Here is a 115,343-nt window from a genome sequence, read left to right on the forward strand (position 1 = left end):
CGCTCAATCAAAGCCGCCTTGCGCTGCATCCAATCTCTAACCCACCTGAATCGGCCAATCTAGATGAAAAGTGCTCTCGTCGGCAGACTAGCCCAACGGCTCAACAGCTGATGCGCCATTGAGTATGCATTGGCCGACCGAAATGCCGCCGCGGTAGTTACCCAGTAAATGCAGGCCAGGACACGTCTTTTCCACTTGGCTGATGGTGTCCAGAAACTCCCCGTAGCCAACGTTGTATTGAGGAATGGCACGCGGCCAGACGGTGACTTCGGCAAACTCTGGCTCCCCAGTCACGCCCAGGAGGTTATTCAATTCGTGCAGCGCAATATCCTGAATCTCCGACGGCGGCTTGCCCGCAAGCTCCGGTTGACGGGCGCCGCCAACGAACACCGTGAGCAACGCCTTGCCTACTGGCGCACGGCCCGGAAACAAAGTCGATGAAAACAACACGCCAAGAGCTTGCCGCTTCTCAACGGCTGGGATTAAGCCGCCAAAGCCATCCAACGGATGGTCGATTTGGTTGAGGTCAAAGCCCAGTGCGACCGACGCTACTGGCGGATACTCGATCGAGGAGAGCGGGGACAGCTCATGACTCACTTTTTGCGGCAGCGGTAGCGTTGCCAAAGCATGCGCCGGGACCGTCAGGTAGAGTTCATCCGCAACGCAAGTTTCCACATCACCCGTCGCATTTCGCCAAGTCACCGACCAACCCGCATCCGTTTGTTCAACGCTGATAATATCGGCCGAAAGCTTGAGTTGGTCGCCTAGCTTGCTGGCAATGGCTTCCGGCAACGCCTGCATGCCATCTTTAAAAGAGACTGTGGCGCTCTTGAAAGTCTCACCATTGGCGCGCTTGGCTTTACGCTTCTGGATCATCCCACGTATCACGGAACCTGCCGAATTTTCCGCCTCTGCAAGCATGGGAAATGCGTGTTGGGCAGACAGCTTGGCGGGGTTCCCGGCGTAAATGCCGCCCACAAAAGGATTAACCGCATAGTCCAACACTTCGGGCCCGAAATGACGCTCCACAAAGCTCGCGAGACTCTCTTCTCGCAACCCCACGGGCTTCTTCGCAAACAGATCGCCCAACAGGCGTAACTTCGCGTTGCCCGAAAAAAGCGGGGTGGACAGGAACGCTCCGGGTCCCGTAGGCGCCGCGAGGAATTCGCCTTCCTTTAAAATGTAACGGTTCTTGGCCGCATCGCTGGGCTTTTGCATTTGCGCGCCTAGCCCGACGCCACGCAAAAAAGATTCCAGCGCCGCCGACGTCACCAGCAGCGAATTGGGTCCGGCTTCGGCCAGGTAGCCGTCGCGTCGAATCGTGCGAATCGCGCCGCCAGCCTGCGCGGATTTTTCCAAAACGCACACAGAGCTTCCTGCACGTTGCAAAGCCCAGCCCAAGGTGAGCCCGGTGATGCCCCCGCCAATGACTATCGCGCTTTTAATCATTGTTCGTAATCGAAATAATGCTCCACGCGCGTCCAAGCCGGATCTTCACAGATCTCGTATTGAACTGGGCGATGTTGCTGCTCGGCGACTTTCTCAAGGCGCTCGTCAACGGTGTCCGGGTCGTCGACATAGAAATTAAACTCCCGCACGCCATTCCAGGAAGTGTTGCCAATATAGTGCCCCCCCGCCGCCTTGCGGATCGCCGCGAGCAACGCATCCTCGATCGAGCTCAGCGTGCGCTCCTCTTTGGGAGTTGGCAAGCCCTGCTCCGCTTCAGTGGATTTATAGCCCATGGCGATGCACACATGATACGGAAAGTCATCGGTCGCCGCATAGCCTTTGAGCGCGGTATTAACAATCATAACAGACGGCAATCCATCCATCATGCCTTCGCGGCGCATCGGAGCGGGTTCCGGAAAACGAGTGTTCTTTTTGGTGCTGGGTCGGGACATACTGGCGTGTTTCATCCATGGGCTCACACGCGGAGAATAGCGAAGCTACTCGAATTTGTGTGCAACGACTGGTTATGTATTTTCTTCGGATAGATATTCTTCGACGATTTCAACTAACTCGTGATTTTTCATTTCCTGAAGATCTGCAAAACCGTATCCGCAGTATTCACTGTAGATTCTCCGAATACAATCGCAATAAGGCGCGTCTTCATTATGAATTTTCGAATGTTCGACATCGCAAACAAATGACACAAATTCAACGGGAGAAATCTTTTCTGTTCGTAGCTTATCAAGGCAATCCAAGAAAAGAAGCATTCCCAATTTTTCATTATCGAAGTCAGGTATAAGTTTAAAAAGCAGATCTTGCACTTCCTTGCGATAGCCATCGGCCAACGCTTCATCGAGATTCAATAATTCATCAACGGCGGCTCTATCTTCGAACAATCCAGGACTAGTCTGAGCGATCCATGCAATCAGGTCCCACCCTTCAATCTCACGCTGGTAGTATGCGACAAGCTTTGCTTTGGCCTCTTCCATTATTTCTGCCTAGCAAACTGAATTACTCTTCTCCTGCAGGGAAAACCATTTGCTTGCCGCCATGTGCGTCCATGTCTTTTTCCGCCTGTCTGATCTGGCGATGCGTATCAGAAAACTCAACCAATGTGCTGACCGGCGCCGAAAACAGGTAAACGCCCTGCCCTTCGGCTATGGTCATCACGCCTGTCAACGGCTCCAAATCGCTCTTGCCAAGTTTTTTGATGGCTTGGCGCGCGACCTCGCTCTCCGGTTCATAATCCTCGCTGAGCATGTTGACGACCTCGCACACATCGATCTGCAGGCGTGCGGCCTGCCCATTCTCCAGCGCCAAGCGTTGCGCAACGCTGTCTTCGAGCGGAGTTTCATCGGAAACGCGGGCCGCAAGCGATTCGAGGTCCTGCAAATCAGAGGAGCCCAGCACATTGCCCTTGATCACTGTCACGAACATTTTTTCCGCAGAGTCCTCCGTTGCTTCACTTGCCTCACCCTGCGTCAGGCCAATCGGTAAATCTGGCGTTTTCGTTTCAATTTCCGACACGGGCGCGCCGCTGGTTTCAGCAACTTGCGAACGGTAAACCATCTCAACGACACCCTGCTGCCCTTGTGGAGCAAACGTCTCCAGCAAGTAGGGAAAGAGCTCATCGTAGTAAAAGTGCAGGCTGGCGTCGAGCATAGCTGCGTCAAACGCCCCCCCCAGGGCGCTGGAGCTGAGCGGCTTCTCCTGCTCGAAGCTCATGGAGCCAGCATGGCCGCCACTCATTTGCGCCAAAAGCTTCCGGTTGTATTCGCTGGCTTTCTTGATCATTTCGCGCCCCTCTTCGGTCGCGATCTGCATGGCCCGCTGCTCCAGGACGCCATAGTAATCAACGACTGCGGCCATGTCCCATTTTGATAAGAACGAAACAGCCGAAGCATTGATGTACTCGCCTACTGGGACAGGTCCGCCAACCGGCATCGACAGCGCATCATATTCGGGCGTGCCCTTGATCGCCTGAACCGAGAAGCCAAGCGACACCGCCTCGGCGTCGAGATCCAGTCCGCTCTCAAACCACTCCAAATTACTGCCTACCGTGGCGAGGAAATCGACGAGCAACTGCTTGTGCAGCAAGCCGGGATCACTCTCGGCTCCACCGGCCAGAACATGGGCGTCCGCAATTTCCTCTTTCATGATTTCGGACCAACTGGCGACCGTTTCCGGCCCCATGTAAACCCGCATGGTGATGTCAAAGCCCTCGATATCATCGGCCATATCCACGAGGGCGTCAATGTCGCTAGCGTAGTCGAAGTAGGCCGCCTCATCGGAAAACAAAGTCCACCCCCCGCGCTCGGCGACTTCGAGGCCCGGCGTCAAAAAGGCAAACATCGAGTTATTGCCTTCAGCCTTCATCGTGAGCGTTTTTTTGACCAGCGCATCCGGCTCCATCTTCGTCAAAATCACATAAGGGGTCGTGAGCTCGCCCTTTTGCGGCTCAAAGAAGAAAATGGTGATGTTGTCCGATTGGGAAACCCCCGGATAGGATGGGTAGCCAAAAGGGCCGAGCACCATCATCGGGTAAAACTCTGTCTGCTGACCGGGCGCCAGCTTGCGCGCCAAGCCCATCAGCTCGTCGGAGAGCGTCTTGAGCGGCGGAAATTTAACTGCGGCCAATACCTTCGGCGTCTCCTCCGCAACAGCGCCGCCAATGGCTCCCAGCCACAAGCCTGCGGCGCACAGTATGCCGGGCAGGAAACGATTTCTCGCAAAGAGGCAGAACATAATCGAGGTTTAGTGGGCCAAACATCCGGTGACAAACACTTTGTTTGACGGGCAGTGCAGGCTTTACATGAGGGATAGCATACGGCACTTATTGAGATTATTAAATGCTCAAAACCCTCCCACTACTCATATTACTCTGCTTTGGCGGGCCGCTGTTAGGTCAGGACGTCGAAACTCCCCCCCCTCCCAACACCGCGCCGAAAAGCGAGATCAGCTACCTCGACGCTTTGATTCTGGGGCTCGTGGAAGGCATTACGGAGTACCTGCCCATTTCCTCAACCGGGCACCTCATACTCACCAATGTCGCGCTGGGCCTCGATTCCGACACCGTCCTGACCGATGACGCCGGACAACCCATCATGACCGATGACGGGCCGTTGACGATGGAAGGCTTCGCCAATGCCTACACCATTATCATTCAGGCTGGCGCGATCGCCGCCGTGATCCTGCTCTACTGGAGCCGACTCATTGATATGCTCATGGGCGTCTTCGGCAAGAGCCGCTCCGGTCTGCTGCTCTTGCGCAATATCCTCGTGGCGTTCATGCCAGCGGTCGTGCTGGGCCTCCTGTTCGACGATATAATTGAACGTCTGCTCTTTCATCCCGTGCCCATTGCCATCGCCCTGGCCGCTGGAGCTGTGCTGATGCTCGGCGTGGAACGCTGGCGCAAAAAGCAACCCCCCGCCAATGAAGGCAACAGCCAGGACCTGCACGAACTGAGCATCAAGCAATCCCTGATCGTCGGCTTCCTGCAATGCGTGGCGATGTGGCCTGGCACCAGTCGCTCCATGATGACTATTGTGGGCGGCTACGTGATTGGCCTCACCCCGAAACGCGCCGCGGAGTTCAGTTTTTTGCTCGGTTTGATCACGCTGTCGGCAGCTTCGGCTTACAAAGCGCTGACGCTTGGCCCGGTCATGGTTAAAGCGCTGGACCCTGGCCCGGCGTTATTTGGCATCGTCGTCGCGTGGATATCCGCGATGTTCGCCGTCAAATGGCTGGTCAATTACCTGGCCAAACACGGACTCTCGATCTTCGCGTGGTACCGGATCGCCCTGGCCGTAGCGGTGCTAATATTTCTCGTTTAAGCACGCCCGCAGCGAACTACTGCGAGCTGGGAATCGACATGGGTTGCAGTGACTCGGGATTGAGCTTTACCGGATCGCCAAAACTGACGTTGTCCTTGATTTCGACCTGGCTGTCTTCCTCCTTCGCTTGAGCCGAAGGCGCTGAGGACTGATAGCTGAAAACCGGGCCGCTGACCATCAGCGCCCCAGAACTGGCGGAGGCAGCCTCGACATAGACGAGACTGTCCCACTGCAAAGGCGGCTCCATCGCAGCATCGGTGGCGAAGGTGATGTAGTTCCACCCTTTCCAGTCAATCTTGCGCGCCTTGGGCTGGTATAGCTTGCCCTGGGCGTCACGCCAACGAACCGACAGCAAATTGCCCGAGCCGTCGCCGTTGATCCACATGCCCACCGAAGTTGGGCGTTCAACGATTGGCACAGAGCCCGCGTTGATCGGCTTCAAGCTAAACGTAGCGCCCGGTTCTTCGAATCGATAAGCCGCCATGACGGTATCGTCTCCCCACGGAGCGCCCTGCGGCGGCTGACCAGCACGCAATTGCACGAAAAGCTCTCCAGATTCTGCCAATTTCCAGCCCTGAGGCATTTTTTGCGAATCCGGCGCAAGCCCACGAACTCCAACGAACTGCATCGCGCCAGTCTGCGTCAGGACAATCTCCCGGCGCGGATCGCCAACGTATTGGCTGAGCACCAGTTGGACCGGCGAAGGCAACGGCAACTGTATGCCCAGCGGCACCTCCAATGTCTTGATTGTTTCGCGGGGCCCCATATCAACCGGGAACTCAAATGGCGCCTTGTTACTGCCAACCAATCGCATCGCCATGCGCCCGGAAAAAGGATCAGCCGTCGGATTGAGTATGTCCACCGTGAGCTTGCCCGGCAGGTCTGCGCGCACATCAATCATGAGTGGATTTTCCGAAGTGATCATCACTTGCTGATAAACGCCGGATGCGCCAACCAGCGCACGCAGGGGCTCAAAAGAACGGCCTACCTCCACTTCGCTGGTCACCAGGTGATGCTCACCCGGCTTCAGCGCGACGCTCTTCTTGCCTGGCATCGAGAGCACCAGCGGCTTGTCCGTGGGGTTCACAAATTCACTTTCCAGATATACAATTTGAGGGCCACGGACAGTTTTCTTGGGCGGCACTTGCTCCGCCAACGCCGCCATCAACAGGAGCGAATTTTCGCCAACAGGCACAAAAATGGCCGGAATGTCACCGCAAAACAACTCAGCGGCATATGTTTGGTTGCTGAGATTGCCCACCAGGCTTCCCGCCGTATTAAAGACGTTAAACGTCGTGGGGTTGGCGGGAATGCTGATGCTCTTCGAGGCGCCCGTCGTCCAGGTCACCACCGCGCACTCCGCCCCTTTGTTGAAAAGAAGGATATGGTCTTCCTGCGTCGGTCCCGCCAATCGTTTATTAAACTGATACCCCGGCAAAACCTTCGCCACGCCTTCAGCGACCAGTTGTTCCGGCGGCTGGGCCGCCCAAGCACTCTGGGCAAGGAAAAACACCGCAAGGATAGCGCTTAAAAAATGGGGAAACTGAAATCTCATGGTCATATGCGGTATAGGACGGTTCTGGCTTTGTCGATGGTCTTTGCTGCCTTGATGTTTACCTAAAATCCAAGACGCAAATGGCTATATATAAGATAAAACAAGTGAATGCTGGACAAGAATGGAGAATTCTCACTGAATTCAGGATTAGTTTCTGTATACACTCCCCAAAACGATGGAGCCGCCCCCAAGCAATCGGCGCAAATCCACCCCCGAATCTAAAAAGCCAGTAGCAGACGCTTCGCAATTTCAAATCCTAGAAGGCGAGGCGAGCTTTCGCGCTGCCTTTGAAGCCAGCGGAATCGGTATGGCGATCTGCACCACTCAAGGCAGATGGCTGCGCGTCAACGAATCGCTCAGCGCCATGCTCGGCTATTCGCGCGACGAGCTGCTGGGCATTGCCTTCGCTGAAATCACCCACCCCGAAGACATTGAACGTAGCCTCGACAACTTAGAGCGCATTGCAGGTGGCGACATTACCGAATTCCGCACCGAAAAGCGTTACATCCATGCCGATGGCCATTCCATTTGGGCAAATTTGACGGTCTCAAGCGTCATGGGGCCTCAGGGAAAGCCGCTCTTTTTCGTCGCGCAAATCGAAGATGTCACGGAAAACCGGCGGCTGGAACGCGAGCTGAAAGCCGTCAATGAACGCCTTGCCCTGGCCACCCGAGCAGGCGGCGTAGGCGTGTGGGACTGGGATATCGCCAATGACCGCTTGAGCTGGGACGCCCAAATGTGCCGCCTCTACGGCATCGCTGCAGAGCACTTCCACGGAAAGATCGAGGAGCTGCGAGATAGAATCCACCAAGGCGATGTAGACGAGTATTTCCGCCGTCTGGATAAATCTCAACACAACGGCGAATCCTTCAATATGCCCTTTCGCATCGTGCTGCCGTCAGGGCAGATTCGCCACCTGCGAGCCTTTGCAACCGTTGAGCGGAACGCCAAGGGTCGGCCGGTGCGCATGGTTGGCACCAACTGGGATATTTCCACCGCCGTTCAGCAAAAGGAGGACCTTCAAAAACTGGCGGAGCGCGCCAGGCAAGCCAGTCTGGCCAAGAGTCAATTTCTCGCCAACGTCAGCCACGAAATCCGCACTCCGCTCAATGGCGTGATCGGCATGACCCACCTGCTGCTCGACATGCCCGGGCTTAACCAGCAGCATCGCGAAACCGCCGAACTCATCCTGGGCAGCAGCGAGTCGCTGATGACGCTGATTAACCAGATCCTTGATTTCGCCAAGGTGGAATCCGGTAAGCTGGAGCTCGACATACATCGCTTCAATTTACGCGCCCTGATACGCCAGTTGATGTCTCCGCTCACGCTGAGAGCGGAAAAAGCAGGCATTGCGCTGAACATCAAGATCGATAAAAGCGCGCCCCAACGCCTCAACGGAGACTCCGGCAAACTCAAGCAGGTCATCCACAACTTGGTCGACAACGCCATCAAATTCACCAGGCAAGGCTCAGTCACCCTCAATGTGGCGGTGCAGGAACAGACCGAAAATCATGTCGAGCTGACCATTTCAGTGACGGATACCGGCATAGGCATCCCACCAGCCGTTCAGAAGCGTCTGTTCAGCGCCTTCACTCAGGCCGATCCATCCACCACCCGGCTCTACGGCGGCACCGGCCTGGGCTTGGCGATCTCCAAGGAAATCGTCGAGCTGATGGGGGGCGTCATCGGCGTCGGCAGCGAAGCGGGGCAAGGATCGACGTTTTGGTTTTCCGCGAAGTTTGAAATAGCGGCAGAAACAGCGTCGGGTTTTCCAGCGCCTCAATCATCTGCCCACCCTGCGCCTGAGCGCAGCACCATAGCCGAAGCCATTCGAGAGCGCTTGCGCAGCCAGTCAACCCAAGCGCTTTTGGCCGAGGACAACCCCGTCAACCAACTCGTGGCGCTCGGGATGCTGGACCGCCTCGGCATTGCTGTGGACACCGTGACCAACGGGCTGGAAGCCATCGAATCCTATCGCCGAAAGCAATATGACCTCGTGTTCATGGATGTCCAAATGCCGGATGTCGACGGGCTCGAAGCCGCACTCGCCATCCGTGAATGGGAAGCGGAAAATCAGCTGGCCTCAACGCCAATTATCGCCATGACGGCGCATGCCCGCCCCGAAGACCGACGCGCCTGCCTGGCGGCTGGCATGAACGACTGCCTCACCAAGCCGTTGAGTCCAGACAAGCTGGCCAACGTGATTGACCAGTGTCTGAAGTCCAACTCCCCACAAGAGATCCTGCCCGAAGGCGAGCCCAAGCTCTTTGACACTGACCTGTTGCAACAACGATTGGGCGGCGACCAGAAGCTTATCCGCGAGGTCCTGAACATGTCCTTGAGCGAGCTAAGCAAGCTCCTTCAGGATTACCGTAAACGCCTGCAAGCAAACGATCTGGAAAAGAGCGCACACTGCCTGCACACGATCTATGGAGTCGCTGCCAGCGCCAGTTTCCTGCGCATTGCCCAAGCCGTTTCAGCCATGGAAAAGAGCCAGCAATACGAATCAACAAAGTCCTCCAACGAAGCAATTGCCGAACTGGATCACCTGCTGAAAGAAACCCAAACTGTCGCGATCTCTTATCTCGCCAGTAGCGAAATCACGGACTAGCAATTAACGGCATGAACACCATCGCCTTCCTGACTGATTTTGGCGTTCGGGACTGGTATGTGGCCGCCATGAAAGGCGTCGCCCTGACCACCGCCCCCCAAGCGCAACTCGTCGACATCTCCCACCACGTATCTCCTGGCGACATTGCTTCCGCCGCCTTTATTCTGAGCCAGTGCTGGCTGGAGTTCCCAGAGGGGACGGCCTTCGTGGTCATCGTCGATCCAGGCGTCGGCTCCACCCGAGCGCCAGTCGCACTTGAGGCTCAGGGGCGCTTTTTTGTGGGGCCGGACAACGGGCTCTTTGGTTGGCTCGGCCACCGGATCAAACAATGCCATCGTATTGAAAACAAGGAGCTTTGCCGCGAAACCATCAGCCACACCTTTCATGGACGGGACATTTTTACGCCGGTTGCCGCCAGCCTGACGTCTGGTAAAACCAAGCTCGATGCGGTGGGGCCCAAGCACGAGCAATTGATCACCGCCCCGTGGCCCAAGCCTGACCTCGATGAAAACCGCGCCTATGGGAGCATTATTTACATCGACCACTATGGCAATGCGATCACCAACCTGCGCCAATCTACGCTCGAGGAAAGCTACTCGCTGGAGGGGGCCACGGTGTCGCTGCACCCACGCCGTCTGCCACTGCTCAAGACCTTTAGCGACGCGCCGACCGGTTCGGCGTTGGCATATTTTGGCAGCGGCGGACTGCTCGAAATCGGCGTCAACGGCGGCAGCGCTCAACAACAACTCGATCTGCGCCTTGACCAACACATCGAGCTCGTCTTGAAGTAACGGGTGCCCGAATCAAGCTTACTACATCAACTGGAGCTCAGAAAATACTTCTGGCTGCTGGTCGCCCTGATAACCTTGATTATCCTGGCGCCGATCTTTGATGACGACACCTGGGGCGCACCGGTCTTGGGCGTCATCACCATGATCACCCTGGCGCTCGCGCTGAGTTCAATCGCCAATGAAAAGGCCGTGCTGTGGATCGGTATTTTACTCGGCGTCGTCGCCTACGCAATCAGCACCTACGCCTTTGCGTTAGGCAAGCCGCCATTAGTCGCCCTCCCCTTCCAGTTGGCGTTTTACGGCTTCATTAACTTGTCGATACTGCGTGATGTGCTCGTTGCGCGGCGCATCAATGCAGACTCCATTTGCGGCGGCATCTGCGTCTACCTGCTGCTCGGCATCAACTGGGCCCTCATCTTTGCGCTGCTGGAGTTCATGCACCCGGGCAGCCTCGTGGCCAATCTACCGTCTGGCCAGGAAAGCGTCAGCACACCAATGGATTTCGTCTACTTCAGCTTCGTCACGCTGACTACGCTGGGTTATGGCGACATCGTGCCAGTGTCCAACGGAACTCGCTCGGCGGCAATTGGCGCTTCGGTTTCGGGCGTGTTGTTTATCGCGGTGTTCATCGGTCGCCTGGTGGGCCTGACGACTGCCCAAGTAAACGCTGATCAGGACACGGCATCCTAACTTTTTTCTGGCGAACCACCCGCCGCCGCATCACGCTTCGCCGTAATCGCTATGAGCAGCCATTCTCCCGCAGAGTCCAAACCGGCTGGCCAACAGCCCTCGCTGAAGCAGACCATTTCCTGGGCTTTCTACGACTTCGCCAACACCGGCTACGCGATGGTGGTGCTCGCGCTGATATTCCCCCGACTCTACAAGGCGTCCTACAGCGCCCAAATGTCCGATGGCGAGTCCACCTATTGGTATGGGAAAACGGTGGCCATCGCCAGCCTCGTCGTCGCCATCGCCGCGCCCTTTCTAGGCAGCATTGCGGAGCTGGGCGGGCTGCGCAAACGCCTGCTCCTGAGCTTTTGCGCGGTCGGCGTCGCCGCCACCGCTGGCTGCTACTTCCTCAGCGAGGGGCAATACCTGCTCGCGAGCGCCGTCTTCATCTTTGGCACCGTCAGCTACTACTGCAGCAACATTTTCTACGACTCGATGCTGGCCACCGTCGCCGTCCCAGGGAAGCGTCACTTCGTGAGCGGCATGGGCTTCTCGTTCGGCTACACGGCTGGCTTCCTGCTACTCGTCGCGACCCTGCTGGCGACTAAAAACGATTTACCCGTCCACGTAATGTTCCTCGTGGCGGCCGTCTGGTGGGCCGTTTTCGCCATCCCGCTGGCGCTGTTTATCAAAGAGGCGCCTAAGCCAAACCGTCCGGGTTTCGCCCAGATGCTCAAACTCGGGGCCATCGACACCTGGCATACGCTGCGGGAAATCATCGGCATCAAGCCGGTGCTCTTCTTCCTGCTGGCTTACCTGTTCTACATCGACGGCGTGAACACCATCATCATGATGGCCTCGTTTTACGGCACGACCATTGGCTTCACCGAAGGGCAGATCATGATCGCGTTCTTCATCGTGCAGATATTTGGCGTGCCTTGCGCAATTCTCTTTGGCTGGGCTGGGGGGAAGATCGGTCCCCGCAAAATGATCTTTATCGCGATCATTCTCTACCTCGGCGTCACGGCCTACGGGGCCTTCATCAGCGCAACGCCAATCCTGATCTTCGGCAAGGAACTCTCCGAAATGTATGTGCTCGCGGCGCTCATTGGCATGGTGCAGGGGGGGATTCAGGCGCTGTCGCGCAGCTACTTCAACTCGCTAATCCCGGTCGGGCGAGAAGTGTCGTTTTTCGGTTTTTACAGCATGATCGGCAAGAGCGCCGCCGTCCTCGGCCCCTGGCTCATGGGCACAGTCGCGGCAGTGTTCAACAACCCGGAAGACCCGACGTTTTCCACGCGCCTGGGCATGGGGTCGGTCTCCAGCCTCTTCATTGTGGGCGCTATCTTCCTGATCTTCGCTGGCCGTGTTGAGAAACGGCCGAAAAGCTGACCAACTGCCCTGACATACAGAATTCACAATTTATCTTCACATCAAGACTTGTGCTTTTCTGGAAAGTGGATTTAGTTGCGGGCATGGATACACTCACTGCGATCAAGGCGCGTCGCGCCGTTAAGTATTACGACCCCGAACACCGCTTCACGGCGGACGAAGAACGCACGCTGCTGGAAGCCGCCATGCAGTCGCCAACTGCGTTCAACATCCAGCATTGGCGCTTTCTGTTGGTCAAGGACCCTGAACTGCGGACGCAAATCCGCGCCGCTGCCTGGGACCAGGCCCAGGTGACGGACGCCTCGTTGCTGATCATTATGTGCGCGAATAAAGACGCGTGGAAGACGCCGGATATTTACTGGAAAGACGCCCCCAAGGCCGCGCAAGACGCCTTGGTCCCGGCGATCACCCAATACTACGAGGGCAAAGAGCAGGTGCAGCGCGACGAGTGCATGCGCAGTTGCGGCTTTGCCGGGCAAACGATCATGCTCGCCGCCAAAGCCATGGGCTACGAATCCTGCCCCATGGACGGCTTTGATTTCGACGCCGTCGCAAAAATCATCAAGTTGCCCGCAGACCACGTGATCAGCTACATGATCGCCGTGGGCAAGGGAACCAAGGAAGCCTGGCCCAAACCTGGACAGCTCAGCTACGACGAAGTGGTCATTGAAGACACATTCTAAGCGAGCGCTGCGCTTTTTGCATGCTCGCAAGGTCGCGCCCCCCCTGGCTTTCGTCAGAAAATTTCACCGCAGAGAAAGATTGTCCCACCGGAAATTGGGCTCATAGTTGTTCTATGACAATTCTCCCCGCAATCGACATCAAGAACGGCCACTGCGTTCGCCTGCTTCAGGGCTTGGCCGATCAAGAGACCGAGTATTACGAAAACCCGGTCGACCCGGCCAAGGAATTCCTGGCCGCCGGCTCTGAATGGGTGCACGTCGTCGACCTCGATGGCGCCTTCACCGGCAAACCAGCCAACATCGAAGCCGCCAAGCAAATCGCCGCCCTTGGCCTCAAGGTGGAGTTCGGCGGCGGCATTCGCTCGCTGGATGACATTCGCAACGCGATCGAAGGCGGCGTGTCCCGCGTCGTCGTCGGCACCCGCGCCTGCGAAAGCCTCGACTTCGTTAAGCAGATGGCGGCGGAGTTCGGCCCGCAAGTCGCAGTCGGCATCGACGCCCGCGAAGGCAAGGTCGCCGTGCATGGCTGGGTCGACGTGACTGACATGCCCGCGATCAAGCTGGCGCAAGAAGTCGCCGCCGCCGGCATTCAGCACATCATCTACACCGACATCGCCACCGATGGCATGATGCGTGGCCCGAACTACGAGGGCATGAAAGAAATGTGGTCCTCGGTGGACTGCAACGTCATCGCCTCCGGCGGCGTTTCGGACATCCATGACGTGATTCACTATGCCGACCTCGCCCCGCGCTACCCGAACTTTAGCGGCGTCATCATCGGCAAGGCGATTTACGAAAAAGCCATCGACCTGAAGGCCGCTCTCGACATCGCCAGCGCAATCAAGGCGTAAAGCCGGCCAAACAATCTCAAGCAAAACGCCGCCTCGATTTGGGCGGCGTTTTTTTTGTGTGCAGAGTAACTGGCGTAATTCAGACCATGTTACTGAATCAATCAAGAGTCATCGCGGCATCCTGCTCCAGAGCACCGTCAGCGCCAGACATTACAGCCCACTGACCAGCATTTTGTCCGGATGCTCGATTGCGTAGCGGAATGGCACTGTGCGCTCCTCACCCGGCTTGAGGCTCAGCTCCCATTCGATGCGCTTTTGCTCGTCGATGTTCACATCGCTGGTGCGCTTGCCGATTTCGGGCGTCAGCAGCTCCACTTCAATTTCTTCGTTGGACGCCATGGGAATCTGATCCCAGAGCGAGAGCGTGACCGGCTGCTGGCGCTGGTTGTTGATCACAAATTCGTAGCTCACCACCTCTCGGCTCGTCTTGTTGAAAATGCCTTCGGTCGAGTCCTTGCCCTGCAGCTTGTTGCGCTCAATAGTCACGGCGGGATCGACGCCCAGGTAGACCCAGAACTTCTCGCCCGGCGCCACAAGATCGAGGTTCGCCTTGCCCACGAAGTTGCCGTCGATGAATATGCTCCCTTGCCCAGGTAACAGCTGCGCGTCTGTGTCGTTGGCGATCTCGGCCTTCAGGTAAGTGTAGGGCGAGAGCTTGGGCACAGCGGTGTGCCGGTAGTCGGCGGCGGAGTCAAACTGCAGGATCGTGCACACCACCGGCTCCGCCGATGAGGCGACCGTCACCTTCGCTGGCACGTCAAACTTGGTGGCAATAAGCCCCTGTTGAACCGTGGCCTTGGCGACCTGTATATCGCCAAATTTGGCAAAATCCGTGCCAGTCAGGAAATTGACCGAACCATCTACAACCTGCTTTTTCTCATCCAAGAAATCGGCCTCGGCTTCATCCCTACCGTATCCCCAAGCGCGGCTCTCCTGAGGTTTCGGAAGCGGCATGGGCTTGACCTCCGCGATCCACCAAGGGCGTAGCTCCGGCGCCCGGCCGTCAATATGTGGCTGTGCCGTCGACAGGCTCAGCGCGACATCGCTCCAGTCCTCGCCAGTGCGTTGGCGCACGTTGGCGCGGTAAACAATGTCGATCTGGCTATCCTTGGAGTCGGCGCGCACCTGGTAAGTTGGCTCCCAACTGGCGCCCGGCGTTTGATAGGTGAGTTGCAGAGCGGACTGACCGCCTTCGTTCGCCTCTACAACCGCCACCACATCCGTGCGCGAACGCTTTTGCGAGGCGTTGAATTGTTGTATCTGCTGCTCGATTTCCCGCAGATTATCGTCGAGCTCCCTGCGTTGCACTTCGAGCTCCAGGCTTTGCTGATCAAGCTTCGTTTGGCGCTGGGACTGCATCTCGAGCAAACCCGCCCACTGATCCGGATCGGTCGCGACGCCAGCACCCTCGGTGGGCGTGGTCACGCCTTTCCAGATAGATTGCAGCGCCCGCGCCTCCTGCTCGATCCGCGCCGCTGCCAGCTCATTGCGACGGCGGTCCAGCTTGAGTTGATCCAACTGTTCGAACAATGCGCGCGATTTCTCGTTCGCCACGGCATCGAGGTAGGTCGTCACGAGGCGAATATCCTGCAGCGTGAGCGGACCGTCGCACTGCAATTGCAAGGACTCACGATCGGTGTTCACGGGCAGCCCTTCGAACCGAATCTGATGCGTGCCAGCCTTCAGTTCCAGCAAAGCTTCACGCGTAACTTCAGCGCGATCCGGATAAACGGTGACGGCGGCGATCTTGCCATTGGCGGTGTAATCCGCCGCGTTGAGGGACAGCATCCCAGCTAGAATTATCAGGTAGAGCGATTGTTTCATGAAGCCTTGGAACCCCCTTCCCGGCCCAATGTTCAATCCCTGACAAAAACCTTACAAACGCTACAAATCCGTGAAATTTGCCCGCTCTACAGCCACTCAGTCGGGTAGAGTTTGCTCGCGTCAGGCGGCTGGTTTTCCGCATAGTAGACCGCCATGCGCAGGTAGGCGATAGCGTCGTGCTGCATCTCCCTGCCCTTCTTCTGCATCTCGGCCAAAAGCGATTCTGGCGCGCGGCCTTCCAGGTGATAGATCTGCGTCACGCCGATGTCCAACAAACCGCGGGCGATATCGATCTTCATTTGCGGAATGCGCATAAATGGCGATTGCAGCGCCTCGTAGTCTTTCTTTTTTTCGCGTCTTTGAGTGGCCATTCTTCAGGTAAATTCTGTTCGAAAAATTCAACAGCGGCGGCACATTTAGGAGCCTTGAATCAATTTGCGCAATCGACGATATGCCCGGAAAAATATTCCCGCTTTCGACGAGCGCGATTGGTTAAAAAATTCCTGGCGATCCCCCGACTCCCAAATCATGGACGGGCAATCATCTTCGGTGCGCCAGAGGGCAATGCGCGGCACGATGCCGTAAATCTTGAGCCCATTGTAAGCCTGATCGCCCAAAATGTCGTCCGCAGGCCGCGAAACCGGCAAGGCGCATTCTAACAGCTTGCGAGCGGCGGTAGGCGAGACCATGTAAGCGCCTGTCCGGGCAACGACGCCCTCGAACTCGCACAAAGATTTGGCTGGTCCGTGTTCATGCGCGATTGGCTTCAAGTTGACCGGTTTGGCGATGTCATGCCCGAAGTTCACGACATCCCAATCGGCGGGCAACCAGTCCGCGCGGGCCTCTATCATGGAGCAAAAATCATCGTGCACCTCAATGTCGTCCTCCAGCACAATCAACGGCCCATCCAGCTCCGCCGCCAATCGCCATGCTTCAACGTGCGACAACGAGCATCCGAGCTCGTTCGGGTGCAAGTCGCGATTCAGGTGCAAATATGCCTTCGAGCGGGCGTAGAGTTTTTTCTGCTCAGGCGTAAGCAGCTTACCATCCACCGCCGCCTGAAATCGATGCTCTATCCCCATCGCGTCGAGGTGCTCCGCCATCATTTTCCGACGATCCGCCGCCCGCTCGAGGTTAATCACCACTACCTGAGGAAACTCGCTCATAAAGCCAGCATACTTTGCAAAACAGCTCTCATAATGAAAGCTTAAAGCAGGCCAGTGCGCCATTTAACCAAGTGTCACTGTGCCATGGCGCACTTTAGGTGTGACAGGTGTGACACAGTGCGCCACCTAGAGCGTCTTCCCAGTGAGATATTAGCGGGGCTCGCTTTTATATTTCACTCATTAACAAAGCTTTGCGAACTATCCAAGTTAAGGGCACGGCGCTTGCAATAGAGTCGGCATGAGTAAAATTTTAGGCATCGACTTAGGCACGACTAATTCCTGCATGGCCGTCATGGAAGGCGGGGAACCTGTCGTGATCCCAAATAGCGAAGGCGCACGCACTACGCCGTCCGTAGTTGCATTTGCAAAGAACGGCGAGCGCCTCGTTGGCCAGGCCGCTAAGCGCCAGGCCATCACCAATCCAAACAACACCATTTTCTCGGCAAAGCGCCTCATCGGTCGCAAGTTCTCGGAAATCGCTGAAGAAGCCAAGCACCTTCCTTACAAGGTCGTCGAAGGCAAGAACGGCGACGCTCAGATCGAAGTCACCGTGAGCGGCGAATCCAAGCAATACACGCCCGAGGAAATTTCCGCGATGATTCTCGGCAAGCTCAAGGCAGACGCCGAAGCTTACCTTGGTGAGACCATCTCCCAGGCCGTAATCACCGTGCCCGCATACTTTAACAACCCTGAGCGCCAAGCCACCAAGGACGCTGGCAAGATCGCCGGCCTCGAAGTGCTCCGCGTCATCAACGAACCGACCGCTGCCGCCCTCGCCTATGGCCTGGACAAGAAGGCGGACGAAACCATCGCCGTGTATGACCTCGGTGGCGGCACGTTCGACATCTCCATTTTGGAAATCGCGGACAGCGTATTCGAAGTGAAGGCTACCAATGGCGACACCCACCTGGGTGGCGACAACTGGGACAGCGCGCTCATCAACTGGCTCGCAGCCGAGTTCAAGACTCAGAACGACAGCAGCGTCGACCTCCTCGCCGACCCGATGGCCAAGCAGCGCCTGAAGGAAGAAGCCGAGAAGGCCAAGATCGCCCTGTCCTCCAGCCAGTCGACCGACATTAACCTGCCGTTCATCACCGCAGACGACACCGGCCCGAAGCACCTCAACGTGACCCTCAGCCGCTCCAAGCTCGAGCAGCTGACGGACGACCTTGCCCAGCGCACGATCGTTCCGTTCAAGAAGTGCCTCGAAGACGCCGACGTCTCCATGAGCGAAGTCAACGACCTCGTCTTGGTTGGTGGCATGACCCGCATGCCCAAGATCATCGAGATCGCCAAGGGCCTCGCTGGCAAGGAGCCGCACAAGGGCGTTAACCCGGACGAAGTCGTCGCAATCGGCGCTTCCATCCAGGGCGGCGTTCTCCAAGGCGACGTCAAGGACGTGCTCCTGCTCGACGTGACCCCGCTGACCCTCGCGATTGAAACCGCAGGCGGCGTCGCCACGCCGATGATCGAGCGCAACACCACCATTCCGACCAAGAAGTCTCAGGTCTTCTCCACCTACTCTGACAACCAGAACGCGGTGGACATCAAGATCCTGCAGGGCGAACGCTCGATGGCGAACGACAACAAGCTTTTGGGCAACTTCCGCCTCGATGGCATCCCCCCCGCCCCCCGTGGCGTGCCGCAGATCGAAGTCACTTTCGACATCGACTCCAACGGCATCCTCCACGTGAGCGCGAAGGACAAGGCCACGAACAAGGAGCAAAAGGTATCCATCACTGGTGGCACCGGTCTCTCCGAGGAAGAAGTCGAAAAGGCCAAGGCCGACGCCGAAGCCCACGCCGAAGAAGACAAGAAGCGCAAGGCTGGCGTGGAAGCACGCAACCAGCTCGACGGCCTCGTCTTCCAATGCGAAAAGCAACTTGGCGAGCTGGGCGACAAGCTCCCGGCCGACAAGAAGGGCCCGATCGAAGCCGCGCTTGCCGACGGTAAGAAGGTCTTGGAAAACCAAGAAGCTTCTTCCGACGAGCTCAAGGCCGCCCACGACAAGCTACAGGAAGCCTTCGCCGCCGCTGCTCAGGACATGTATGCCAACATGTCTCCCGAAGAGCAGGCCGCCGCGCAACAAGCTGCCGCCGAAGCCGCAGGCCCCGAGTCCACCGCCGGTAACCCAACCGCCGCAGGCAAGGACGACGACGACGTAGTCGACGCCGACTTCGAAGTGGTCGACGACAAAAAGTAGGCGAAAATTAAAGTAAACAGATTAAAAATTAAAGCAATAGGTCACCAATCCATCAGACTGAAACTTTAATTTTTAATCTTTAATTTTTTAACTCCATATCCATGGCCCTTAACCACCTCGTCTTTACCGATCACGGAACCTTCCGGGTAAAGGCTGACAAGATGACTGCCAGCGACATGCTTTCCCTCTATTCGGAAGGTAAGCTTGTTGCTTCCTTTAATAAAGATCGAGTCATTGGTGTTGGGCTGGAGCGCTCCATGCCGGACTACCTGGGAGCCAAGCTGAACGTCGTCGGTGAGCAACACCACGAAGCAGCCCCTCCCCCCCCCGCCCCGGCGCCAACTGCTCAACAACCAGCCACGGAGCGCACGGCTGACGACATGGACGATTACCTTCCGAAAAAATCACAATAATAAACCCATACTCAAAATACTATGGCAACCGCAACCAAAGTGAAAATCAAGCCGCTCGGCGACCGCGTACTCATCAAGGCCGTTGAGCTGGACGAACAAGTCAAGGGTGGCATCATCATCCCTGATTCCGCCAAGGAAAAGCCACAAGAAGCCAAGGTCATCGCCCTCGGCACCGGCGCTAAGGACGAAAACGGCAAGGCCCAGCCCTTCAACGTGAAGGTTGGCGACATCGTGATCGTTTCCAAATACGGCGGCACCGAGGTCAAGTTCGAAGACGAGACCTACACGCTCGTTCGCGAAGACGACATCCTCGGCGTTGTTGAAGGCTAATTGCTCTGCATTGCAAAGCAACTTTGCCACACAAAGCATAGAAATTCTTAAAACATAAAACGTAAAACTTAGAACCAATATGGCTAAGCAACTCAAATTCGACGAAGCCGCACGCAAGAGCATTCTTGCCGGCGTAGAAAAGCTCTCAAACGCCGTCAGCGTCACGCTCGGACCGAAAGGCCGCAACGTCCTGATCGACAAAAAGTTTGGCTCCCCAACCGTCACCAAGGACGGTGTTTCCGTAGCCAAGGAAATCGAACTCAAGGACCCTTACGAAAACATGGGCGCCCAAATGGTTCGCGAAGTGGCCTCCAAGACCAGCGACAACGCTGGTGACGGCACCACCACCGCAACCGTTCTGGCACACGCCATCTACAAGGAAGGCCTCCGCAACGTAGCCGCTGGCGCGAACCCGATCTTCCTGAAGCGCGGTATCGACAAGGCTGTTACCGCCGCTGTCGCCAAGCTCGCCAAGGACAGCAAGAAGGTTTCCGACCGCGAAGAAGTGAAGCAGGTCGCCACCGTTTCCGCTAACTGGGACACCGAAATCGGCGAAATCATCGCTGACGCCATGGACAAGGTTGGCAAGGACGGCACCATCACCGTGGAAGAAGCCAAGGGCATCGAAACCACCCTCGACGTGGTCGAAGGTATGCAGTTCGACAAGGGCTACCTGTCCCCTTACTTCACCACCAATGCTGAAACGATGGAAGCCATCCTTGAGGACGCTTACATCCTGATCAACGAAAAGAAGATCAGCAGCCTCAACGACCTCCTCCCGATTCTGCAGAAGGTTGCCAAGACCGGCAAGCCGTTCTTCATCATCGCTGAAGACGTCGAAGGCGAAGCCCTCGCAGCACTTGTAGTTAACAAGCTCCGCGGCACGCTCAACGTTTGCGCCGTTAAGGCACCTGGCTTCGGCGACCGCCGCAAGGCCATGCTCGAAGACATCGCCATCCTCACCGGTGGCCGTTGCATCACCGAAGACCTCGGCATCAAGCTCGACAGCCTCGAACTCGCCGACCTCGGCCAGGCTAAGCGCATCTCCGTGGACAAGGAAAACACCACCCTCGTTGAAGGCGCTGGTAAGGCTTCCGACATCCAAGGCCGCGTAAAGCAGATCCGCCGTCAGATCGAAGAAACCTCTTCGGACTACGACCGCGAAAAGCTGCAAGAGCGCCTCGCCAAGCTCGCTGGTGGCGTAGCCGTCATCAACGTTGGCGCCGCAACCGAGCCGGAAATGAAGGAAAAGAAAGCTCGCGTGGAAGACGCCCTGCACGCTACCCGCGCTGCTGTCGAAGAAGGCATCTCCGCTGGTGGTTCCAAGGCCCTGCTCAACACCGCCAAGGAAATCGAGAAGGCTGCTGAAGCCCTCGAAGGCGACGAGCAAATCGGCGCATGGATCGTTCGCCGCGCAATCGAAGCTCCCCTCCGCAAGCTGTGCTCCAACGCCGGCGTCGAAGGCAGCCTCGTTGTTCAGGAAGTCCTCAAGTCCAACAAGACCACGGGTTACAACGTCGCTACCGGCGTTTACGAAGACCTGATCAAGGCTGGTGTTGTTGACCCGACCAAGGTGACTCGTTCCGCACTGCAGCACGCTGCATCCGTCTCTGGTCTGCTCCTCACCACCGAGTGCATGATCACCGACGATCCGGAAGACGAAAAGCCAGCTGCTCCGGACATGGGCGGCATGGGCGGTATGGGCGGCATGGGCGGCATGATGTAAGCAACGGCCCGTTGCATCGCATCATTCTTACCAAACGCACAACGCAACTCTTTCAAAGCCCTCGGCATTTCGCCGGGGGCTTTTTCTATGCCCCCCTAATCCAGGCTTTAATTCTTCCGTATAGTAGAGGGGTATGAATAAGTAATCCAGCGCCAGTTCGCTTAACCTAAGACCGGTATTCAAGCCTGACCAGTTGCCGATGAACCGGCGTCACTGTGGACTGCATTCTGCAAGATTCAAAAAAGGCGGCTCGTGCAATTCGTATAAAAAATTTCTCACATCGGTATAACAACATAGTAAAAACGAGCCCATAAATCATTGATTTTTCGACATTTATATAAACATCAAACCAGACTTTGCGTTAAATGGCACATAGAATGCAAATGACAATGCGTATGAAAAATCTGTTGTTCGCTATCAGCACGTCAGCCATCTGTCTGACCACTCTCGGGTATGACCGGGTCACGGTTGACATGGACTTTGTCAGCGACCTCGCTCAGCAAAAAGCACAGGCGGAGTACGCGGAAGATGCACCCGAGCTGCCGCCCGCGCTGCAGCAGTTAACCTATGATAACTACCGTAACATCCGCTTCCGCAACAGCGAGGCGCTGTGGATCGGTCAGGACTACGATTTCGTCGTCGAGTTTTTCCATCTCGGCTACATCTACCACGACCCAGTCTTGGTCTATGAAACCACGGATACCCATCTGCAGCAGGTGCCATTTTCACGAAGTTTCTTTAACTACGACGACTCTTCAATGATGCCTTATGAGGCCCCGGATAACATCGGCTTTGCCGGAGTGCGCATCCGCTACCCGCTTAACATGCCTCAAGTCCGCGACGACTTAATTGTCTTTCAAGGCGCCTCGTATTTTCGCGCATTGGGCAAAGGGAATTCATACGGACTCTCTGCCCGCGGGCTTGGCCAAGGCATTGGTCAAGAGAACGAGAAATTTCCGCACTTCACCCGCATCTGGCTCAAAAAGCCCACCGAAGCAAACGCCGAAAGCCTGACTGTCTATGCACTGCTGGAAGGCGAAACCGTTACCGGCGCCTATGAGTTCACCCTCACGCCAGGTGATGAAACCAACGTCGTCGTTCGAAGCCGAATTTATCCGCGAAGTGAAGCCGAACGTCTCTGCTTTGCGCCACTGACCAGCATGTATTACTTTGGCGAAAACAGTGAGTTTCCCGTCGATGACTGGCGCCCCGAAGTCCACGACTCAGACGGGCTGCTCATTGCCAATAGCAAAGAATGGTTGTGGCGACCCATTCAGAACCCAACCAAGATTCAGCACCAAAGCTTTCCCGTCGACAAGCTACGCGGTTTCGGCCTGCTGCAGCGTGACCGCCGCTTCACCTCTTACGAAGACCTCGAAGCCAACTATGAACGGCGCCCCAGCGTGTGGATCACCCCCGAGGGCAAGTGGCCCGCCGGTAGCGTGACCCTCGTCGAAATGCCTACGCCCAATGAAACCGAAGACAACATCAACGCCTATTGGGTGCCAAGCGAGCCGCCCGCCGTCGGCCAATTTTACGAGCTCAATTACCGCATGACCTGGCGCTCCTCGGAACCGAATCGCGCTGTTGCAAACGTCGTCGAAACACGCATCGGTCAGAAGACGCTCGACCCCGACGCCACCTCGTTCGCCATCGAATTCACCCCGCCAAAAGGCTTTGAAGTGGATAAGCTTGGCGAATATTCCGTGGCGTTTGAATCTGACGGAGCCCCTGTCAAAACCGAGCCGCAACTACGCTACAACAAGGCGGAAAATTGCGTGCGCGCCTACTTTGACCTCAGCCGGAACACCACGGCCTCACACCACCTCTCGCTTACCCTACTCCAAAACAACCAGCCCGTGTCTGAAACCTGGGCCTACCTCTGGAAACCATTCAAGGCAAATGAACATGTCTCATCCAACCAGAGAACTCACTTTTCGCAAAATCAGTGACCGACTGCGCGCCTACGGCGTCGATCAACTTTCGGTTCGCTTTGAGCTCACGCAATCAATTTTGCAGGAAGCGCAAAGCATGGGCGATGACGAAGAACTGATGGCTAACGCCTGCAAGGTTTTCAATCGCCGACAGGAACAAATAACCGACAACATACGCCGCCAAGCTGGCCTTCCCAAGAACGCCCAGGGCTATGCTCAAGCTATTCTGATTTTACAGCAAACCGATGTGAACGCAGTCTGGTCCGCCGCTATCGAATCACCGGACAGCCTGCACCGCCTGCTCGCGAAAATCCCGTTGGCGCCGCCGATCATCGCGGGCCCTGCTCTCTCGCGCAGCACGCTCGGGCCTCCGCAAATCGATTTCGGCGCGATTGAGGAAACAACGAACACGACACTGGCCATGCTCAATCGCTGGCCCAAAGTTCGCTTTGCCGGCTTCCTCACAATATTGGCTGGCATCACGGCATTCATCGTAACCACTGCTCGCTAAGATGAACTCAAGCTACTGGAAAAAAATCAGCGAGGCGCGCCGCCTCTATTTCATGTCTGGCGTTGCGGCCACGACATTGCTCGGCGTCCTATTGTTTGCCGATCTACTTTGGCGCTTGCCGTATAACAACGCCAAATGGGTGCTGCTCACGATTTTTACGATGCTCTTTGCGAACCTCTCGTTCGGCTTTGTCCAGGCAGTCGCGGGGTTCATTTGCCTGCTCAAACGCAATGACCAGTTGCGCATTTCCGAGCTGCACAAGCAGTTTGAAAACCAGCCATTGAACTCGCGCACCGCCCTACTCTTTCCGATCTACAATGAGGATCCAGATAGCGTTACGGCCAACATCGCCACGACCTATGAGGCACTTGAGAAAGCTGGCGCGCTGGCGCACTACGACTTCTTTATGCTCAGTGACACCACTCAGTCCAACAACTGGATTGAGGAAGAAGCCGCGTGGCTGAAAACCGTACAAAAGCTCAACGCCCACGGTAAAATTTTCTATCGCAAACGGCGCGATAACCTGAATCAGAAATCTGGCAACGTGGCGGATTTCCTCCGCCGCTGGGGCAAGCCCTACGACTTCTTTATTTGCTACGATGCGGACAGCCTCATGACGGCCGATACGCTCCTGCGCATCACCCGCATCATGGAGCATACGCCCAGCCTCGGCATTCTCCAAACCATGCCCAGACTTTGCAATGCAAAGTCTATGTTCGCGCGGCTGCAGCAGTTTGGCAATCGCCTGCAAGGCATGATCGGCGGCGCTGGTCTTAACTTCTGGCAACAGAGCGAAGGCAACTACTGGGGGCACAACGCGATCATCCGCACCGAAGCCTTCACCAAGTTCTGTAACCTACCGGAATTACCCGGCGCGCGCCCACTCGGCGGCCGCGTGATGAGCCATGACTTCGTGGAGGCCGCACTCATGCGCAAGGCCGGCCTGCAAGTGTGGCTCGCTTATGATTACGAAGGGACTTATGAGGAAATGCCGCCGAGCATACCGGACTTTGCCATGCGTGACCGGCGTTGGAGTCAGGGTAATCTACAGCACACCTGGATCATGCTCTTCGGCGACATTCCATTGGTCAACCGCGTGCACATGTTCAACGGCATCATGTCTTACCTCTCCGGGCCGCTATGGTTGATCTTTCTCGTGCTGACGACCTTGATTTTCTACAGCTGGGAAAACAGTCAACTGACAATGTTTATCGGCGAGTCCTGGCTGCCCTGGATGCCCGAAGACACCAGCGTGCAAGGTCTGGTCGTGTTCCTGCTGACCATGGCGCTCATCCTCGTGCCCAAGTTTTTTCCGCTCATTCTCTTCCTACGTTATCCGGAAGAGCGCAGAAAGTTTGGCGGCTTTTTGCGCGCGACATCTTCACTGCTGTTGGAAGTCACGATGTTTACCATTATCGCACCATCGCTGATGCTCTTTCACAGTTCATTCATTGCGGCGCTTTTCATGGGGCAGCGAGTAAGCTGGAATGCGCAACGCCGCGGTGGAGACGGCATTGGCTGGGCTGAAGCGTTTGCCGTGCAAGGGCCACACACCTTGATCGGCGTGATGTGGGGTCTGCTTGCCTGGCACATTTCCCCCACATTGTTCGGCTGGATGTCCCCCGTGCTTATTGGTTGGGTGTTTGCGCCAGTCATCGCCGTGTGGACCAGCAAGGAGTCCGTTGGCGAATGGTTTGCGCGCCAGGGCTTGTTGCTCAGCCCGGAAGACATCGCCCCCCCCGCAGAAGTAAGAATCATGCGCACGAAGCTGTCCGAGGTGCATCAAAATCCGCCTCCCATTCCCGAACTTGCGGGAGACTACGGGCTAATCCGCATCGTGATGGACCCCTACCTCAATGCTCTGCATCAACAGTTCCTGCGTGAGCGCGACTACCAACCCGAGGACATCCGCGACGACTTGGCAGACATTCGAAAACGCCTCCTCAGTGAGGGCGCGCCTGCCCTCTCATCAGACGATAAACTACGCCTGATGTATGACTTGCCCAGCGTGCGCTCACTCCACCAGGAGTTGTGGGACAGTCCGACGGAGCAACTCTCAAAATGGTGGCGCCTGGCCCTGAGCCGCTACAACCGCGAAAGTATGTTCCGCGTAGACCTCTTGCACTAGAGCTCCACCTTTTGAAATAGCTTTTTTGCATTTTCGAACACACCTGAGGGAGTGTTTCCAGTAGTTTCGACGCACGATAAAAAAACGTGCATTCCTACGCGCATGCCTTCAATGTTCGGCGCTGCAAAGGAACGCATATGCTAATATCCAAAAAGAATAAATTTATCTTTGTGCATATTTTTAAAAATGCAGGCACCAGCATCAATGCTGCATTGCGTCCGTTTGCAATGAGTCCCTGGCAATGGCAAATTCAAAAAAAACTCAAAGAAGCAAAAGTCCCCTCGCCATTTTACGACCCGCACCCCTTCGACCCGCACAGCAAAGCGTCCGAAATAATAGATCTAATAGGGCAAGAGACTTTCGATTCGTATTTCTCTTTCGCAATCGTGCGAAACCCATGGGACTGGCAGGTTTCGCTCTACACCTACATGCTGAAATACGAAACGCACTATCAACATGAATTGGTCAAGAAACTTGGAAGCTTCGAAGAATACATAAAGTGGAGATGCGCCGAAGACGTTCGGTTTCAAAAGGACTTCATTTATTCGGAAAGCAATGAATTACTCGTAGACTACGTTGGGCGCTTTGAAAATCTGGACGAAGACTTTCAGCAAATTTGCTCACGCATCGGCGTCACGGCATCGCTTCCCAAACTCAATAAATCCAATGCGAAGCCATACCAGGATTTTTATAATGACAAAACCAGAGAGCTGGTCAGGGATACCTTCAGTGCAGATATTGAACTGCTCAACTACGAGTTCTGATTCAGCAATGAGCATAATGCAAAAAGCCGCCGAGTCATTAACCCGGCAGCTTTGCAATACAAAGTAACGTTGGGGCTACTTGCGTTTTCGCAGCCGCGCAAATGTCAGCATGGCTAAGCCAAGCACCAGAGCATAGGTCGTTGGCTCTGGCACATTGACTGGCAGGCTGAGTGTTCCCGTCGATATGTTGCCCTCGCTATCCTCGAACTGGATGGCAATGCCCGAGAAAATGTCGGGTTGATACGCATCGTAAGTGATGTCCAAGAACTCGCCGTTGAAGTTTGAGCCGAAGTAATCGATGCCGGTGATCATCCCCATGTCAAAAGTGATGAAGGGATCGAGGTCATCAAAGAGGTCGAAGTAAACCAATTCGCCAGCCGTAAACTGAAAGCCGAGATCGTCGATGACTCCATCGTTGATCGTCAGCGGATTGGTGTCCGCCGTGCCTGCAGTCATACCGTTGTCTTCCACCACGATAAAACCACTAATCTCTGTGCCCGAAAGCGGGCCGGAATTGAAGCTTCCCGTAATCGAATCAAGCTGGATCAACCCAGCTGTCGCCATCGGCGCAACCAAGGCAGCCGAAGCTAAAAACAGGATGTTTTTCATGAGTATCAATATTGAATTTTAAAAGGAAGATGACGGGCCCGCATCGCAGCCAGACCCGCCATCAAATGATAAGGCTTAGATGCCAGACTCGATGCTGTAGAGCGTGACCGTGCCGCTGATTTCGTTGGCGACAGCAATCGTGGCGACGCCCAGCGGAGAATCTTCAGCAGCAATGAACTCGATGCCTTCCGGGCCGAGGTCGCCGGCTTCTTCCGTGTCCGCGTCGACCGTGTAGTTACGGTTGCTGACGTAGGCGTGGAAGATCGGCGTGCGCGGATCGGTGACGTCATAGATCATGATGGCGCTCTGGCGCTCAAGGCCGAGGAACGCATAGGTCTTATCGCCAATGGCGCCGACGGTCAGCGCTTCGGGCTCCACACCCTTGGCGTCCGAGCGAGACTCCAGCGAATCGTTGTCATCATTGCCCGAGTGGAACACCGTGGAAAAGAGCGAAGCGGTAAACTCGTCGAGGTCGCTGTTGCCATTGGCGCTGGTGCCGCCAACTGCGCGGAAACGTCCGACGACCGGCGCTTCGTAAACCGACATGGAACGCCCACCAAACACAACCGGTGTATCGATGTCGCCATCGCGGTCGAGGTCGGAAGCAACCAGGTTGATTTCCAGGCGACCGAGTTGGTCATCTTCCTGCAGCGGGATCAAAACACCGGCCACCGCTGGGTCGAAGACGTAGTCTGTCTCACCGGAATCGCCAATGTCCTTGAAGCGAAGTTCTTCGTAGTCGCGCGCGTCACCTTCGTTCGCGGTGAGCAGGTAGTTCACGCCGTTGTATTCCACAAACGCGATGGAGTCAGGCTGAGGCAAACCGTAGAGGAACGGCTCAACAGTGACGTTGATCGGCTCGTTGTCATCACCTTCGTCGCGGTCGCTGGCGTCGAGCGGAATGACCGAGTGGTTAATCGTGCCCAGCGGCAGGATGTTGCGCACCGCGTAACGGTTGAGGTCGATAATCGCAACCGCGTTGGCTTCCTGCAAGCTGACCCAGGCTGTCTCGCCCGATGGATCAATGGCGATGTATTCCGGCTCAAGGTCTTGTGAGACTGTTTCCGCCAAGCCGACATCGATCTGCGTCATGAGGATGCCACGGGCGCGGAGCACGTCTTCGCGACGGTCCCAGCGTTCGAAGGTAACTTCAGTGTGCGTCGCCACTGCGTAGCTGCCATTGAAGTCGATGATCGAAACCGAGCCCTCTGGATTGTCCTCACCGACCATTTCACCTTCGTTGGCCACGACGAGTTTGTTGCCGTCCTTGGTGAAGGTGAGCATGTCGGGCAGGTAACCTGCGGTGATCGGGCTGCCAATCATGGTCAACGTTGTCGGGTTGTGTAAGGTCACAACGCCACGGCCAGCAACGCCGCTTTCGTCGGACCAGGCAATGGCCACCACGTCACCCAAGGGACCACTGAAGGTATCCACGCTGTTGGGCTCAAAATTCGCCTGCGGCGCAACGATGGAATCCGTCTGCGGCAGCTCGCCACTGGATGGGTCGCTTGCGTCGAGCACACGGACAATAGCCGCGCCTGGAGCGCTGCTGACCACGAAAAGACGCTGCGAACCAGCGTGGTAGGCTACGATTTCCGCGCCTGCCTCATCGAAGAGACCAGAGTTGAAGGTCGCCACTTTGCTCAAGCGGAGGGCGCCGGGCGGAGCGGTCGGAATGTCATTGCCCACTGAATCGAAGCGCCAGCCGAGGTTCTGCACACGGGCGTCTTGAGCCGGGTCGAGTTCTGCTTCGCTGTAGGCCAGCTCAGCCGCGCCGAAGTAAGCGCCGAGGTATTCCTCGATGGCTTCGACTTCGCCAGTCTCGAGATCGACCAAATCGAGGCCCAGCGCCGGGAACGGATAACCGTCACCGCCTGTGGCGCCCGGAGTGCCGAAGTTCGCAACACCCGCCAGGAAGTCGAGTGTGACGACCTTGAACTCCTCAGTCTGTGCGCCACCGATGAACACGCCGTCTTCGAAAAGCACGCGCGTCACACGGCCATTGAGTCCCATCAGGGCAAACGAACGAATGGAAGCAGGCGTATCGATGCCCTCATCGTATTCATTGTTCTCGTTCACATCGACCACCGGATAGTAGGCAAACTGCAGACCGCCAACTTGTGGGTAGCGGCCTTCAGTGCGATCACCGAAGCTGCGGGAAATCGAATACTCAAGGACGTCGAGAATGTCCTGACCGGAGAGCGTGAAGGTCACCAGGCCGTTGTTGAAACGCAGCACGTTGGCAACGTCCAACTCCGAAATTGCGCCAATGGGTTTGCTCGCCGCAGGGTTTCCTTGAGGCGGTAACAACGCGCCAGTGATGCCATCGACCACACCAATCGGCGTGCGGATGCCGCCACCGTTCTTGAAGGAAATCACCACGCTGGAATCAAGCTGCTGCGCCTTCCAGAGGTTGGCGTCGGCGGAGAGATTTCCGAGGTTGGTTTCTTCCGTGCGCACACTGCCACGCTCACCGTCGAGGTATTGCGAAGTGTAGCCGTAGATGTTGCCATCTTGTGCGAGCACGATGCCTTCGACTTCATCAACCAACGCCTTGACCAATGCGCCGCGGCTGTCGCCAGCAAACGGATCGACGAGGTTGCCCCAAAGGCTTTCCACCATTGCATCCGTGGAAGCAAGCGGACCGTTGATCGTGTCATTCAAGTCGGCGACCACGACGAGACCATCCACGTCAAACGGCACATTCAAGCGACCGAGGTAGCTGTATTCACCATCGGTGCTAACGATCAGTGTCGTGTTGTCGTTCAAGTCCTGCACTTGCACCGGGTAAACATCGTCGGCGACATCACCCACGCGCAGGATGTCGTTGCCATCGGCGAGGAGTGTGTCGGAACCGCCCGCAATGATCACGTCGACATCGGTCAGCAAGGAAGCAAGTTGCTCTTCGAGCGCGATCTGCTGAAGGTGCGTAACGAGGATCACCTTGTTCACGTCGTCACCCGTATCAGCCACGCCGTCCAAACCAAGGAGAACCTGGTCAATGACTGGCTGAAGCTGGCTGGCGAGTAAGGGCATGTCGTTATCCATGGCGCCAGTTACCTCTGTGCCGCTTGGTGAGGAAATAACATTTAAACGTTGAGTCGTCGCGCCAACCACGCCAATGCGTTCGCCATTCACGGTGATGATCGCGGCTTTGCCAATCTTGGTGGAGTTGTATTGGCTTTGCGGGAACTTGTTCAGGTCCAGCGGATCGAAGGCGAAATCGTTGCCGTCCAATATGTCACCCACGACGATGCCGCTCAGGTCCGCGTCAGCAGAAAAATCAAGGTTCGCCGAAAGATACGGGAAGGTCGTGCCGGGCCATTCAACTTCCGGCCCAACAATGTTCGATGAGTCGTCAATCACATCGTTGTCGAATTCTTCTTCAATCAGGTCGCGCAAAGTTTCGGAGCCAAGGTCAAACTCGTGGTTGCCGAGAGCGGATGCATCGAAACCAACGATGTTCATGATCGTGATATCGATCGCTCCGTTGCGGGTTTCGATTTCGCTGCCCTCAACGCCATCAGTCAGCGAGATGCCAAACAGCGCCTCGTAGGCGTCGCGCAAATCGTCTTCGAGCGAGAAGTCGCTGGATGCGCTAAAGAACGGCCCAGGGATGATGTTGTCACCGGCGGACAGGATGATCGTGCCATCTGCGCTACCGGGATTTTCTTCGCAGAACTGAGCCAACGCCGCAAAGTTCGGCGCACGCCCAATGGCGTCAATGCCGCCTTCGAGGTCCGAAGCGTGCAGCACCTGTAGCGTGAAAGTCGTTGCGCCAGCACGCGTATTTTTGCTCGGAGCGCTGCTGGAGCGAGCCGTTGCTTCCGGCGCGGAGTAGGTCGTAACCGAACTGGTGAAACCGCTCGCAATGGTGACCGACCCCGTGCTGTAGACGATGATCTTGCCACTGGCGGGAAGCTCCGAACCCTCGCCAAACGAGAAGGCTGGCTTGGCGTCAGTCAGAGTGATGTGGATCGTGCCGTCTTCGATCCAATAGTCCGCTTGTTCACTCGCGCCGGAGGCATTTTCCAAGGCGATGGTTAAGCCGGACAGATCGTAAGTTTTACCAGCGTCATTGACAAAAACGGTCATTCCGTCTTCAGCGTTTATCGTAAGCGCCGGAGCAGAATCCGTGGTTTGCGCCTGCAATGCGGGCAGCGCAAACGCCGTCAGGGACAACCCTGAGAATAGTGCAGTCGTTAGGATTTTCATGCTAATGGGAGTTTTGATTCCAAAAAGCCGTGGTAGCTTTTCGGCGGTATTCAAAGCCCTCCATTCCACATCCGGTCAACACCACATAGTGTTACACGCAGTTAAGATTTCGCAACGCAATGTTAAGGCGTTGTTAAGATCCTTTAGGGGCCAAGGATTCCAGTCGATTGACATTTTTTACGATACAACCACCTAAAGTCACACTAAGGTGAAACTGTAACTTGGATGTCGAAAAACAATGTTTCACCTTCGTAAACGACAGAAGCAATTCTGTAACCGAACTCATCTTTCGGACTGATTTCAACGCCATCACCCGTCCATCCAATTAAATCACTAGACACTCTAGGTTGATAATTCACCCCAACTTGATCTGCATAGTAGCGGATCTCAAAAACATCATCCGAATCAGTCACGCCATGCTCAAACGATAAAGCCGAAAGTGGCGGAACGTTGAATGCATAGCTCAGCGCAATTCCTTGTGGAGCTTGCTCTGGATGCTCCAGAAGACCGGCGCTGCTCAGATAGTTTTCCAACAGCCATTGTTTAGGGCGATCCAACTCACCGAGGTCAAATGTCTCAATCGAGTAGCCCGATGCATATTCCCACTCGGGGCTCATAAACCCAACCGCATCACTGAAAAAATACGCCGTCGACGCGCTGCCCAGCGCATTCGCATCCAGCAACGGCGCATCGCCCAGGAAGTAGATGGAATCAAGCACAGCGTTGTCCGCAAATACATTTGGATCAATGAAATCAATGGACGCTGGCGCCACGACACGCTCCAGCGCACAGCCACGAAAGGCAGACTCAAGCAACAGTGAAACGCCTGATTCCAAGGTCAACGTTTGCAGCGAAGCGCAACCTTCGAAAGCCGACTCCCCCACTTCCAATACGCCGCCCGGAATCGTAACTTCCAGTAGCGCAGTGCAATTTCGAAACGCGCCTTCGCGGATAAAGAGCAGCTCAGTCGGCAGCTCAATTTGAGTGATGCCGGTATTGCCCGCCAGGGCGGCGACATCGATCTCCGTCACGAGCTGACCGTTGATTGAATCGGGAAATGCCACATCGCCGCCAACGCCGGTGTAGCCCGTAATGATCGCTTCGCCAAACTGAGTTTCGTAAGTGAAGTCTCCGAATTGCGCGGCACGCAAGGAACCTGAGAACGCGCATAGCATGGCGACCATTAAGCCCGCCGATTGAGGGTTGAGTGAAGCGATCATCCATTGGCAATCGCAAGCTTACCAACCCTCTGGCAAATCAAAAAAAGCAACGATTCAGTAAACGTGAAATGGCGTTTGTGTAAACAAACCTGAATGCTAGCTCAACTTACTTTGCAGTGCAAAGTTTACGACTATTGCGCCCAACTGGGCAACTCATTGAGCACCACGCCAAACACCGGAACCAGGATCAGGTAGACGAGTGCGGTGATGATAAAGATGCCCATAACATTCAACGCGAATCCGCCTTTCACCATTTCTGGAATCGTCACCTTGCCGGAGCCAAAAACGATTGCATTGGGGGGCGTCGCCACCGGCAGCATGAAGGCGCAAGAGGCCGACATCGCAGCTGGCGCAAGCAACAGCAACGGACTCTGCCCCAGCCCAATGGCCACTCCCGCCAGCACGGGCATGAGCAGCGTAGTCGTCGCGGTATTAGAGGTCATTTCCGTCAGGAACGTCACCAAAGCCGCCAGGCCAAGGATGATGATGAGGATCGGCATTTGCTCCAAAAAGGAAACTTGGTCGACCGTCCACGCGGTCAAGCCCGACACCTTGAAACCTTCCGCAAGCGCCAGCCCACCGCCAAAGAGCACCAGCACGCTCCAAGGCAGTTTTACCGCCCATTCCCAATTCATCACAAAGATGCGTCTTTTGAAATCAACCGGGATCAAAAACAACGCAATGGCGCCAGCAATCGCGATCGTCGAGTCCTTCACCATGTCCGTAATCGGGAACCACTTGGCCACCCACGAGCGCATGATCCAGCAAACGGCAGTGATGAGAAAGATGATCAACGTGTAGCGCTCGCCCTTGCTCATCGGGCCGAGCAATTTTATCTCTTCATTGATGATGTCATCACTGTTCGGCAAGGCCAAGCCTTTCATGGGGTAGGCAAAGCGCGTGAGCCAAATCCAGGATAGCGGAATGAAAATCAGGACCAGCGGCACGCCTACCGCCATCCATTTCATGAAAGAGATTTCGTAGTTGTAAGTGTTGGAAAGATAACTGGCGAGGACGGTGTTTGGCGGTGTGCCAATGATTGTGGCAATGCCGCCAATGGACGCCGCGTAGGCAATGCCGAGCATTAAATTCGTCCCGAATGCATCAATGGATTTTTGAGGCACATCGAGCTTGAGCGCCGAAATTTCGTCCGTGGCCTGACTAATGATCGCCATGCCAATCGGCATCATCATGACGGCGGTTGCGGTGTTGGAAACGAAAGCCGACAGCACTGCGGTCGCCACCATAAAGCCCAACACCAGACGACTCGGCGAAAAGCCTATGACGTGAATAATCACCAGTGCAATGCGGCGGTGCAGATTCCATCTTTGCATGGCGAGTGCGATCACGAAACCGCCCATAAACAGGTAGATCAAATGGTCGGCATAAGGCGCCGTTGATTCCTGCGAGGACATTACCCTCAGTTTTGGAAATAGGACAATCGGCAGCAGACTGGTTATTGGAATCGGTATCGCTTCGCTGATCCACCATATAGCCATCAGTGCGGCTACGGCGGCCACCCGCTGCCCTTCCACGCTCATTCCATCGGGCGTCGGAACCAGCAATATCGTCAAAAATACAACCGGGCCCAGAATAAGCCCAATGCCGTGTCGCAAGCTGTGGGACTGCTCATCGGGGGTCTCGGACTGTTCAGTAGGGGTAGGAGAATTGGCCATGTAAATAGAGCTTCGGCGAAAGAATTAGATTAAGCGCACTGTTTCAAAATGATTTCTAATGCGTGTCGAGCAAAAGGGGGAAACCGATACACAAAACCGTAATCTCTTGTTTGATTAAACACTTTCAGCTTGCACCGCCTTTTTGACCAGCGTAACGATGCCAGCATGACAAATCCCCTGACTCCCCATGCCCTCTGGACCCAAACCCTGACAATGCTGGTGCTTGCAGCCCCCCTTTTGGGCGCGGCGCCGAGCCTCAAACCTGGCAGCGCGCCGCTCTCGATTGATGTCGGCGCCGGCGAGGCTCTGGTCGATGGCAAAAACGTCCGCGTCCAGCCAACCACCATCACCGTTGCCCCGCCCAAGTCCAAAGCGGCATCCAAGACATTCATGACGCCGGACAACCACCAAAAGTGGTGGGACGGCTGGCTCCCCTGGCAGGGGCAAAATCCCAAGAAGAACCAAAACGGCGCCATCACCTTTGCCCCCAAAGCCGATGAAAACGGCGTGCTGATGCTCGGCCTGCCCTTCCGTCAATATCCGGCGGAATCCATTGTCGTCAAAAGCGCCGACGGCTCCACTACTTTTACCCGAGACAAAGATTACCTCGTGCTGGATGACTACGGCCAAGTCGCGAACCTCAACAATGGTCTGGGTAAACCTGGCGAAGGCGAAGTGACGGTGGACTACGTGGAAGTCATGCAGCGCCTGGACCTCCTGCAAGTCGATGCATCGGGCAAAGTCTCGCTCAAGCAAGGCGAATCTCGCTTCGTCTGCCCCTCCCTGCCAAAGCCCGACTTTGGCTGCGCTCCCTTGGCCGGCATTTACATCGCGCCCTGGCAGCAGACCGATGCGCCACTGGCTGCTGACCTAATCCTGCCCATCGACGCCCAGGAGCCCATCGCCCCAATCAACCCAGACGCAGTGTCCAAAACGCGGGCCAAACTGGAAGCAGGCGAGCCGGTTTCCATTGCCTACATGGGTGACAGCCTAACGCTCGGCGCCGAAGCAGGCAAGTGGTGGAGCGACAACACCAAGCATTGGCGAGGACGCTTTGAAAATACGCTTAAAGAACGTTATCCAGACAGCGAAATTTCTGAAGTCGCCGCCTGGCAAGGAGGCAAAGGCACCGAGTACGGGCTGCAAGTGTTGAAAGACACCGTCCTCCCCGCCAAGCCCGATTTGCTCATCATCATGATGGGCGTCAACGACGCCGATGGCCCCTCCGACGGCAGCAAGGCCAAGACGCCAGTCGATCAATACGCCCAGAACATAGAGCAAATCGTTTCTGCGGCGCAGGACGCCGGCATTGAGGTCATTTTAATGACTTCCATGCAGCCTTATCCGATGAAACCAGGCGGGCACGCCGAACGCTGGGCAACTTATGTCGCCGCACAAAAGGAAATCGCCAAACAGCACAATGTGGGCCTCGCTGACACTTACGCGGAGTGGCTGAACCTCCAACACCGTGGCATCCCGCCATACTCACAACTGCACAACTGGAACAATCACCCAGGCGCGTTTGGTCACGGGGTGATGGCGGATGTCCCGCTCCGCTTTTTCCCCGGTAAGTAGCTTTCATTCGTAAGCCCCCCAATGAAAGACCGTCGGCGTAATCCGGCGGTCTTTGCTTAGGCGCCCACGAGCAGCTTACGGGCGCGCTCGAGGTCAGCCATGGTGTCCACGCCAATGGAACGGTAATCCGTCTCCACCACGGTGATGTCGAACCCATGCTCCAGGAAGCGCAGTTGCTCAAGCTTTTCAGTGGTTTCCAACTCCCCTGCAGAAAGCGTCGGATAGCGGGTCAATGCCTCGCGCGTGTAACCATAGACGCCGATGTGAGCCCAGAACTTTTGTCTGGCCAGCCAATCGCTTTCCGGCACGTCACGTACAAACGGAATCGTGGCGCGGGAAAAGAGCAACGCCCGCGATGCGCCGCCTCGCGCCACCTTGACGATATTGTGATTGAACAGCTCTTCCTGGTTCGCAATGGGCCGCACGGCTGTCACCACATCGCCGCCAGCGTTCGCTCGGGTTTGCACCAACGCCTCCAGCAACTCGGGCTCCATAAACGGCTCGTCGCCCTGCAAGTTGATGATAAAATCGCCCTGCAACTCAGCCAGCAAATGCGCCGCGCGAGAAGTGCCGTTGGGGCATTCCCTAGGGGTCATTTTGACGACGGCGCCCCAGGCAAGGGCTCGCTCAGAGACTTCTTCCGAATCCGTGGCGATCACGACTTCGACGGCGCTTTTTACCGCCATCGCGCGCTCCCAAACCCATTGCAGCATGGGCTTGCCGCCTAAATCGAGCAATACTTTACCCGGGAGGCGGCTGGATTCCAATCGCGCTGGAATAACGATGCTGACCTTTTCTTTTTGCATGGAAAAATAGAGTGATTTACTTATATCAATAGTGGAAATTTTAAATCTGAAAGTGCACAAATTTCTAAATCACTTGACTAAGACACAAGCCTAAGCCGTTTTAAACGGCCTTCGTATTCCCACCCAATGAACCAAATTGTTCCAATTATCTTCTGGTCGATCAAGGTCGCCATTCCCACGATTCTCTTTCTAATCGGGGTGAACCTCCTCATCGTCAGCCACAGCAAGTGGGAAAGTCTAGTTGGCCGCATAGTCGGCATCAATGATCTGGAAATTTCGAAAACTGGATTCATCGTCTTGAAGGTGTTTGCGCTCTTGTTTGTGAGCGCTGCGCTGGCGATTGTCTACGTGCTTTTCATTAAAGAGTAAATCGCGGGCCAGTCCGGCTTGCCCAAGGGCGTGCGGGGCAATTGCGCCACGGGGCGCCAATCTTTGGGACGCATTTCGGGCAGCAATTCAGCCCGGGCTTTGGCGACTAAGGCTGCCTCGCTGGCCGAGGTTTCCACGACCGCGGTGACCGCCTCCCCCCACTCACGGTGAGGAGCGCCAAAGACCACGGCGTCCTGAATCTCAGGCCACGCCAATAAGCGCTTCTCCAGCAAATCCGCATCGACCTTGCGCCCACCGGTAATCACGAAGCGCCCCGCCCGGCCAGATACTTTTAAGCGACCACCGACGAGCTCGCCGCGATCCCCTGTATCCCAATATGCGTCACCGCGCGGCGCCTCGCCCCAATAGCCCTTGAAGAGCGCCTCGCCACTGAGGTAAATTCGTCCGTCGCGCATCTCGACGCGCCAATGCGGCAAAACTTCGCCCAGAGAACAATCGGCGCCGGGCTCCACCTTGGCCAGCGCCACCGTCGCAGCAGCCTCGGTCAACCCATAGGCCGTGTAAAGCGGTATACCCTCTTCGATCGCTTCCTGCAAAATTTCAGGCGCACTCGGCCCTCCGCCAACCAGCACTGCGCCACACTCCCGCAACCAATGCCCCCCCTGGTCCAAAGCGCGCCTTAGCTGGGCGCCAACTACCGAACAATGCGCATGGCGCAGATTAAATCCAGCAGGCGGCTGCTCTTCCAAGCGCGCATCGCAGAGCCAGAGTTGACCGCCAGTCCAGGCCGCACGCAGCGCCAGCATCAGCCCGCCAATGTGGCAAACCGGCAGTGGACAAATGACGTTCAGCGGTTCGCCTCCCCAATAAGTCAGGTAGCCATCCACCGAAGCTTTCAGCGATTCGGTCGTGTGGACCGCAAACTTGATCCGCCCGCCGGTGCCGCCAGTTGGGATCAGTAAGCGGCCGGGGTAGTCAGCACAAGCCGCGCCCGAGACATCCAGTTGCCTAACGGGCGCCACACCCAGAACGGTAAGGTCTGCTGGCATTTGCCTATAGGCTTGCGCCCACTCCGCAGCTCCCCATTGGCTGTTCGCCAAGAAAATCCCGCGCTGCTGCGGCATCGCTGCCGCCAGATAAGCGAGGAACACAACACGGTCTTCAGCGCAAATCAGCACATGCTCCCCGCCCTTGCTCAACTGCTGACCGGCGGCTACGTAGGCGTCCAGAAAACGCTGAACCTGCTTCGGGTCCGCCAGCCATCGGCTAACCAGCTTGGGCGTGAACCTGCTTAAAGCCGTTCCCATACCTCTTGTTCGATGCCGTTGGACCAGTCCGCATTGCAAAGCTCCCAGCCAATGCGCATCGGGCACAGACCGTCTTCCTCCATCGCCGAGCTCACGTCCAACCCTGCGGGCGCCAATGGCGGCCAATCCAACGCCGCCAATTCCCAAACCGCCTTCAAGCCGATCGCAGTCTCAAATGCCGTTGAGTAAACCACACGCTGTCGCTGATGCCCTGTCCGCCAGCGCAAAAACTCACCGCGCGACCCGAGCAACGAAGGTTTCACCACAAGCGTCGCCTGGGGAAAGCGCCGCGCCACATCCTTGAGCGTTTCCACGCCGACGACCGATTCATCCAGCGCCACATTCACGCCCAAGCCATCGGCGCGGTCAAACATCTCACGCTCCCGGCCCACCTGAAGCGGCTGCTCGATGTAGTCCACCACTTGGCGATGCGCGGTGCACCAGCTCAGCCAAGCCGTGTAATCGTCGTCGCTCAGCCCGCCATTGGCGTCAAACCGCAGGCGGACGCCCTTGGGCAGCTTCGCCATCAGTTGATTGGCCAGCTTGATTTCATCCACGCAAGGCAGGACGCCGATTTTCCATTTATAAGCCCGGCGACCGGAAGCCATCTGCCGCGAAAGCGTGGCGACAGCCTCCTCCCCCGCAGGCAATAACCCGGCAATCGGCACCCGCACTCCGGGTAAAGTGGGATCGACGAGCAAAGTGAGCGCGCACTCCAAGGCCCACCGCAATGTGGGCGCCTCAAGCTCTTTGAGAAGGCGCGGCTTAATGTAGGGCTTGAGCGAATCGAGTCGGAGCAACTCCGCTAATGGCGGCGCGTCCGCCTCGCTCAGCTTCGCGCAAAACCACGGAACTGGCGCGATTTCACCGTAGCCAACCCGGCCATCCGCCGCCTCCACGCGGATGATCACGCCCTCCCGATGCGACCACTCTCCATGCGCAGTTTGCAGCGGTTTTTTGAACCGCCGACGGTATGGCCGGTAGTCGAACTTTAGGTCTTGATCGGGTGAGAGTGGGGTCATGGAGAATTACGAATGCTTTTCACTTGCCGAGGTTAGGCGCGAGCCCATAATCCCCAACGGCAATACACATTGCCATGAGCGAAACCATCGACCAAGCATTTTACAAGAGCGCGGATGACTTTTTTACGGCCCAGGCCGGCATCGCCCTCACCTATGACGACGTAACGCTGGCCACGCGCCATTCAGCCGTTCTGCCGCGCAACACCAACACGGAAGTCGAGCTGTCCTCCGGCCTGCACCTGTCCCTGCCCATTATTTCGTCGGATATGGACACCGTCACCGAGGCCAAGATGGCCATCGCCATGGCCACCAACGGCGGCCTCGGCCTCATCCACTACAACATGAGCGAGCGCGAGCAGATCAAGCAAGTCGCCCGCGTCAAAAACAACATTCACGGCCTCATCCAGGACCCGATTAAGATCGGGCCCGACGCCTACATCGCCGACGTCCTCGAAATCATCGAGGAAAAGGGCTACAAGTTCAGCACGTTCCCGGTCGTCGAAGACAGCGGCAAACTCCTTGGGCTCCTGCCCGGACGCGTCGTCAAAGAGCGCTACCGTGACCGCAAAGTCATCGAGGCCATGACGCCCCGCGCCGATGTTTACACGCTCTCGGCCTCCAAGATCGAAGACGACCCCATCGCCGCCGCCGACCAGTTTTTCAACGACCACCTGGGCATCCACAAGCTCCTCGTTGTCGATGACAACGACCACCTGCATGGCCTCTTCACGCTGAGCGACATCGAGCGCATCAACGACGAGCAACGCGCCAACATGAAGCCTGCGCGCGACAGGGAATTCCGCCTCGTCTGCGGCGCCGCCGTCAGCGCCCCCCGCACCAGCGAGGGCGACCTCGACCGCGACCGCATCATCGGCCATGTCGGCGCCCTAATCGACGAAGGCCTCGACGCCGTGGCCATTTCCACCGCACACGGCCACAGCGAAGGCGTCGGCCAAGCCATTCGCTTGATCCGCAACGAATTTAAAGACCTGACCATCATCGCTGGCAACGTCACCAGCGGCGAAGGCGTGCAATTCCTCGCCGACGCAGGCGCCAATGCGATCAAGGTCGGCCAGGGCCCGGGCTCCATTTGCACGACGCGCATCGTGGCTGGCGTGGGCATTCCACAGCTCACCGCGCTCTATGTTTGCAGTCAGGCGGCGAAAAAACACGGCGTCAAAATCCTTGCCGACGGCGGCATCACCAAGAGCGGCGACATCGTCAAGGCCCTCACGCTCGCCGACGCCGTCATGTGCGGCAGCCTGCTTGCTGGTTGCCGTGAGGCGCCAGGCCAGATCCTCGAAATCGACGGCAAGCTCTACAAGCAATACCGCGGCATGGGCAGCCTCGAAGCCATGAAGGCTGGCAGCGCCGCCCGCTACGGCCACGCCAGCAAGGACAAGAATCGCAAAATCGCCGCCGAGGGCATTGAAGCGCTCAAGGAAGTTTCCGGCTCCGTCGACTCGGTGCTCGATCAGCTCACCGGCGGCCTCCAAAGCGGCATGGGCTACCTCGGAGCCCGCAACCTTGCCGAGCACAAGGAGCGCGCCCGCTACATCCGCGTCTCCCCCGCCGGCCAACGCGAAAGCTCCCCCCACGACGTCGTCGAAGTCAAAACCAGCAAAGAATAGCAGCGTCCCGCTGCACCGATAGATTTTTGCAGGGCAAAAAATGGCCAACCATACCGGGAGTAACGCGACCTTGCATGTCTATCCCGGGATGGGGGCCACAGCGGCAATGTATGCGGACCCGGCTTGGCAATCGCTGACCGGCGTAATCTACCATGACTGGCCGGAATGGCGCGGTGAATCCACTCTGGAGCAGTGGGCGTCCCGATTAATCACCGAGCACAGCATTCAGGAAGGCGACATCGTTTGTGGTTCGTCCTTGGGTGGAATGGCGGCTGCGGAAATTGCCAATCAAGCGCCAGTCGGCGGTTTGATTTTGCTCGGTAGCGCCCAGCACCCTGACGAAGTTTCACGATTCCTGTCATTGATACATCCGCTGATCGATCTGGCGCCGGTTTCTTTTGTCGCCCAGTGCGCTGGCAAGGTTCCCGTGGAGCTGTCCACCATGTTTGCCGAGAGCAACCCGGCCTTCATCCGCTCCATGTGCCGCGCGGTCTTTCAATGGCGCGGCATCCAAACGCAGCCGCGCCTTTTGCGCATCCACGGCGCCAAAGACCGCATCATCCCCCCGCCGCCCAAAGTCGACCTCCTGCTCGATGCTGGACACTTGTTGGCTATGTCGCATCCCGCCGACTGCGCTGACGCAATCCGCCAACGGAAGTTCTGGCAGAGCTAGCATTACTCGGCCCGAGAAATGTGCTTCAGGCACATTCGCTTGAACGCGCAACAACTGTTTGTGCTCAGAAAAAAATATTCACACGTTCACTATTTTCCGCTTGGCAAATTGTGCAATTTAAGTATTATTACGTTCATCTCTCCCAAAGAATAATAATGCACGCCATCTTGCCATGAAACCACCCCATCCCAACTAGCTTTTCGGGCGCTTCAAACGGCGCCCCTCCCCCCCGCCCGCATGAAGATGCGCGCATTGCCGGAACCGCTTACGAGGCTCATTCGCAGATAAAATCCATTCCGCGACGCCTCCAGGTTTTAATGCAGCCTTACCGCTGCCTGTCATTGCCACATCGATGTCACATGCTCGCGGCAACCCCTGCGTCGCAATCGCCTTGGCGATATTTGCGACGCCTTCGCCTTGCCCAAAGCATACCCGCCTTGAGCCTGGGATTTCCATGCGTTCTTTGTCAGATTCTTCGCCTCCCGGCGCCCCCCCCCTCCCCCTTGGTGAAGGTGGAAAAACGTCTTTCGGCTTGGCGATGACCACGCCCCGACCTTTAATTCGCCGCATGCTTAAGTTTTACGAATACGACAAGTGCTCCACCTGCCGCAACGCACGCAAATGGCTCGACGCAAATGGCGTCGCTTACGAGCGCCTGCCGATTCGCGAAACGCCCCCCTCCCCCTCCGAACTTCAGTTGATGCTCGACGCCTACGATGGCGAAATCAAAAAGCTGCTCAATACCAGCAGCGCCGACTACCGCACGAGCGGCATCAAGGACGAGTTGCCTGAATTAAGCGCCAGTGAGGTGTTTGCCCGTCTGCAAGAAACTGGCAACCTCGTGAAGCGCCCGTTTCTCATCGGCGAAGGCGTCGCCCTGGTCGGCTTCAAGGAGCCCGAATGGGCAGCCCAAGTAGGCTAACGTCAAAGCGCCCCCCCCGCCCCCAACTCCAACTGAAGTAACTTCCAGGATAGGGGCTCACCCATAATTGACTTCCCGGCCTGCGGGCGTTAACTACGCTGCATGAGTTTGTCCCGCCGCCATTTCATCAAATCTTCCGTGGGAACCGCTGCGCTGATCGGCGCAGGCAATGCGCTCGCGCAGACCGCGAACGAGGTCACGATCCCCAAGCGTAAGTTTGGTCGGCATGACGACATGCTGACCGTGGTCGGCGTTGGCGGGCACACGCTTTACTACGCCGGTTCGCAAAAGGAGGCCACGGAGATCACGCAGCGCGCGATCGACCTCGGCGTCAATTTTTTCGACAACGCCTGGGACTACCATGGCGGGCGCGCGGAGGAATATCTCGGCATCGCGCTGCAAGGACGCCGCGACGAAATCTTCCTCATGAGCAAGTGCTGCGTCTACCACAACGGCAAGTATCCCGAGAACAAAGCCGGCGCGATGCAGATGCTGGAGGACTCCCTGCGCCGCCTCAAAACCGACCACCTCGACCTGTGGATGCTCCACAACGTAAGCGGCGACGACGCGGAAAAAGCCTATGCGCCCGATGGCATGATCGCCGCGCTCGACCTCGCCAAAGAACAAGGTAAGGTGCGCTACACGGGCTTCACCGGGCACACCGATCCTGCGATCCATGTGAAGCTGATCGAGGGCGGCTACGATTGGGACGCCACGCTGATGCCGGTGTCGGTCGTCAACGCGCTCAACTCCCGCGAATTCGAGCGCAAGGTGATGCCACTTTGCAATGCAAAGCAAATCGCGGTGCTTGGCATGAAGGGCTTTGGCGGCAGCCGCCGCACCCACCTCCACGGCAAGACGAACATCACCGAAGTCCTACGCTACTCACTGAGCTACCCCGAAGTCTGCACGCACTTGGTCGGCATTGACAAGCTCCCCTACCTCGACGCCGCGGTGGCGGCCTCCCCGTCCAAGCCCATGACCCCGATCGAACGCGAGGAATTCGCGATGGCCTTCGACAAAGACCAATTCGACGACTACGCGAAGATGGAAAGCTTGGAATACTATGACGAAGGTTTAGGCGGGGAACAAAAAGTGTAGAGCAAATCATTATGCCAGACCCCAAGAAGCACCATTTTCTACCTCAATTTTACCTAAGAGGCTTTGCCAATGATGCTAAAAAGCTTTTTATGTTTGAGAAGAAAGCAGGGACCAAATCAATTGCTACCTGCGTAGAAAACTCAGGTGCTAAACGTGACTACCACGTACTAGACTTCAATGGTAGAGAACGTGATCGTAAATCGGTTGAATTAAAACTGAGCGCGATAGAAGGACGGCAGGCGGAAATGCTTAAACAGCTAAAAGCTGCACCAACCCACATCGATTGTTGGCATGAGGACTTAGTGTTTTTCACATCTTTAATGTATCATCGAGTTCCTGCCTATAAATCCTTCATCGAGAATCAATTACGTGAGATTGCTAACGCTGGAGCACGAATGCTTTTTAGAGCTGGAGAGCTTTCTGAACCACCCGAAGAAATTAAAGCCTTAATTCGTGAAAAAGGTGATGATATTTTCGATGCGAAAATATCTAATTGGAAAGTGATTGAGCAAATGTTAATACAAGCAGAATCTAGCCCAATAATTCAGTTATTATCTCAAATGAATTTTGATCTGATTGTGCTCAAAGATGAAGCGTATCAATTTATCACTTCAGATACACCAGTTACCCTATACAGCCCAAATCATGATCCTAAATCTCCATATGGAAAGGGGTTTTCAGATCCTTCTATAGAGGTTGCATTACCATTATCTAATCGCTCGTTATTGCTCTTCAGGCATTCGAGTGAAAGAATCCCGCACATTACTGAAGATTATGTGCGACACATAAACCAGAGAGTCATTGTTAACTCTCTACGATTTATATATACGAAGCACCAGTCAGAAGAACTGGAAGCTGACATAAATCGACTTGCCAGCCAAAAAGCTGGATTCTTCTCATCCACATTGGACTTTGGTGAAGGTACATATTTCATAAGCAAAATCGTACCTGTAACCAATGACCATTTAAATTCATAGACCTCAGAGCCGGTTGATCCGGTTCGCGAGGTAGCCGGCGCCGAAGCCGTTGTCGATGTTGACCACGCTCATGCCGCTGGCGCAGCTGTTGAGCATGCCGAGTAAAGCCGCGACTCCACCGAAGCTCGCGCCGTAGCCGACGCTCGTCGGGCACGCGATGACCGGCGCGCTGACTTGGCCGCCGACCACGCTGGGAAGCGCGCCTTCCATGCCCGCCACGACGATTACCACGCGGCAGGCGCGAATGTCGTCGAGCTGCGCCAAGAGGCGATGAAGGCCTGCGACACCCGCGTCATAAACCTTGAGCGTGGGGCTGCCGTAAAACTCGCAGGTCAGGCGGGCTTCTTCCGCAACGGGCAAGTCGCTCGTACCCGCGCAGACGACCGCGACCTTGGTTGCCACGGGCTCGATCTCACGCTGGGTGACGGTGATCAGCCGCGCGAACTTATCGTAGTGCGCGCCGTGGACGTTGCCGCAGATGAAGTGCGCGGTGTCGAGGTCGATACGGGTCGCGAGCACGTTCGCTCCGCGCTCGATGAGACTTTCCATGATCTCGACAATTTGCTGCGGCGTCTTGCCTTGGCCGAAGATGACCTCCGCCGCGCCATTGCGCTCCGCGCGGTTGTGATCCACGCGGCTGTGGCCGAGGTCTTCGAAGCCCTGCAGCTCGATCGCGGCTTGGTCGGTGGAGAGTTCGCCGCTTTTTACGCGGGCAAAAATGTCGTGGATATCAGGCATCGTCATCCTCCTCTTCGTCGTCGTTAAAATCAAAAATCTCGCCCGCCAACATTTGCGAGAACTCCGAAATGGACAGCCCCTGCTCGCGCGCGATGCGGGCGCAGTCGTCGTATTCGGGCTTGAGGCGGACGACCTCGCCGCCGCGCATGGCCTGCTTCACGCGGACCGGCCCCCACTGCGTTTCGACTTCGAACAGCTGGCGCTCCAGGATCGTGCGCTGCCACTCGCGGCGACGCACGCCGAGCGTCGAACTGTGGGCAAAGAATGCGTCCTCGACTTCAGCCACGACTTCCGCCGCAGCAAGCGCATGGACGATCACACCAACGCGCCCTTTCTTAAACGTGGCCTGCGTTTGCCAGACATCGACGGCGCCTGCTTCGAGCAACTGTTCGCAGAGGAAGGCAATGGCTTCGCCGGTCATGTCGTCGAGGTTGACGGCGAGTTCGAAGACGACGTCCTGCGGATCGGCAGCAGCTTCGTCGTCATCTTCGGCGGCTGGCGTTTCGGTGTCAATGATCGCCGCGTAAACAACGTTCGCGAGATTGGGATCATTGCGCTGACCCACGCCAACGCCGACTGCGGTTTGCGTGCCCGCAATGGCTTCGCCGAACTTCGCGTCTTTGCCCACGAGGAGCGCGGCGCCGGTGGGCGTGGTCGCTTCTTTGTTCGTGCCGCCGAGCGAAACGGGCAGCCCCGTGACGAGGCGCGCGGTCGCAGGCGCGGGAACGGGCATGCGGCCATGGGCGCACATCACCGTGCCGCCGCCAAGCTCCAGCATGCCGCAGGCGAGTTGATCCACGCCGAGCAAGTCCCAGCAGATCGCGGCGCCGACCATGTCAACAATCGAGTCGACCGCGCCGACTTCGTGGAAATGCACTTCCTCCGGCGGCTTGCCGTGGACGCCACCTTCCGCAATGGCAAGGGCTTCGAACACGGCAACGGCGTCCAGTTTCACTTTGTCCGACAAAGTGGACGCGTTGATCATTTCGCGGATTTCGCGGAAAGTCCGGTGGTGGTGATGCCCGTGGTCGTGATCATGACTGTGGTCATGCGAATGCTCATGCTCATGATGATGGTGATGACCGTCATCGTGCGCATGATCGTGGCTGTGCGCGTGGGCATGGGCGTGCTCGTGGGAATGATCGTGATCGTGGCTGTGGTCGTCTTCCAGGATCACATCGCAGCGGATGCCCGTTACGCCGCCGCGCTCGTCGGGCGTGAACTTCAGTTGCCAGCCGTCGAGGCCGAGCTTACGTAGCTCGGTTTCGAGCACAGCCGGATCAACGCCAAGGGCGACCATGGCGCCGAGATTCATGTCGCCGCTGATGCCGGCGGGGCATTGGTAAAAGAGGGTTCGCATGGGAGAGTGTGTTTTGCGTCATTCCAGCCGCACTGGTTGACATGGCCCTCAGCAAACCTATCCTGCTCGGTTGATGCAACCTCTAGAACACATTAAAAGCTGGTTCGATGACTGCCCGGGCGCGCTGGTCGCGTTTTCGGGGGGCGTGGACAGCTCGCTGGTTGCATTTCTGGCGCAACATTTTCTCGGGAAAGCGCGCTGCCTGGCGGTGACATCGGCCTCGCCCGCCCTGAAGTTGTCCGACCTCGAGCTGGCGCGCGACTTCGCCCGCGAGCACGATATCCCGCTGGAGGTGGTCATCACCGGGGAGCTTGAGAACCCCAACTATTTCAACAACCCCAACAACCGCTGCTATTTCTGCAAGCACACGCTTTACGATGAGCTGGCGGGGATTCGCGCGCGCTACCCGGGCTGGTGGATTCTCAACGGCGCCAATCTCGACGACGCCGGCGATTACCGCCCCGGGATGAAGGCCGCGGCGGAATTCGAGGTCCGCTCGCCGCTGCTGGATTGCCAGATCGGCAAAGACGGCGTCCGCGCGCTGGCGGCGGAGTTTAATTTACAATGCTGGGACAAGCCAGCGAGCCCCTGCCTGGCGAGCCGCGTGCCCTACGGCGAGCGCATTACCTTTGAGAAGCTCAAGCAGATCGAGGCCGCCGAAGCCGTCGTCGCGGAGCTGGGATTTCCGGTCAGCCGCGTGCGCCATTACGGCGAGTTGGCGCGGGTCGAGGCGCCCAGCGAGCAGGTTGCGAAGCTGGAGGCGTTGTCCGAAACATTGACCGCGAAGTTGACGGCGATTGGCTTTGCCCGGGTGGAAATCGACGCCGAGGGGCTCGTTTCGGGCAAACTAAACCGCGCCATCGGCCAAGCCAAAGCGCCGTCTTAGGAAAAAGCAGCTCACGAGTTAGCGGCTGAGCCGATCAATCGTCCACACGGACGCGCACACGGTCGTCATCATCATCGTCATTTCGGTGATCTTGATCTGGTCGGGTGAAATACCAAATAGCGCCCGCGCCAACGGCCGCAAAAGCGATCAACCCCAGGAAATGATGCCAACTGAAGAAGTAGTGAGCATGGCCGTGGCTCAGGTCATTGCTAGCATGGCCCAAGACAAAATTGGGCGACACGGCGAGCAGAGAAACAACGGTCATCAACTTATGCATGTTTGGATGATGAAGCCCGGGCGCCTACATTGCAACCCAAAGAGGCACATTATTCAAAAAGCTACTCAAACGAGCCAAAAATCGTTTAATTTGAAGTGGTTGATTAAAAAATTCCGTAAATCCCCTCATATTTTCTTTTGCGCTCGCCGTATAATTAGGTCATAAAGTCCGGAATGATGCGTCGCTGCCCTTTTTTGATTTGCTGTTTTCTGACCGCGATTGGAGTCCTGGTCAGCCAGACCGGTTTTAGAAAAGTCGCCTACAAATCTGGCCCTGAAATCATGCAGGAAGTGGTAAACCGGCACAAAGCGGATACTGAACTCGAGCTGATCAAGCTGGCTGTGGTCGACGATGAGGGGAATACCCAAGTGCGCGAAATGCTGAGCGTTTTCAGCAAAAACCCGGATGGCGAGGCGCGTTATTTAATCCGCTTCCTGTCTCCGTCCGACGTGAAGGGCATTACTCTGCTGACCAATGAAGCCAACTCGGAGGACCCCGAACAGTGGTTCTACATGCCAGCCCTGGGCCAAGCGCGCAAGATTGCAAGCGACAACCGCAGCGGCTACTTCATGGGCTCAGATTTCACCTTTGAAGATTTGCGCAAAGAAAACACAACCGAGCACAGCTACCATCGCCTGCAAGACGATCAAGTCGGCAGCAAGCCAGTCTATGTCGTCATGGCGGCGCCCGCCGATGTGAACATCCAGACCGCCACCGGCTACGCCAACCGCCTGCTTTATATCGACAAAGACACCTACAACGTGCTCAAGGTCGAGTTCTACGAAGAAGGCAACACGGACCCCGTCAAGGTGCTCGAAGCTGATAAGTATTCCGAAGTGGAAGTCGACGTGGACGCCGACCGCCCCGCCCGCCTGCGCATGAACAACTACGCCAACGGGACTTACTCCGTGATGACATTGCTCAAGTCCCGCCTCAATGTGCCAGTGAACGACGAATTGTTTGATCCGGAATCCCTCAACGACTGGACTCCGGAGATGGACGAGCCATTGCTCGACCAGTTCAACGCGGATAGCTAAGCAGGCATTTCTTACGCCTTTTTTATACAGTCTCAGGGCCATTGGGATTGATCTTAGCGGCTGGTTAACAAAGCTTATAGCGAGTGCAACGTCTGTTTAAATTCTGCTACGAATACGCGTGGGTGGTGATCGTTTTGGTCCTCGCGTTGACAGGCTATTGCGTCTGGCAGGCGAAAAACCTGACGGTCAATGTTTCGACCGATTCGCTCATTCCCGAGGACAGCCCTCTGCGCCAGGAATACCAGCGCGTCACCGATGAATTTGGCTCCGACGAACTGGCCTTGATTTACGTGCAGGACGACCAGCTCTTCACTGTGGAGAAGCTGGAGCTGCTGCAAGACCTGGGCAAGCAGCTCAAATCTCTGCCGGAAGTTCAACGCGTGGAGTCGCTATTCACCGTCAGTGACATACGTTCGGTCAACGGTTGGATCGACACCTCCCCCCTCCTCCGTAAGATACCCAAGACGCCTGAGCAGCTTATCGAGAAGCAACAACAGGCCATCGACAACCCGCTCATGCGCCGGGCGATCATTTCCGAAGATGGCAACGCCACGCTCATCACCCTTTACCTGAAGGCGCCCCGCGACATTCAGGCCGAGCGCGACAAGGCCGCCAAAGAGTCCGGTGAGCCTGCCATTCCGCTCGAAAAAAGCGAATACGACAAGATTGTCTACGAAAGCATTCAGGACATTTTGCTGGGCCGCAACGAAGCGCCCAAGCCAACCCTCCCCCCCGGCGCAGAAAACCTCTCCGCAGAACTGCAGGAGCGCATTCTCGCCGCCAAGCTGGAGAAGCTGGTCGAGCCAGTCGATTATACGACAAAGTTTGACCGCGCCTTCCAAGTCGGCAGCCCGGCGCTTCATGTGCTGATGGCGCAGTATATTTTCGACGACATGAAGGTCATGCTCCCCATTGCATGCCTGATCCTCGTCATCCTACTTGGCCTGATGATGCGCAGCGCTCAGGCCGCGATCATTCCGGTGCTCAATTTCGTCATCAGCACAGCGTTCACCGGGGCGCTCATGGTCCACTTGGATATTCCGCTGAGCATGCTGACTTACATCGTGCCGGCGTTGATTCTCATCATCGGGGCAACGGAGGACGTGCACATTCTCAACGAATACCGCGAAGCCAAAGCCCAAGGGCTCACGGGAGTCGACGCAGTGGCCTTCATTGCTCAGCACATTGGGCTGACCCTTTTCCTGACGGGCCTCACCACCTCGCTCGGTTTCGCGGTGACGGGCATCAGCTCACTGGCCATCATGCAGGAGTTTGGCGCGGTCGCCGCCGCCGCGATCCTCTCGCGGTTTGTCGTTTCGCTGACCTTCCTACCCGCATGGCTGCGGCTGTTTGGCCGGTTCATCAAACCCGCTGCGCCGCAAAGCGAAGACGCCAGCAGCTCTCCTAAGCGCCTGGATGACCGCGTGGTGAAAATCCTCCGCGAAAAACTCATCACGCAGCCGCGCAATGTCATCCTCGCCTTCATATTGGTTTCCATTCCCTGCTTGGCGCTGATTCCGCAAATCCGAGTCAGCAACGACCTGATCAGCTTCCTCAAGCCGGATTCCGACATCGTGCAGGAGCTCGATCTGGTAGCCGACAAGCTCAGCGGCAGCAAAGTTGTTTACGTCACCTTCTACGGCTCCGAAGGCGAATTTAAGAAGCACGGTAGCCTGCAAAATCTGGAGGCCTTCACCAATTGGCTGCGTGCAGACGAGCGCATCGATACGGCCGCCTCGGTCTCGGATTACATTGCCCTCGTCAATCAAGCCATGACCGGCGGCGAAATCGCTAACCGGCAAATCCCGGACAACGACGCGCTCATCGCGCAGTATCTGGTCTTTTTCCACAGTTCGGATTTACAGCCCTACGTCGCAAACCAATTTGGCACGGCCAACGTCGTGCTCCGTAGCAACCTCAGCGACAGCAGCGAACTCAATGCGCTCGTGGAGGACATTCGTGAAGCGATGAACTCCGGTGAGTTTGGCAGCCATCGCTACAGCATTACGGGCAAATCCGTCATGGTCGCCTCGGCGGTGGATAAGATTATCAGCGGTCAAGTCGTCTCGCTGACGAGCATGACCGCGCTGCTTTTTGCCATTGTCGGCCTGCTGTTCGTTTCGACGCGTGCGGCAAGTCTGGCGGTGCTCTCGAACATATTCCCGGTCGTGATGGTGTTTGGCGTGATGGCGGCGTTCGGAGTCACGCTGAACGTCGGCACCTGCATGGTGGCGGCAATCACGATCGGCATCGCGGTGGACGACACGCTTCACATGATGGTGCGCTACAACAAGGAATTGAAGCGCCTCAAAGACGAACACCTGGCCATTCTGTCATCCGTCAAAGCCGAGCTTTACCCCGTCATCACGACCTCGCTGGGGCTCGCGGGCGGCTTCATCATTCTGGGTTTTTCAAGCTTTGTGCCAGTCATGCAGTTTGGCCTGCTCAGTGCAATGGTGATGATTCTGGCGTTGATCGCGGACATCATTTTAACGCCGGTTCTGCTGTCGACTACGCGCCTTATCACCCTCTGGGACGTCTTGGGCTTCAACCTGCGCAAAGCCCTGCTGGAGCGTTCCACGATGTTCCAGGGGCTGACTCAATGGCAGGCAAAAAAGCTCATCCTGCTCGCCAATCTCGAAGAGCGCGAAATTGGCGAATACGTTGTCCGCGAAGGCGATGTCGGCGACTCGATGTACGTCGTGATCGACGGCGAACTGGAAGTCAGCAAAGTCATCGACGGCAATAAAGTCATCCTCACAAAACTGACTTTGGGCGATGTCTTTGGCGAAGTCGCGCTGATCTCCGACATCAAGCGCACGGCCAACGTCATCGCCTCCACCGATGCCCGGCTGCTGCGGCTCAATTGGTCGGAACTGCAAAACCTGCAGCACTACAATCCATTTCTGTCATCACGCCTGTTCTTGAACTTGTCGCGCATCCTGTGCCAGCGGCTCAAGTCGTCTAATGAGCGCATCGAATCACCGGCGCCATTCCCGACCCGGACGCCATTTAAGAGTCGCAGTCGCCGACAGCGCCCCACAGGCGAGCAATAAATGGGAATATTTCACTGGGGCCTAACCCTCTAGTGACATGCACGGAGCTCCTCATTTAACTGCGAAAGCGCATGATTAAAGGCTTCGCGGGCGATGAAGGTTTGTATTAGCGCGTAAAATGTGCATGATAAGTTCCCGCTCCTTATGATGATTCGAAACCTACTACTACTATTTTTCGCAATTATTGCGGCTCAGGCTACGTGGGCGCAAAACGCCATGTTTCGCGGCCAAATCATCGATGAATCGACCGATTTGCCCGTTGAAGGCGCGACGGTTCTCCTCGACCTCGACACGGAAGACGACGTCATCGACTACGAAGCGACGACGGGCGCCTTCGGCTTTTATCGCCTGGAAAACGTGCCCCCCGGGGCCTACGAACTACGCGTTGAGCACATCGCGTTTGAGACGGTCATGGAGGATGTTTCCCCACTCAGCGGGGAGACGCTCCGCAAGAGCTACGCACTGACGCGCAAGGCGGTGTATGTGGGCAAAGAACTTTACACGCTCTACATCCAAGTGCGCGGCGCCGTATCCAACTGGGGCCTGCGCTATGTGCCGGTAACGATTCAGCGTTTTGAAAATGCAGGCGACGCCTCCCCCACCCACGAGTGGAAGCGCAACGCCGACGCCAACGGCTTTGTTAATTTCTTTGCGCCGCCGCAGGGCTATTATCGTTTCCTGATCAACCAGCCGGGCGAGCTCTACTCCTTCGCCGGATGGGAAAGCTACACCACCGAAGGCACTGCGCAGGACAAGGTGTTCGTCGACCAATCCTACATGGCCAGCCTCTACCTGAAGCCGATTTACCAAAGCCTCACATTCAACGTCATCGGGAACGACCCCAAAGAAGGCGACGGCTACACCGACGTTCCCTTGGAAGACATCTACGTGGAAATCACCGGCTTCGACCCATTCGATGACACCCAGCTCATGCCAACGCAGGTCGGACGCACCGATGAAAACGGCCAGATCACCTTTGAGGGGCTGCCCGGCATTTGCTACCAATACCGCTGCCGTAAATACGGCCGCTACACGCAGTATGGTTTCTACTCAGGCGAGATTGATGACACGATGCCCTACTCCACCACGCGCGGCATTTTCCCTTCGGACACGATCGACGAAAGCATGGATGTCCCCTACAATTCGCTCAACATCCGCGTCACCACCGCGTATGACCGCGAGGGTTTCGACTATGATGCCCCCCTTGCCACAACTGGCGTCGTTGGCTCAAATTCCGAGGGCTATTACCGCACTGGCCAAGCTTACTCCTACGAGCCTGTTTACGATAACACTCACAATTTCCTGATTGCCGGCAAATACCGCTCCGAGCTGCAGCGCACCGCCTATGTGCGGACACTCACCGGCATTGAGCTCGCCCCCGGCGTCAGCGGCTACAGCACATTTTACATGCAGCTTCAGGGCTCAACCACGTTCGAATTTATGCCCGGCTACGGCTACACGACGCCCAGTCCGGTCATTGAGGCTGAGATCATTCCCACCGAGGTTCAAGGCCGACTCGTCGCCGCCGATGAGCGCAGCAACCTGGGCGCGCCGGACTACCGCCCCCTCGCCAACAAGACCTTTGAATTCGTGGAGCGCGAAGGCGCAAACCTGCTGCCCTATGGCATGGATATCATCGAAGTCACCACTGACGAATACGGACGCTTTTCGCTGAGCCTGATGCCCGGCATTTACGGCATCCGCATTGACGGCATGGATGATTATTACGGCAAGGATGTCATCATCACCGTGCTCGATTCAACCAACTCGGACTACTATTATTTTGGCGGTAGCATCACCGCCTGGCCCACCATTGAAGGCTGGAAAGATCAGACCGAGTACTATGATAAGTCTTACGAGATCAGCCAGAAAATGAACTTGAATGGACTGGCCATCGACTCGGGTCAGGACATCGATATGGAGATTCGCCTGGAGAAGGAGCTGCACAGCGTCGAGGCCGTCTTCAATGTGCAAAACGACCCCACCCGCAGCCTGGTCCTGACCACCGGCGAAACCGGCAACTTACTCGAATCGCTGGCCTTCTCCGCGCTGATTGCCTCCAACACGATGGCGACTTTGTCCGACGGCGTAAACACCTACCAGGCCAAGCTGGAGCCCCATCCTTCGCTGAACTATCGCTTGGTTGCGCGCTTCGAAGCCGTGGCTCCCGGGCAGGATTACGAGTTGAGCATCAACCACCCCAACTACACTTGCACGCCCGACACCACCGTTAGTTTTTATGACTGGCCTGAGCCCGGCTACACCCCGGACGAGCTGGGCTTCGACACCACCGTGAGCGACAGTATTTACACCCAATCCACGCCCTTCGGAGAATACACGATCAACGCAGTGGTAGAGTCCAATTTCAACACCGTTCCATTGGTTCAGTTTCGGACTTACTACTCTTCAACCGAGGAATACGGCAACACCCTTGAAACTTACCCGAGCTACATCAAATTCGATGGCGTCAGCGGCGTGTATGCGCTCGCCAGCGGCGCTAAGGCGACCGCCAGTTGGAGCGGCTGGTGCAACATCAGCGGGAAGTGGTTCCAGGTCGGCCCAGGCTCTCTCATTCTCATCAACGGCCCGCAAGCCACCCCCGAAGCCGCGCCTCCTCAGTTCACCTCCGACTTGTCTGTCCGCTCATTTTACGCCAATGATCCCACCGAAGAAATCACCGGGCTCACGTTCCACACTGGCGATGCCGTCATTCGCACGACACCGTTTGCACAGAGCAACTACGCCATGAACAACCGGCCTGCCAAGCTCGGCGCCACCGACAATTGGCTCTGGGTTGAAGGCAGCCCGATTCTCACCAGCGTATCTCTCAACGGCGACCAGCCTTCATTAGAATACACGGTATGGGCGTCCCAAGGTTATGAAATCAAAGTGACTGTCACGAACCAGCTCACCAGCGAACCGCTGGTCAACGTCCCCGTCCGACTTTACACGACGACTGGCGGCCCGGCCAATGAAGACCTGTACGACGCGCTGATTCGCACTGACGAAAATGGCGTCGCCACCTTCAACTCTCTCTACTACGCCGACTATTTCGCCAACATCTATGCGCCCGGTTTTGAAGCCCAGAACTTCCGCCTCCCCATCTCCGAAGCCGAAACTGTCGATGACGACCATTCTCTCGAATTTCGTTTGAACAAGACACTAGGCCTCACTCCGCTACCCTCCCCCACCATCCACACGACCGGCGTTCCGTTCAACCGCGCTGGCGCGTTCCTGCCGGGCATTAGCCGCGCAGGCAATCAAAGCGTCCTTAATGGGTTTTCCGCCGAAGAAGTCCTTACGATGGACTGGGAAATCGAAGCTTCCCCCACCCCACACAGTTATCAGCTAACCGAGTTTGACCAAGCTGACGGTTCTACGAGCCCGGCAAGCACGATCAACGTTAGTGACGAAATTGTCGCCGCCTACCTCATTGACCAACGCCAGTTCACCAACGATTTCTTTTCCTCCGAACCCGTCTCGAATTACACCCCGGAGGGACAAGAGCCCTGGCTCATGCGCAACTATCTGAACCGCTTGGGCGCCAGTAACTCGTTGAGCAATGAGCAGCAAATTCAGTGGCATCAAAAGCTGACGCAAACCACCGTGGGCGAGAACGGCGCGACCAGCCGCAAGTTCACCGGCAAGGTGAAGCTGTGGGAGCTCCCCCCCGGCGACTTCGATCCCGCCATTGTGATTATTACCCGCCTGGGCGCAGTGGGCGTTTATGAGGTACCCTATATCGACTTCCCGGAAAAGCGTCTGCAGGGCATTCCCATCCCGCCCTGGCTCGGCTTTGCCTTCGATATGATTGGCTTCACCGCCGGTGTTTCCGCCACGCAGGATCAGATCAAGGAGTACGTCCCCAACGGCAAATTCATTCCCTTTCCCGAGTTCAGCGCCACCATCGATCTCGACGACGACGACGACCAATATATCAACTACGAATACGCGCTCACGCTCGTGCAAAAGGAAGGTCAGGACTCCCCTGGCGGCGACACCACGAGTGTCGCCCAAGGCATCCTCGGTGGTGAGTTCAAGACCGAGGGCAAGATCACGGTTCCCGGCAAAGACCGCAAAATCGACTTCACTGTTGAGAGCACCCTGAGCAAGGAAGATATCGACATTTCCGAGTACACGCCTGCGCTCATGAAGAACTTTGATATCGAAGCGGAGATCACCGCCATCAGCGGGTCTGTATCCACCACAGCTTCCGCCAATATCGATCCCGAGGCCCCCTGGCAGGCGCGCCTGACCAATGTCGTGACCTTCAATATGGACTCGGCCTTCCGCATGAACCTTACGCCCGTGCTTGGCAAAATTCCCTACGCGGGGCCAGCGCTTCTCTCGCTCGACGCAACTGGTTTGCTGACCTTCTATGGCGCCACAGAAGCCGGCGTCGGCGTCCAAAACACCTTCACCTGGACCACGCTAAGACCGCAAAACACCTTTAGCAGCACGACCGACCCCGAGCCGCGCCAACCGCGTCAACACTACCTGGGCGGCTCCGAGCTTTCGGACGCTGAAGCGTCCAGCAACGGCATCGAAAACTCCTACCTGCTCTGTTTCCGTTTCGCTTTCGGCATTGATGCAGAAGCCATCGGCGGCAATGCCGGCGCCAGTGGACGCATCAGCCTGACGGGCAACGAATGCGCTGGCCTACCATCAACCGCTGTCGAGTTTAACGACTTCGGCGACTGGCCGATGATCAACCGCATCAGCGGCGGCATCAACGTCGAGCTGGACGGCTACCTCAACACGCCCATTAAGAACTTTTCCAAGAGCTGGAGCTGGAATCTGCTGACGTTCGACGTGCAGTTCGGCACAGAAAATATCTTCCAAATGATTCCACTGGATATCGCTGACGAAGTGCAAGATCTCGCCGCCTATCCGATCCCGGATTTCATGGGCAGTAACGGGCAAGTGATGGACAACTTTACGCCACTGGCGGACTTGAGCGTTGGCAATGAAACTGGCTTTCTCTTCACCGAGTATGACTCGTCCACAGGCGAAGTCGTGCTGAAGCTCGCCACGCCTGCAGGCGACTTCGGCTACAACGATCCCATCGAAATTGCCCGCGAAGGCTACGTTGGCGAATCCGCCGTGCTTGCGCTGGACGATGGCCGCACCCTCATTGCCTGGTCCGCAGTGGACCTCGCCGACGCCAGCGATCCGCTCGCCCAGGCTGACCTGCGCTACGCTATTTCCGACATCAACGGAAACTTCAGTGGCCCGGCCGACATCACCCAGCTCAACGGCCAATCCAGCCAGCTCCAGCTGCATGAATCCGGCAGCCTCATCACCGCAATTTGGATCGACACGCCCGGCGCCTTCAGCAGTAGCTCCGACACCCTTTGCCTGAGCGAGTTTAGCAGCGGCTCATGGTCTGCGGTGGAAACCGTGGGCGATCCGCGTCAGTTCGAGCTGATGACCGTTGCCTCCGGCGGCCCCAGTGGCCCAGACTACCTTGACATTTTCCGCGTCATTGACCAAGTGCTATACGGCTTCGACTACCCTACCGTGCAAGCATTCCGCTGGGATGGCGCTGCGCTCTCGCTCTTCGATGATCAAGTTGCAGGCACCTATGGCAGTTTCCAAGGCGGCACAGCCTACGGCGAGCCAGATGGCACATTTGTCTTCATCACCAACCCCACCAACTCAGGCCTTTTCCGCTACGTGCTGGAGCCTGAAGGAACCAACTACGTCCGTGACAACGACTTCGTGCTAACCGACCTCCCCCGTCAACTCAAGGTCTGCTACCTGGACGACGCTACGGCCCCCGTCGTCGCCTATGTGTGGACTTCTGGCACAATGAATGGCACGGAGATTTACTACGCCTTTTCGGACCCCGACGGCAACCTGCTCGCTGGTCCCAACAAACTGACCGGCAACCCCAACGGCCGCTACTACGACGTGCAAATCACCGCACTCGACAATCGGGAATTCGAAGTCCACGCGCTCTTTGAAAATAGCCCCGTCGAACTCCGCAAGTTCATTGTCAGCTACGACGAAGGCCTCTCCATTAACGACAGCGATGGCGACTCCATGCTCGATCTGGCCGAATACCTGATCATCGATTTCTCTTCTGATGACGGCACAGAACTCCTGACGGATGTCCTCCCGGACGACGACTTCGACGGCGACACCTTCTCGAATCTCGTGGAAGCCAATGCCGGCAGCGATCCGACTGACCCAACCAGCATTCCAGACAGCGACGGAGTGACCGTGGTCGTCGCCTCCAATGCCGAAGAGTTTGGCCCCGTCGCGGGCGCCTTCACCGTAACCCGTCCGGGCGGCGACGTGAGCCAACCGCTCGATGTGCTCTACACCGTCGGCGGCACGGCGACTCCTGATGCCGACTACACGGCGCTATCCAGCCTTGCAACCATTCCCGCGCAAAGCACCGCGACACAAATTCTCGTCACGCCACTGGCCGACACCGATGCAGAGGGCGCGGAATCCATCATCGTCAACCTCGTGGCAGACGACGCTTACACACTCGGCTCCCCCAGCTCCGCCACGCTCACGCTTAAGGACAAGCCGACCGACGACTGGCGCTACCGCATGTTCGGTGAAAACCTTGGCCAGCCGGGCACCGCGCTCGATGAAGACTACGAACTCGATGGCGTCAAAAACCTGCTGGAATTCGCCCTGGCGTTGGACCCCTCGGTCAGCGATGAAATTGACCTGCCGCAGATAGTCACCGTGCCGAACCCGGGCAACGGCAAGCGCTACCTGACGCTCACCTATACGGAGTCTGTGGACGCAACCGACCTCACTTTCACCGTGCAGGTGTCGAACGATCCCAACAGCGGCTGGGTCAGTGGCCCATCGAACGTAGTCGAGGTCACGAGCGATCCCGCGCCCACGGATAGCGAAGGCAACCCCATCCGCACATTCCGCGACACCACCGCCATCGAAGACGACATCTTCGGCCACCGTTTTATCCGATTGCGCGTCACGGATTAGCACCAATTGCGTAGCGTTTTCAGCAGTAGCGCCCGTCATCCCTAACGGGCAGTTCCAGTGGAGTGGTATGGTGGCGCGGATCGTCTCGATCCGCATTTCGTCGCGCTGGGGTAGCTGAATGAAACTGCGGATCGAGACGATCCGCGCCACCTTCAAGCAGGCTGAAACTGCCCGTTAGCGATAACGGTCACTAGCTCCGAAAAAAGATACTTTCATGGCGCAGAAGGTTTGCCAAACTGCACTGAATCAATAGGATAATTTCCATCATGAATGGGTTCGCGCCATGCAGAAACTGTAGTGCATTCTTTGGCGACAGGAGGAACCCAAACTGGCGAAGTATCGCCGACTGCGCGACCAAGCGTCGCCGACTGTAGAACGAAGCATCGCCGACTCTCCGCAGAAGCGTCGCCGAGGCTTCTGTCAAAACCACCTAAGGGTTGGGGCAGAGACCCACGGTTGTTTTGGTCTGAAACCAGTAGAGTTTTTCATCACCATAGATCGGTTGTTTCGATCCCTTACTACGCATCCTAATCCGCGGCTTCCAGCAGGCGCATGCGGCGGTGCTTTTTAGGGAATTGCAGCGTCACGACCGTGCCGGAGTTGGGGCGGCTATCGAGGCCGATCTGACCGCCGTGGTCGCGCATAATACGGCGGCAAATCATCATGCCGAGCCCGTTGCCCGTCGACTTGGTTGTGTGATAAGGCTGAAAGATTTTCGACAGGTCTTCCTGCGCAATGCCCACGCCGGTATCGGCAAATGAAAGGAACACGAACTCATCATCCTCACGCGAAGCAATGCGCAGTTTACCACCAGCGTCCATGGCTTCCATCGCGTTCTTAACGACATTGAAAAACACCTGCTTAATCTGGTTGCGATCACCCAGCACCACAGGCGGGTCGCCGTCCACCGTCACGTCGATATCGACGTTGAGATTCGTGAGCTCGGATCCGAGAAAGTTCAGCACTTCATCCAGCACATCCAACAGCGGCGCTTCTTGTAGATCCAGCGGTTGCGGTCGGATTGCCTGCAGGAAATTCGAGATGATGCCGTCAAGGCGTTGCACTTCGTTCGTACAGACATCGACCGCTTTGCGCATCTTCTTTGCGGCCGCTTGATCCTCCAATTTCTTCACCTGGCGCTCCAGTAGTTGCAGGTGGATGTTGATCGAGTTCAGCGGATTGCCCAGCTCGTGCGCCACACCGGCAGCAAGGTCAAAAATGCTGGAAATTTTCTCGTCCTGAATCAGTTGCTCCGTGGACAGTTTGTCCTCGGTGATGTCGGTCAGGATCATCGTGAACAGCGGCGCATCCTTGTCGCTTGTTTCGGCCTCAAAAGGCGTCAGGTAAATTCGCACAAAGCGATGCTCCGGGTAAGTGATCTCCAGCTCGCGGGCAATCGCCGCTGGCCGCACGCGCCGCCCCGAGCCATCAAGCCCGGTTGAAGCAAGGTTCATCGTACGCGCCAGATCGGGCACCGCTTTCCATACTGGGATTGTGCCAACGTCCTCGTCTTTGAGCCCCAGAATCGTCAGCGCAGCGGCGTTGGCGTACTCCACCAAACCACTCTTGCCGATGACGAGCACCCCTTCGCGAATAGCGTTAAACACCGCCTCAAGCAGCTCACGTTCACGCGCCAGCCGCTGCACGAGAATGGTGAGGTTCGTGGTGTCGAGATCGTCAAGACGCCCCAGGATGCGCTCCAGGGGTGAGGATTTGCTGCGCGCGGCCATGGAATGAAATGCTGTTCGCGAAAAACCGGCATTTCAACGCCAAAGCGCGGGTGTGTTCTCCGCCACGCGCTACAACAAATGCGTTTCCTAGAAACGGAAGCCCATGCGCAGGGAGACCGCATTGACGAGCAAGTTCTCCGAGAAGTTGTTGTCGTATTGGGCCCTGACTTCCCAGCCTCCATCGGTCACGAACTCGATGCCAGCTTCTGCCCGCCCAAAGAATTGGTCGTACTCGAATTCGCTCACGAGGACGCCGCCAGCGACCGCGCCGCTGACCCGCGAACGCGTTTCCCAAGTCGAATCAGTCCATGCACTGACGCCAATTTTGGCGTAAGGTCGGAGGTAGGCGCCATCCAAATCAATGCGCATGCCTGCCTCTAACTCAGGAGAAAAGCCTGCCTGGAAATCGTCCTGGGATTCGAAGTGCTGATTCAAACCGCCGGCGCCAGTCTCACTGTAGGCCGGCACATCCACATTGACCAAATCAATGTTCATCGCGGGGCGCAGATACCAATTCGAAAAGGGTATGTTGTAGGCGGCTCTCAGGCGCGAGGAAACAATATGGCTCACCTGATGCGATTCCGCAACGAGGCCTGCTACCCGCCGTTGGAAATCCGTTTCAGAATAGGTGTAGGCGAGCGAAGCGCCGACCAGCCAGTTTTCACCGATCAACTTCTTGGCCACGAGGCCGCCCGTGTAGCTGTTGCCATCGCCGCTAAACCCGCCGCCTTCACTGGTGATGTTCTGGTTCCCGTAAATGAAACCGCCACCCAGGAAAAAGTTATTGCCGACGTGCTGCTGTCCACCGACCTGATAGCGCCACTCGTCTTCCGAATAGCCACTGATCTGGTTATTCTTGTCGTACTGCAAGTCGGCATAATCGCCCCGCATATAGAAGCCTGTTCCCTCCGTCAACTGAGTCGTATTGCCCACGAATACCGGAATCGAATGCAAGGTCGTGTGGTGGCGCGCCGCAGTCGAGGGCGCCACCGCTGGAGACACTGCATGAGCCTCCGGGCTCAAGCTCTGTAATCCACTCGCCAGTTGAGCGGAGGTCTGTGCATTGAGAATTGAAGCGATGGCGACATCCAGGTCAGCCGAATTGCCATTGGCCCATATGCTTTGTAGATACTTCGCGACATGCTGCTCGTTCTGGGTGAGCTTCGAAGCCTGATGCGATGACGAGCCCATAAAATCAACCGACTCGATGCTGAGCGATGTCTCAGTCCCGCTGGTGGTCACATTCCAATTTACGACGAGTGAATCTTCGACAGCATCGAACGCCACATATGTCTCTGGGGAAGTCAGGAATGTATATGTCCCATTTAATCCTTGGCCCGAACCGATGATCACAGGACGCAGGCCGCTTTCGATATTGGCCGTGCCGGATACCTGCAGTTGATCGTTCTGGTTATTGGCCGGATCAATTTCGACGTTCCAGACGCCAGTGTCCTGACGGAAATCGCCCTGCAAAGAAGTGGTCGAGATTTCATTAACCCCGCCCACGTTCAGCGTGCCTTGATTATTGAACTCGCCATAGCTCAACTGGACGCTTGATCCAGGGTAAAAGGCGCCGGACCTGCCGTTGATAAAACCGGTTTGACCAGAGAAATCCAGATTACCGATAATCGTGCCAAGGTTCATCACGCTGGCGGCGCCGGTGTCTGTGGTGCGGATCGCAACGCCGGACTTCGCCTGCAGCGTGCCGCCTCTGAACAGAATGTTATTGTCAGTCCCGCCGTCCAACCAAATGCCAGCGCCGTTGCCGTCCCCGCCATGGATGGAGCCGTCAAATTGAACGGTGATGGGGCCGGAGGGAGCCGTCGTGTCAATCGTGCCCTCAACTGACTGATAACCGCTTTGTGCGTAAATCCCCACTGAGCCGTCGCCTGTCACAGCGATGCTCCCCTTAAGGTTGATCGATACGCCTGCGCTGGCCTCGCCAAAATTGCCCGAACGTGAATCCCCATTATAGCCCGTTGGCAAGATAACGCCATCGGTGGTTCCAACTGCGACTCCGCCACCGCTGAGGCTCTGAGCGTAAATGCCATGGGCATTCTTCCCGTGCGTCGTGATGGACATCGAGGCGTCGGGTGCGCTTTCGATGGTTACTGCGCCACCGACTCCAGAACCCAGCGTGGAGTCACTCAGGAAATTATCAAACGTTGCCCCCGAAGACTGGTCGGTCACCGCTCCGGTGTAGCCACCGCCGCCCCCAATGCTTTGCGCAAAAATGGCGATTGAGCCATCACCCTCCGTCGTGATTGCCGCACCGTCACTCAGTTGAATGTCAACGGAGCCACCATCACCACTTCCGCCCAACACACTGCTTTCGGAATCGATGGTTACATCAAATGACGTGCCGACTCCGTCGGTAAAGAAGCCTCCACCGCCACCAATAGACTGCGCGAAAACGCCAAAGGCATTCGCGCCATTGGTGTGGATCGTCCCCTGCTGGCTTACGGACACATCGCCACCGTTTCCAGTGCTGTCGGATGTCCCACCAAGCTTCAGCGTATAAGTGCCCGATGCATTCTGATAATTGCCAGTGAGGTACTCAAACACCTGCTCGAAATCGACTCCCACGCTCTCCAGTTCGGAGATCACTTCGTGCAAAACGCTCTCAAAGCCAGCATCATATTCATCATCCGATGTTGCGTTGCCATGATTGAGGAAACTGAGTCCTCCGCCCGCACCGATAGACTGGGCAACAATCGCATGCGACTCTTCGCCGATAGTTCGGACATGACCATTATGATTAATATCAACACTGCCGCCTAAGCCACTCGACCCAGTTGATCCATCGCCGTGGTTACCGCCCAAAGTGAATTTGGCAGTGATCGACCAGGACGATTCATCTGACCCAACGCCGGCAATGCCTCCGCCCCCGCCAACACTTTGCCCAAACAGGCCAAAGGATGAGTTTCCATCTGTGAACACGGATTCGTCATTGGTAATTTCAACCTTACCCCCGTCTCCCGCCGCGCCGCCAGCGCCACCGGTGAGAAAATCTGCATTGAAGACATTACCGCCCTGGGCAACAGCCGCGCCGCCTTCACCGCCACCTCCTCCGATGCTGTGGGCGAGAATCCCGTGAGCAACGTCGCCCCGAGTGTGGATTACGCCGTCATTGGTGACGCTTACTTTGCCGCCATCTCCACCGACATTGCCATTGCCGCCAATGGACACATTCGCTGAAACCGTGACTTCGAACTTCTCCCAAAAATCCTCCGCAAAGCTTCCACTGCGTATGTTCGTTGGCGCAACGACTGATAATAAAAGGCGGCCCAAGCTCTTGGGAACCGCTTTTAATGCAGCTTTGCCCACTGCTTTGACGAGGCTGCCCGTTGCTTCCGCTGAGCTAGCGCCCCCTTTGCCACCGCCGCCGCCAACGGATTTCGCTTCGATGCCATGGCTGCCATCCGCGTGTGTATTCACGGTCGCGCCTTGCTCATTGTGAATCGTGATTTTGCCGCCGTGGCCCCCTTCACCACCCGTTCCACCAACGGAGTAATTTAAAGAAACGCTTTCCGCACTCGCTGCGCTGGAGCCGCCGGCATTGCCACCGCCGCCACCAATGCTGCGAGCGCTGATCCCGGGGGCATCCATGTTGGCCGTCAAAATAGATCCTGAATTGGTGAGCGAAAGATCGCCTCCCAAACCGCCACTGCCACCCGAACCGCCCAGAGCCAGCACTGCTGAAACATTGGTGCCCTTGGCCAGCGTTGCGAGAGATTGCCCCAAGGATAATATCGACTGCAGCGAGCTGCTGTTGACGTACTGATTGAGCATTTCAAAGGGGATCTTGATCGTCGTTTCAGCGTGACCGAAACCACCGTCGCCACCACCGCCGCCGACACTCAAAGCAGCGAGCCCTTCAGAACCAAATCCGTAAGTCTCAATCGAACTGGAATTACTCAGCGTGATCTTGCCTCCGACCCCACCGTCGCCACCGCTTCCGCCCAACGAGGCCGATAGGCGCACTTCATCGTTCGCGCCAGCCGAGTAGGAGTTCAGCGTTGCGTTACCACCGGTTCCACCGCCACCGCCAACGCTACTGCCCTGCACGCCACTACTGGCTGAGTCATAGGTGACAATCGTTCCGGTATTGGTGAGTGCGATATCGCCGCCAGCTCCACCTGAGCCAGCATTTCCACCCACATTGTTCGTGACGGCCAATGCTGGTAACTCGGCGCTTTCCTTACCAGTTATCAACGCGGTATAGGAAGTGGCGCTACCGCCGCTGCCGCCGCCGCCACCAACGCTGTGACCATATATCCCAGGCGACTCAACTCCGCTCGTGGTGAGAGAGGAGGCATTCGTTACCGTAATAACACCGCCGGTATTACCCTGGCCACCGTCGCCGCCGACATTGATGCTGAAATCCAATGCCACACCGCCGCCGCCGGTAGTCAGCGCCCCACCATTGCCGCCGCCGCCGCCAATGCTCTGGGCAGTGATCGCGGGCGAAGTCGCACCTGTAGTCGTGATGGTTGATGCAGAATCCGTCGTTTCGATTGTCACATCGCCTCCGACGCCCCCGGACCCGCCTGATCCACCCGAGGATACATTCAGTTCGATGTTCGCGCCATTATCAGAGGCTCCCGTTGCGCCTCCACCGCCAACGGCCTGCGCATAAATTCCCGACGCCAAATCCCCCTTGGTCGAGATCGTGCCGGAATGCGTCACAGTAACCGTAGAGGAATCGCCACCGGTACCGCCATCGCCTCCTCGGCTGGCAAACGGAAACCAGGCTGAGCCAGCTTGGCCGCCATTGTTGCTGTCTGGTTGGTCCACCAGCGTGAACTTGCTTTGCGTTAACGCGTCACTTGAGTTTCCACCTCCAATGCTCTGGGCGACAATTGCAATTGCCCCCTGACCGGCAGTGGTAATAGACCCGGAATTATCGATCGAAATCGTGCCGCCTTGACCAGCGCTGCCACCGTCTCCACCGACAAATGCGCTATCTGCGCCATTGCCGCCAGTTCCGCCAACGCTCTGGGCGAAAATACCAAATCCGAACTCGCCCTGCGTAGAAATAGTCCCCGTATTCGTCGCTTCTACAGCGCCGCCAGCCCCACCGTCTCCGCCGGGATCGCCGTCTACATTTCGGGAGTCTCCACCGTTGCCTCCCACACTTTGCAATGTAACCGCCGGAGAATAGATGCCCTGCGTTGTGATGTTGCCATGGTTGGTTAGCTTAACCACGTCATCATCAGTCGCAGCGCCATTCCCGCCAGCGCTGTCAAAGCGATCAGTAAAGTTCACGCCAGTTCCACCCCCGATGGCGCCGACACCACCGGTTCCACCCTCTGCCGAGAGGAGCACGGCGGGCGCATTATCTGCATTGGTTGCGACGCTTCCGTCCTTGTCAACTGTCAGAGTGACTGAGGATGCGGCGCCTCCGTTGCCGCCGCCACCTGGATCGTCGTCCACAGTATCACCATCCAGACCACCATCGCCACCATTGCCTCCGACCGAAAGCAGGTAGATACCCGCATTGTTTTCATAGTCCGTTGAGATATTTCCATCTACATCCAGCGATACACTGCCGCCATTACCTCCCATACCACCAGGTCCCGCATAGCCACTGAAAATATCAATGACGGAATCGACGCCGCCTCCGTTAGCGCCGTCTCCCCCCGTGCTGGTTGCAGAAACTGCAAAATTGGGATTCGCCGCCTGGACGCCATTGGGCATCTTCAAGCTGATCGAGCCACCCTGATCCAACGTGACGACTATATCGCCACCGTCTCCACCAGTGCCGGTGGCAGTATCGCCACGATCACCAAATGTAGAGCCATAAACATTGCCGCCACTGACGCCACCCGTGCTTTGCAAATTAAGACCGTAACCAGTCCAGGCGGTCGAAATATTCGATATCGCAGCCGAGATTCCGAGCGAGATTGCTCCACCAACGCCGCCATCGCCGCTCGATTGATTTTCGCTACCTCCCGCACCGGTTCCCCCCGTCGAGGTGAGCAGTACGCCGGTGTCGGGAATATCCCCCGCAGCCACTGAAACATCGGTGGTAACACTACGATCGATGGAGGGGCCAGCGTCGCCGCCACCATCAGCAGCCAACTCAATCTCGCTGACAACGGCTATATTAAGTATTTGTCCAAAAGCGGACGTGGTGATCGAAAATATGGCGAGTAAGCAGGAAGCGTTTCTCATTGAGGAAGTATTCGCAAATCAGTTAGTGGTAAAATTAAGCCCATCATGAGCCAAAGAGCCCAGATTGACTAGAGCTAAAAAGGGAGCAAACGGAAGACCAGTCTATTCCCCAAAAAACAAAAATTTTCTTATTTTATGTAAGCCCTCTGCTCGCACAAAGTAATCCCCGCGCGACAAGCATGCTCACAGGCTGACTATCCTCGTCAGCCATCAAAGAAGCCATCGCCCTTTGATTGGGCGCTCAATAAAGCTCAAGCGAAGAGGCTGGCAAAGTTCTACCAGCCACTGCTCTCGCATCGCACTTTACTACGATCCACGAGGCTTTACCCCGCCAGCTCAGCTTGAATCGCGCGGACGGCGGCGGCAGGATCATCCGCCTTCAGAATCGGGCGGCCGACCACAATGTAGCTGCTGCCGAGTTCGGCGGCTTCTTTCGGCGTCATCACGCGCTGTTGATCATTAAGATCCGCGCCAGCCGGGCGAATGCCTGGCGTCACCAAAACCGCGTCCGAGCCGAGTTCGGCCCGCAGGGTGCGCAGCTCCTGTGGCGAACAAACCAAGCCCCCTGCCCCTTTGCTCAAAGCTAACTTGCCCAGGCGGAGCACTTGCTCGTGTGGCTCGGCGTCAATGCCAATGTCGGCCAACTGATCGCGGTTCATCGAAGTAAGAACGGTCACGGCCAACACCGTGGCCTCGGGTAAAGCTTCGGCAGCGGCCTCAACGGCGTAGCGAATCATTTCACTGCTGCCTGCCCCATGAATGGTCAGGAGGCCGACGGGCTTGCCCTTCAGGCTCTTAATCGCCGATGCGACGGTATTGGGAATGTCGTGCAGTTTCAGATCAAGGAAGATGTTCTGCCCACGCGCCGCCACGGCGTCGAGCAGCGCTGGGCCTTCCTTCACGAAGAGCTGAAGACCGATTTTGACCCACTTCAGGTCGGGGCCGATGCGATCGAGCATGGCGACCGCAGCGTCCTTGTCGGGCACATCGAGAGCGAGGATGAGTTCAGTCGGCTTTGACATGCGGCGTAAGTTGAGGCGCCTTTGCGGCGCTGGCAAGCCTATCGCCAATCCGCTTTGCACGGCGCGCCAGTCACCTGGCTGCTCTCTGCGGTGTAGTGGTGCAGCTCAATCCGGGTCCCGTCCGGGTCGCCAAACCATGCTTGCCAAGAGTGATCAGCGCCCATCTTTTTGTCTACAAAAAGCTCCACGCCTTTCGACTTAAGGAACGTGACGGAGGCATCGATATCCGCCACTTCGAGGCAGAAGTGATTCACCGGACACTCGCCCTTGGTGGACTGAGTATTTTCGAATATCTCCAAAAACGTCTCTGGCCCGAGCTCCACATAAGCCCCAAAAATCGAGCCGTCTTTGGCGATGAAATCAAACTTCTTGGTAAAGCCGAGCGTTTCGCAATAAAACGCCAGTGAACGGTGAATGTCAGCGACATGAATGCAGACGTGGGCAATGCGCTTTACGCCAAGAGGGGAAAGTTGGGCAGACATAATGAGAAGGGATTCGCGGTTTACTTTGCAACGCAAAGCTTGGTGATTCAGCCAAAAGCGAATACGCGAATCGTCACGCCGTCAATGCAAACAGCAAATGCGGCGCCCTCCCCCGAGGACGCCGCACACACTATGTCGCTATGCTATGTTATCGACCTGAACCAGATTGTCCATCGAGCGAACCTGCGCCTTTGCCGCGAACCACCGCCCGGGCGGGCAACGCCTCAAGCACATTGTTGGTCGGCGTGCGGTTGCTATAATGCAGGAGTATTGAGGCATCGCCATCACCGAGATTTTCCACCAACTCGCAATGACCGTCGCCATAAATGATGAAACCTTCTTCGTCGCCCCACACGGCGTCTTCAGTCCAGACGCCGCTGGTCGACAGTCCGCGGGACCAAACGAAAGGCGTCGTCGACATGGCGCTGTGGCCAACCAAACCCACGGCAATGTCCACACTGTAGGCGTCAACGCCGGTAAATTGAGCCGTTGGCTCCCAAGTGTCACCGCTTTTGGCCGCAAGGGAGCGCGGTATCGGATCAGGAGCCAACGGATCGTTGGAAATAAAGAACGGCTCAGCGCTTTCCAGGTAGTGGTATTGCGCCATCTTCGCGGCAAAATCGCCTACGCTTTGAATGTCGCCAGGGCTCAAGCCGCGCCCGATGTCAATGAGGTAAGATTGATGAGCATTGGCAATGCTGCTCGCATTTGTCATCGCCGCCATACGGCGGGCGCCTTCCATGGCGCGTCCAACAACCGGGATCAAAATGGCCGATAAAATTCCAATTATCGCAACCACCGTCAGGAGTTCCACCAAAGTGAAACCAAAGGTCTTTCTTTTCATATTCGCAGGTCTTTAAGGGTTAAAGCCTGCGAGGCCTCGCAGTGTTAAGTTATATTCATCACAAACAACAAGCGCTAAAAAGAAATATCACTTTGCCTATCCAATTTCCTGCAATTTCGTAAATAAATTTTCCCGCATGAACATTTTTAATCACGGATCAGTTTACGCGGTATTGGTTTAAAATGTGTGGATTAGGAATCACGCTCCAGCTTTTGCACGCGACGACGCAGTTCCTGGTAGCTCGGCGGCGCATTGGGATCGCGCGACAAACCACGGTAAAGGCTGAACATCATGGCCACCAGCACAATGGCGAACGGCAATCCCGTTGTGATCGATGCGGTTTGCAACGCGCCCAGGCCACCGCCAATCAGCAGCACTGCCGCAACGACGCCTTCCAACACCGCCCAAAAGATGCGTTGCGCGACCGGCGGGTCCGTGTTGCCACCGGCCGTAATGATATCGATCACCAGCGAACCGGAGTCCGACGAGGTTACGAAAAACGTGATCACCACGACCACACTGAGGAGCGATGCAACCTTAGCCAGCGGGTAAGCTTCCAGCATTTCAAAAAGCGCCACAGGGATGCTTTTGTTGACCTCTGCGGCGAGTTCACCCGCGCCATAAAGTTGCTCGAAAAGCGCCGCGTTGCCAAAGATCGAAAGCCAGGCAAACGTCATGAGCGTCGGCGCTAAAAGCACGCCAACCAGGAATTCACGTATCGTGCGCCCGCGCGAAATGCGCGCAATAAACATCCCCACAAATGGCGACCAGGCGATCCACCACGCCCAGTAAAAAACCGTCCAGCCTTCCTGCCACTCCGTACGTTGATAGGTTTCAGTCCAAGTGCTGAGCCTTAGAAAATTCTGTGCGTAGGCTCCCAGGTTTTGCACAAAGCCGCCGAGCAGAAATAACGTTGGCCCGGCGATTAAAATGAAAATTAAGAGCAAACCAGCAGCCGATAAATTCAACTCGCTCAATCGACGAATGCCGCCGTCGAGCCCTGAAATAACCGACATCGTCGCGAGCGCCGTGATGCCCGCAATCAACAACACCTGCACGGTGCTGGATTCCGAAACGCCAAACAAATATGCGAAGCCGGCATTGACCTGCTGCACGCCAAGACCGAGCGAAGTCGCCACGCCAAAGAGCGTCGCCACAACCGCAAGGATATCGATCGAGTTACCAATGGGACCATCCACGCGATCACCCAGCAGCGGTCGAAACGCCGAGCGAATCGTCAACGGCGCACCATGATTAAAGGAAAAATACGCCAAGGCCAAACCGACCAAAGCATAGATGCCCCAGGCATGGAACCCCCAGTGAAAATAGGTGAGTTGCATGGCGTCAATCGCCGCTTCTTCGGTCAACGGATCAACTCCGTGAAACGGTGGATTCGACGCATGCATGATCGGTTCCGCCACGCTGTAAAATAAGAGGCCGATGCCCATGCCTGCGCTAAACAACATGGAAATCCATGAGAAGTAGCTGAACTCCGGTTTGGCGTCTTTGCCGCCTAGCCTGATGTGCGCAAACCGCGAGAAAATCAGGCCGATGACAAACAGTAAAAACAGATCCACAACCGCGATGAAAAACCAACGCGTGTTGTGCGCGATCCAACTTTGTATTGCAGAGTAAATATGCCCTGCCGTCTCCAGCGAAATCAGGCTGATCACCACAAAAAAGATGATCAGCCCGGCCGAGCAAAAAAAGACCGGCGCGTGAATGTCTATGCGCTTATTACTGTCGGGCGCGGAGTCGGAATCGTCCTGCGTATTACTCATTCAGCTTTTGAATACATAAGTATACCCCAGAAGAGGGCATCGCTTTGACCGGCATTGATCCAGTGGCGAAGACCTTTCTTCATACGCTCTAAATACCCATGGCTGCAATACTCAATTACTTCTGCGGTCCGGGCATCCAGTTCATCCAGCACATGCGAGTAATGTGTCACCAAGTCTCTGGTGCGATCTTCCAGCGGCTCAACAGTCCACCCCAAGGCACTCGCATAGTCTTCATACTTTTCAACACTGCCCATGGAGTCCAGGTGTATTCGATCAAACACCGGTTGCAGTAACTCGGGAGACGCGCCTTCGCGCATCATGGGATCTGTTAAAACGAAAACGCCACCCGGCTTAAGGACACGATCCACTTCAGCGAACACTCGCTCGCGATCCGCACTGTGGAGTAAGGCGTCTTGCGACCAAGCAATATTGAAAGATTTGTCTTCGAATGGCAGTGCTTCGAAATTGCCGTCAACGACATCGATCTTATGCGCAAGCCCTTGTTCTTCGTTCATTCTGCGGTTCCGTTCGTTCTGCACTTCGCTGAGATTCAGGCACGTAACATCGAACCCTTTCTCACGCGCCAGATAGCGGGCAGAGCCCCCATAGCCAGCGCCCAAATCGATTACCTTGGAACTTGCCACGCAGCCATTGAGCCGCGACGCCATCGTCTCCACCGTACGGCGGCTGGCCTCAAAGATCGACTCCCCTTCACGCCGATAAATGCCCACGTGGATATCCTCTCCACCCCAGATGTTGAAGTAAAAGTTGTCAGCGTCGTTGCTGTCGTAATAAGTCTTGGCTTTGTCTACAATCGCGTTGCTCATGAGGCTGTTTCTTTTGCTTTCTTTTCGGGTTGGTTTGGGTATCGTTTTTCGGCGACGTGGATGAAGAAGTCCGGATCATCCTGGCGATAGGTTTCCTGGAAATCAGCATAGGTTTCGATGTTTTGAAAACCAACTTCCGTCATCAGTCGCTTCACGTAGTTCGCCCGCAGCGGATACATGTTCAGGTGAAAGTTCGAGCCGTCCGGAAATGAATAGCAAAAGCGCGCTAGGCCTTCGTCAACGTGCTCCGGTTCGGCGCGCACATTCTCACCACAGTAGTAATAAGTGTGCTTTGTCTTAAAGCCTTCATCGAGAATCATGTCGTAATTACGCTGATCGAGAATCAGTACGCCATCGTGCTTCAGCGCGGCGTAAAATTCCGCCAATGCCTTGCGACGATCGCGTTCGGAAAAAAGGTGCGTAAAGGAATTGCCGAGGCATATAACCGCATCAAATTTGTTGTGCACGTCACGGTTGAGCCAGCGCCAGTCCGCTTGAACCGTGCGGAGGATTTCGCCGTTTTTACGCCCATTATTAAACGCCTTGGCCAGCATCTCGGGAGCGCCATCGGCGCTGACCACTTCAAAGCCTTCCTTGATGAGACGCACGGAGTGAAAGCCAGTTCCGGTGGCGACATCGAGCACTCGCTTGCAGCCACGTTGCTTCAACAGCTCAATGAAAAATGAGCCCTCGCTTTCGGCGCGCGCTTTCCAGTCGATCAGTTCGTCCCACTTTTCGACGAAGGAGTGGACGTATTCGCCCTTGTAGGTGTCAGTCTTACGAACGGCAATCGGATTTTCTCCGTAGTCTTGCCCAGCGTGGTTATCAATTTTATTCATAATATATTATAGCACTCGTATAGCCGCTAAGAGGAAGTAAGCGTACACACGCAGAGCCAATCTGCCTTAGCATAGGGATTAACCAGATTCTTCCATCCTCACCCGTCCCGAACAGATCACTGTCTTGGGGCCCACGGGCACGCTCGTAGCCTATAACGGTGGCTCGCCGAAGCTGGCGCTGTCGATGGTAGATACTGTATTTTCTGGGTTTGCTACGTCAGCTACTAGCCAACGAAAGAACACAGCCTATCCCAGACCTGACTAACGATGCAACCCTCGATCTGAAACTATCCGGCGCCATGCTGCTGCTCTTGGCGAAAAACGGCTGGCGTCACGCCGGTTATGCGTCGAAAAGCCGTGCAAAACGCTGAAGCGCCCGAGAAGCCACACTCCACCGCGATTTGCTTGATCGGATTGTTCGTTGCCGCAAGCTGGATTTTTGCCGCCCGCATACGGCGGTTGATCAAGGCCTGGTGCGGCGACTCCCCGTAGTAACGTCGAAACTCCGCGTGCAAATGCGGCGCCGACCACCCGCTCAACTCTGCGAGATTTTCCACCGTGAGCGACTCTGCATAATCGCGCTCGATCGCCTGCTGCGCGAGCAACAGCGGCTCGGGCGCACGTTGCCGACCAGCCGCCCAAGCATAGTGACCGGCGCGAAATTGTAATTCACCTAACAAGCGTCCCGCCAACAGAGATTGATCGAAACTTTCCTCGTAAAACAGCTTCACTGCCTGATCGGTAAACTGTCGCACGGCGTCGAGGTCTTCCCACTTGGTGATGCGTGGCGCCGTCCTCCGCCAGCGACCACGAAATCGACAACGCACCGAGAGGCAGCGGTAAGGATTCTCCAAGTCGTTCTGGCCAATCGTGTATTCGCCAGGCCCATTCCAGAGCAATGCTCCGGGCGCCACCTCAGCCCACTCCTCCTCATGCCATAACCAGCCACGACCACCTGTCACGAGCTCGATGCATATCTGATCCTTTGGGATGACACGCGGGCGCGGATGAACCCCCGCCAACTGGTGATAGTGCGCGACCGAGGTAATTTCAAAGCTGTGCATCCCGCCAAACATCACCGTAGAAACAGGAAATACTGCAGAGAGAGCAAGCAGAGAATTCGGCAAAAAATCATAGGTTTCGTAAACTTTAATGTCTAGCAATCCTTAATCAATGGGGTTTACTGGATACTAAACCCGACCTTTATTAAATAATCCCGAAATCCCTATGTCTCAAGTTCGCTACGGCCTTATTGGCGCGGGGCAGATTGCCTATCATGCCGCCAACCAAATTAACAACCACGATGACGCGACCGTTATCGCCGCAACCGACCTCAGCGCCGAGCGCCTGAAAAAGCTTTGCGAGGAAAAAGAAATTCCCAGCAGCTACGCCACTGCCGATGAGCTGCTGGCCAACCCGGATGTCGACGCGGTCTACATCGCCGTGCCGAATAAATTCCACGCGCCACTGGCGATTCAATCACTGGAAGCAGGCAAGCACGTCATCCTCGAAAAGCCATTTGTGATGAATGCCGAGGAAGGCGAAGCGGTCATCTCCGCCGCACAGCGCTCCGGCAAGCAATTCACCGTTGGCATGAACCAACGCTTTGCTGAGAACCACCAGAAGATCATTTCCCTGCAACGCCAAGGCGTCTTTGGTGAAATTTACCACGCCAAGGCTTTCTGGAACCGCCGCACCGGCATTCCCGGCATGGGCACCTGGTTTGGCAATAAGCTGCTCGCGGGCGGCGGCTGCCTCAACGACATCGGCGTGCACTACCTAGACCTTTGCCTATACGCGATTAACCGCTTTGACCCGGTGTCCGTCTACGGCGCGACTTACACCAAGTTCGGCAACCGTGGCCTGGGCGCTGGCGGCTGGGGCATTTCCGACAAGACCGAAAGCGTCTTTGACGTAGATGACTTTGCCTCTGCGCTGATTCGTTTCGCCGATGGCTCCACCGTGTCGCTTGACGCCAGCTGGGCCTGCCACCAGGAAACGCCCAACCGCAACGGCGTTCAACTGTATGGAACCGACGCAGGCGCAGATGTCGCCGCCGCCAAGGTATTCCGCAACGATCCGCTGCGCGACGATTACGACGTCATCGAGAACGTAAAGACCGACTTGCTGCACCCGCATTGCTGCCGCTTCGCCAACTTCACCAACGCCATCCTTGGCCGTGAAGCATTAGCCACGCCTCCAGCGCAATCCCTGGTCGTCCAGAAGATCCTCGACGCCATTCAGGAGTCCAGCGCCACCGGCAGGGAAGTCATCCTGTAGGCATCACCCGAGTTTAGCTGCGAATCGCACGAGCCAAGCGACTAGCCACCCCCAACTACTCGTGAAGAACGAGCGGTTCGTAGCATTTATTTCTAAATAGTACAACCAATGAGCACCTCCCCCGCACGAGACTTTGGTGTGCAGAGCTTCTGCTTTCGCACCATCAAGAATAACGCCGACGTCGCCGCCAAGGTAAAGGAAATCGGCCTCAACAAAATCGAAGTCTGCGCCATTCATGCAGATTTCGCCGACCCCGAAGGCTTCAAGGAAATCGTCAAAACCTACACGGACGCCGGAGTCTCCATCTGCTCCATCGGCGTGGAAACCTTCACTGGCCTCGAAAGCGATCGCGTCAAGTTTGAGTGCGCAGCCGCTGCCGGCGCCAAGCACATCTCAGCCCACTTCAGGATCGACAGCTTCCTGAAAGCCGTGCCGCAAGTGCGCGCCTGGTCTCAGGAGTTCGGCATCCGCGTGGGCATCCACTGCCATGGCGGCTACATGTTTGGCGGCAACCCCGACGAGCTCGAATACCTGATCAATCTTGGTGGGCCGGAGATCGGCCTTTGCATCGACACTGCGTGGTGCATGCAGATTGGCCCACGCCTAGGCAACCCAATTGAGTGGGCCAAGAAGTTTGCCGGCAAGATCTACGGCGTCCATTACAAGGACTTCACCTTCGAGCCCACGGGCAAGTGGAACGATGTGATCGTCGGCACTGGCAACCTCGACCTACCGGGCTTTGTCAAGGCACTGGAAGACGGCGGCTTCGACGGCATGGCGGTCATCGAATACGAAGGCGACCCGGACAACCCGGTCCCACCACTCAAGCAGTGCGTCGCTTCCATGCGCGCCGCGACCTAGAGTAAGCACGAAATTACCGGGCTGAGTAAAATGCTAGAGCACTTATCATCTATATTGGCCGAGTCAGGTGGGGTAGAGATTGGATGCAGCGCAAGGCGGCTTTGATTGAGCGGGCTGGAAGCCCGTGATTGAAATGCCAACGCCGCGAACTTCCAATCTGGCCCCAAGCCCTAAACCGAGTGCTTTTCCGCGCCAGCGTTGTTGGCTTTTCGCTCACAGGCTTCCAGCCTGCGACGCTCAAGCCGCCTTGCTGGACACGAAAAATCACTGCGGCCTGATCGGACAATCTAGATGAAAAGTGCTCTAGCCCTTCCACACCTTCTTCTCGGGCACGGGTAACCCCCGTGCCTCGAAGGCGGTGCGGAAATGCAACTTCGCAAAATCGCCGAGGCGGGCGTCGCCAAACTTTTGGACGATTTCCTTGGCTTGATCCTTTACCTTCTTGCTCGCGCCTTTAGCGAGCGTCATGTCGGCCTCCTTGGAGAGCGCGGCCATGCGACGGACGTATTCCGCGCGCGCGCAAATGGAGGCCGCCGCCACAACCGGGTCGGACTCCGCCTTGGTGCGCATTTGCAGGTCAAACTCGGTCGCTGCGTAGTGGTCCTTGGTCAAGGCGCGCTGCACGAGCGGCTGCTTGGAAAATTGGTCCAGCAGGCCCCAGGGCACCTTCTTTTCGTCGAGCGCGGCTTCAAGGCACTTGGCGTGTTGCCAGGCGAGCAGGCGATTCAAATTGCTGCCAAACTTGGTGTAGAGCTCGTTGTATTTCGCCATGCGCAGGCACATGCGCTTCACGACGACGCCCTTCGTCTCGGTGATGATTTTATCGAGCTTGAGGATGGCCTTGTCGCTGGTGATTTTTTTCGAGTCCTGAATGCCCTTTTCGCGCCATTCGGTGACCATGTCGCCCGTGGCGATGACGCAGCATGAAACCAGCGGCCCAAACAGGTCGCCCTTGCCGGATTCGTCGAGGCCAGCGTGGTCCGTGAACCACTCGGGGTTGTTGACCTCGTCGTAGCCCATCTTGGGGTCGTGGGTGATCTCGCCTTCGAGCACGAACGTCACCCAGTCCTCGGTCTTCTTGCCCTGCACGACGAGCTTGCCCGACTCATAGCCGACGAGGTTGATCTGGTCGCCCTTGTAGCCGAAGTAGGCGTAGTCGACCTTATAATATTCCCACAAACGCTTTTCGCACCACTCCTTCACGAGCATCATCTGCTCGTCCGTGAGTTTGATGGTGTAGAGCGTCTTTTTCTTTGGGCCTTCGTCTTCGAGGTCTTGCTGCTTCTTCTTGCGCTTGGGCATGGGTGAGGAGGAAAAAGGAAAATGGATTAAGATGAAAGGAGAATGTTTGCGAGCAGTCTGCTTTGTCCTGAACAACGGCAGACACAACCCAGGGTGTGTTCGGAAATGCAAAAAAGCTATTTCAAAAGGTGGAGCCCGGTGTCGCTACCGGGCTTGTTACATCCAGCGGCTTGATGGAGAGGCAACAGTAAACCCGGTAGGGACACCGGGCTCCACCTTTTCGAACAGACGCAACGTTCAACCTTCATTGCCAAATCCCTCCTCCAGGGGGGCGGGGGGGGGGGGGGTAAAAACGCGGTTGGCTTAAACTGTCAGAGAACAAGATCCCCGCCCGCTCGCCGGAAACGAGGCGCAGGTGGGATGCAGGCGGCTTAGGGGCCGCTGGCTGGAGCCTGCAAGAGGCAAGCTCACACGTCGACACTGCGCTGGGCAGGCTGGCATAGTCCGTCGCGGGAAGCGTGTTACTGCGCAAACTTTGGGCGTCGATTGGCTGCTTGTTTACACCAAGTCAGCCACCGAATGAGCCCGTTTGCCCAGCACGGCAACGCGCGCGGAGCGAATGCCCCCGCATGGCGTCGACTGGGATACCTGGGCGTTGGTCGCTAAGGCGGGTGTTTTGGGGGGAAGTTCATTTGTTTGAAGGTTCGAAAGTTTGGAGGTTGGAAGGTTTTGGTGAGTAAGGTGGGAAGTGTGGGTAAGGTTGGGGGAGTTTCGTAGTGGGTGTGCGATTGTGTAGCACAGGCGTCCCGCCTGTGTTCCGACTTCCAACTGACCGAATACACAGGCGAGACGCCTGTGCTACGGCGGTGTGGACGCAACTGTGGATCGAGACGATCCATGCCACCTGATTCGATGATCATTAAAACACTATACAAAGCGCCTCATAACGCCAACAAAAACTGAACGCGCGGTCACTTTATTAGTGGGCGCCGCTTACTAATAACCCACCTTGGGCATCAAGGATTTAGGGACTTCTAATGATACTGAAATATCATTAAAGCACCCTACCCGCGCTTGAGAAACCGCTTAAACAGCTTCGCAATCTCGGTGCTGTCTTCAAACTTGAGTGCGAAAAGCACGGCAAAGTAAGTCGCGGCGCCCACCGGGATCACCACGCCTGAGCTAATGAACGCGGCCTTCTTGGTAGTGCCCATCAGCAGCTCGATCCCCAGCGACAGTGAAAACGCCGCAACCGCCATAGCCAACGCGGCGATGGATATCTTGCCCAGCGCCTTCCAAATTCGAATGCCGCCCAACTCCGGGCGCTTGTGCAGGATGCCCCGGCCCAAACAGAGCGTAAACGCCAGGGCCGACAGAAAATTGCCCAACGCGAGCCCCTTGGCCTGCAGCGGAATCATCAGCGCCGCGCCAAAGCCAACGTTGACCACGAACGCGACCACCGCGTATTTGACAGGCGTTTTCGTGTCCTTAAAGGCGTGGAAACCGCGCGTCATGAAAGTGCTCACCGCAAACAGCGGCACCGACGCCGCCAGGATGATCAACAGCGGGCCGGTCAACTCCACGTCACCTGCGCTGAAGCGCCCCCACTGAAACAGCATTTGCAGGATGGGGCGATTGAGCACGATGAGCCCCACCGCCGCCGGCACGGTCAGCGCGAGGGTCATCCGCAACCCGTGGCCGTAGCTCTCGACGAGCCCCTCGCGGTCATTGGCGGCGACCATCAGGCTCATTTGCGGGAAGATAACCGTCGCGATGGACACCGCAAAAATGCCCATTGGCAGCTCGATCAGCCGGTTGGCGTAATTCAGCGTGGTCGTCGCGGTTTCGTTCAGGCCAAAGGCGAGCAGCCGCGAGACCAGGATGTTGATCTGCAAAATCGCTGCGCCCCAGAGCCCGGGAATAAAGAGCCGCTTCAGCTCGTCCATGCCGTCGACGGGCCCCCGCTCAATGCGGGGACGCCAGCCCTCGCGCCAGAGCGCCCACATCGCGGTTCCCAGTTGCAGGACGCCGCCAGCGAGCACCCCCCACCCCAGCAGCCAGACGAGCTCTTCGGTGGGCAATTTGCGGACCATGCCACCGATGACCAACGCAGAGATGATGCCCACGTTGAGCAGCACGTTCGACAAGGCGGGCACGGCAAACCGGTTCCGCACATTGAGCACGGCGCCGAGAATCGCCGTCAGGCAGATCATCGGCATGTAGGGCATCATCAGGATGCTCAGGCGTGAGCCGAGGGACCACTGTTCGGCGATCGGTTTTTCGGCAAAATCATTGGCCCCGTAAGCATAACGGACGCCCAGGTCCGTCAGGAAAAAAATGACACCGAAAGCAATCGTCACGCCGACGGTTAAAATCGCCAGCCGCAGCAGCACCTGATTCACGAACCGAAAGGCGCGCTCGTCATCCCCTTCCTTGGCGTGTTCGGACAGCACCGGCACAAAAGCCGAAGTCAACGCGCCCTCGCCAAACATGCGGCGAAAGAGGTTGGGCACCATGAAAGCGAAAATAAATGCATTGCTCGCCAAAGACACGCCGAGGAACGCCGCCGTCAGCGAATCCCGCAGCAGCCCAAGCACCCGGGAGCCCAGCACACTGAGCGAGACCGTGATCATACTTTTTAGGCGCTGGGACATGTTGGCTTTTAGTTTGCTTCCAAGGCGGAGTTGTCTTTTGTGGAACTCGACTACTCAATTTCACAAGTCATTCCCCGACAACCTGAAACTTTCACGATGTCACTCATCAATCGCCTATCCATCCGCTTGCAAAATCACCCCAAGCGCCTTGTCTACGCAGAAGGCGCCGATCCGCGTATTATCCAGGCCGCCCGCCTATACGTGAACCGCGGTCTCGGCGTGCCCATCCTGCTGGGTGAGCGCGGCGTCATCAAGGACCGCGCCGAGCAGCTCGATATCAAGCTCGACGGCATCCGCATCATCGACCCGTCCGACAGCGACGAGATGGCGGAGTTCGTCATCAAGTTTCAAGGCCTGCGCCGCTTCCGTGGCTTTAATGAACAGGAGGCGCGCGACTACCTACTCAACACCTCGTATTTCGCAACGATGATGCTGGCCACCGGCTCGGCGGACGCCCTGGTGTCCGGCGCCACGGCCTCGGCCTCCAGCGCCCTGCGCCCGTTGTTCCGCATCATCCCGATGCAAAAGGGCGTGGAAACGGCGTCGTCGATTTTGATTCTGGAAAAAGAAGATGACCGCCTGGGCATCGAAGGCGCGCTGTTCCTCTCGGACTGCGGCGTTATCCCGGACCCGAATCAGGACCAGCTCGCGGACATGGCGATCACCACCGCGCTGTTGGCCAAGCACCTGACCAACGAGCCGCCCCGCGTGGCCATGCTCAGCTACGCCTCCAAAAAGGAAGGCACCAAGAACCCGTCGCTGCTCAAAATGAAGTCTGCGACCGCGCTGGCCCGTGACAAAGCCCGCACGCTCGGCATCGAGGTGGAGATCGACGGCGAACTGCAGGTCGACGCGGCACTCGTCCCTGGCGTCGCCGAGCAAAAGGGCATTCGCAGCAGCGTGGCCGGCAGGTCCAACGTGCTCATTTTCCCGGACCTGAATGCGGGCAACATCGCCGCCAAGCTGGCGCAAATCGTCGCCGACTGCCGCGCCTACGGCCAAATCATTACTGGCCTGTCCAAGCCCGCTGCGGAAATCTCCCGTGGCGCGAGCGCGCATGACATTTTCGGCGCATCCGTGATCGTCGCCGCCCAGGCCGTCGACCCGAAATACCTGTTCCCGATGGATTGATCTGATCAATCGTGACCTTTTGAAAAACCAGTCGCGCCCGCATATGCCGCCCAGAAAGACCAAGAACACCATCACCGCCAAGCCGTTCGCTGGTGATGAAGACATCGCCACGATGCTGACTGCCCCGCGCAACAGCACCACCAAGCGCATCTTCGTCGCCGCCACCCGACAAAATGATGGTAAAACCACGACCTGCCTGGGCCTCTATGGCGCCATGCGCACGCGCACGCCCGACGTCGGCTTCATCAAGCCCGTCGGCCAGCGTTTCGTGGAAAAAGACGGCCACAAAGTCGACGAAGACTCCGTGCTGCTCGACGCGATTTTCGACGTGCAAATCCCCATCGACGCCATGAGCCCCGTCGCCGTGGATGGCACGTTCACCCGCCGATTCCTCGACAATCCGGACGAGAACCTGGCCATCCTGAAAGACCGCATTTGCCGCGCATTTGACCGCACGGCCTACGAAAAGGAAGTCTGTATCATCGAAGGCAGCGGCCATGCTGGCGTCGGCGCGGTGTTCGACCTCTCCAACGCCCAGGTCGCCAAGCTCCTCGGCGCGAAAGCCATCATCGTCGCCCAGGGCGGCATTGGTCGCCCCGTCGACGAAATCGCAATCAACAAGGCGCTCTTTGACAAGCACGGCGTGGAAGTCATCGGCGCGATTCTCAACAAGGTCCTGCCGGACAAAATTGACACCGTCCGCACCTACGCAGGCGAAGGCCTCCGCCGCCTCGGCGTACCGCTGCTCGGCGTGCTCCCCATGGCCAAGCAGCTCGCCGCGCCGAATCTTTCCCAGATCGTCGACGAAATCAGCGGCCGCTGGATCAATGGCCGCGAGCAAGCCGCCAATGAGCGTATCTTGCGCGTCGTCATCGGCGCCATGACGGCGAAGGGCGTGATCGATTACCTCCAGCCCGGCGTGCTGATCATCACCCCCGGCGACCGCGACGACATCATTTTCTCCGCCATCGCCAGCGCCGGCATCTCCGGCAAAAAGGTGGTCAGCGGCATTATTTTGACGCGCAACATCCTCCCCCACCCCAAGCTGATGGAGATGCTCGCGCAAACAAACATCCCCTGCGTCATCTGCAGTGAGGAAAGCTACACCGTCGCCAGCCGCATCAACGCGATGACGGTCAAGACCCAGCCGCAAGACACCGACAAGATCCCGATCATCCGGAACTTGATCCTGGACCACGTCGACATCGACGCGATCTGGAACGCGTTTTGATTCTTTGAGGGAGAAGGAAGATGGGAGAAGTCAGAAGGGCCGAGAGTTGTTGACGGCCTGCTTCTTCCAATTCTGAGAACATTGACTTTTCCTCTGATCCGCTACTCGATCAATTCACTTCTGCCTTCTCCCATCTCCCTTCTGCCTGTTCATGAAATGAACTCACCCAAAATCAAAATCTGTGGCCTGACGCGCTGGGAAGACGCTGAACTCGCGCTGGAGCTCGGGGCGGATTATCTCGGCCTGAATGTTTACCCGAAATCGCCGCGAAGCGTGACGCGTGAGCAGGCGTGGGACCTCTGCCAGCGCATCCCGGCGGGTAAGCGGGTGATGGTCGACGTCAATACCGGCGCCGACGAGCTCGAAGACTGGGCCGACTGCGGGTTCGACTATTTTCAGATTCACTGCGACATCGGAGTGAGCCTCGCCACCCTCGCGGCGTGGAGCGGCCTCGTCGGCAAGGATCGCCTGTGGCTTGCGCCAAAGATTCCGCCCGGCAATCCCTTCCCGCAAGACATGCTGGAGTTTGCCGACACCATCCTCGTCGACGCCTATCACAAGGACGTTTACGGCGGCAGCGGCCAAACCGCCAACTGGGAGCAGTTTGCCGATTGGGACGCCATGTACCCGCACAAGCGCTTCATCCTCGCTGGCGGGCTGAACCCGAGCAACATTGCCGAAGCGGCGCGCATTACGGGCGCCGAAACCGTCGACCTCGCCAGCGGCGTTGAGTCCTCGCCCGGCGTCAAAGACCACGCCAAGCTCCGGGCGCTTTTCGCCGCGCTGCGTGGCTAGACCGGTTCGAAGATTATTTTCGTGATGTCCGGCTCGCCCTTGGGCAAGTTTTCCGGCGCAAAAAGCGTGGCAGGCAACGCCATGTCCAACGCAGCGCCGGTTACGCGAAAACGCGTCTTATCGCCACTACGCTCATCGATGAGGTCGATCTCTTTGACGATGTATTGATCGTCAATTTCCTTGAAACCGCCGACATCCAGCGTGCGCAGGCGCTTACCTTGGGTGTCATACATTTTGGCGGTCAGGGGGGCGTTGAAACTCGCGTCGATAGCCAGCTCAACCGCAGCCAGATCCGGCATTCGCTCGGCGACATTGCCCGGAGCGTAAAACGTGAAAAAGTGCGCCGGACGGCCCCGCGCCAAGCGCTTGGAGTCCGTGTATTCGTAGACGTCCCAGTGCGCAAACGGCATCACGATGTCATACGGCGTATAATTCATGCCCGGGAAAAACGGCTCGCCCTGCTGCTCCTTGCCCATCTCAATGGCCTTGCCATCCTTGAGGGTCCAAACGCGTGGCTCGGCGCCCCCCTGCACAATGAACTCGCGGGTCTGGGTCTTGCGCTTGCCCTTGGGCCAAACGGAAATCCGATTCAGCGGACCGGCTTGATTCCAAGTGCCCCACAAGATGCCCTGGTAGACGACGTCTTTCGCCCGCGAGGGCTGGTGCACCAGGTCAAAGAGGAAAACGAAATCCCCACGCAACCGCTGGTTACGGAAGCTTTCAATGATCTCACGCCCCTCCACTTGGTCGATGGTTTCGACCTCCTTAGGGCCATGGGCGCGCTCGCCGGGCTTTTGACCAAAGGCCAAAGGCGCGCACAGCGCGAGCATCAGGGTATAAATAGCCAATCGCATAAAATTCGGCTTATCGCCGGGCAATGCAGACAAGGCTATTCCGCTTTTGTTTCGGAGGATTCAGCGGCGGGCGCTGCTTCCGTCTTCGCAGAATCTTCTGCAGCTGGAGCTTCAGGAGCTGCCGCTTCCGCATCTGCGGCGACTGTCTTGGCTTCCTCCGACGGCTTCACTTCAATGGCGTCTTCGGTGACAATCATCGTGCCAGCATCGCTGGAAACGGTGGTCGAGCCATCTTCGCTGGTCACGGTCTGAATGTTTTGCGGCAAGGTCACCAGCGGAGTTTGCTCAGCTTGAGTCGACTCCGAACCGGGAGCAGCAAGCTCTGGCGGCAGGGTGTTAGTCGGGCCGCCTTCTTCAGCGGTCGACAACAGGCCGAGATACAGGCCGAAGCACAGGATGAAAAACGCTGCAGCGCCAAAGATCGTGCCTTTGGTCAGCACATTGCCAGCGCCAGCGCCCAAGGCAGACTCGGCCGCGCCGCCACCCATGGCGGAGCCCATGCCGGCGCTGCTCGCGCGCTGCATCAGGATGATCAATACAAGATAGCCGCTGACGAGGATCAGCAACAGGGTCAAAAGGCCAAAAATAATTGCACTCATGTCGGAGTTATTCGGGAAAACCGCGCAACATGAGCCTTCTGCCCCGCAGTTTCAAGGTTTTTTATAGGTTTGCAGGTTCGGAAGTTTGAAGGTGCGAAAAGTTGATCGTACCAAATCTGGCATCAAGAAACATTCGAACCTACACACCCTTCGAACATTCGAACTCTCCCTAGCCCCCCAGCCCTGTCCGCTCGAGGATGCGCTGAAGGTCTTCGTTGCCGTAGTATTCGATGATCAGCTTGCCCTTTTTGGGGGTGTGCTTGAGGAAGACTTTCGTGTTGAGGCGGCTGGAAATTTGCTTCTCCAAATCGCGAACGACCGTTTCCGACGCCGCGTCTTGCGAGGCCGGGTCCTTGCGGAGATTGGACTCGGACTTGATGCGCTTGACCTGCTTTTCGATCTCGCGAACGCTCATGCCGCTCTCAATCGCGCGGCGGGCCAGCACGAGGCGCTGCGCTTGGTCTTCCACGCCGAGCAGCACCTTGGCGTGGCCGGTGCTGAGCATGCCCTTGGCCAAGTAACCCTGGATCTCGCGGTCGAGCGCCAACAGGCGCAGGGTGTTTGCAATCGAAGCGCGTGGGCGGCCAATGCGCTCTGAAACCGCTTCCTGAGTCAGGTCGAAATCCTTCATCAGGCTGGCGTAGCCGAGCGCTTCTTCAATCGGGTTCAGGCCCTCGCGCTGCAAGTTCTCGATCAACGAAATGACGGCGGACGAGGCGTCGCTGGCGTCCATGACGCGCGCGGCGATGGACTTCAAACCCAGCTTCTGGTGGGCGCGCCAACGGCGTTCCCCGGCGATGAGCTCGAACTTCTCCTTCTCCTTGGTCGTGCGAACGACGATGGGCTGGAGCAGGCCCTCGGAGCGAATGCTGTTGGCCAACTCGTCCACATGAGCCGGGTCGATCTCGCGCCGCGGTTGATACGGGTTGGGCACGATGGCGGCCACCGCGATTTCACGGTAGGGGCCAGCGGGCGGAGCCGGGGTCGGCTTGGCGGCCGGCTCGCTCTGGGGCGCGTCCACTTTCGCCGCGGTCTTTTTGACGGCGGATTTCTTCGCGCCGCCACCGGCGATGATGCCGCCGAGGCCGCGGCCAAGTCTGCTTTTAGGAGCTGCCATGAATCAGTTCAGCACGAATGCTAATGGGGTTTCAAATTCTTTTCCGCGTTGCATGCAGATTACTCCTTCACGGGGACGAAAATCGTCTCGCCGGCCTTCAGGCTGGTGGCGTTGGCAATGCGGTTGGCGTTCATGATGTCCTTGATCGACGAATTGTATTTCTTCGCGATGCCGGAAATGGTCTCGCCGGACTTCACCACGTGGGAATAGCCCGTGGTCGGGTAATCTTCGGAGAAATTAACCTGCGGCGTCACGGAAGGCGTGGCGTTGACCACGTCGGCCATGGCCTTGAACCCGGCGTCGGTCTGTTTGGCGAGAGACTCGATTTGCTTGGATACTTCGGCCAGAATCTCGCGCTTGGCGGCGGCCTCACGCTCGGGCAGCGCGCTGAGCTTGGTCTCGGTTTGCGCAACAAAGGTGTTGAGGCTGGCGGTCGTCGCCTGCTGCTGCTTGAGCAGCGCTTCGTAGTTTTTCAGCATCTGCATTTGCTGGCGCTGAAGCGACTCCACCTGCACGCTCAGTTGGCCAACCTGCTCCTGTAATAACTGGACATCCTGCGACATCCGGGCAAACGCCGTGCTTTGCGCCGAGGCAAGCAACGGGCACCAGAGGGCTAAGCAAAGAAAAAGAAATCGATACATGACAATGTCTTAGGAAACCCGAACCGCCAACTAAAGCAAAATCCGGCATCCGGGTCAGACTTTGCGCGGAAAGGGGGATTTTGACACTAATTTGGTAAGTTCGCCGCTATCGAGAAAGGTTCCACTCTCCAGCGGATAACCCCGCAAAAAGTCGCCCGCAGTCAGCATTTTGGCGCCGGGACGCTGGAGCTGCTGCAGCCGCAAAGCCCCCTCCCCGCACGCAATGACCAACCCGTCGACGCTGGCTGACAAGATTTCACCCACCGAGCCGTGGCCCGACTCCGCGTAACCGCCGCAGACCTTGATCCGCTCGCCATGGTGGTCGAAATAACAACCCGGCCACGGGAAAAGCCCATTCACGCGGGCGGCCAGGGCCTTCGCTGGCGCATTGAAATCCAGCGCGCCATCGGCTTTCTCCAGCTTGCGACAATAAGTAACGGCCTCCGGGTCCTGCTCGGCAAAGGCGGCCTCGCCCGTGAGCAAGGCCTCCAAATTACGCTCCAACAGCGCGGGGCAAGCGTCGGCCAGTTTGCCGCGCATATCGGCGCCGGTGTCGCTGGGCTCGACCTGCACACGCTCCACGTCACAAACCGCGCCGGCGTCCATCTTCGGCACAATGCGCATCAGCGAGACGCCGGTTTCCGTCTCGCCGTTGGCGACAGCGGTCTCAATCGGCGAGGCGCCACGGTAGGCGGGCAGCAGGGAAGCGTGAAAATTAACGAACCCGCGCGGCGGCACGGCCAGCAGGGATTTCTTCAAAATGTGCCCGTAGGCCATGACCAGCGCCAGTGCAATGTCGCGCTCGCGGAGCCAGTCCTCCAACTCGAGGCCGGGCTTTTCCGGGCGGAGCAGTTCAATGTCATGTTCGAGCGCCCAGGCGGAAATGTCGTTGGGCGAAAGCTGCTTGCCCCTGCCCTTGCGGCGATCCGGCTGGCTGACCACGCCCACCAGCTTCACGCCCGGCGGCGGCGTTTCGCGCAGCCAGTTCAGGAGCGGAATGGAAATCGGGTCGGAACCGAAAAAGACGACGTTGGGCATGAGTGGGAGGAAAAAGGAAAAAGATTAAAGGAAAAAGGGCGAGTATGGCAGGATGATGAAGTATTGAAACGGAGGTAACAGAGGGAGCCGAGCGAGGCAATAAAAGTTAACCGCAGAGGACGCGGAGAACGCAGAGTAATTCGATGATAAAATCACTCTATGCTCTCTCCGCGTTCTCGGCGGTAACGAAAGAACGACCTCCCTGATTTAGCTGATCAAGTCCGCGCGCCAGCCTTCGATGACCGGGCGGAATTCTTCGGTGTAAACTTGGTCGGTGTCGGGTTTGGGCAAGCCAGCGAAAACGCCCCAATACTCCACGTGCTCGACGGTCGCGCCGGGCTGGATGGTGACCAGCGGCCCGAGGGTTTCGAGCTCGATCATGAAGTCGTTGCAGAACGTTTCGTAAACACAGCCGAAGTCCGGATAGGTCTTTTTCGGGTCGACCATTGTGGCTTTCACGAAAGTGCCTGCCTCCTGCCAGTACGCCGCCCAACCCGGATAATTCGTGAGGCCGAGCTTTTGCGGCACGGCCGACTTCGTCGTGTCGATGCCGATGAAGTCCGGGTGGAACTGCCACTCTGGGCGCGAAAAGTCCGTGTAGGTCCACGGGACCATCGAGTAATTCGGCAGCAAATCCGTTTCGTGGTTGCCCTTGGGCAGGAGCGGCACCGTGGAAAATCCACCGCGCTCCATCACGGTCAACGCCCACGGCGCGCACTGGATTGGCCACTGCAGCATGTTGCGCATGCGGTGGGTCAGCTTGAATGTTTCCGCCCCCAGCGCAGCGATTTGAATGGACTTCAAAATGCCGCTTTGATCGGCCTTGGGCGCTTCCAGCAGCACTTCTTTGCCCTCGTCGATGTCGGCGATGCGAATGGCGTGATTGTCCAAATCGTAGGTGCGCGGCTTGATTTCGGGCGAATGCCAGAGGCGGTGACCCCCGCGCAACAACCACTCGTCCTCCCCGCTGCCGCCTCGTTCTTCCTTGACGCTGTGGAAAAGGTTTGCGGCGCCATCAATGGTGCAGGAGACGATGCGCGGCCCGATTTCTGTGGGGATCGCGACGGTGGCGGCGCCGGATTTCAGGAAAAGGCAATTCCAGCCGTAAAGTTCAGATGTGGTTGGCATAAAGTGATGTTATTAAAGGTTTTGCAGCTCCCAGCGAAAGCCCGAAGCATTGATTGCTGGAGAATAGTAGGACTTCCAATCGGCGCAAATAACAATTGTTAAAATCAAACGTCGAGACGAATTCACGACGCTCCAACAATGAAGCATTCACTCGCCAGGCGCAGTCCGGGTGGCCGCATTCAGGTCGTGATGGCGCTCTTTGCGGCGGGCGGACACCGTAGCCTGCTCCGTTGACGTCACCACTGGCATCTCCCCCTCTTCTCCCGAAAAATACCTGGCCGCAATGCCGTAGCGAAGATTATGCGAGGAGAAAATGTATGAGCTGGCGCCCGCCATTTCAGCGACCGTGAGCAGAATTAACAACGCAGTCGGCATAATGTCCGCGCGCTCTGCGGGCAGCGAATTGATTTTCGTCCGCTCTTCGAGCGTCATCGCGGCAAGCTCGATGTAGAGGAAACGCAGAAAAGCCAGCCCCAGCGAATTGCCCGCCTCTTCGGCCGTCTGCCCGAGCCAGGAAGCCCGCACGGTCTTGGCAACCGTTAATGCCCCACCGGTGCCCGCCAGGATATTGACATCTTTTGGAAAGCGAAAACCGGACTCGTCGATAGTCTTGCGCACGCGACGGACGATTTTCCGCATTTCAACGGACTTCATCGGCTGGTTCAGGTCATCCAAGAGCTGCTGCGACAAGCGAATCGCGCCCAACGGCAGACTGACCTTGGCGACAATTTTGCGATTACGCACATGAATCAGCTCCAGACTTCCGCCCCCCAGGTCAGCGAGGCAAAACTCCTGATACTGAGCGAGCACGGAATCCGTCGAAATCCCCCAGGCGATGTAAGCCGCCTCTTCATCGCCGGTCAGCACCTTGAGTTTCTGCCCGGTCGCCTCGTGAATGGCGTCAATGAATTCTTCCCGGTTGGCGGCGTCGCGCACTGCGGAGGTCGCAGCAACGAAGAACTTTTCCACATCGTAGCCGGAGGCCTCTTCGATCAGGGACTTCACGGCGCCACAGGCTTTCTGGATCGACGAGCGGGTGAGCATCGGCTGGTCGGAACCAAGCGCTCCGCCTATGCGCGTTTCCCAAGTAGTCTCATAGTGAATGGCGAGAGATGAACCGGTTTCGGCAACTAGTAACTTAATCGAATTACTGCCGATATCAATGACGCCTAATCTCATAACGTGAAGCCTTTGGTTGCAATGAGCACCACAAACTCGCCCTTCACCTTAATCGAAGTTTTTTTATCGGCAAGTTCTTTGAGCGGCGCCGTCAGGATCGTTTCGTATTTTTTCGTGAGTTCTCGCGCCAGGCACACCACACGGTCTGGCCCCAGAACGTCGAGCATCTCTGCCAGGAATTTTTCAATGCGGTGGCAGGATTCGTAAACAATGATCGTGTGCGGAAAATCCTGATTGCGCTCCAGAAACGTCCGGCGCGCCGCCGACTTTGGCGGCAGGAACCCCGCATAGAAAAATGCGTCCGTAGGCAAACCACTCGCCGCCATCGAAGCTAAAAGCGCCGAAGCGCCAGGCACCGGAATCACGCTCAAGCCTCGGCGACGACATTCCCGCACCACGCGAAAGCCTGGGTCGCTTAACGTCGGCGTGCCTGCATCGGAGACCAGAGCCACCGATTCGCCAGCCTCGATTTTATCCGCCAATTCAGACGCGCGGGCCAACTCGTTGTGCTCATGGTAGGAAACCGTCGGTTGCGTAGAACCGATGTGGGCCAATAATTTGCCCGTAGTGCGTGTGTCCTCGCAGGCAATGAGACTCGCCGTCTTCAACACCTGAATCGCCCGCGCAGACAAATCACCCAGATTGCCTATGGGCGTGGAGACGACGTACAGCGCCGACTCCAGAGATGCTGAGACAGACTCATCCATAGCGTGATTTGCGGCCAGCGCCGCCGCAAAGCGTTAATAACCTTCGCGGCCCGCGTTGAATCCACCGGAGCTCATCCCCGGAGCGCCGCCCTCCCAGCTCGCAGGACGGGCCCACGGCAGGTTGCTTTGCTCTGGATTAGCAGATTCACAGCCCGAGAGGAACAGGCCTCCCAAGCTCAGCAGTGCTGCGGTTAAAACAAACCGCACTTTAAGTTTCTGGTGTGCTCTCATCAAAGTCGCAAGGTAGCGGGAAACGCGCTACGCACAAGCTCTATTGAGTGATTTTGATCGGGTCGCCTTCTTGCAAACGAACGGGATCTTGACCGGGCAGAATGTAAGCGACGCTGTAAGTCGGCGCAACCGTGCCAACCTTGACGCGCATCTTGCGGCCCAAGCCCTTGGCTACGTTGAACTCCATTTGCTTCTGCAGGCCGTCGACTTCGCCCCGGCTGATGATCAACAGACCCTTGCCCTCGTCGGTGCGGAGAATGGAAGCGTCCTGTTCCTTGACCGGGCCAACAACGCCGCCGCTCGTGCTGACGGTCGCGCTGCCTTCAGCGGAAGCCAGATTGTTGGCGGTGCTTTGGATTTGATAATTCAGCGCGTCGATCTTGTCCTTCAAGTCGCCATTTTGAGCCTGAAGAGTTTCGATCTGGGTTTCGAGATCGCTGACAATGCCAGCGTCAACCGTCGGCGCATCGGGCTTGGCCACGCTGGCGACGTCGACTTTCAGTTGCTCGTGAGCCGCGTCCAAGCTGGAGTATTTCTTTTCCAGATCGTCGTATTCGTTCTTTTGGCGGCCGAGGTCGCGCTTGATCTTATTCAGCTCGTTGGAGGAGAAATTGATCTTGGAATTGGCGTCAGCGAGCTTCTGGTCGAGCTCATTGGCCATACCTTGAAACTTCATCTTCTCATTTTCGAGGTCTTCAGCCCGCGATTCCGCAGCCGTCAACTGCTGCTTTACGGCAACCGTTTCATCATTAGCGGCTTTGACCACGCCGTTTGTTTGATACCAGAAAAATGCCGCGGCGACGGCGCCGAGAATCGCAATGACGCGAAGCGCTATGGAGAGACCTTTCATAATGTCTTATAAGGAGATATTGTCAGTTTCGGGGAGGTGGAGAGCTTAGCGCTCTATCAAGTATTTGGATTCGTAGAAGGGCTCGCCAACGAGCTTGCGTAAGGGGCGATTCTGATTAGCGGCCATATGATCTAGCAATTTAAAAATGAGTTCTGTTTGCGATTCAAGACCTAATTCTGCAGCAAGTTGTTCTGCTGTAAACGCTTCGCCCGGCTTCGCAGACAGCGCATCGACGATCTTTTGACGCGTTTCCAGGGTGATTGCGGCCGCCTTTTTACCCGCCTCAACGCCAGGTTGGTGGTAGGCGTTGATATTCACCAGCGATCCGTAGAACCCAACCGCACGCTCGTAGAGCGCGATCAGCATGCCAACCGTGTGCGCGGAGACATCCTTGACGGTGATGGTGATCGACTCGCGGCCCTGATTGTAAAGCGCGTCGCGCGTCCCCAGGTAAAAGCCCTGCAGGAAGTCCCCCGAGGTAAAGTCCGCCTCAACGGAAGGTGATGGACCTTCGCGGTCGGTATGCACTTCGATGAAGGTGGCGAAGAAATTCAGCACGCCATCGCGCAGTTGCTGAACGTAGGCATGCTGGTCGGTGGAGCCTTTGTTGCCGTAAACCGCAATGCCCTGGTGGACGGTATTACCGTCGAGGTCGAGCTCTTTGCCCAGGGACTCCATCACCAACTGCTGGAGGTAACGGGAGAACAGCTCAAGGCGGTCTTTATAAGGCAGGATCACCATGTCCTTCTTACCCGCGCCGTCGGTGGCGTAATACCACATGAGCGCCAGCAAGGCAGCCGGGTTGTGCTTGAAATCCTTCACACGGGTCACGGCGTCCATTTCCTTGGCGCCGAGGAGCATGCCGTCGATGTCAAATCCAGAGAGAGCGGCGGGAACCAGCCCCACTGCGGCGAGCTCGGAGGTGCGGCCACCAACCCAATCCCACATGGGGAAACGGGTCAGCCAGCTGTTTTCCACGGCGTGCTTGTCGAGCTTGGAGCCGACGCCGGTGATCGCCACGGCGTGCTGGCCGAACTGCAAACCAGCCTTGGCCCAGGCGCTTTCCGCCTCCACCATGCCATTGCGGGTTTCGGGCGTGCCGCCGCTTTTCGATGTGACCACGGCCAGAGTCTGGCCGAGCTTGCCATCCAACTGCGCCAACACCTTGTCCATCCCGTTCGGGTCGGTGTTATCAAAGAAGAAGATGTGCATTGGGTCGCTGGCGGGATTGCCCAGCGCCTGGTTGACAAACTCCGGGCCAAGCGCGGAACCGCCAATGCCGATGCACAACAGGTTTTCAAATTTTCCGGCGGAACCCTGAATCTCGCCACTGTGGATTTTGGCGGCAAAGTCTTTGATCGCCTGCTCGGTTTCGGCGATTTCCTTCTGCAATTCCGGCGTGGGGGCGAGGCTGGCGTTGCGCAGCCAGTAGTGGCCGACCATGCGGCCTTCATCCGGATTGGCGATCGCGCCGCCTTCCAGCGCTTCCATTGCAGCAATGGCCGCGTCGATTTTCGGCTTCATCGAATCGAAGAAATCATCCGCAAAGTTCATGCGGCTGATATCGAGCGCGAAATCGAGCGGTTCAACGAATAGATAGTGTTCTTTAAATCGGTCCCAAGACATGACGTAGATCATCTAGGCGACGCAGAGAGCGTGGCGCAAGGCGATATGTGTAAAACTATCCCATTGATGGCAAAAATTTCACCCATAGAGAAAAAACAATTGTCACTGAGCGCCGCGGAACTTGTCCTAACCCCCAAATACTTCGTTTATGAGCCGCATTTCCCAAGCCTTTCAAACCGCCCGCGCAAACGGGCGCCCACTCTTTGTCTCCTACCTGTGCGCCGGCGATCCCAGCTTTGAAACCTCGCTGGAAGCCTGCCGCGCACTGATCGAGGCGGGCGCAGACATTCTGGAGCTTGGCGCGCCATTCTCCGACCCCCTCGCCGATGGCCTGACCAACCAGCTCGCCGCCCAACGTGCGCTCGATGGCGGCATGACCCAGGAAAAAGTGCTCCAGCTCGTGCGTGAGATTCGCAAATTCAGCGAAGTCCCCGTCGTTCTTTACACCTACTACAACCTGGTCTTTGCCCCGGGTGAAGCCGATTACGCGCGCCAAGCCAAGGAAGCCGGCGTCGACGGGTTTCTGGTCCTCGACTTGCCGCCGGAAGAAGCCGCCAGTTGGCAAGACGTTTGCGCCGCAGAAGGCCTCGGCACCGTCTTCATCATCGCGCCGACGACGCCCAAGGAGCGCATCGCCAAGATCGCCGACGCGGCGACCGGTTTCCTTTATTACGTATCGCGCACCGGCGTGACCGGCGAACGATCCGAGCTCTCAGCCGACTTAAAGGACTCCGTCGCGCAGATTCGCTCAGTCACGGATTTACCGCTGGTCGTGGGTTTTGGCGTCTCCCGCCCGGAACACGTCGCCACCATTGGCGAGATTGCCGATGGCGTAGTCGTCGGGAGCGCCTTGGTCAATTGCCTCGCAGCCAATGTCGATCAACCACAAGCCGGCGTCGCCGCGCTCCGCACCAAGGCCGAAGAGCTCATTGGCGGCCTAGCTTAGTAAAGTGCTAATCCCAATTGGTCACTGGCCAAAGCCCAAATGGGCTCATTAGAGAGCATTTCATCCAACTTGGCCGAAAGTGCTTTAGGTAATGCTGCGTTGAGGATCGTTCCGGTCTCGCTAAGCAAACTACTGAAGCCTCGCCGAGGAACCGGCAATGCCTGCCCGAGGATCTAACGATTCCTCGCCGAGGAACTGACAACTCCTAACCGAGGAACTGGCAGTTCCTCGGCGAGGAATTGACGCGGAGCTACTTGGATGCTGGTTTGCCGCGAGCTCACCCAAGAATCGATTCGAACAAACAGAAGGCCGCGGTTCATCAGAACCGCGGCCTTCCAGGGGGGGTAGGTTGGGTAGAAACTAACGCCCGAATAACTTTTCCATCAATTGAGAAGCCGCCTGATGGACTACGGCGTCCTTCTGGTACAGCGTCCAGGCGATTGCAAGAAGGACGAGCATGAAGATTGCAGTGCTGCCCCCTAACCAACGCCAGAACACATCCTTGCGAATGCGATAGCCATTGATGTTGAGGTGCACCGAATTACGACGACGTAGGTATGACATTTGGGGAATGATTATACTGGGGGATAGTTAAGCGGGTATTAACTACTCGAGAAAATGACTAAACGTAACTTTCTCGACTAGATTCTTAACTGTATTGTAACGGAATAAGAACCTTACCATACCCTCAAATATGGGGGCAAATCAATCATTTTTTCGAAAATATAAACGATTTCCCTACTACTATTAGACCCTATACCCCACAACATTAGGTAACGCCATGGCTGCAAATCCATCAGTCGGCTTTAGTCAAGCGCTGAAGCTGGGCTTCGAATTCCGGCGGAGTTTTTGCCTCGATAATTAACTTTTGCCCCGAGTCCGGATGAGGCAATTCCAGGCGCTTGGCGTGCAAATAGAAATCGGCAACGCGCTCTTCTCCCTGCCGTGGGCGGTAGCCATAAGTCGAATCACCTAACAACGGCAGCCCGATGTGGCTTAAATGCACCCGAATCTGGTGCGTGCGCCCCGTGTGGATACGGCAATGAATCAGAGTATGCCGCTCCCCCAATCGTTGAACGACCTGCCAGTCCGTATGGGCATGGCGACCATCTTCGCGAACCGCCATGCGGGTTCGGTAGTGGGGATCGCGCTCAATAGGCTCCAGGATGCTGCCTGCCTCCAAACCCGGCGAGCCTGCGACGATGGCGAGGTATTCCTTTTTGGTCTGACGCTCTGAAAACGCCTGAACCAACTGGTAATAAGCCTCGTCCGTTTTCGCAAAAACAATGACGCCGGTCGTCTGCTTGTCCAGCCGATGCACCACGCCGGGGCGCTCTTCGCCGCCCGCCTTGGCCAACTGGCCATTGGTGTGCGCCAAGAGCGCATGACAGAGCGTCGGTGGAGTCACTCCGGCACCGGGATGCGTAACGAGCCCACCCGGCTTGTTGACTGCAACCAAGTGCTCGTCTTCATAGAGAATTTCGAGCGGAATCGCGATTGGCTCGACCTTCGTCGAGGGCGGTTCGGGCAGGAACAGAGAGAGAACATCCCCCTCCCCCACTTTGACTTTGCCCGCAACGACGGCGCCGTTGAGCCTCACCTTGCCGTCGTCAAACAGGACTTTAAGGCGCTGCCGACTCCAGTCAGGCAAAGAACTGGCCAAAACTTTGTCCGCGCGACCGCCAGCACCTTCCGGCGGCACGGTGAATTCCACCGATTCGCCCGCGATCTGAGGGGACTCGTCCAAAGGCTACATTCCCTTTTTACGCAACTCGACTTCCAACAAAGTCTGGAACTCCATGATGTCGTCTTCCGAAGGGCGATAGCCTTCGGTTGGACCAGGGATGAGACCCAGGCGGCCCATTTGATCGACTTGCCAGCCCATCGACTCGCCATCGGAAAAAGTAACTGTGCCGCTGACCATGGCGCCCGGACGGGTAACCGCATCCACCTCCACCTGCACACTGCCGCCAGCACCATCATCGACCAGGCTGGCATTGCCGTCGACTGCGGGCTTGTCGGCGTCGTTGAGATCCGCCTTGGGCTGCTCCTTGTCGACGAGGTCAAGCTCCAGGTCATCCACGAGGAAGCGCACTTCCATGTAGGTCAGCTGAGCGCCAAATTCACTTTCCAGACGACGTTGTATTTCCGCCAGGCCTTCCCCTGCGGATACCCAAGCAATCACCTGCTTTTTTTGTTCGTCGGTAAAATTCATATCGGGTCAGTGAAACAATCCACCTCGGCGAATCAACAGCAATCGACCCGCCGCACGGCTACTCTTTCATTTTAAAGCTTTCCGCCGGCTCTCGGTCAGACAGCTCGGACTTCGATTTTCCGCGCGAGCGAGCCTTATCCTGCCCACGGTAGTAGGCGTAATTCGCATGATAATACTGGTAGTCGCCTTCGGCGCTCAGCGGCACGCGGTTGAGCACCAGACCGGCAAGTTCGTTGGCGTGGGTTTCAATGGTCTGCTTGGCGCGCAGGATCATGCGGCGCGGATGGCGACGATGCTGAACGACCAGCAACACGGCGTCAGCCAAGCCCGCAATGAGCCCGGCATCGCTGAGCCCCAGGACCGGAGGCGAATCGAGGAAAATAACGTCGTAACGCTCACGCAGACGACGCAGCTCGGCTTCGAGTTTTTTCACCGTCAGGCGATTCAGCGCACGTCCGGTCTCTCCACTGGCCAGCAAGTCCAGCCCGGTAATGTCCGTTGGCCGGATCGCCTCATCCAGCGGGATTTCGCCATCGAGCACGCTGGCCAAACCAGGGTCAACGGAAAGTCCGGCGTTGCGATGCTGGACCGGGCGGCGCAGGTCGGTGTCTATAATCAGCACCTTCTGCCCGCTGAGCGCCATGACCGCCGCCAGATTGCGCAACGTCGTGGATTTGCCCTCCCCTGGGCCCGCGCTTTGCAGCGCCAGCACGCGGGGCTGATTCTCACTGCTGATCAGCTCCAGGTTCGTTTGTAGGACCCGGTAAGGTTCGGCTTCCGTCGTTTCAAAAGAGTCCTCTCCAATGAGCTCGGCCCCTTTGGGAATGATGCCCAGCGCGGGCAAATTCGTCAGCCTTTCGATCTCTTCCACGCCACGGAAACTGGTGTCGCAAAGCTCAACCACGAGGGCGATGCAGATGCCCAGCACGCCGCCCCCCGCAATCGCTAGGAAGAGGTTAAAATACCAGATCGGCCAGGAGCTGCCCGCGGGCGGTTCTGCCCGGCTCAGGATTTCGATGCTCTTCTTGGGCGCCTGAAAATCGATTTCCCGCTGACGCAACGTCAGCTTCATCGTCTGGTAAATGCGCTCTTCCTCGCGGAGCTTTTCCACGGCCTCTTCAAAGGGACGCATACGGCTGGTTTCGGAGTCAATCTGCGCCGAACGCATTTCCTGCAGTTGTCGCTTCAATTCGTCGAGCCGGGCCTGCGCCTCCAGGTAGCTTAACTCGAGCGAACGCTCGTAGCCGTCGAGCAGTTTGTCCAATTGCGCGCGGATGGTTTTCAAGCTGCGCGTCGACGCCTTGAGCTCGGGGTGCTCGTCGCCGAGTTGCGCCTCCAGGCGCGCGTGCTGCTGCTCCTGCAGCATGAAGGCCTGAAGTAAGTCCTGCAAATTGCCATCGGTAATGAGCTCGGAATTGACCAGCGTCAAACGGTCTTCGGCGGGAATCGCCTTAAAGTTTTCCCAGCGCGACTTGCGCCCAATCGCCTCCACGCGCAACTGAATCAAGGTGCTCTCCAGGGCGCGCAGGTTTTCCACATCCTGATTCAGGACATCCATGTCCAGATCGACGCCCGAAATACTCAGCTCCCGGCGAAGCTCTTCCACGCGATCCCGATGGGCGGAAACGATTTTCTCCTGCTTGGCGAGTTCCTCCTTCAGGCGCTCGACGCCTTCGGTTTGATTGGCCGAAGCAAAGGCAATGCGGTCTTCCGAGTAAATCACGGCGATGGCGTTGGCGATTTGCGCCGCCAGTTCGGGATCGCCAATCGTCCAGGCGTTGATCTCGATCAGCGACGTCCCCTGCTCCAGCGACTTAACCGTCACCATGCGACGCGCCAGGGGGGGACCTTTCGTGATCGGCACGCTGTTAGCGAGCAACGTATAGGCCTGCCCTTCGGTCAGACGCTGGCCGTCGGCAAACATATCGCCCAGCTTTTGTTGCAGGTCCAAGGCCTCGATGACCTGATACAGGATCTGCTTACTCGTGAGCACATTGACCTGCTCTTGGGAGAAAAACGGATCATAGCCTCCCCCCTCACGCGAAAACAGCGACACCTGTTCTTCGGGCTTTTCCACCTTGATCACCGCCGCCGCGCGATACCAATGCGGCATGGCCCAGGTAACCAAAATCGCAGTGATCACCGTCAGCCCGATGATCGTTAAGATCAACCACCGGCGCAGGTAAAGTGCGCGCAGGTAAAAGCTGAGCGTGTTGGTGTCGTCGTGTGGTGTCGGCGATGCCATTGAAACGTAATAAGTCGCCCAAACTAAGCAGGGAATCGCAGGCAGGCAATGCCTATCGTGCGGTCAGGATTACGGCGTGACGCCATTAGAAGGTGTAGCGCACGTAGCCGCCCACGCGATTACGGACCTGGCTGCGGCCAACCACTTGGGAATCGACGTTGTCGTAGTCGTAGTTGATCCACGTCGACCAATTATCCGTGATCATGTAAGTGACGCCCACCCCCGTGCGGTAGGTGTATTCGTTGGCGTCCGCAATGCCGGTGCGGCCATTGAGCTGCGCGTATTGGTAGAGCACAGAGCCGGACAACGCGACGCGCGGCAGCACGAAGTATTCGAAATTCAGTTGCAGGTCCAGATTCTCCTGATCGAGGAAGGAATTCGTGTCCGTCGTTTCAAAAATACCGTAGGTCACCGCGCCAGCGACGTAAGAACGCTCCGTCAATTGATAGACGGCAGTCAACTCGCCATAAGGCGACGTGCGGTTCGGGTTGCTTTCGCGGATGCGAAATTCGGCGCCCAGACGGGCTTCCAGCACCAAGCGTTCCGCCAATTGATAATCTACGCCACCCAACACAAAGTGGCTGTAGTTGGATTTAGGCGGCGAATCGTTAGTGTAGTCGTTGTATTCGAAGTCGTATTCCCCGACCAAAGTCAGCTCCGGCAGGAAAACATAGCCCAGCTCCAAGCCGGCGGCGTATTGAATACGGTCCAACTGATCGGCGAGGTTGTTGTCATCGTAAAACCAGAACTGGTTGCGGAATTTCCCTTCGAGCGACCAGATTTCGGTGATGTTCCAGAGCGCCTGCAGGTCTACGCGGTTAAACAGAAAAGACTGGTCCGTTTGCAGCGGCGCTCCAGCGATGATGGCCGACTCTGGATTCTGCGTGTAGGAGAAAAAGTCGCTGACCGAAGCAAAGATGTTGGGAGCGAAGGTGTGGTCGAGCTGCCCGCTCAGGTAATTGTTGGCCAGCACATCGTCTCCGCCCGGGCGGTTTTCGAACCAGAGAACCTGTAGGTCATAGTTCGCGGAGAAAAACGTTTGGTCCGTGATCGACTGGTTATAATCCAGGTGTGGCTTCACCTCGCCCACCACGCTGGAAACCCGCCCATTCTGCGAGCCGAAGATGTTGGAGTCATAATAAACGCCCGTCGCGAGCGAACCCGAAAACGCTTCTCCCTTTTCCTGAGATGGAATGGGCGCGTAGACCGCAAATAATGCTGGCGTTGCAGCGATCAATGTAAGCGAGCCGAGCAGCAGTGGCTTCATAATATGTGTAGTCAGAAGTGTAGTCGCAGGATCAATTGGTTAGCGGATCGAACCCGGGGGATAAGCCCTCGTGTCCAAGCAGACGTAGATATTATCCCAAATCCGGACGGGTTTTTGCAAGGGGAAAAAGGCGGGAGTGCGCCCAGCCGCCAGTCCGTGATACAAGGCGCCCCAACCGTAACTCCAGGCCGCGTCTTTGGTTGGAGTAGCGCCATCGGAACGCAGCAGCTCGGCATAGAATGGCTGGTCCAGCCGGTTAGGCGTCAGGACTAAGGCGCCCATTGGTTGCCGCTCGATGATCGCGGCAAATTCGCGCATCTGGTTTGGCTGGCCCCAGGTGGTGATCTGTCCGTACCAAGCCAAGCCCGCAGGCGAATCCGACATCACGCCGTAGCCTGGATAAAATTTCTCCACCATCCCCACCTTCAATGCGCGAAACACCGTGGGCGCGTAGGGGGGGAAGCTGAAATGCCCGCGCACGCCCGGTTGCAACACCCAATGCAGAACCGGCAAGGCCTGCAGCAACAGCACTGCCCCAATCCAAATGCGTTTCTTCCACGGCGAAATACCGTGCGCGCTCTCCATCATAACGAAGAAGAAGCCAGCCCCAAAAATAATAAACAGCGGCGCCAACCAATACCCCGGCACAATCGGCGACTCACCTGAATCCAGAAACGGCCCGCCAATCGTCACCGCTGCGATGAGCGCCAACGCCAACCAGCGTAACGCGTTCGTGCTGCCGCGTTGAAATTGATAAAACAGCGAGGCCAGGAAAAAGCCCACAAAGAGTAACCCACCGCCCTGCCAGAGGTCTCCCCGCAAAGCCGAGCCCATGCCGTCGAGCCCTTTGTTGATCAGCTTGCGCAGTTGGATGGGAGCCGTCGACGGATGAAACTGTTGACGGAAGTTTTCGGGCTCTGCCGTTGGATCACCCGCCTTCCAACCAATTTGCTGCCCCGCCAAAGCAAGCGGATTGCCCGTCAACTCAAGATTATGCATCAGCCAAGGCGTTGTCACGGCGGCAAAGCATAAGCCCACCAGAATCAACGAACCCAACGCCGCCAACCAACGATGGGGCTTCGAACTCCGCAGCCAAAAGCGAATGGCAAAGTAGAGACCGACGGGGCCAAGGATTAGCCCGGCAGGATAATCAGTTAAAAAGAGAGCCCCGCAAAGTAAACCGGCCAAAACCGGCCAAAGCCAGGCTTTGGGGCCTGAACTCCGCTCAAAGCCGAGCGCAACCAACATGAGCAGAAGGCAGAGAAAACTCAGCATCATGCCGCAGTTGACGGAAAATACGCCGTCCCAAACACCTGCCGACACCAGGTAACCCGCCACCGCCAGCCACGCGGCCCGAGCGCCAAAAATTTGCTTGGTCAGCACCGCGATCAGCGCAAGGTTCGCCCAAAAGAAAAACAGACTGACCGCCAGCAAAAAGAAATCCGCCAGGTAGTAAGTGCGGTTGGGTTCGTCTTCGAGCCAGGCGCGAAAGTCGTCCGGCAGCGCCTTTAAGGCGAGCCCAACGACCAATGGGTAACCCGGCGCCGTGTAGAGGTCGGGCAAGGTGGCATCGGTCGAAAAGGTCCAGCCATTGCGCACCTCCATCAGCCTGACTGCCTGGGGGTGCCAAACCGGCGTCGTGAAGCCCTTGCCGTCCGCAATGCTCTGGGCGAGCACGGCCGTTTCCAACACGCGCTCGTTGTTGGGGCCCAAGTAGCGTTTGCCGCTTAAATAAAAGGAGCAGAGGATAACGAACAGCGTCGCCGTGATGATCCGCAACAGCGTATCGCCCCGCCCTTCTTCCAGCCAGTGGACAAATCGCTGCATTAGTTTTGCGTGTCCAACTCGGGCCAGCGCGCCAGCTTGCGGTGGAGCGTTCGTCGAGAGATGCCCATGAGTTGGGCCGCCTTGGTGCGGTTGCCGCCAGATTCCTGCAAAGCGCGCCGCAAGAGGCGTTTTTCGCTCTCTTCCTTGGAAAGTGGGGGGGGCGCCTTGTCATCCTTGGGCGGCCAATCCTTCCCGCCATCAGTGGTCCGCGCCGCCAGCTCACCGCTGCCCAGAAAACGCGGGTCGAGGTCGTATTCCGTGATCTCGCCGCCACGCTTCATCACAACAATGTTTTCGCAGAAATTGCGCAGTTCGCGGATGTTTCCCGGCCACTTATAAGCCTGCAACGCCTTCATGGCAGACGAAGTCAACCGTGGGGCTGGCAGGCTGTTTTCTTCCGCAAACTGCTTGATGAAGTGGTCCAGCAACAGCGGGACGTCATCCGAACGCAGTCGCAACGGCGGCAGGGTCAGTGGCACGACGCTCAGGCGGAAATATAAATCCTCGCGAAACTTACCCGCATCCACCTCCGCGCGGAGGTCACGGTTCGTTGCGCAAACCAGCCGCACGTCGACGTTGATTGGCTTCATGCTGCCGAGACGCTCAACCGTGCGCGTTTCCAAAAACCGCAGTAGCTTGACCTGCGTGGGGGCATCGACTTCGCCAATTTCATCCAAAAACAAGGTGCCGCCATCCGCCGCCTCGAAGCGCCCAATGCGGCGTTCATTGGCGCCCGTGAAGGCCCCCTTCTCATGCCCAAAGAGTTCGCTTTCCAGCAGGTTAGCCGGGATCGCGGCGCAGTGCACCGGCACAAATGCGCCACGGCTGCGCTGACTGTTCTGGTGAATCATTTGGGCGACGAGCTCCTTACCCGTGCCCGTCTCCCCGTAAAGCATCACCGTGGCCTTCGTCGGCGCCACCTGCTTCACTTCTTCGAGAACCTGCTGAAGCGGCGCGCTATTGCCAATGATGCCCTGGAAGCTGAATTTCCGGTCCAATCGCTCGTGAAGCTGGACGTTTTCCTGCTCCACTTTACGGCTTTTGAGCGCGCGCTTGATGAGGATTTCCAGCTTTTCGAGGTTCAACGGCTTGGTGACGAAGTCGTAGGCGCCGCGTTTCATGGCTTCAACCGCAGTTTCCACGTTACCGTAGGCCGTCATCATGATGACGATGGGTTGATAGGCCATTTTCACGGCTTTATCGATCACCTTGAGGCCACTTTGGCCCGCCATTCGGAGGTCGGTCAGCACGACATTAAATTCGTCAGCATCCAGCAGGCGGAAGGCTTCTTCGGCGTCGCGCGCCACGGATACTTCGAAGTCGTCCTCGAAGAGCGCCTGGAGCCCGTCTCGGGTATGCTTCTCGTCGTCTACGATGAGGAGGCTGTGCAACATGAAATCCAGAATGTCACTTTCCGTTCCTCGGCGCAAAGCGAAAAAAGCGACATATTGACTCTTTTTACCCCTAATCAGGCCTGCATAATCCAAGGGTAGATTACAGAAAAGCTCAATTTACCTAATTTTAACCTCAACATCCTAGGGTATTGTCCGATATATAACCTAAGCCTTATTCTTCTACTGGAGAAAAATCATGAGTCTCCCTCAAAAACTAATTGGGTACGCCCCGTTAGCTGCGCTCTTTCTACCAATCAGCGCGGGAGCTCAACTGGTGTATACTGAGTCTTTCCGTTACGAAACAGCGCCAGGCTGGGAATTTCAAACCGGTTCTTCAGGCACAGCCCCATCAGCGCGGCTAACCGCCAATGCTGCGCCAGTCAGCTCAGACCCGGAAAACGGCGCGCCGCAAATCGACGTCAACGGCAATGGCTGGCTCCGTCTGGCCACGACCACGGGCAACCAAGCAAACGCCGTGGCGCTGGACACCGCCATCCCCTCGGCGGGCAACACCATTCGCGTTTCTTTCGACTACACTTTTTGGAAACCCGGGACTAATCCCGCTGACGGCATAACCGTTTTCCTCTGGGATGCCGGGCAGGACTTTCAGCCTGGCGCCTTCGGTGGTTCCCTTGGCTACGCGCAGAAAACCGGCATCGACGGCTTGGCGGGCGGTTATGTGGGCGTCGGCCTGGACGTTTATGGCAACTACTCAAACGCCACGGAAGGTCGTGTCGACGGCCCAGGATTCCTTCCCAACGAAGTCGCCGTCCGCGGCCCCGGAAGCGGAACGACTGGCTACAATTTCCTGGAAGGCACGGGCGACGGCACAAACCCATCGCTGACGAGTATTTTCGGCTCGGGCTTCAGCATGGACTTCATCAACTCCCCCACCCGCCCCGACCAGGACGCGGACGATTTCCGCCATTTCGAAATGGAGCTCGACGCCAGCAACAACCTGACCCTTTGGATGCAGGATGGCTACGACGGTACGTTAACGCAAATTCTGCAAACCAACATCAGCGGCACACGGCCCGACCAACTGCGCATCGGTTTCTCCGGCGCCACCGGCGGCTCCGTCGAAGTTTACGAAATCCGCAATCTGGAAGTTTCCACCTCAGGCGGCACGAATTCTTTTTATTGGGACAACGAAAATGGCGACGAACTCTGGACCACCGGACTGAACTGGGATCAGGACACCGTGCCCTCCACCTACAGTCATGTCATTTTTTCTGATGCCTTTCCAGACACCGTTGATGACCAAACTGTCAGTGTGGATGGCGGCGATAAAACCATTAGCAGCGCGACCTTCTCGGGCACATCCAGCTACGAGCTTACCCCAACCGGCTCGCAAGCACTGGTTTTCGATACCGATGGCAATGGCAAGAGCTACCTTAATGTGCTCAACAATCCATCCGGCAATGCAGACCACACCGTCCATGTAGACATCGAGGCGGAGAACGATCTGGATGTCCAAAACCTCGTGGACCAGACACTCACCTTAACGGGAGACATCGATGGCAAGGGCAACACTTTGGGCTTTGAGTCCGCAGGCGTCATTGTCGCATCCGGAGTCATTACCGACAGCACCGGCGCCAGTGATGTCGTCGTAACCGGAGCAGGCGAAACCCAGTTTTCCGGCAATAATGATTACTCAGGGACAACGACCGTGGGCGACAGCTCCGGCGCCAACTCAACGTTGACGATCAGCCACGCCAACGCCTTGGGCGCCACCAGCGCCAGCACCACCGTGCTCGACGGGGCAACCCTGGCGCTCGCCGGAGACACCAGCTTCGCCAATGAATCGCTCAGCATTGCCGGTGATGGCGCTGCGGGAACCGGCGCATTGTTCAGCAGCTCCGGCAGCAACACCTGGAACGCCACCACCACGCTGGCCGACGATGCCCGAATCGGCGTCGCCGACGGTTCCTCACTTACCCACGCGGGCAACATCAGCATGAGCACCTCGGGCTACGACTTGACCCTCGACGCTGACGGCAGCGGAGAGTTGACGGTGTCCGGCGTGATCTCCTCGCCATCATCCAGCGGGGGGGGAATTACCAAAACTGGCGACGGCCTGGTGATCCTTTCCGGAAATAATTCCTACAACGGCGCCACCGTGATTGAGGAAGGCGTCCTGCAGATCAACAACTCCAACGGACTCGGAGCCGGGTGGACATCCGCCGCGACCGGCACCACCGTGCAAAGCGGCAGCACGCTCGCCCTCGACAATGGCAACTACACCGTTTCCGGTGAAAACCTCTACTTGTATGGCGACGGTGTTTCCGGCATGGCCGCCCTGTGGGGACAAGGCGGCAGCCAAAGCTGGAGCGGTCAGGTGCACATGCAGAGCGACTCGTCAATCGGCGTCGAAGACGCCTCCGACATACTCACCATCAGCAACGGATTCTATGGCAATGGCAACGACCTGACTATTCGCGGAGATGGCACCGTGCGCATGAGCACCAGCTTTAACACCGTCGGCGACATCACCATCGAATCCGGAACCCTCGACTCCTCCAACTGGAATCAGATCAGCGACACGTCTCGCATCACGATCAACGCGGGCGGGACCTACGACAAGGCAAGCGGCGGCGAAACGATTGGCTCTCTGGCGGGTGCAGGCAACGTCGTGCTCGGCTCGTCCACCTTTACCTTAGGCGGGGACAACACCAGCACCACGTTTTCCGGCGTCATGTCCGGCACAGCGGATGTCGTGAAAAACGGCACGGGCAACATGACCTTCTCTGGCAGCAACACCATGACCGGCGACTTAAACGTCAACGCGGGCACAGTGACGCTGGGCGCCAACAACGCCTTTGCAGACAGCATGGACGTAACGCTCAATGGCGGCACATTTGCAACAACGGGCTTTGCCGACACGATGGATTTCTTTACGCTAAGCAGTAATTCCACCATCGACTTCATGGGCGCCTCTGGCGGTTACCTGACTTTTGACGACATGACGCGTAACGGCGGCACGCTCACCATCGACAACTGGGCAGGCAGCCTTTCCGGCAATGGCGGCACACGACTCCAAGTGCTCGACAGCAGCCTGGGAAGTTTTGGCAGCGGCGTCGGCACGTTGTCCAACATTACCTTCACTGGCTACGGCGGCGCGGAGTTGATCAGTCTTGGTGGCGGCGTATACGAAATCGTGCCAGACCTCTCCGGCTTCTACGAATGGACCAGCTCCGCAGGCAGCAATCAGGATGACTGGGACCAGGGCGGTAACTGGGATGGCCCCAGCGGGTATCCAGACAGTAACACCGCAAAAGCCTACATCGGCACGGCAGACGCCAACCTCGACGGCCGGGAAATCGATCTCAGCGGTAATCGAACGATCAACATGCTGGTCATTGATAATGACGATTCCTTTATCATTAAAGACAACACCCTCAACTTCAACGCCAGCAGCAACGGCACCGCCTATCTGACGGTTTCCGGTGGCAGTTCGCCCACCATCAACTCGCGCGTAGACATCGAGGAAGCCACGGTCATGACCAACAATTCGACCGGCACGCTGACCATCAACGGTGAAATCCGACTGCGCGACAATGAAACGCCTTCGCTGACGCTCGCGGGTTCTGGACACACCGTGCTCAACGGCAACATCACCGACAACGACGGCTACGTGATCGTCAATTCCACGGGCACCGTAGAGTTCCACGGCAACAATTCCTACGATGAAGGCTACACTCAGAACTCCGGGCGCGTCCTGGCCGGGCACAATGACGCACTGGGCGAAGGGTTGCTGACGTTTAATGGCGGCGCCCTCGCGGCAACCGATGCAGACCGAAACATTTCGGAAACCTACGTCATCAACAACGACTTCACTTTCGGCAACGACGACGGAAGCGACCTCACACTCTCGGGCTCGGGTTCACTGGGCGATGACCTGACGCTGACCGTGGAAAGCGGTGTAACCACGACGCTCAGCGGCTCCGTCAGCGGCAACCAAACACTCACCAAGGAAGGCGACGGCGAGCTCGCGCTAACCGGCAATAATTCGTTCGACGAACTTGTCGTCAACGATGGCGAAGTCTCCAGCCTCCTCGGCGGCAACATGCTCATCGGCGGATCAGGCACGGGCACGTCGGTCTTCGGCGATGGCGATGTCACCGTGAATTCTGGCGGCGTGCTTGACGCCACTGCGGGCGGGAATGTGGAGATTGGCGACGGCGCAACGCTCGCCAACACTGGCGGCAATATCGGGGTCACTGCGGGGGGCAGCGTAACCTTTGACGGCGACTTCACCCAAAGCAGCGGCGCCAGCACATTCACCGCTGGGACCAGTGGCGACATCAACACCGACGCCGATTCGACGATCAACATTTCCGGTGGAACCGTCGACTTCATTGCCGGTGACGATTTCAACACCGCCAACAACAATGCCGCAATCAACATCACCAATGGCGCCACGGTCAGCGTCGACCTGTCCTCTGGCAACACCGGCAGCGCGTTTAACTTGAATCAAAACGACACACTCACTGTCGATGGCGCCAGCACCACACTCACTTTGACCACCGAAACCAACGGCTCCGTTAACTTCAACGGCGAGCTCAACCTGAACAATCAGTCGCAAATCACGGTCGCCCAAGGCGGCACGACTTTCGGCGCAAACTCCACCTTCGACGGTGGCAGCGCCGCGACTGCGGGCACATTGGTCTTACATGACGACCTGACATTCACCGCGGGAATGGACATCGCGAATGCGCCGAACATCACCTTCGACATTGCCAGTGGCGACAGCGCAAACATCACCGCCGCCGCTGCCAGCACCAACATCGAAAACCTCGGCGTCATCACCAAGTCAAACGACGGCGACCTGACCATTGGCAGTAACTTGAATAACCTCCAGGCCGCCAGCATCGAGATCAACGGCGGCACGTTGCTCAACTCAAGCAGCAATCAAATCGAGAACAATACGGGGATGATCTTCAGCGATAACGCTGTGGGCAGCACCACGCCAACCTGGAACGTCAATGACGCCGACGAAGTGCTGGGGACGCTCACCTTGAACAACGATTCCGAGGTCAACCTGGACTTCGGCAGCGACTCTGGCGATGGCGGCATCGTTCAATTTGCCGACAGCTCGGCCGACGCTTGGTCTGGCAGCGGCATCCTCGTCATCGACAACTGGAACGGGGACATCTCCGGCGGCGGACTTGACCAGCTCTACATCGGCTCGAGTTCCTCCGGGGTCACAAGCAGCCAGATCCAGCGTATCTATTTCCGGAACCCTGGAGGCTTATCCGGTTTCTATCAGGCGCAAATCCTTTCCAGCGGCGAAATAGTTCCGTATCCTGTTCCGGAGCCCGGCACCTACGCAGCCGGAGGGGCGCTGGTGTTGGCCATTGGCTTGTATGAATGGCGCAGAAGGCGTAAGCAGGCCACACCCACGATTGGGTGATACAGGGCACGCTTTTCCCTAATAGCATCTCTGCAGGTAGCCAGAGGCCATTTTCCTGCACTCTAAATCGCACAACGAAGGCATGAGGTCATTCGGCCCTATTCAATAGTGCTAATGTGAGCAATAAATTTGCCGTGACTAAGGTCATACAGTTTCGGTGGTAGTTATGTAGATTGGGGAGTGGAGTCGCCTTAGAGACTATCGAATTTCAAATATTTTTAGCCTCATAAAATAAAATTTAATGGCACCGATAAGTTTAAGTAAGAGGGAAATAGAACCTTCCTACACGTTCATCCAAAAACCAACGCGCCATGACTCACGGCGACCTACCCAAACTTATCCGACTCGCCATTTTGGCCAGCAATCCGCTGAGCCTCGGTGCCCAATTGGTGTACAACGAATCGTTTCGCTATGAGTCAGCCCCAGGTTGGGAATTTCAAACGGATGGCTCCGGCAGCTCCCCTGGCGCCCGATTAACTGCGACCGCCACACCCAATGCCGCCGACCCGGAAAGTGGCGCGCCATCCATCGATGTCAACGGCAACGGCTGGTTACGGCTTGCCACCACCACCGGCAACCAAGCCAATGCAGTCGCGCTGGACACCGCAATTCCGTCTTCATCGAATACCATACGCGTGAAATTTGATTTCGCGTTTTGGAAACCGGGGACCAACCCCGCTGATGGCATCACCGTTTTCATGTGGGACGCCAGTGAATCCTTCGATCCCGGCGCCTACGGCGGCTCACTGGGCTATGCGCAGCGCACAGGAGTGGACGGCCTGGCGGGTGCATACGTAGGCGTCGGTCTCGATGTATACGGCAATTTCGCCAACGGCGAAGAAGGCCGCTCGGGCGACATTACTGGCCTGGTGCCCAACACTGTGACTGTTCGCGGCGAAGGCAGCGGCACAACCGGCTATGATTTCCTGACTGGCACCGTCTCCAACACCACCGGCGCCGCGACTTCGACATTGTTCACGAACCTCGATTTCGCCAATTCCGCTAATCGGCCAGATCAAGACGCCGCAGACTACCGGCACTTCGTTATGGAGTTGGATGAGAACGATCAACTGACCGTCTGGATGCAGTCCGGATTTGATAATTCCCTCACCCAAATCCTGCAAACCACCCTACCCGGCGTCCGCCCTGATGAGCTACGTCTCGGCTTTTCCGGAGCAACTGGCGGCTTCAACGAAGTCTACGAAATCCGAAATCTGGAAATCAGCACTTTTGGCGGCGACAACTCTTACTATTGGGATAACGAGGCTGGCGATAGTCTCTGGGGCACATCGATAAACTGGGATCAGGACACCGTGCCCACCACCTACAGTCACGTGCTCTTCACCGACGCCTTTGCTGACACGCTAACGGACCAATCCATCACCCTCGATGGCGGCGATAAAACAATCAGCAGCGCCACATTTGCCGGGGGCTCCAGCTACGAGCTCACTCCATCAGGCTCTCAATCACTGATCTTCGATACCAACGGCGTCGGCAAAAGCTACCTAAACGTGCTCAACAGCCCCACGGGCAATGCCGACCACACGATCCACACCGACATCGTCGCCAATAACGAGTTGGACATTCAAAACCTGGTCGCTCAGACGCTCACGCTCACTGGCGATATCAACACCAATGGCAATACGGTGAAATTTGAAACAGCGGGCGTCACCACGGCCAGCGGCGTCATCAGCGGCGCAGGCGCTGTGGTGACCGACGGCGAAGGCGAGACCATTTTTTACGGGGACAACACCTATACTGGCCAAACCACCATTGAGGACGGGCGCCTGCGCATTGAACACAGCAACGCGCTAGGCGCCACAGCCAACGGCGTTACTGTCGAAAACGGCGGCTCGCTCGCCCTTGCCAACAATATCAGCACCCCCAGCGGCGAGACACTTTTATTGAATGGAGTTGGAGATGGATACACTGGCGCCCTCGTCAATGCGGGTGGCGCCAACTCTTTCCAAGGCGCAATCACCTTACAAAGTCACTCCACCATCGGCGCCGAGTCGGGCACTCTCGACGTCGATGGCGCAGTCGCGGGCTCGGGCTACGACTTAACCGCCTACACCGCCGCCGGAACCGACATCGACTTCAACGGCGCCATTTCCGGCTCTGGAACGAACCTCACCAAGACTGGTGAAGGCACGGCCACGCTCAGTGTCGGCAACACCTACAGCGGCGACACAACCGTGAGCGCTGGCACACTGCGCATTGAAAACAATGGCGCCCTGGGCGACGTCGTTGGTGAAACTTACGTTTCCAGCGGGGCGACATTGGAAATGGCCAACGTGGGATCGATTAATTCCGGCGAAGAATTTTACGCCGCCGGAACCGGCGTCTCTGGGAAGGCCGCCATTTGGGCTGACTCCGGAACGAACCAGATCAACAACACCGTCACTTTAAGCGGCGGCACGACCTACATTGGCGCAGAAACCGGGGCATCTCTTGAGCTCAATGGTTCCGGTGGGAACCTCGACGGCGCTGGTCAAAATGTGGTTATTACCGGTGGCGGCACGGTCATCTACAGTGGCTCCGAGGGTACGCAAAGCGGAACGACCGAAGTCCTCAACGGCTCGACCCTGCAGCTTAATAACTCTGGCGGTCTCCTTCATGACAGCAGCGCGCTAGTCGTCGACGGCACATTCAACATGGGCGCCGCCACGAATAACGAGCTTGTCGGCTCGCTGGCTGGCAGCGGATCAGTTCTCACTCAGGGCGCGACGCTGACTGCTGGCTCCGACGACACCGACACGACCTTTTCCGGCGTCATCAGCGGCTCGGGAGACTTCGTCAAGCAAGGCGACGGCAACATGGCCTTCTCTGGCGCCAACACCTTTACCGGCTCACTCACCGTAGACGATGGAACCGTCACGATGGGCGCCAACCATGCGTTTGCCGACTCAATGAACCTCGTGCTCGAAGGCGGAACCTTCGCCGTCAACGGCTATGCAGACACGATGGATTTCATGGTCCTCAACGCCAGCTCCACCATCGATTTTCAAGGCGCTACTGGCGGCTACCTGACCTTTGCCGACATGGACCACGACCTCGGCATTCTGACGATTGACAACTGGGCAGGCAGCTTTTCCGGCAACGGAAACACGAGACTGCAAGTCCTCGACAATGAGCTCAACACCTTTGGCACAGGCCCGGGGTCACTCATCAACATCTACTTCACCGGCTACGGCGACGCCGACCTGATCAGCCTGGGCGGCGGCGTTTATGAAATCGTGCCCGACCTCTCCGGCTTTTACGAATGGACGGCTGGCAACAACGGTAACCCGAACGACTGGAACCGCAATGGCAACTGGGACGGTCCTGCTGGCTTCCCCAACAGCACTGCCGCCCGCGCCTACATCGGCACGGCTGACGCCAATCTCGACGGACGCACCATCGAGCTCAACGGCAGTCGAGTCCTCAACACACTGGTCATCGACAACGACGCCGCTTTCACCATTGCGGAGAACACGCTCATTTTCGACACACTCTTAAGCGCCCCTCTGAACCTGACGGTGCTCGGCGACAGCTCCCCCACCTTCAACAGCAACCTCGCCTTCTATGACAACGCCCTGTTCACGAACAACTCCACTGGCGTCGTCACGGTCAACGGCAACATGAACCTCGGCGACTTGCTGATAGACTCCGAAATTCGCTTCATGGGCTCAGGCACGACCGTGATCAACGGCAACATCGTCGACAGCTTCAATCAGGGCCAGGTATTCGTCGACGCCACCGGCGATGGGACGGTCGAATTCCACGGAAACAACACCTTCAGCGACGGCTTTATCCTCAACAGCGGCAATGTCCTCGTTGGCAGTAACAGCGCCCTGGGCAATGACTGGATTGCCTTCAATGGCGGGCGCGTCGCCGCCACCGGGGCCGACCGCAGTCTCAATGAAACTTACAGCATCAACGCAGACCTGATCTTTGGCAACGACGACGGCAGCGACCTCACGCTGTCCGGCGCCGGTTCCCTCTCCACCGACGTGGCCCTGACAGTCGAGAGCGGCGTCACCACCAACCTGACGGGCGTCGTCAGTGGAAACCAAGTGCTGACCAAGGAAGGCGACGGCACGCTTAACTTGACCGCCGCCAACACCTTTGACGAGCTTGTGGTCAACGATGGCGCCGCCTCCAGCTTGATCGGCGGCAACATGCTCATCGGCGGCGCCGGCACGGGAACCTCCGTCTTCGGCGACGGCGACGTCATCGTCAACTCCGGCGGAACACTCGACGCCACCGCAGGCGGCAGCATCGAGATTGGCGACAGCGCAACGCTGACCAACGCAGGCGTAGTCGACGTAACCGCTGGCGGCAGCCTCACCTTCGACGGTGACTTCACCCAAACCGCAGGCAGCGCCACATTCGACATTGGCGGCAACATCCTCACCGATGGCGCCAGCTCGGTGGCGGTCAGCGGCGGCACGGTGGACTTCATTGGCGACAGTAATTTCACGACCAGCAACGCCGGCTCCAGCATCAGCGTGACTAACGGCGCCACGATGGACATCGACCTGACCAACGGCGCCACCGGCAGTACACTGACCATCAGCCAGAACGATACGCTAACCGTCGATGGCTCAGGCTCCCTGCTCACGGTCGCCACCGACACAAACGGCTCGATCAATCTCAACGGGCAAATTGACCTCCACAACTCCGGCTACCTGACCGTCACTCAGGGCCCCACTATCTTCGGCGCCAACTCAACCTTCGACGGTGGCAACGCCGCCACTGCAGGCACGTTGGAAGTCCGCGACGACCTGACTTTCACCAGCGGAATGGACATCGGCAACGCGCCCAATATCACGCTAAACATTGCCGACGGCGACAGCACCCTGATCACCGCCGCAACTGCCAACACCAACATCGAAAACCTCGGCACGATCACCAAAACCGGCGACGGCCTGGTGACCATCGGCAGCAATTTGAATAACATTCAGGCAGGAACCATCCTCATCAACGGCGGCACCCTGCTCAACGCGACCAGCAATCAGATCGAGAACAACACCGCCATGGTTTTCGGCGACAACCTGACCGGCAGCACCACCCCCACGTGGAACGTCAATGACTCCGATGAAGTCCTTGGCACGCTCACCCTTGACGCTTCATCTCAGGTAAACCTCAACCTGGGCAGCGATGCGGGCGACGGCAGCATCGTCAAGTTTGCCGACAGCTCGGAGGTTGCCTGGAACAGCAGCGGCAGCCTGATCATTGAAGGGTGGAACGGAGAATTCGACGGCGGCGGTCTCGACCAGGTTTACATCGGCGCGGATTTATACGGGGCCACGACCGCCCAAGTCGGCCAAATATTCTTTAAAAATCCTGCCGGGCTTTCGGCAGGTATTTACGCAGCACGGATCCTACCTACGGGCGAAGTCGTGCCCTACCCAGTCCCAGAGCCCGGGACCTACGCAATGGGTGGAGCACTGATCCTTTGCCTGGCGCTATTTGAATGGCGGCGCCAGCGCAAAGGATCTACTTCGCAGGCCGCTAAGTAGACCAGTTGAGCAAGGATCATGGCCCCTGGACGACGACCAGCCCATGCCGACAATGAACCCAATGCTCGTCTTCCCTTTTTGCAAAAGAGGGAGATTAGTGTTGCATGAAGGCATCAATGCGCCGTGTTTTGGGTAAAATCGATGCGTAAACCATTACCTTCCACCGACGACCTTGCCGACCTCCGCACCCGCGCCTGGGTGGGGGACGCGGTGCTCGCGCTCTTTGCGCGGGAGTGGATTCTGGCCCAGGAGGATATCAAAGCCGCCAACCGCACCGAGGAGTTTATCCACATGACCGCCAACGACTTCCTGGGCTGCGTAGGAGAGCCGACCCGAGTCGAGGCCGGCATTGGCGACGTCTATCAGGCCGAGGGCTTGCAAGCCGCGTTTGCCCACATCGAGACAACCCTCCTGCCCCTCTATTTAAAGCAGCGTAAGAAACGCCGATAGATAAAATTTCCCACCCGAAGAAACACCCGAATGCAAGGCGGCAAGCAGGCTCCAGCGCGATGCAATCAAACGTATTTCGTTACGTTGTTACGTAAGCGTGAATTCGTGCTGGCTTTCTGGCTTTTACGGCCTTTACTACGATGGGCTTTGCCTAATGAGCGACCAAATTAAGCATGAGTGCGGCATTGCGATCGTTCGGCTGTTGAAGCCGCTGCGGTATTATCGCGACCAATACGACGACCTCCTTTACGGTTTCCAGAAGCTTTTTCTGCTGATGGAAAAGCAGCACAACCGCGGGCAGGACGGCGCTGGCATCGGCTGCGTGAAGCTCAATATGCCCCCGGGCGAGCAGTTCATGGAGCGCGAGCGCGACAACGGGCGAAACCCCATCGCCAACGTGGTCAAAAAGATCATGAAGGACTACAACAAGCAGCTCAATAAGTCCATCTTCCCTGAGTTTCCTGAGACCTTCAAAAAGCATTTTCCCTTCGGCGGCGAGGTCCTGATGGGCCACCTGCGCTACGGCACCTCCGGCGGTTACGGCAAGGGCGTCTGCCAGCCATACTTCCGCCGCAGCCCCTGGCCCACCCGCAACCTCATGCTCGCGGGCAACTTCAACATGACCAACGTTGAAGACCTGAACGCCAAGCTCATCGCCCGCGGCGCGCACCCGATTTTCAATACCGACACCCAGACCGTCCTCGAAGAAATCGGCTACCACCTCGACGAAGAACACCAGCGCCTCTACCACGAGCTGCGCGACAGCGGCGTGCCGAGCGATCAGATTGCGGCGATCATCAGCGAGCGCATGGATCTGATCAATATCCTCAAGGACGCTTCGCACGACTGGGATGGCGGTTACACCTTGGGCGGCCTCGTCGGCAACGGCGACTGCTTCGTGACCCGTGATCCTTTGGGCATTCGCCCTGCCTTCTATTTCGCCAACGAAGACGTTGTCGCCTTCGCTTCCGAGCGAGTGGCGCTCATGACGATCTT

Annotated in this window: 83 protein-coding genes (1 of these 83 running past the window's edge); 36 read left to right on the forward strand and 47 right to left on the reverse strand. The window is 57.2% G+C overall.

All coding sequences use genetic code 11. The annotated features are described in order from the left end of the window. Positions 1–87: 87 nt before the first annotated feature. The 4 genes from hemG to RBB63_RS09045 form a co-directional block, all read right to left on the reverse strand. Positions 88–1,449 carry a protoporphyrinogen oxidase gene (gene hemG / locus RBB63_RS09030; protein WP_309383316.1) on the reverse strand — a complete coding sequence of 454 codons (1,362 nt, stop codon included), beginning with the start codon at positions 1,447–1,449 and terminating at the stop codon, positions 88–90. Further along, positions 1,446–1,901 (reverse strand): DUF695 domain-containing protein, encoded by a 456-nt coding sequence (locus RBB63_RS09035; RefSeq protein ID WP_309383319.1) that lies wholly within the window; start codon positions 1,899–1,901, stop codon positions 1,446–1,448. Before RBB63_RS09035 ends, hemG begins: the two co-directional genes overlap by 4 nt. Positions 1,902–1,973: 72 nt before the next feature. Further along, positions 1,974–2,438, reverse strand: a complete 465-nt coding sequence (locus tag RBB63_RS09040) for a hypothetical protein (protein ID WP_309383321.1) — start codon at positions 2,436–2,438, stop codon at positions 1,974–1,976. A gap of 22 nt (positions 2,439–2,460) precedes the next feature. Beyond that, the gene (locus RBB63_RS09045) at positions 2,461–4,194 is read right to left on the reverse strand and encodes a hypothetical protein (protein ID WP_309383322.1); all 1,734 of its coding nucleotides are present in this window, start codon (positions 4,192–4,194) and stop codon (positions 2,461–2,463) included. Positions 4,195–4,298: 104 nt separating this feature from the next. Between RBB63_RS09045 and RBB63_RS09050 the strand changes: the two genes are divergently transcribed. Continuing rightward, positions 4,299–5,282, forward strand: a complete 984-nt coding sequence (locus RBB63_RS09050) for an undecaprenyl-diphosphate phosphatase (protein ID WP_309383324.1) — start codon at positions 4,299–4,301, stop codon at positions 5,280–5,282. Between the two features lie 16 nt (positions 5,283–5,298). Here RBB63_RS09050 and RBB63_RS09055 read toward each other — a convergent pair whose 3' ends face one another. Then, positions 5,299–6,837, reverse strand: a complete 1,539-nt coding sequence (locus RBB63_RS09055) for a hypothetical protein (RefSeq protein ID WP_309383327.1) — start codon at positions 6,835–6,837, stop codon at positions 5,299–5,301. Positions 6,838–7,012: 175 nt separating this feature from the next. Between RBB63_RS09055 and RBB63_RS09060 the strand changes: the two genes are divergently transcribed. From RBB63_RS09060 to hisA, 6 genes are all read left to right on the forward strand, one after another. Continuing rightward, a complete protein-coding gene (locus tag RBB63_RS09060; RefSeq protein WP_309383329.1) occupies positions 7,013–9,448 on the forward strand; it encodes a PAS domain-containing protein in 2,436 nt (811 codons plus the stop codon). Positions 9,449–9,459: 11 nt separating this feature from the next. Then, on the forward strand, positions 9,460–10,239 hold the full coding sequence (locus RBB63_RS09065; RefSeq protein WP_309383331.1) for an SAM hydrolase/SAM-dependent halogenase family protein: 780 nt from the start codon (positions 9,460–9,462) through the stop codon (positions 10,237–10,239). Positions 10,240–10,242: 3 nt separating this feature from the next. Further along, a complete protein-coding gene (locus RBB63_RS09070; protein ID WP_309383333.1) occupies positions 10,243–10,929 on the forward strand; it encodes a potassium channel family protein in 687 nt (228 codons plus the stop codon). Positions 10,930–10,980: 51 nt separating this feature from the next. Continuing rightward, positions 10,981–12,300 carry an MFS transporter gene (locus tag RBB63_RS09075; protein WP_309383335.1) on the forward strand — a complete coding sequence of 440 codons (1,320 nt, stop codon included), beginning with the start codon at positions 10,981–10,983 and terminating at the stop codon, positions 12,298–12,300. Between the two features lie 83 nt (positions 12,301–12,383). Further along, entirely contained in the window at positions 12,384–12,983 is a 600-nt protein-coding gene (locus RBB63_RS09080) for a nitroreductase family protein (protein ID WP_309383337.1), read from the forward strand. A gap of 113 nt (positions 12,984–13,096) precedes the next feature. Next, a complete protein-coding gene (gene hisA / locus RBB63_RS09085) occupies positions 13,097–13,834 on the forward strand; it encodes a 1-(5-phosphoribosyl)-5-[(5-phosphoribosylamino)methylideneamino]imidazole-4-carboxamide isomerase (protein ID WP_309383339.1) in 738 nt (245 codons plus the stop codon). Between the two features lie 150 nt (positions 13,835–13,984). Here hisA and RBB63_RS09090 read toward each other — a convergent pair whose 3' ends face one another. The 3 genes from RBB63_RS09090 to RBB63_RS09100 form a co-directional block, all read right to left on the reverse strand. Further along, a complete protein-coding gene (locus tag RBB63_RS09090) occupies positions 13,985–15,658 on the reverse strand; it encodes a mucoidy inhibitor MuiA family protein (RefSeq protein ID WP_309383341.1) in 1,674 nt (557 codons plus the stop codon). An 86-nt stretch (positions 15,659–15,744) separates the two neighbouring features. Continuing rightward, positions 15,745–16,029: a hypothetical protein gene (locus RBB63_RS09095; RefSeq protein WP_309383343.1), complete on the reverse strand. Its 285-nt coding sequence runs from the start codon at positions 16,027–16,029 to the stop codon at positions 15,745–15,747. Between the two features lie 45 nt (positions 16,030–16,074). Then, entirely contained in the window at positions 16,075–16,824 is a 750-nt protein-coding gene (locus tag RBB63_RS09100; RefSeq protein WP_309383345.1) for a glycosyltransferase family 25 protein, read from the reverse strand. Between the two features lie 238 nt (positions 16,825–17,062). Here RBB63_RS09100 and dnaK point away from each other — a divergent pair, with 238 nt between their 5' ends. The 8 genes from dnaK (at position 17,063) to RBB63_RS09140 (ending at position 26,833) form a co-directional block, all read left to right on the forward strand. Next, positions 17,063–19,027: a molecular chaperone DnaK gene (dnaK, locus tag RBB63_RS09105; protein ID WP_309383347.1), complete on the forward strand. Its 1,965-nt coding sequence runs from the start codon at positions 17,063–17,065 to the stop codon at positions 19,025–19,027. A gap of 101 nt (positions 19,028–19,128) precedes the next feature. Continuing rightward, positions 19,129–19,440, forward strand: coding sequence for a hypothetical protein (locus RBB63_RS09110; protein WP_309383349.1), 312 nt, complete (start codon positions 19,129–19,131; stop codon positions 19,438–19,440). Between the two features lie 21 nt (positions 19,441–19,461). After that, the gene (locus tag RBB63_RS09115; RefSeq protein WP_343219125.1) at positions 19,462–19,770 is read left to right on the forward strand and encodes a co-chaperone GroES; all 309 of its coding nucleotides are present in this window, start codon (positions 19,462–19,464) and stop codon (positions 19,768–19,770) included. A gap of 79 nt (positions 19,771–19,849) precedes the next feature. Next, on the forward strand, positions 19,850–21,496 hold the full coding sequence (gene groL / locus RBB63_RS09120) for a chaperonin GroEL (protein ID WP_309383351.1): 1,647 nt from the start codon (positions 19,850–19,852) through the stop codon (positions 21,494–21,496). Positions 21,497–21,891: 395 nt separating this feature from the next. After that, complete coding sequence (locus tag RBB63_RS09125; protein ID WP_309383353.1) at positions 21,892–23,448, forward strand: OpgD/OpgG family glucan biosynthesis protein; 1,557 nt, start codon at positions 21,892–21,894, stop codon at positions 23,446–23,448. Continuing rightward, entirely contained in the window at positions 23,405–23,941 is a 537-nt protein-coding gene (locus RBB63_RS09130) for a hypothetical protein (RefSeq protein WP_309383354.1), read from the forward strand. The genes RBB63_RS09125 and RBB63_RS09130 overlap by 44 nt, the downstream gene beginning before the upstream one ends. A 1-nt stretch (position 23,942) precedes the next feature. Beyond that, positions 23,943–26,069, forward strand: coding sequence for a glucans biosynthesis glucosyltransferase MdoH (mdoH, locus tag RBB63_RS09135; protein WP_309383356.1), 2,127 nt, complete (start codon positions 23,943–23,945; stop codon positions 26,067–26,069). 137 nt (positions 26,070–26,206) lie between these two features. After that, positions 26,207–26,833 (forward strand): sulfotransferase family 2 domain-containing protein, encoded by a 627-nt coding sequence (locus RBB63_RS09140; RefSeq protein WP_309383358.1) that lies wholly within the window; start codon positions 26,207–26,209, stop codon positions 26,831–26,833. A gap of 75 nt (positions 26,834–26,908) precedes the next feature. Here the strand turns inward: RBB63_RS09140 and RBB63_RS09145 are convergent, their stop codons facing one another. From RBB63_RS09145 to RBB63_RS09160, 4 genes are all read right to left on the reverse strand, one after another. Next, entirely contained in the window at positions 26,909–27,442 is a 534-nt protein-coding gene (locus RBB63_RS09145; RefSeq protein WP_309383361.1) for a PEP-CTERM sorting domain-containing protein, read from the reverse strand. Positions 27,443–27,517: 75 nt separating this feature from the next. After that, positions 27,518–31,657: a choice-of-anchor I family protein gene (locus RBB63_RS09150; RefSeq protein WP_309383363.1), complete on the reverse strand. Its 4,140-nt coding sequence runs from the start codon at positions 31,655–31,657 to the stop codon at positions 27,518–27,520. A gap of 203 nt (positions 31,658–31,860) precedes the next feature. Then, positions 31,861–32,877 carry a leucine-rich repeat domain-containing protein gene (locus RBB63_RS09155; protein ID WP_309383365.1) on the reverse strand — a complete coding sequence of 339 codons (1,017 nt, stop codon included), beginning with the start codon at positions 32,875–32,877 and terminating at the stop codon, positions 31,861–31,863. 131 nt (positions 32,878–33,008) lie between these two features. Next, positions 33,009–34,553, reverse strand: coding sequence for an SLC13 family permease (locus tag RBB63_RS09160; protein ID WP_309383367.1), 1,545 nt, complete (start codon positions 34,551–34,553; stop codon positions 33,009–33,011). Between the two features lie 165 nt (positions 34,554–34,718). Between RBB63_RS09160 and RBB63_RS09165 the strand changes: the two genes are divergently transcribed. Beyond that, positions 34,719–36,128: an SGNH/GDSL hydrolase family protein gene (locus RBB63_RS09165; RefSeq protein ID WP_309383369.1), complete on the forward strand. Its 1,410-nt coding sequence runs from the start codon at positions 34,719–34,721 to the stop codon at positions 36,126–36,128. A gap of 56 nt (positions 36,129–36,184) precedes the next feature. Here RBB63_RS09165 and kdsB read toward each other — a convergent pair whose 3' ends face one another. Further along, complete coding sequence (gene kdsB / locus RBB63_RS09170; protein ID WP_309383371.1) at positions 36,185–36,934, reverse strand: 3-deoxy-manno-octulosonate cytidylyltransferase; 750 nt, start codon at positions 36,932–36,934, stop codon at positions 36,185–36,187. 126 nt (positions 36,935–37,060) lie between these two features. Between kdsB and RBB63_RS09175 the strand changes: the two genes are divergently transcribed. Then, on the forward strand, positions 37,061–37,303 hold the full coding sequence (locus tag RBB63_RS09175) for a hypothetical protein (protein WP_309383373.1): 243 nt from the start codon (positions 37,061–37,063) through the stop codon (positions 37,301–37,303). Here RBB63_RS09175 and RBB63_RS09180 read toward each other — a convergent pair. Both RBB63_RS09180 and menC read right to left on the reverse strand, forming a co-directional pair. Beyond that, positions 37,279–38,571 carry an AMP-binding protein gene (locus tag RBB63_RS09180; RefSeq protein ID WP_309383375.1) on the reverse strand — a complete coding sequence of 431 codons (1,293 nt, stop codon included), beginning with the start codon at positions 38,569–38,571 and terminating at the stop codon, positions 37,279–37,281. The two genes, RBB63_RS09175 and RBB63_RS09180, sit on opposite strands and share 25 nt — an antisense overlap. After that, positions 38,556–39,593 (reverse strand): o-succinylbenzoate synthase, encoded by a 1,038-nt coding sequence (gene menC, locus RBB63_RS09185; protein ID WP_309383377.1) that lies wholly within the window; start codon positions 39,591–39,593, stop codon positions 38,556–38,558. Before menC ends, RBB63_RS09180 begins: the two co-directional genes overlap by 16 nt. A 74-nt stretch (positions 39,594–39,667) precedes the next feature. On the opposite strand from menC, the gene guaB reads away from it, so the two are divergent. From guaB to RBB63_RS09210, 5 genes are all read left to right on the forward strand, one after another. Beyond that, positions 39,668–41,224, forward strand: a complete 1,557-nt coding sequence (gene guaB, locus RBB63_RS09190) for an IMP dehydrogenase (RefSeq protein WP_309383379.1) — start codon at positions 39,668–39,670, stop codon at positions 41,222–41,224. 40 nt (positions 41,225–41,264) lie between these two features. Continuing rightward, positions 41,265–41,897: an alpha/beta fold hydrolase gene (locus tag RBB63_RS09195; RefSeq protein ID WP_309383381.1), complete on the forward strand. Its 633-nt coding sequence runs from the start codon at positions 41,265–41,267 to the stop codon at positions 41,895–41,897. 454 nt (positions 41,898–42,351) lie between these two features. Continuing rightward, complete coding sequence (locus RBB63_RS09200) at positions 42,352–42,819, forward strand: Spx/MgsR family RNA polymerase-binding regulatory protein (protein ID WP_309383383.1); 468 nt, start codon at positions 42,352–42,354, stop codon at positions 42,817–42,819. Between the two features lie 102 nt (positions 42,820–42,921). Continuing rightward, the gene (locus tag RBB63_RS09205) at positions 42,922–43,920 is read left to right on the forward strand and encodes an aldo/keto reductase (protein WP_309383385.1); all 999 of its coding nucleotides are present in this window, start codon (positions 42,922–42,924) and stop codon (positions 43,918–43,920) included. Between the two features lie 11 nt (positions 43,921–43,931). Beyond that, entirely contained in the window at positions 43,932–44,897 is a 966-nt protein-coding gene (locus RBB63_RS09210; RefSeq protein ID WP_309383387.1) for a DUF4238 domain-containing protein, read from the forward strand. A gap of 3 nt (positions 44,898–44,900) precedes the next feature. On the opposite strand, the gene larB is transcribed toward RBB63_RS09210, so the two are convergent. Beyond that, positions 44,901–45,641, reverse strand: coding sequence for a nickel pincer cofactor biosynthesis protein LarB (gene larB / locus RBB63_RS09215; RefSeq protein WP_425503893.1), 741 nt, complete (start codon positions 45,639–45,641; stop codon positions 44,901–44,903). Beyond that, entirely contained in the window at positions 45,628–46,995 is a 1,368-nt protein-coding gene (gene larC, locus RBB63_RS09220; protein ID WP_309383391.1) for a nickel pincer cofactor biosynthesis protein LarC, read from the reverse strand. The genes larB and larC overlap by 14 nt, the downstream gene beginning before the upstream one ends. A 73-nt stretch (positions 46,996–47,068) precedes the next feature. Here larC and larE point away from each other — a divergent pair, with 73 nt between their 5' ends. Then, entirely contained in the window at positions 47,069–47,881 is an 813-nt protein-coding gene (gene larE / locus RBB63_RS09225) for an ATP-dependent sacrificial sulfur transferase LarE (protein ID WP_309383393.1), read from the forward strand. A 34-nt stretch (positions 47,882–47,915) separates the two neighbouring features. Here larE and RBB63_RS09230 read toward each other — a convergent pair whose 3' ends face one another. Next, positions 47,916–48,146 (reverse strand): hypothetical protein, encoded by a 231-nt coding sequence (locus RBB63_RS09230; RefSeq protein WP_309383395.1) that lies wholly within the window; start codon positions 48,144–48,146, stop codon positions 47,916–47,918. A gap of 293 nt (positions 48,147–48,439) precedes the next feature. On the opposite strand from RBB63_RS09230, the gene RBB63_RS09235 reads away from it, so the two are divergent. The 3 genes from RBB63_RS09235 to RBB63_RS09245 all read left to right on the forward strand — a co-directional run bounded on the left by RBB63_RS09235 (position 48,440) and on the right by RBB63_RS09245 (position 59,220). Beyond that, positions 48,440–49,195, forward strand: a complete 756-nt coding sequence (locus RBB63_RS09235) for an outer membrane lipoprotein-sorting protein (protein ID WP_309383397.1) — start codon at positions 48,440–48,442, stop codon at positions 49,193–49,195. Positions 49,196–49,278: 83 nt separating this feature from the next. After that, positions 49,279–52,251, forward strand: a complete 2,973-nt coding sequence (locus RBB63_RS09240; protein ID WP_309383399.1) for an MMPL family transporter — start codon at positions 49,279–49,281, stop codon at positions 52,249–52,251. Positions 52,252–52,467: 216 nt separating this feature from the next. Continuing rightward, on the forward strand, positions 52,468–59,220 hold the full coding sequence (locus tag RBB63_RS09245; RefSeq protein ID WP_309383401.1) for a carboxypeptidase regulatory-like domain-containing protein: 6,753 nt from the start codon (positions 52,468–52,470) through the stop codon (positions 59,218–59,220). 527 nt (positions 59,221–59,747) lie between these two features. Here the strand turns inward: RBB63_RS09245 and RBB63_RS09250 are convergent. The 9 genes from RBB63_RS09250 to RBB63_RS09290 all read right to left on the reverse strand — a co-directional run bounded on the left by RBB63_RS09250 (position 59,748) and on the right by RBB63_RS09290 (position 74,085). Then, positions 59,748–60,950, reverse strand: a complete 1,203-nt coding sequence (locus tag RBB63_RS09250; protein ID WP_309383403.1) for a sensor histidine kinase — start codon at positions 60,948–60,950, stop codon at positions 59,748–59,750. A gap of 87 nt (positions 60,951–61,037) precedes the next feature. Next, complete coding sequence (locus RBB63_RS09255) at positions 61,038–67,127, reverse strand: autotransporter outer membrane beta-barrel domain-containing protein (RefSeq protein ID WP_309383405.1); 6,090 nt, start codon at positions 67,125–67,127, stop codon at positions 61,038–61,040. A 323-nt stretch (positions 67,128–67,450) separates the two neighbouring features. Then, positions 67,451–68,149 carry an orotidine-5'-phosphate decarboxylase gene (gene pyrF, locus RBB63_RS09260; RefSeq protein WP_309383407.1) on the reverse strand — a complete coding sequence of 233 codons (699 nt, stop codon included), beginning with the start codon at positions 68,147–68,149 and terminating at the stop codon, positions 67,451–67,453. A gap of 38 nt (positions 68,150–68,187) precedes the next feature. Beyond that, positions 68,188–68,631: a VOC family protein gene (locus tag RBB63_RS09265; RefSeq protein ID WP_309383409.1), complete on the reverse strand. Its 444-nt coding sequence runs from the start codon at positions 68,629–68,631 to the stop codon at positions 68,188–68,190. A gap of 148 nt (positions 68,632–68,779) precedes the next feature. Then, entirely contained in the window at positions 68,780–69,475 is a 696-nt protein-coding gene (locus RBB63_RS09270) for a type II secretion system protein (RefSeq protein WP_309383411.1), read from the reverse strand. Positions 69,476–69,666: 191 nt separating this feature from the next. Next, positions 69,667–71,256, reverse strand: a complete 1,590-nt coding sequence (locus tag RBB63_RS09275; RefSeq protein WP_309383413.1) for a BCCT family transporter — start codon at positions 71,254–71,256, stop codon at positions 69,667–69,669. After that, the gene (locus tag RBB63_RS09280; RefSeq protein ID WP_309383415.1) at positions 71,253–72,083 is read right to left on the reverse strand and encodes a methyltransferase domain-containing protein; all 831 of its coding nucleotides are present in this window, start codon (positions 72,081–72,083) and stop codon (positions 71,253–71,255) included. Before RBB63_RS09280 ends, RBB63_RS09275 begins: the two co-directional genes overlap by 4 nt. Continuing rightward, entirely contained in the window at positions 72,080–72,922 is an 843-nt protein-coding gene (locus RBB63_RS09285) for a glycine/sarcosine N-methyltransferase (RefSeq protein WP_309383417.1), read from the reverse strand. Before RBB63_RS09285 ends, RBB63_RS09280 begins: the two co-directional genes overlap by 4 nt. Positions 72,923–73,209: 287 nt before the next feature. Next, complete coding sequence (locus tag RBB63_RS09290; protein WP_309383419.1) at positions 73,210–74,085, reverse strand: helix-turn-helix transcriptional regulator; 876 nt, start codon at positions 74,083–74,085, stop codon at positions 73,210–73,212. Between the two features lie 64 nt (positions 74,086–74,149). Here RBB63_RS09290 and RBB63_RS09295 point away from each other — a divergent pair, with 64 nt between their 5' ends. After that, complete coding sequence (locus RBB63_RS09295; RefSeq protein ID WP_309383421.1) at positions 74,150–75,202, forward strand: Gfo/Idh/MocA family protein; 1,053 nt, start codon at positions 74,150–74,152, stop codon at positions 75,200–75,202. 108 nt (positions 75,203–75,310) lie between these two features. After that, positions 75,311–76,063 (forward strand): sugar phosphate isomerase/epimerase family protein, encoded by a 753-nt coding sequence (locus tag RBB63_RS09300; RefSeq protein ID WP_309383423.1) that lies wholly within the window; start codon positions 75,311–75,313, stop codon positions 76,061–76,063. A 303-nt stretch (positions 76,064–76,366) separates the two neighbouring features. Here RBB63_RS09300 and rnhC read toward each other — a convergent pair whose 3' ends face one another. Then, positions 76,367–77,365, reverse strand: coding sequence for a ribonuclease HIII (gene rnhC, locus RBB63_RS09305; protein ID WP_309383425.1), 999 nt, complete (start codon positions 77,363–77,365; stop codon positions 76,367–76,369). Between the two features lie 1,004 nt (positions 77,366–78,369). Continuing rightward, positions 78,370–79,959, reverse strand: a complete 1,590-nt coding sequence (murJ, locus tag RBB63_RS09310) for a murein biosynthesis integral membrane protein MurJ (protein WP_309383427.1) — start codon at positions 79,957–79,959, stop codon at positions 78,370–78,372. Between the two features lie 96 nt (positions 79,960–80,055). Between murJ and RBB63_RS09315 the strand changes: the two genes are divergently transcribed. The 3 genes from RBB63_RS09315 (at position 80,056) to RBB63_RS09325 (ending at position 83,116) form a co-directional block, all read left to right on the forward strand. Next, positions 80,056–81,090: a phosphate acyltransferase gene (locus RBB63_RS09315; RefSeq protein ID WP_309383429.1), complete on the forward strand. Its 1,035-nt coding sequence runs from the start codon at positions 80,056–80,058 to the stop codon at positions 81,088–81,090. Between the two features lie 43 nt (positions 81,091–81,133). Beyond that, positions 81,134–82,321, forward strand: a complete 1,188-nt coding sequence (locus tag RBB63_RS09320; RefSeq protein ID WP_309383431.1) for a phosphotransacetylase family protein — start codon at positions 81,134–81,136, stop codon at positions 82,319–82,321. Positions 82,322–82,477: 156 nt separating this feature from the next. After that, positions 82,478–83,116: a phosphoribosylanthranilate isomerase gene (locus RBB63_RS09325; RefSeq protein WP_309383433.1), complete on the forward strand. Its 639-nt coding sequence runs from the start codon at positions 82,478–82,480 to the stop codon at positions 83,114–83,116. Here RBB63_RS09325 and RBB63_RS09330 read toward each other — a convergent pair. From RBB63_RS09330 to RBB63_RS09380, 11 genes are all read right to left on the reverse strand, one after another. Continuing rightward, positions 83,113–83,964, reverse strand: a complete 852-nt coding sequence (locus tag RBB63_RS09330; protein ID WP_309383435.1) for an outer membrane lipoprotein-sorting protein — start codon at positions 83,962–83,964, stop codon at positions 83,113–83,115. The genes RBB63_RS09325 and RBB63_RS09330 overlap by 4 nt on opposite strands. Positions 83,965–84,005: 41 nt before the next feature. Next, positions 84,006–84,569 (reverse strand): preprotein translocase subunit SecG, encoded by a 564-nt coding sequence (gene secG / locus RBB63_RS09335; protein WP_309383437.1) that lies wholly within the window; start codon positions 84,567–84,569, stop codon positions 84,006–84,008. Between the two features lie 169 nt (positions 84,570–84,738). After that, the gene (locus RBB63_RS09340) at positions 84,739–85,686 is read right to left on the reverse strand and encodes a ParB/RepB/Spo0J family partition protein (RefSeq protein ID WP_309383439.1); all 948 of its coding nucleotides are present in this window, start codon (positions 85,684–85,686) and stop codon (positions 84,739–84,741) included. A gap of 59 nt (positions 85,687–85,745) precedes the next feature. Further along, entirely contained in the window at positions 85,746–86,327 is a 582-nt protein-coding gene (locus RBB63_RS09345; RefSeq protein WP_309383441.1) for a LysM peptidoglycan-binding domain-containing protein, read from the reverse strand. 54 nt (positions 86,328–86,381) lie between these two features. Continuing rightward, positions 86,382–87,365 carry a methionyl-tRNA formyltransferase gene (fmt, locus tag RBB63_RS09350; RefSeq protein ID WP_309383443.1) on the reverse strand — a complete coding sequence of 328 codons (984 nt, stop codon included), beginning with the start codon at positions 87,363–87,365 and terminating at the stop codon, positions 86,382–86,384. Between the two features lie 207 nt (positions 87,366–87,572). Beyond that, entirely contained in the window at positions 87,573–88,493 is a 921-nt protein-coding gene (locus RBB63_RS09355) for a hypothetical protein (protein WP_309383445.1), read from the reverse strand. 147 nt (positions 88,494–88,640) lie between these two features. Beyond that, on the reverse strand, positions 88,641–89,672 hold the full coding sequence (locus tag RBB63_RS09360; protein ID WP_309383447.1) for a Ppx/GppA phosphatase family protein: 1,032 nt from the start codon (positions 89,670–89,672) through the stop codon (positions 88,641–88,643). Beyond that, on the reverse strand, positions 89,669–90,379 hold the full coding sequence (rsmI, locus tag RBB63_RS09365; protein ID WP_309383449.1) for a 16S rRNA (cytidine(1402)-2'-O)-methyltransferase: 711 nt from the start codon (positions 90,377–90,379) through the stop codon (positions 89,669–89,671). Before rsmI ends, RBB63_RS09360 begins: the two co-directional genes overlap by 4 nt. 33 nt (positions 90,380–90,412) lie before the next feature. Then, positions 90,413–90,610: a hypothetical protein gene (locus RBB63_RS09370; protein WP_309383451.1), complete on the reverse strand. Its 198-nt coding sequence runs from the start codon at positions 90,608–90,610 to the stop codon at positions 90,413–90,415. 40 nt (positions 90,611–90,650) lie between these two features. After that, entirely contained in the window at positions 90,651–91,460 is an 810-nt protein-coding gene (locus tag RBB63_RS09375; RefSeq protein ID WP_309383453.1) for a hypothetical protein, read from the reverse strand. 45 nt (positions 91,461–91,505) lie between these two features. After that, complete coding sequence (locus RBB63_RS09380; protein WP_309383455.1) at positions 91,506–93,086, reverse strand: glucose-6-phosphate isomerase; 1,581 nt, start codon at positions 93,084–93,086, stop codon at positions 91,506–91,508. A 148-nt stretch (positions 93,087–93,234) separates the two neighbouring features. Here RBB63_RS09380 and trpA point away from each other — a divergent pair, with 148 nt between their 5' ends. After that, positions 93,235–94,032: a tryptophan synthase subunit alpha gene (trpA, locus tag RBB63_RS09385; protein WP_309383457.1), complete on the forward strand. Its 798-nt coding sequence runs from the start codon at positions 93,235–93,237 to the stop codon at positions 94,030–94,032. Between the two features lie 360 nt (positions 94,033–94,392). Here the strand turns inward: trpA and RBB63_RS09390 are convergent, their stop codons facing one another. The 7 genes from RBB63_RS09390 to RBB63_RS09420 all read right to left on the reverse strand — a co-directional run bounded on the left by RBB63_RS09390 (position 94,393) and on the right by RBB63_RS09420 (position 102,980). Further along, the gene (locus tag RBB63_RS09390) at positions 94,393–94,596 is read right to left on the reverse strand and encodes a hypothetical protein (RefSeq protein WP_309383459.1); all 204 of its coding nucleotides are present in this window, start codon (positions 94,594–94,596) and stop codon (positions 94,393–94,395) included. Between the two features lie 232 nt (positions 94,597–94,828). After that, the gene (locus RBB63_RS09395) at positions 94,829–95,779 is read right to left on the reverse strand and encodes an RluA family pseudouridine synthase (RefSeq protein WP_309383461.1); all 951 of its coding nucleotides are present in this window, start codon (positions 95,777–95,779) and stop codon (positions 94,829–94,831) included. 3 nt (positions 95,780–95,782) lie between these two features. Then, entirely contained in the window at positions 95,783–96,247 is a 465-nt protein-coding gene (locus tag RBB63_RS09400; protein ID WP_309383463.1) for a hypothetical protein, read from the reverse strand. Between the two features lie 58 nt (positions 96,248–96,305). Continuing rightward, the gene (locus RBB63_RS09405; protein WP_309383465.1) at positions 96,306–98,492 is read right to left on the reverse strand and encodes a GumC family protein; all 2,187 of its coding nucleotides are present in this window, start codon (positions 98,490–98,492) and stop codon (positions 96,306–96,308) included. 85 nt (positions 98,493–98,577) lie between these two features. After that, positions 98,578–99,759, reverse strand: coding sequence for a hypothetical protein (locus tag RBB63_RS09410; RefSeq protein WP_309383466.1), 1,182 nt, complete (start codon positions 99,757–99,759; stop codon positions 98,578–98,580). 39 nt (positions 99,760–99,798) lie between these two features. Next, a complete protein-coding gene (locus tag RBB63_RS09415; RefSeq protein WP_309383468.1) occupies positions 99,799–101,586 on the reverse strand; it encodes an ArnT family glycosyltransferase in 1,788 nt (595 codons plus the stop codon). Continuing rightward, positions 101,586–102,980, reverse strand: a complete 1,395-nt coding sequence (locus tag RBB63_RS09420) for a sigma-54-dependent transcriptional regulator (protein WP_309383470.1) — start codon at positions 102,978–102,980, stop codon at positions 101,586–101,588. Before RBB63_RS09420 ends, RBB63_RS09415 begins: the two co-directional genes overlap by 1 nt. Positions 102,981–103,176: 196 nt before the next feature. On the opposite strand from RBB63_RS09420, the gene RBB63_RS09425 reads away from it, so the two are divergent. The 4 genes from RBB63_RS09425 to RBB63_RS09440 all read left to right on the forward strand — a co-directional run. Next, positions 103,177–108,393, forward strand: coding sequence for an autotransporter-associated beta strand repeat-containing protein (locus RBB63_RS09425; RefSeq protein ID WP_309383472.1), 5,217 nt, complete (start codon positions 103,177–103,179; stop codon positions 108,391–108,393). A 311-nt stretch (positions 108,394–108,704) separates the two neighbouring features. After that, the gene (locus RBB63_RS09430; protein ID WP_309383474.1) at positions 108,705–113,897 is read left to right on the forward strand and encodes a beta strand repeat-containing protein; all 5,193 of its coding nucleotides are present in this window, start codon (positions 108,705–108,707) and stop codon (positions 113,895–113,897) included. Between the two features lie 141 nt (positions 113,898–114,038). Further along, complete coding sequence (locus tag RBB63_RS09435) at positions 114,039–114,347, forward strand: hypothetical protein (RefSeq protein ID WP_309383476.1); 309 nt, start codon at positions 114,039–114,041, stop codon at positions 114,345–114,347. Positions 114,348–114,501: 154 nt separating this feature from the next. Then, positions 114,502–115,343: the 5' end (the start) of an amidophosphoribosyltransferase gene (locus tag RBB63_RS09440; protein WP_309383478.1), read on the forward strand. The gene runs 1,075 nt beyond the window's last position; the window shows 842 of its 1,917 coding nt (coding positions 1–842); the start codon lies at positions 114,502–114,504; the stop codon falls past the right edge of the window.

This window comes from Cerasicoccus frondis (assembly GCA_031296915.1).
Taxonomy (GTDB): domain Bacteria; phylum Verrucomicrobiota; class Verrucomicrobiia; order Opitutales; family Cerasicoccaceae; genus Cerasicoccus; species Cerasicoccus frondis.

Bases quoted from the DNA above. Each gene is read 5' to 3' on its own strand.
- hemG (WP_309383316.1), bottom strand. From the start codon at position 1,449: ATGATTAAAAGCGCGATAGTCATTGGCGGGGGCATCACCGGGCTCACC.
- RBB63_RS09035 (WP_309383319.1), bottom strand. From the start codon at position 1,901: ATGTCCCGACCCAGCACCAAAAAGAACACTCGTTTTCCGGAACCCGCT.
- RBB63_RS09040 (WP_309383321.1), bottom strand. From the start codon at position 2,438: ATGGAAGAGGCCAAAGCAAAGCTTGTCGCATACTACCAGCGTGAGATT.
- RBB63_RS09045 (WP_309383322.1), bottom strand. From the start codon at position 4,194: ATGTTCTGCCTCTTTGCGAGAAATCGTTTCCTGCCCGGCATACTGTGC.
- RBB63_RS09050 (WP_309383324.1), top strand. From the start codon at position 4,299: ATGCTCAAAACCCTCCCACTACTCATATTACTCTGCTTTGGCGGGCCG.
- RBB63_RS09055 (WP_309383327.1), bottom strand. From the start codon at position 6,837: ATGAGATTTCAGTTTCCCCATTTTTTAAGCGCTATCCTTGCGGTGTTT.
- RBB63_RS09060 (WP_309383329.1), top strand. From the start codon at position 7,013: ATGGAGCCGCCCCCAAGCAATCGGCGCAAATCCACCCCCGAATCTAAA.
- RBB63_RS09065 (WP_309383331.1), top strand. From the start codon at position 9,460: ATGAACACCATCGCCTTCCTGACTGATTTTGGCGTTCGGGACTGGTAT.
- RBB63_RS09075 (WP_309383335.1), top strand. From the start codon at position 10,981: ATGAGCAGCCATTCTCCCGCAGAGTCCAAACCGGCTGGCCAACAGCCC.
- RBB63_RS09080 (WP_309383337.1), top strand. From the start codon at position 12,384: ATGGATACACTCACTGCGATCAAGGCGCGTCGCGCCGTTAAGTATTAC.
- hisA (WP_309383339.1), top strand. From the start codon at position 13,097: ATGACAATTCTCCCCGCAATCGACATCAAGAACGGCCACTGCGTTCGC.
- RBB63_RS09090 (WP_309383341.1), bottom strand. From the start codon at position 15,658: ATGAAACAATCGCTCTACCTGATAATTCTAGCTGGGATGCTGTCCCTC.
- RBB63_RS09095 (WP_309383343.1), bottom strand. From the start codon at position 16,029: ATGGCCACTCAAAGACGCGAAAAAAAGAAAGACTACGAGGCGCTGCAA.
- RBB63_RS09100 (WP_309383345.1), bottom strand. From the start codon at position 16,824: ATGAGCGAGTTTCCTCAGGTAGTGGTGATTAACCTCGAGCGGGCGGCG.
- dnaK (WP_309383347.1), top strand. From the start codon at position 17,063: ATGAGTAAAATTTTAGGCATCGACTTAGGCACGACTAATTCCTGCATG.
- RBB63_RS09110 (WP_309383349.1), top strand. From the start codon at position 19,129: ATGGCCCTTAACCACCTCGTCTTTACCGATCACGGAACCTTCCGGGTA.
- RBB63_RS09115 (WP_343219125.1), top strand. From the start codon at position 19,462: ATGGCAACCGCAACCAAAGTGAAAATCAAGCCGCTCGGCGACCGCGTA.
- groL (WP_309383351.1), top strand. From the start codon at position 19,850: ATGGCTAAGCAACTCAAATTCGACGAAGCCGCACGCAAGAGCATTCTT.
- RBB63_RS09125 (WP_309383353.1), top strand. From the start codon at position 21,892: ATGAAAAATCTGTTGTTCGCTATCAGCACGTCAGCCATCTGTCTGACC.
- RBB63_RS09130 (WP_309383354.1), top strand. From the start codon at position 23,405: ATGTCTCATCCAACCAGAGAACTCACTTTTCGCAAAATCAGTGACCGA.
- mdoH (WP_309383356.1), top strand. From the start codon at position 23,943: ATGAACTCAAGCTACTGGAAAAAAATCAGCGAGGCGCGCCGCCTCTAT.
- RBB63_RS09140 (WP_309383358.1), top strand. From the start codon at position 26,207: ATGCTAATATCCAAAAAGAATAAATTTATCTTTGTGCATATTTTTAAA.
- RBB63_RS09145 (WP_309383361.1), bottom strand. From the start codon at position 27,442: ATGAAAAACATCCTGTTTTTAGCTTCGGCTGCCTTGGTTGCGCCGATG.
- RBB63_RS09150 (WP_309383363.1), bottom strand. From the start codon at position 31,657: ATGAAAATCCTAACGACTGCACTATTCTCAGGGTTGTCCCTGACGGCG.
- RBB63_RS09155 (WP_309383365.1), bottom strand. From the start codon at position 32,877: ATGATCGCTTCACTCAACCCTCAATCGGCGGGCTTAATGGTCGCCATG.
- RBB63_RS09160 (WP_309383367.1), bottom strand. From the start codon at position 34,553: ATGGCCAATTCTCCTACCCCTACTGAACAGTCCGAGACCCCCGATGAG.
- RBB63_RS09165 (WP_309383369.1), top strand. From the start codon at position 34,719: ATGACAAATCCCCTGACTCCCCATGCCCTCTGGACCCAAACCCTGACA.
- kdsB (WP_309383371.1), bottom strand. From the start codon at position 36,934: ATGCAAAAAGAAAAGGTCAGCATCGTTATTCCAGCGCGATTGGAATCC.
- RBB63_RS09175 (WP_309383373.1), top strand. From the start codon at position 37,061: ATGAACCAAATTGTTCCAATTATCTTCTGGTCGATCAAGGTCGCCATT.
- RBB63_RS09180 (WP_309383375.1), bottom strand. From the start codon at position 38,571: ATGGGAACGGCTTTAAGCAGGTTCACGCCCAAGCTGGTTAGCCGATGG.
- menC (WP_309383377.1), bottom strand. From the start codon at position 39,593: ATGACCCCACTCTCACCCGATCAAGACCTAAAGTTCGACTACCGGCCA.
- guaB (WP_309383379.1), top strand. From the start codon at position 39,668: ATGAGCGAAACCATCGACCAAGCATTTTACAAGAGCGCGGATGACTTT.
- RBB63_RS09195 (WP_309383381.1), top strand. From the start codon at position 41,265: ATGGCCAACCATACCGGGAGTAACGCGACCTTGCATGTCTATCCCGGG.
- RBB63_RS09200 (WP_309383383.1), top strand. From the start codon at position 42,352: ATGCGTTCTTTGTCAGATTCTTCGCCTCCCGGCGCCCCCCCCCTCCCC.
- RBB63_RS09205 (WP_309383385.1), top strand. From the start codon at position 42,922: ATGAGTTTGTCCCGCCGCCATTTCATCAAATCTTCCGTGGGAACCGCT.
- RBB63_RS09210 (WP_309383387.1), top strand. From the start codon at position 43,932: ATGCCAGACCCCAAGAAGCACCATTTTCTACCTCAATTTTACCTAAGA.
- larB (WP_425503893.1), bottom strand. From the start codon at position 45,641: ATGACGATGCCTGATATCCACGACATTTTTGCCCGCGTAAAAAGCGGC.
- larC (WP_309383391.1), bottom strand. From the start codon at position 46,995: ATGCGAACCCTCTTTTACCAATGCCCCGCCGGCATCAGCGGCGACATG.
- larE (WP_309383393.1), top strand. From the start codon at position 47,069: ATGCAACCTCTAGAACACATTAAAAGCTGGTTCGATGACTGCCCGGGC.
- RBB63_RS09230 (WP_309383395.1), bottom strand. From the start codon at position 48,146: ATGACCGTTGTTTCTCTGCTCGCCGTGTCGCCCAATTTTGTCTTGGGC.
- RBB63_RS09235 (WP_309383397.1), top strand. From the start codon at position 48,440: ATGCAGGAAGTGGTAAACCGGCACAAAGCGGATACTGAACTCGAGCTG.
- RBB63_RS09245 (WP_309383401.1), top strand. From the start codon at position 52,468: ATGTTTCGCGGCCAAATCATCGATGAATCGACCGATTTGCCCGTTGAA.
- RBB63_RS09250 (WP_309383403.1), bottom strand. From the start codon at position 60,950: ATGGCCGCGCGCAGCAAATCCTCACCCCTGGAGCGCATCCTGGGGCGT.
- RBB63_RS09255 (WP_309383405.1), bottom strand. From the start codon at position 67,127: ATGAGAAACGCTTCCTGCTTACTCGCCATATTTTCGATCACCACGTCC.
- pyrF (WP_309383407.1), bottom strand. From the start codon at position 68,149: ATGTCAAAGCCGACTGAACTCATCCTCGCTCTCGATGTGCCCGACAAG.
- RBB63_RS09265 (WP_309383409.1), bottom strand. From the start codon at position 68,631: ATGTCTGCCCAACTTTCCCCTCTTGGCGTAAAGCGCATTGCCCACGTC.
- RBB63_RS09270 (WP_309383411.1), bottom strand. From the start codon at position 69,475: ATGAAAAGAAAGACCTTTGGTTTCACTTTGGTGGAACTCCTGACGGTG.
- RBB63_RS09275 (WP_309383413.1), bottom strand. From the start codon at position 71,256: ATGAGTAATACGCAGGACGATTCCGACTCCGCGCCCGACAGTAATAAG.
- RBB63_RS09280 (WP_309383415.1), bottom strand. From the start codon at position 72,083: ATGAGCAACGCGATTGTAGACAAAGCCAAGACTTATTACGACAGCAAC.
- RBB63_RS09285 (WP_309383417.1), bottom strand. From the start codon at position 72,922: ATGAATAAAATTGATAACCACGCTGGGCAAGACTACGGAGAAAATCCG.
- RBB63_RS09295 (WP_309383421.1), top strand. From the start codon at position 74,150: ATGTCTCAAGTTCGCTACGGCCTTATTGGCGCGGGGCAGATTGCCTAT.
- RBB63_RS09300 (WP_309383423.1), top strand. From the start codon at position 75,311: ATGAGCACCTCCCCCGCACGAGACTTTGGTGTGCAGAGCTTCTGCTTT.
- rnhC (WP_309383425.1), bottom strand. From the start codon at position 77,365: ATGCCCAAGCGCAAGAAGAAGCAGCAAGACCTCGAAGACGAAGGCCCA.
- murJ (WP_309383427.1), bottom strand. From the start codon at position 79,959: ATGTCCCAGCGCCTAAAAAGTATGATCACGGTCTCGCTCAGTGTGCTG.
- RBB63_RS09315 (WP_309383429.1), top strand. From the start codon at position 80,056: ATGTCACTCATCAATCGCCTATCCATCCGCTTGCAAAATCACCCCAAG.
- RBB63_RS09320 (WP_309383431.1), top strand. From the start codon at position 81,134: ATGCCGCCCAGAAAGACCAAGAACACCATCACCGCCAAGCCGTTCGCT.
- RBB63_RS09325 (WP_309383433.1), top strand. From the start codon at position 82,478: ATGAACTCACCCAAAATCAAAATCTGTGGCCTGACGCGCTGGGAAGAC.
- secG (WP_309383437.1), bottom strand. From the start codon at position 84,569: ATGAGTGCAATTATTTTTGGCCTTTTGACCCTGTTGCTGATCCTCGTC.
- RBB63_RS09340 (WP_309383439.1), bottom strand. From the start codon at position 85,686: ATGGCAGCTCCTAAAAGCAGACTTGGCCGCGGCCTCGGCGGCATCATC.
- RBB63_RS09345 (WP_309383441.1), bottom strand. From the start codon at position 86,327: ATGTATCGATTTCTTTTTCTTTGCTTAGCCCTCTGGTGCCCGTTGCTT.
- fmt (WP_309383443.1), bottom strand. From the start codon at position 87,365: ATGCCCAACGTCGTCTTTTTCGGTTCCGACCCGATTTCCATTCCGCTC.
- RBB63_RS09355 (WP_309383445.1), bottom strand. From the start codon at position 88,493: ATGCCAACCACATCTGAACTTTACGGCTGGAATTGCCTTTTCCTGAAA.
- RBB63_RS09360 (WP_309383447.1), bottom strand. From the start codon at position 89,672: ATGAGATTAGGCGTCATTGATATCGGCAGTAATTCGATTAAGTTACTA.
- rsmI (WP_309383449.1), bottom strand. From the start codon at position 90,379: ATGGATGAGTCTGTCTCAGCATCTCTGGAGTCGGCGCTGTACGTCGTC.
- RBB63_RS09370 (WP_309383451.1), bottom strand. From the start codon at position 90,610: ATGAGAGCACACCAGAAACTTAAAGTGCGGTTTGTTTTAACCGCAGCA.
- RBB63_RS09375 (WP_309383453.1), bottom strand. From the start codon at position 91,460: ATGAAAGGTCTCTCCATAGCGCTTCGCGTCATTGCGATTCTCGGCGCC.
- RBB63_RS09380 (WP_309383455.1), bottom strand. From the start codon at position 93,086: ATGTCTTGGGACCGATTTAAAGAACACTATCTATTCGTTGAACCGCTC.
- trpA (WP_309383457.1), top strand. From the start codon at position 93,235: ATGAGCCGCATTTCCCAAGCCTTTCAAACCGCCCGCGCAAACGGGCGC.
- RBB63_RS09390 (WP_309383459.1), bottom strand. From the start codon at position 94,596: ATGTCATACCTACGTCGTCGTAATTCGGTGCACCTCAACATCAATGGC.
- RBB63_RS09400 (WP_309383463.1), bottom strand. From the start codon at position 96,247: ATGAATTTTACCGACGAACAAAAAAAGCAGGTGATTGCTTGGGTATCC.
- RBB63_RS09405 (WP_309383465.1), bottom strand. From the start codon at position 98,492: ATGGCATCGCCGACACCACACGACGACACCAACACGCTCAGCTTTTAC.
- RBB63_RS09410 (WP_309383466.1), bottom strand. From the start codon at position 99,759: ATGAAGCCACTGCTGCTCGGCTCGCTTACATTGATCGCTGCAACGCCA.
- RBB63_RS09415 (WP_309383468.1), bottom strand. From the start codon at position 101,586: ATGCAGCGATTTGTCCACTGGCTGGAAGAAGGGCGGGGCGATACGCTG.
- RBB63_RS09420 (WP_309383470.1), bottom strand. From the start codon at position 102,980: ATGTTGCACAGCCTCCTCATCGTAGACGACGAGAAGCATACCCGAGAC.
- RBB63_RS09425 (WP_309383472.1), top strand. From the start codon at position 103,177: ATGAGTCTCCCTCAAAAACTAATTGGGTACGCCCCGTTAGCTGCGCTC.
- RBB63_RS09430 (WP_309383474.1), top strand. From the start codon at position 108,705: ATGACTCACGGCGACCTACCCAAACTTATCCGACTCGCCATTTTGGCC.
- RBB63_RS09435 (WP_309383476.1), top strand. From the start codon at position 114,039: ATGCGTAAACCATTACCTTCCACCGACGACCTTGCCGACCTCCGCACC.